Source organism: Amnibacterium sp. CER49 (genome assembly GCF_029846255.1).
Lineage (GTDB): Bacteria > Actinomycetota > Actinomycetes > Actinomycetales > Microbacteriaceae > Amnibacterium.
In genome coordinates this window covers 1-113,596 of the sequence record NZ_JARVWQ010000002.1, presented here as the reverse complement: position 1 = coordinate 113,596, position 113,596 = coordinate 1, and the positions used below count along the sequence as shown (strand labels likewise).

Below are 113,596 nucleotides of genomic sequence, written 5' to 3'. Positions count from 1 at the left end.
GGCGTCCTGCTCGGCGCGGCCGGCATGTTCACGCTGTTCCTCGCTCTCGCCGTCGCCAGCCACGGGCAGGTGGGCATGGGGGACGTGAAGCTCGCGCTCGTCGTCGGCGCGGCCGCGGGCGCGCTCGGCCTGTCCACCTGGCTGCTCGCGCTCGTCTTCGCGGTGCTCCTGAACGGCGTCGTGGCCCTCGTGGCCCTGCTGACGAAGCGCGTGGGGCTGCACGGCGCCATCCCGTTCGGCCCCTCGATGCTGGCGGGCGCGCTGCTCGCCGTCGCGCTCGCATGATCGCGGTCGAGGCCGCCGGGGCCGTCGCCGGATCGCCGTCCACCCGCAGCCGGCACGGCCTGCGCACGCGCTACGAGGCCTGGGCGCTGTTCGCGGTGGCGCACCTGCTGCTGTCGGTCCTGTCGCCGCTCGCGAGCGACGTGACCGTCGTCTACCGGCCCTGGTTCGAGACCTGGGCGCAGCACGGCACGCTCGTCGGGATCGACGGCCCGTGGGTCTACCCGGTGCTCGCGCTCGTCCCGATCCTCGCCGCGGGCGCGGTCCCCGGCGCCTACCTCCTCGGCTGGGTGCTGCTCGTCACCGTGCTCGACGCCGCGGCCTTCGCGATGCTGCTGCGGCGCAGCCGCCGCGCCGCGATCTGGTGGATGGTGCTCCTGATCGCGCTCGGGCCCGTCGCGCTGACCCGCCTCGATTCGGTGACCGCCCCGATCGCGATCGCGGGGCTCCTGCTGCTCGCCGAGCGGCCCGCGGTCGCGTCGACGCTGCTCACGGTCGCGGCGTGGATCAAGGTCTGGCCCGCCGCCGCGGTGCTCGCCGCCTGGACCGCCACGCGGTCCCGGCGGCTGGTGGGTCTCGCGGCCGCCGCGACGACCGCGGCCGTCGTCGCGCTCGACGCGGCGCTCGGCGGCCTGCCGCACCTGCTGTCGTTCCTCCCCGAGCAGTCGACCCGTGGACTGCAGATCGAGGCGCCGGTCAGCACGGTCTTCCTCTGGCTCGGCGCGTTCGGCCTCGGCCACGTGCGCACCTACTTCGACCGGCACCTGCTCGACGTGCAGCTCGTCGGGGACGGCAGCGCCGCCGCCGGCGAGATCGTCACCGCGCTGACGGCCGCGCTCGTCGTGGCGCTCGCCGTGGTCGCGCTTCGCGGCTCACGCCGGGGATCGTGGGCGGGCACCGGACGGTTCGCGCACCTCGTGCTCGCCCTGCTGCTCGTCCTCATCACCTTCAACAAGGTCGGATCGCCGCAGTACGTGATCTGGCTCGCCGCACCCGTCGTGCTCGGCCTCGTCGTCGATCCGGCCACGTTCCGGCGCACCGCGACGACGGTGGTCGCGCTCGCGCTGCTCACGCAGCTGTCGTCCTACGCCGCCGCGCTGAACCTCGGCGCGCTGCCGCTGCTCGGCCTCACCGCCCGCAACGCGCTCTACCTCGTGCTGCTCATGGGATCCTGCCGGCGCGTACTCGCCGGGACGCGGCTCGGGTCGATCGGATCGCGCCCGGCGACGGGCAGCGCGGCCGTCGTACGCGCGTGACCACGGCGGCGATGCGGCGCCTCGGCAGCCCCTGGGCCCTGTTCGCCGCGACCCACCTGCTGCTCGCCGCGCTGGCGCCCTTCACCGGCTTCGGCGACGTCACCGAGGTGTACCAGGGCTGGTTCCGCGACTGGGCGCAGTCCGGCGTCCTCGTGGGCGTCCAGAGCGACTGGGTCTACCCGGTCCTCGCCCTGCTGCCGATCCTGCTCGCGGGGGCGCTGCCCGGCGCCTACCTCCTCACCTGGCTGCTGCTCGTGACAGCGCTCGACGCCGTCGCCTATGCCGCCGTGCTGCGGCGGAGCCGCCGGGCGGCGACCTGGTGGATGGTCCTGCTGCTCGCGCTCGGGCCCGTCTCGCTCGCCCGGCTCGACTCGATCGCCGCGCCGCTCGCGATCATCGCGCTGCTCCACCTCGCCGATCGGCCGCGCTTCGCCGCGGCGCTCCTCGCACTCGCGGCGTGGATCAAGGTCTGGCCCGCGGCCGTTCTGGTGGCGGCCCTGCTCCGCGGTCCGCGGCGCCCGGCCGTGGCGCTCGCGGCCGCGGGAACGACCGTCGCGGTCCTCTGCGCGGACGCGGCATTCGGCGGAATCGGGCACGTGCTGTCGTTCCTGGCTCAGCAGTCGCAGCGCGGCATCGAGCTCGAGGCACCGATCGGCACCCCGCTGCTCTGGCTTCGCGTGTTCGGGCTGAGCGACGCGCGCGTCGTGTTCGACCCGCGCATGCTCGACCCCGAGCTCGTCGGTCCCGGCGTGACGCAGCTCGCGTCGGCGAGCACGCTCGCCATGGCGCTCGTGGTCGTCGGCATCGTCGTGCACATCCTCCGGCGCCCCCGCGACGGCAGGCGGCAGGATCTCGCCGGCATCGTGCTGGCGCTCGTCCTCGCGCTGATCGCCTTGAACAAGGTCGGGTCGCCGCAGTACGTCACGTGGCTCGCGGCGCCCGTGGTGCTCGGGCTGATCGAGGACCCTGCGCGCAGCCGCCGGCTCGCCGCACGCGTCCTGCTGGTCGCCCTGCTGACGCAGCTGTGGGTGCTCCCACCCGTGCTCGCCCTCGGCCCGGTGTCGCTGCTCGCCCTCACCGCGCGGAACGCGCTCGAGGTCGTGCTGCTCGTGCAGGCCGTCGCGTCGCTGCGCGGCGGCGCCGGTGAGCGTGCCACGTCAGACGGACGGACCGCCCTGACCGAGGTCCCCCTCGGCTGAACCGCGTGCTCGGGCGACCGCCCCAGGACCCTCGGTCCGGGTGCCGGCGCCCCGCAAGGCGTTCGCAGCTCGCGGAGCGCCCGCCGAGACCCACGCCATCCTGGGCGACGGCCAAGGGCAAGCGGCGCGACGACCACAGTCCATGCAGCGAGAGGTCGGGGCGGTTCACACGACCGCGACAGCATCGCAACCGAGCACGCCCGCACCCGAGGGCGGCTGCCTCGACGCGTGGGCAGTCGCGGCACCGGAACGACGGAGGGCCCGCGGCACCTGCCGCGGGCCCTCCGGTGTGATGCGCGAGGATCAGCCGAACGCCTTCAAGGCGTTCAGCGCCGCCGGCGCGAGGATCACGATGAACAGCACCGGCAGGATGCAGAACATGAGCGGGAAGAGGACCTTGACCGGCACCTTCATCGCCTGCGCCTCGGCGCGCTGCCGGCGCTTGATGCGCATCTCGTAGGCCTGCACGCGCAGCACGTCGGCGATCGCGATGCCGTAGACGTCGGCTTGGATGACCGCCCGGACGAAGCGGCGGAGGTCCACCGAGGAGGTCCGCTCGCCGAGGGCCTCGTAGGCCGAGCGACGGGCCCGCCCGATGCTGAGGTCCTGCAGGGTGCGGATCAGCTCGTCCGCGAGCGGCCCGCTGCCGTTCGTCGCCGCCTTGGCCATGGCCGACTCGAACCCGAGGCCCGCCTCGACGGAAATCGTCATCTGGTCGAGCGTGTCCGGCAGCGCGAGGTCGATCTTCTGCCGGCGCTCGATGCCGCGGCTCCAGAGCAGCAGGTCGGGCGTGAAGAACGCCACGCCCACCGCGATGAGGGCGAGAGCGACCCGGAACGGCGCCGGATCCATCCGGATCCACACGAGCGCGAGCAGCGCGACCGGGAGGGCGATCGCGGGCTTCGCGAGCAGCACCTTTCGCGGGGTCCAGCTCGCGGGGCGGCCGGCGTGCATGACCAGGCGCTCGAGCATGCGCCGGTACCCGGGGGGCAGGGTGTCGAAGGCCGTCCGGCGCGGGCCGCGCGGGTGCGGCGCTGCCCCGGGAACCTCCGGGACGCCGGCGGTCCTCGCGGGTCGGAGCGCGAGGAGCAGCACGGCCGCGGCGAGCCCGCCGGCGACGGCGAACGAGGCGAGGAGCGGGAACAGGGCCATCAGAACTTCACCTTCACCATGACGCGCATCCAGAGCGAGCCGACGATCATCAGCACGACCGCGACGCCCATCGCGACGAGGCCGAGCGGGTTCGAGAAGAAGCCGGCGAAGTACTGGGGCCTGATCAGCAGCAGGATCCCGAGCACACCGACGGGCAGCGCGAGGAGCACGAGCGCGGAGAGGCGGCCTTCGGCGCTCAGCGCCTTGACCTGGCGCCGGATCTCGCCGCGCTCACGGATCGTCCGGCTCGCCTGCTCGAGCACCTCGGAGAGGTTGCCGCCGGCCTCCTGGTTGATGGCGACCGCCTGCGCGACCCAGCGGAAGTCCTCGCTCCGCATCCGGTCGGCCGTCTGGTTGAGCGCGTCTCCGAGGTCCCGGCCGATGCGGGTCTCGTTCACGACACGGGCGAACTCCTCCTTCGTCGGCGACTCGATGTCCTGGGACACGCTGTCGATCGCCCGCAGCAGGCTGTGCCCGGCGCGGAGACCGCCGGACAGCAGGCCGAGCGAGTCGTCGAGCTGGTCGGCGAACGCGGCGCGGCGCCGGCCGGTGCGGAAGGAGAGCACGACGCGGGCGCCGATCGGCGCGAGCGCCGCGAAGATCACGGCGACCGGGATCGACCACAGCGTGACGCCGCTCAGGAGGATGCCGAGCGCCGAGAGCACGGCTGCCGCGCAGACCACGAGGAGCACGAACGCGGCCGGCGGCGTCGCCACCCCCGCGATGTCGAGCCCGCCGGCGAGGGTCTGCTGGCCGCCGCGCCGGCGCATCATGCCGTCGATGACGCCGACGGTCCGGTCCGTGATCTTCGTCAGCGTCGACACCGGCACCGCGCCGGGAGCGCGCCGGCGAGCGGCGGGGATGCGGGGCCCGGAGGGCGCGAGCACGAGGAGCACGAGCACGAGCAGCGCGCCGAGGACGAGGAGCAGGCCGAGCAGGCCCATCAGCGGGCTCATGCCGGGATCCGCGGGGGCGCGGGGAGGAACAGGGTGCTCGGCAGCTCGATGCCCTGGTCCTTCAGCCGCTCGGCGAAGCGGGGGCGGACGCCGGTGGGCACGGCGTGGCCGCGGAAGCGGCCGCTGCCGTCGATGCCGGCCGAGTAGTCGAAGACGAAGGCGTCCTGGAGGGTGACGATGTCGCCCTCCATGCCCTGCACCTCGGTGATCTGGGTGATGCGCCGGGTGCCGTCGCGGAGGCGGCTGATCTGCACGATCACGTCGACCGCGGAGGCGATCTGCTCGCGCACCGCGCGGAGCGGCAGATCCATGCCGGCCATGAGCACGAGCGTCTCGAGGCGGGACACGGCGTCGCGTGGCGAGTTCGCGTGCACGGTCGAGAGCGAGCCCTCGTGGCCGGTGTTCATCGCCTGGAGCATGTCGAGGGTCTCGCCGCCGCGGCACTCGCCGATGACGATGCGGTCGGGGCGCATGCGGAGCGAGTTGCGGACGAGGTCGCGGATCGTGATCTCACCCTTGCCCTCGATGTTCGCGGGGCGCGACTCGAGCCGGACGACGTGGTCCTGCTGCAGCTGCAGCTCGACCGCGTCCTCGATCGTGACGATGCGCTCGTCCTCGGGGATGAAGGAGGAGAGCACGTTCAGGAGGGTGGTCTTGCCGGTGCCGGTGCCGCCGGAGACGATCACGTTGAGCCTGCCCTGCACGCAGGCCTCGAGCAGCGCGGCCATCTCGTCGGAGAGGGTGCCGAAGCCGATGAGGTCGTCGATGCCGAACGGGTCGCGCGAGAACTTGCGGATCGTCAGCGACGAGCCGTTCACCGCGAGCGGCGGGATGATCGCGTTGACGCGCGAGCCGTCCTCGAGGCGGGCGTCGACGAGCGGTGAGGACTCGTCGATACGACGGCCCACCCGGGAGACGATGCGCTCGATCACGCGCCGGAGCTGCGCCTCGCCGGTGAACGCCGACGGGTCGAGTTCGATGCGGCCGCTGCGCTCCACGTAGATGCGGTCGGGGCCGTTCACCATGATCTCGGTGATCTCGGGGTCCTCGAGCAGGGGCTCGATCGGCCCGTAGCCGAGCACGTCGGCGCCGATCTCGTCGATCAGCAGGCCGCGCTCCTCCTCGGTGAGGGGCATCTGCTCCTCGCCGACGATGTTCAGCAGCTCCTCGCGGGCGACGGCGTGGAGCCGGTCCTCGCTCAGCTCGGCGTCGTTCATCCGGCCGCCGATGCGCTCGAAGAGCGCCTGCGCGGCCTTCTCCTTGAACTCGGCCAGCGGGTCGACCGGCCGGATCGGCACCGGTGCGACCGGCTGACGGTCGCGCCCGGCGGAGGAGCGGCGGACCGCGCGCTTGGGCCCGGCGCCGGCGAGCGGCGTCGCGGTGCCGAGCACGGCGCCGCTGCGGGCGGCGTCGATGCGATCGCTGAGCTTCATCAGGCGCTCCTCTTCATGCTGGCGCGGAGGGTCTTCGCGTCGGTCGCGGTGATGCGGGCGATGAGGTCGACGACGGCCTTGGCGGCCGGGTCGCGGGGCGAGTCGAGCAGCAAGGGCACGCCCCGGTTCGTGCTGACGGGCACCGACCTCGAGTGCGGGATGACGACGTCGAACGGCTCCTGGAGGATCGCCTCGGCATCGCGCGGCAGGAGGCCGCCGGGGTCGACCGCCTGGTTCAGCACCAGGTGGCGCGCCTGCGGCGCGAAGCCGATGCGGCGCAGCACGGCGAGCTCGGTGCGGAGCGCCCGGAGGTTCGGCACCGCGAGACCGGAGATCGCGATCGCGTCCGTCGCGACGTCGAGCGCCGTGAGCGTGTGCTCCCCGAGACCCGGCGTCGTGTCGACGATCACGTAGCGGAACGTGGCGGCGAGCCGCTGGACCAGGGCCCCGAGCTGCTCCGGGGAGACGCGCTCCGCGTCCACCGGCGACTCGGCGCCGGGGGCGACGAAGAAGCCGGCGGGGTGCGGGGCGAGCAACGCCTTCAGCACGAGGTCGTCCGACGCGGCGAGGCCGTTCACGAGCTCGGGGATGCGGTGCGGGGCGTCCAGGTCGAGCACGTTCGCGATGTCGCCGAACTGCAGGTCGGCGTCGACGAGCACGACCGAGTCGGGTGCGATGCGACCCAGCCCGACGGCGAGGTTCGCCGCGAGCGTGGTCTTGCCGAGGCCGCCCTTCGGCGAGACCACGACGAGGATCCGCCCGGGACCGCCGGGAGCACCGGCGGCGTCGACGATCCGATCCACGGCGACAGGCGCGGGCGCGTCCAGCCCCGCGACCGCGGCGGGCGCCTGCTCGCGCTCCTGCTCGAGAACGGGCTGCGAGCGATCAGTTCGAGGCATCGAAGGTGCTCCCTCCGAGGACGGCGGACCCGTCCACCTGCGAGTTGGACGTGTGGTCGGTCGTCGACTGCTCGAGCGTCAACCACACCGTGCCGTTGGCCTGGGTCCAGATCACCTGGGTGGCCGGGTCGACCTCGAGCGCGAGGGTGACCGACACGTTGCCGGCGTTCGACGAGCCCGACGCCGCGGCGGAGCCGGGCGCCACGGCCCCGTCGACCTGCAGGACCTTGACGTTGTGCAGCTTCTGCCACGCCGTCGGCCCGTTGCTCGAGCCCTTCGGCGTCGCGAGCAGGATGACCCCGACGATGTCGCCCGCCTTGAGCCTGCCGCCGACGGCCTGCTGCGCGGGCACGGAGATCGTGACGGCCTCCATGTCCTTGCCCATGCCCATGGGCGTGCCCGCAGCGACCTTCGCGGCGCTGCTCCACCGAGCGGTGATGAGCTGCTCACCGGCCTCGATGGCGGAGTTCGCCTTGAGGCCGTGGAGCTGGCTGAGGCTCGTGACGCGGCCGGCGACCGCGGCGACGGCCGGGATGTGCTTCACCTCCAGGTAGGGCGCGACGGAGTCGCCGGAGGTGCGGACGGGGATGGTGGTCTTCGCGACGTACACGTCCACCGTCTTCGTGCCGGCGAGGGCGCGGGCGTCCGCGCCGCTCACGTAGCCGGTGAGGGCGATGCCGCCGAGGAGGGCGAGGACGACGGCGAGGACGATGCCGAGGATGCGTTTGGTGGTCATTTCGCTGCTTCAGGGGGTCGGGAGCGGGGAGGGGTTGGGCTGCGCCTGCACGGTGGAGACACCCGTGGTCGTCGGGCCGCCGTAGGCGGTGACATCGGCGCCGGTGAAGGTGAAGTTGATGAAGCGGCCCCAGATGCCGTTGCAGGAGCCCTGGCAGCTCGGCGTGAGCGACGAGGCGTTCGAGCTGCTGTTGCCGGGGAAGGTCCAGCCCTGGATCTGGAGGGCCGCGAATCCGTAGATGTGGAACTGGGCGTTCGCGCCGGTGCCCTGGTAGCCGTCGTAGAGCGGGACCAGCGCCACCTGGCCGATCGTCAGGGTGCAGTTCTGGGGCGGCGAGTTGCCAGGAACGGCGTTCACCCAGTTGTTGTCGACGGCCGCGACGCCGCACAGGTTGTTGGAGAGCCAGCCGAAGCCGCCCGGGTAGGTGGTGACCCCGTTCGGGCACGTCACGTTGCCGCTGTTGCCGTTCCCGTTGCCGTTCCCGTTGCCGTTCGACTGGCCGCTCGACTGGTTCAGCTTGTAGAGCTGCACGGTCGAGGTGTTGCTGAGCGCGGTCGTCGGGAACTGGCAGTAGGCCATGGCGATCGGGAACGTCGTCGTGGCGGCGGACGGGGAGCCCCAGGAGGCAGAGCCCCACGCCGTCACCGGGGTGGTGCCGAGACCGAACGCGGAGAGCAGCGGATGCGGCGAGTTCGCGCGCTGCGCGAACACCGTCGTGAAGCCCCCGCCGCACTCGGCGAGGGTGCCGCTCGTGCCGAAGAAGGGCTTCGCGACGATCGCGCTCGACGGGGCGCTCTCGTTGCCCGTGACCAGCTGGTTGGCGATCGCCTGCGACGTCGTGCCGGCCTCGTTCGTGGCCATGCAGTGCTTCGCGATCGCCACGGCGGACGCGTCGGCGGTGTTCTGCAGCTGGGCGTTCTCCCAGTACAGGCTTCCCGCGTCGATCCCGGCGCCGGCGAGGGCGATCAGCGGGATCATGAGCAGTCCGACGACGACCGCCGTCGCCCCGTGCTGCTCGGACAGCAGCCTCTTCAGCCGTCGCATCGCATGACCGCCGTTCCGGTGAGTGAGGACGGCACGGGGAGCAGGGACGAGTAGCTGAGGTCCGTGCTGCTCACCGTGATCGTCGCCTTCATGTAGATGGTTTGTCCCGCGACCGGAGAGGTGCAGCTCGTCGGCGTGAAGGCCGTGTAGGAGCTGCCGTTCCAGTAGACGGACGAGATGGTGACCTGCGACGCGGCGACGGTCGGCATGACCGTGGCCGCCGCGGCTGCGGACTGCGCGTCCGCGATCGCCCCGGATCGGTTGGCGGCCACCTCGATGGCGGCGGTGCGGGCACCGATCCGTGCGGCGTTGGTCAGGGAGTTCTGGCGGAGGAAGACCTGCCCGTAGGTGACGATCCCGATCAGCAGCATGAGCAGCGGGATCGAGACGAGCGCGAACTCGACCGCGGCTGCGCCTCGGTCGTCGCGCAGGCGCAGACGACGCATGTCGTTCCTCCAATGCCGAAGCGGCGTCACCGACTGGGATGACGCCGCTTCGCGGGTGGTTCGGTTCAGACCCGGCCGGCGACCGTGTTGAACAGGGTGCTGAGGTTCGTGCCGACGAGGGCGACGGCGGCGATGATCACGATGGCGATCAGGGAGACGATCAGGCCGTACTCGACGGCGGTCGCGCCCTTCTCGTCCGAACGGAGGCTGTTGAGCAGGGCCTGGAGGGTGACGAGGAGCTTCATGGTGGGTGGTCCTTCAAGGGGTAGGAGGAGGGGGTAGCCCGGCTCGTTGAACCGAACGAGGGAGAACGTACGGTCGGGTCCACCGCGGCGCTCCCTCCGCGTTCAGACCTTTGAACGCCGCCTCGAGGGGCCGGCAGCTGCGGCACCGATCGCGCAAGGGCCACTGCCGCTGAGCCACCCGCGCTGCACCGGCGCCGGCACGACGCGAGGGGCCGCTCGACGATCAAGCGAATGTTGGGACTTCTGAACGCGCCCGTCCACGGCTCCCGACGCGGCCATATGTTGCCCGGGACGTCCGGTGCCCCCGGCACGCCTCCTCGCACCCCTCGAGTGAACGGAACCCACGTATGAAGCTCCTCCTGTCCCTGTCCACCCTCCTGTCCGACCTCCGCACCAAGGAGACCGGGGCGACCGCCGTCGAGTACGGCCTGATCGTGTCGCTGATCGCGATCGTGATCATCGCGGCCGTCGCGCTCGTCGGGACGAACCTCAGCACGCTGTTCAACACGGTCGGCGGCGCGGTCTGATCTGCGTCTGACAGGGCCGCGCTCCCGCCACGAGCGGGAAGCGCGGCCCTTGCCGCTCCATCTCTCGACGACCTGGAACCCGATGACCGCCACCCTGCCCGCGCCGTCGCCCGCCGCGACCCGGGCCGCCTCCGCGCGCGTGGGCGGTCTGCGGATCGAGCTGGCCGGCGCCGCGATCGCGTTCGCGCTCGCCCTGCTCGCGGTCTGGCACGTCACCGTCACCGCGCGGTCGTGGATGCTCTTCTCCGACGCCGACTCGGTGCTGCCCGCGCTGATCCGCGGCTCGCTGCTGGACGGCCGCCCGCAGGACTGGTCGCTCTCCGCGGTGCTGTTCCTGCCGGAGACCGCGATCTACCTCGCGATCGCCGCCGTGATCCCCGGCGTGCGCGCCGCCCTCGCCGCCAACGGGGTCGTCAACCTCCTCCTCCTCTACGCCGCGCTCCGGCTCGTGCCGCGGATGCTCGTCCCCGCGATGTCGCGGTCGCGGCAGGTCGCCGGCGCCCTGCTCGCCCTCGCCGTCTTCGTCGGCCTCGGGCTGCTCGACTCGAGCGCGTCCTGGGACGCCGCGGAGCTGCCCTCGCTCATCACGACGACGACCTACTACAGCGCCACGCTGATCGCCGCGATCGCGGTGGTACCGCTCGCCGTGCGGGCCACGTCGCCCGCGCGCCGACGGCTTCCGGTGGCGCTGCTCGCGCTCACCACGGTCTCGGTCCTCACGGACCCGCTGTTCCTCGTCTGGGCCGTCGCGCCGCTCGCCGTCGCGATGCTGCTCGCCGCCGGCCGGAACCTGCTCCCCTGGCGCGGACTCGGCCGGGTCGTCGTCCTGCTCGCCGCGGGCTCGGTGCTCGGGCTGCTGCTGCGGCTCCCGTTCGCCTCGCACATCGCGAAGGACACGAGCGGGTACGCGGATCCCGGCCAGGGCCTGCACGTGCTGTTCGGCTACTACCTGCGGCTCACGGTCGAGCACGCGGCGACGCCGGCCGGCGCCGTCTCGATCGCCGTGGACGCCCTGCTCCTCGCCTTCGCCGCGTGGTCCACGGTCCGTGCCGTCCGCCGAGGTGAGGCCGGTCCGATGGTCGCGGCCACCTTCGGCTGGCTCGCGCCCGTGCTCGTGCTCGTCGTGGTGGTCGCCGCGGGGACCCCCGCCTACCGCTACCTGCAGCCCGCCTACTTCGCGCCGCTCCTCGCGGTGGCGCTGCTCCCCCGCCTGCTGCCGGCGCGGCTCCCCCGGCTGCCGCGCCGCCTCGTCGCGGGTCTCGTCGCGCTCGCGCTCGTCGGCACGGCGCTGACCTCCGGCGGGGTCGCCGTCGCCGCGTCGCAGCAGGATCCGTCGATCCGCTGCCTCGACAGCTGGATCACCGCCTCGCACCGCGTGGGTGCCGGCCGGTTCTTCACGATCCGCGGGCCGAAGGCGTACCTCGCCGACCCGGCCCAGCTGCTGCAGGTGAACAAGACCTTCCACGCCTACCTGTGGCTCGTGAACCGCGACGACTACCGGCCGCGGCTCGTGTCCTTCGTCGTCACGGACGACGCGACACCGGGGGCCGTGATCGAGCCGATCGCCGGCGCCCCGGCACCGGTGGCGATCCAGTGCGGCCGCTACACGATCACCGACTACGGCCGCGACGTGCTGCCCGTCGGCTCCCCGACCACCGCCTACGACCCCTGAATCCGGGACGGTCGCGAATGTTCAGACCCCTGAACAGGAGCCTGTCTCAGCCGCCCTTCAGCCCGTAGCGTCGATCCGGGCCCTCCCCAGCCCTCTGCGTCCTCACCCAAGGATCCCCATGCGTACCCCTCTGCGTCTCCCCCGTCTCGTCCGCGCGCTGAAGCTGCGTTCGAGCCGCCGCCTCGCCGTCAGCGCCACCGCGACCCTCGCCCTCGTGGTGAGCGGTTTGCAGGTGACGCCGGCGTTCGCGGTCAACAACAACCCCACGATCGCCAGCGCGGTGTACAGCGGCCAGAACGGGACTGCCGGCACCTACACGGCCACCGGCGGCGCGTTCTTCGCGAAGAGTGGGGTGTTCCTGAACCTGACTGTGACGACGTCGGGCGACGCGGGATGCGTCAGCGTGAGCACCTCGAGCACCGGAAACGCGACGCTGCTCGGCATCCAAACGGGGACGCCCGGATCGGCCGGTACGCCCAAGACCTGGACGTTCCCAGGTGTCACGAAGAGCCCGGCGGGCGCCGACGGCGTACAGAGCGTCTACGTCGCCATTTCGAGCGCTGCGAACAATAAGGTCACCGCCTGCACCACTGGTGGCGCAACCTCAACCCCGGCCTACACCGTCGACAACACGGGACCCGTGGTCGGGTACACGCTGAGCCCCGCCGCGAACACCGCCGGCTGGACGAAGGCCAGCACCGACATCGTCTGGTCCGCGACCGACGGGGGATCCGGCGTCTCCTCCGCTCCGGCGAAGACCACGGTCAGCACCGACGGCACGTCGACGAAGAGCATCACCGTTGCGGACAACCTCGGGAACTCGACGACGCAGTCGGCCACCGTCAAGCTCGATCAGGTCGCGCCGACCATCACACCCTCGATCACCGGCACCGCGGGGAGCAACGGTTGGTACACGAGCGCCACCACCGTGAAGTTCACCTGCTCCGACGCCCTGTCCCTCATCGCGAGCTGTCTCGCCGACGGCACGAGCGGCGACTCGAAGACGATCACCTCGAGCGGCACCGTCACCGGTACCGCCATCGACAACGCCGGCAACACCACGACGGCGACCTCGGGTGCGCTCAAGGTCGACACGACGGCGCCGACGCTGACGTCCGCAGTCGCGGTGTCGCCGAACGCGAACGGCTGGTACCGGAACGACGTCGTCGTCCAGTGGACCGCAAAGGACCCGGAGTCCGGCATCCCGACCGCGCCCGCCGACTCGACGATCACCGCTGAGGGCTCCGCGGTCACCGCGAGCCGGACCGTGACGAACGGCGCGGGCGTCAGCACCACAGCGACCAGCGGCGCCGTCAAGATCGACCGCACGGCGCCGACCACGAGCGTCTCGGGGACGTCGAACAGCTGGACGAACAGCAGCAGCGTGACCGTCACCCTGACCCCGAACGACGGCCTTTCGGGCGTCGACTTCACCAACTACTCGATCGACGGCGGTGCGCTGCAGCGGGGCACGAGCTTCGCGCTCTCCTCCGAGGGCGACCATGTCATCAGCTTCTTCAGCACGGACATGGCCGGCAACGTCGAGACGGCGAACACCGCGCACGTGAAGATCGACCGGACCGCCCCGACGATCGCGCACGCCTTCACCCCGCTCAGCTACAAGGACGGCGCCTGGACGAACCAGGCCGTCACCGTGACGTTCAGCTGCGTCGACCAGGGCTCGGGGGTCGCGAGCTGCTCGCCGCCCGTCACGAAGTCCACCGAGGGCAGCTACACGGTCACCGGCACCGCGACCGACAACGCGGGCAACTCCGCCACCGACAGCGCGAACGTCCGCATCGACACGACCGCGCCGGTCGTCACCGCGAAGGCCGACGGCCCCGCGAACGACAACGGCTGGTACAACCGCGACGTCACGATCTCCTACAGCGCGACCGACGCGCTCTCCGGCGTCGCATCCACCTCCCCCGCGAAGGTGCTCGTCGAGGGCGCGGACCAGTCCGCCACCGGTTCCGCGACCGACGTCGCCGGCAACACCGGCAGCGCCGGCGTCAGCCACGTCAACATCGACAAGACGGCGCCGATCCTCACCGGCAGCGTGAGCGACGGCTGGCACACCGGGGACGTCACCGTTCACTGGACCTGCACCGACGCCCTCTCCGGCGTGCCGACCCAGCCTGCCGACAGCGTCGTGACGGGCGAGGGCAGCAACCTGTCCGCCTCGGCGACCTGCACCGACCTGGCCGGTAACACGACCACGAAGACCATCAGCGGTATCCAGATCGACCGCGGAGCCCCGACCACCACGGCCGACGTGCCCGCCGCGAACGCCAACGGCTGGTACGGCGCGCCCGTCAAGGTCACGCTGAACGCGGTGGACAACCTGTCCGGCATCGCCCACACCTACTACTCGGTCGACGACGGCGACGCCGCGACCTACTCGGGTGCCTTCTCCTTCAGCACCGAGGGCACCCACGCGATCCGATTCTGGAGCGTCGACGTGGCGGGCAACGTCGAGCAGTCCGGCACGCCGCTGACGCTGCGGGTCGACACCACCGCGCCGGTCACCTCGATCACCGACCCGATGGTGCCCGACAGCGGTTGGTTCGTCACGAACGGCATCCCCTTCGCCCTCTCGGCGACGGACGGCGCTTCCGGCGTGGCGAAGATCTACTACCGCATCGACGCGGGCGACACGAACACCTACGGCGACCCCTTCACCGCGAACCTCTCCGACGGCCAGCACACCGTGACCTACTGGAGCGTCGACCTGGCCGGCAACGTCGAGCGGTCGCAGACGAAGGCGCTCGCCGTCGACGCGACAGCGCCGACCATCACCGGCGCCGCAACGGCGACCCCGAACGGCAACGGCTGGTACAAGCAGCCGGTCACCGTGCACTTCACCTGCAACGACGTCACCTCGGGCATCAAGTCCGCCATCGTCACCGGCGTCGCCGGCTGCAGCCCGGACGCGGTCGTCACCAACGAGGGCGCGGACCAGTCCGTGACGGGCGACGCCTTCGACAACGCAGGCAACCACAGCTCCGTCAAGGTCGGCGGCATCAACCTCGACAAGACGGCCCCGACGCTGACCGGCGTCCCGGCCACCCAGCCCAACGCGAACGGCTGGTACAACTCCGACGTCACCGTGAAGTGGCAGGGCGACGACGGCCTCTCGGGCATCGACTCGAGCACGCAGCCGGCCGACACGACGGTGACCGGTGAGGGCGACTCGCTCACCGCGACTTCGGCGCCGATCCAGGACAAGGCCGGCAACGCCAGTGCGCCTGGTCTCTACGGCCTGAGGATCGACCGCACCGCACCGTCGATCTCCGGTGGCGCCACCTCCGACCCGAACAGCAATCACTGGTACAGCGCACCCGTGACGGTGCACTTCACCTGCGCCGACGCTCTCTCCGGCGTGCAGACCTGCGCTGACAGCACGACGCTGTCCGAGGGCAAGGCCCAGTCCGTGAGCGGCTCCGCGAGCGACAAGGCCGGGAACACCGCGAGCGCGAAGGTCTCGGGCATCAACGTCGACATGACCAAGCCGGTCGCGGGCTATCTCCTCTCGGAGGCGCCGAACGCAGCAGGTTGGTACCACGGCGACGTCGTCGTGACCTGGACCGGCGATGACACGCTCTCCGGTGTCGACCCGAGCTCGATCCAGGCCCCGACGACCATCACGGCCTCCGGCACGGACGTCGGCACGGGCCCGGTGACGGTCAAGGACCTCGCGGGTAACGAGAGCGACGCCGTCGCGGTGCAGCACCTGAAGATCGACCGCCTCGCGCCCACCATCTCGGGTGCACCGACCACGAAGCCGAACTCGGCTGGCTGGTACCGCAGCTCGGTCAAGATGCACTACTCCTGCACGGACGATCTGTCCGGCGTCGCGAGCTGCCCGGCAGACCAGGTGCTCTCGAGCGACGCCGCGAACCAGTCGATTACGAGCGACACGGCGACGGACGCCGCCGGCAACGTCACCGCCGGTGGCTACACGATCAGCGACATCAGCATCGACTCCACGAAGCCGACGCTGATCCCGGTCGTCGACGCCGCGAACGCGGCCGGCTGGTACAACTCGCCAGTGACGGTGACTTGGAGCGCCGCGGACGCGCTGTCCGGCATCGACAAGACCACGCGGCCCAGTGACGTGACCTTCGACACGGAGGGCACCGGCTTCACCACCGGCGCCCAGACCGTGAAGGACGCCGCCGGCAACACGAGTGACGCGGCTTCGGTCAGCGGTATCAACATCGACATGACGGGCCCGACCATCAGCGCTAAGGCGACCACCGACCCGAATGGTGCCGGTTGGTACAACCACGCCGTGACGTTCGACTACACCTGCACTGACCCGCAGCTTGCGGACGGCAGCGCCGGCTCCGGCGTGGCCGGCTGCCCGACCAGCGACACCATCTCGGGCGACGGCGCGGGCCAGTCCAAGCCGAGCTCCGACGCGACCGACAAGGCCGGCAACACGACGCCCGGCATCACGACGCCGAAGGTGAACATCGACGGCACGGCCCCCGTGTCGACGGCCTCGCTCGGGTGCTTCGCGAACGACGGCTGGTGCAACGGCTCCAACGGCTCGTCGGTGCAGGTGAACGTCGGCGCGAAGGACCAGGAGAACCTGTCCGGTGTGAAGGAAATCCGCTACTCGGTGAACGACGGGGCCGAGCAGGTTGTCGCCGGCGACAGTGCGACAGTCGAGGTTCCGTTGAACGGTTCCGGGACGGGAACGCTCACGTACTGGGCGGTCGACAACGCCGGCAATGCCGAGCAGCCGAACACGGCGCACCTGAAGTGGGACACGATCGCCCCGGCTGTCACCCACACGATCAGCCCGACGCCGAATGCCGACGGCTGGACGAAGGACGACACCACCGTTACCTTCAGCGCCACCGACGACGCGAACGGCTCCGGTCTCGTCGCGAGCAGCCTCACCGCTCCGTGGATCCAGAAGAACGAGACAGCCGTCGACGGTCTCGTGGTGAACGGCTCGTCGACGGATGTCGCCGGCAACACCGGCACCGACAAGGCCATCGTGAAGCTCGACCACACCGCGCCCACGATCACCTCGGATCTCATCGGTACGCAGGGGACCAACGGCTGGTGGACCACCCCGGTGAAGGCCCACTTCACCTGCTCCGACGCCCTGTCGGGCATCGCGAAGACGGGCTGCCCCGATGACGCGACGATGAGCACGGAGGGCGCGAACAGTACCACCCGCACCGTCGACGACGTCGCCGGGAACACCGGCTCGACGACGGTCAGTGGCGTGAACATCGACACGGTCGCTCCGACCACCGGTCACACGATGTCGAGCGCCCCGAACGCCGCTGGCTGGTATAACTCCCCGGTCACGGTGATGTTCACCGGCATCGACGCGACCTCGGGCGTCGACACGACGACCCCGGACGTCACGGTCTCTCAGGACTCGTCGACGACCGACGGCACAGTCGTGCGCGGCACGGTCACGGACAGGGCGGGCAATAGCAGCGCCGAGTCCGTGACGGTCAAGCTCGACCAGGCCGCGCCGACGATCACGGCCAAGGTCACGAGCGGCCGAATGGGGAACAACGGCTACTACACCGGCCCGGTCACCGTCTCATTCACCTGCTCGGACGACCTCTCCGGCATCCCCACCGGCACCTGCCCCGGAGACCAGACGATCACCGCGGACGGCCAGACCAGTGTCACCGCCTCCGTGAGCGACGTCGCCGGCAACACCGCCAGCAACAAGGCGCTCATGGTCAACATCGACCAGACCCCGCCGACGGTGAGCCACACCACGGGCAGCTACACCGAGGGCGGCTGGACGAACAAGCCGGTCTCGGTCACCTTCACTGGTGACGACCACCGCGGCTCGGGTATCGATTCCGTGACCGCTCCGGTCACCGTCTCGGCCCAGACCGACGCGAACGGCACCACGCTGTCCGGCACGGCCACCGACAACGCCGGCAACGTCAGCGCGACCGACACCGCGACGGTGAAGATCGACACGACCAAGCCGACCATCTCAGCGACGGTTACGAGCATCAGCACCCCGAACGCGGACGGCTGGTACAGCAAGGGCGTCACTGTGACGTTCAAGTGCGCCGACGCACTGTCTGGCGTCGCGAGCTGCACGACCCCGACCCCGGTGACCGCGAACGGGAAGACCACGATCACGGGCACCGTGACCGACGCGGCCGGCAACACCGCGAGTGTTGACGTCCTCGTGAAGGTCGACACCACCGCACCGACGATGGGAGCGGTCAGCGTCAAGGATGGCGGCATCTACACCCTTGGTGCCGTTCCTGCACGGACCTGCGCTGCGACGGACGCCGGCTCCGGTCTCAGCTCCTGCACGGTGAACGTCACCGGCGGCAACGCCAGCGGTGTCGGGACCTTCACCTATACGGCGACGGCGACCGACAACGTGGGCAACATCACCACGCTCACCGGCACCTACACGGTGAAGTACCGCTGGGACGGCTTCCTCCAGCCCGTCAACGACACGGCCCACCAGGTCGGCACGTCGACGAGCGTGTTCAAGGCCGGCAGCACCATCCCGATGAAGCTGCAGCTGAAGAACGCGGCCGGCCAGGTCGTGAAGGCGGTCACAGCTCCCGAGTGGCTCACGCCGAAGCAGCAGACGACGATGAACGTGCCGGTGAACGACACGGCGCCGACGGCGACGGCCGACAGCGGCAGCGCCTTCAGCTACGACGCGACGGGTCCGCAGTACCAGTACAACTGGAAGACCCCGAGCACGAGCGGCTACTGGTACAGCGCGGGCGTCAAGTTCGATGACGGGCAGGTCTACACGGTGACCATCGGTCTCAAGTAACCGCGCCAGTCGCACGGCGACGGGGTCCCGCTCCTCGAGCGGGGCCCCGTCCCGTACCCCCTCCCCCAGCATCACCACGACACAGGAAGCACGCCCGACGATGAACCACCAGATCTCACCCTCGACGACCGACTGCCCGGCGTCGCAGAGCTGCCCGCCGTGGTGCGTCGTCCCCCACGGCACCCAGGACGGCGAGGAGGACTGGCTGCACCTCGGCGCTCCCCTGCAGCTCGCGGACGGCGTCACAGCGCGACTCTGCATGTCGCGGGACCCCGAGACGGGCGAGACCGACGGCCCGTTCGTCCTCATCGCTGAGCGGGAGCACAGCCTCGAGGAGGCGGCTGCGCTCGGCGCCGACCTCACCGCCATGGCGGGCGTGGGAGCGGTACCCGCCTGCTGAGCAGAACGGCCGGCCCGAGCGGGACCGGCACCACGACGAGGGCGCGGCCCGGCGTTCAGCCGGCCGCGCCCTTTGCAGATCCGCGGGGGTGTGAGGCTCCGGGAGACTGACGGGGCCCCCGCTCGGCCCGAACGACGAAGGCGCGGCCGGGCATGATGCCCGCCGCGCCTTCGGCAGTCGGAACGACTAGGACGTCTTCAGCAGCTGGATCGCGCTCGCGCGGTCCTTCACCTGCAGCTTCCGCAGCACCGTCGAGACGTGCACGCGCACCGTGGTCGGCGAGACGAACAGCGTCTTCGCCACCTCGTCGGTGGAGCGGCCGTCAGCGAGCATCGACATGATCTCCCACTCGCGGGCGCTCAGCTTCGCGCCGGCGGGCGACCGGCGGGCGAAGAGGCCCTGCTTCGGGTTGCGGAACTCGCCGAGCACGCGGGTGACGAGCGACGGCGCGATCGCCGCCTCACCGCCGACCGCGCGGCGGAGGGCGGCCGGGAGCGCCGCGGCGTTGCCCGCCTTCAGCACGTAGCCGGCGGCACCCGCGCGGAGCGAGTCGAACAGGTCGGCGTCGTCCTCGGACTGCGTCAGCATGACGACGACCGTGTCGGGCAGCGATTCGCTGATCCGGCGAGCGGCCTGGATGCCGCTTCCCGGCATGTGGATGTCGAGCAGCGCCACGTCGGGCTTCAGCCGCTCCGCGGCCTCGACGGCGGCATCCGCGGAGGCCGCCTCGCCGACGACCTCGAGGCCGCCGGCCACGAGCACGTCGGCGACGCGGCGCCGCAGACCGGCGTGGTCGTCGGCGACGAGCACACGGATGGTCGGGTCTTCGTTCACCAGGTCACCTCCACAGTCGTGCCGGCACCCGCGGTGGACCGCATGGTCAAGGTGCCGGGGAGCGCTTCGGCACGCTCGCGCATGCTCGTCAGGCCGTAGCCGCCCGCGGTCGCGGCGGCCGCCGCGATGTCGAATCCCGCGCCGTCGTCGACCACGGAGAGCACGCGCTGGTCGTCGTGCCGGTCAAGCCGCACGTCGATCCGCCGCGCGCGCCCGTGGCGGGCGGCGTTCGAGATCGCCTCGCGGACGATGCGGATGAGCGCGTGCTGCTGCTCGGCCGAGACGTCGACGTGCGCGTGGGTCGCGACCACGACGGACACGTCGAACCGGCGCGAGAGATCGTGCGCGGCGCGCTGCAGCTGCCGCTCGAAGCGCTCGTCGTGCGTGGTCGCGAGCGCGTGCACCGCGTCGCGCGCCTCGTCGAGGGCCCGGTCGCAGGCGTCGAGCAGGCGGTGCGCCGCACCGTGCTCCGGCAGCATCGCCTGGCTCTCCATGCGGATGTAGACGATCTCCTGGACGACGCCGTCGTGGATCTCACGGGCGAGGCGGCGGCGGTCCTGCAGCACTGCCGCCTCGGTGCGGACGGTCCAGTAGCGGCGGATCTCGAGCACGGCACCCACGAGGAGCAGCAGGTAGCAGACGGTGCGGAGCACGTCGCCGGCGGACAGCCAGTCGCTGTAGATGGACGGGAAGAGCGCGTAGTTGACGAGCGCGAAGGTACCGAACGCGAACGCCGGTCCCAGCAGCCGCACGAAGACGTCATCGGTCGCGCGGCTCGCAAAGGCGACGGCCGCGAGAGCGAAGCCGGTCGCCGCCGCGAGCTGGAGCACCGCGAACGGTCCCGACGCCACGAGCTCGGGCACCCCGGGGAAGCCGGCGGGAGTCGGCACCAGCGGATCGGGCAGCGCGGGGGCGGCGAGGTGCACGAGCACGAACACGAGCAGGACCATCACGACCGGGCCGATCGTGGACACGAGGCGGGGAGCGAGCACCCGACGCTGCACGGTGCCGGCGAGGGCACCGCCCGCGATGAGCAGCGCGGCCGTGAACCGCACCGCCGCGCTCGTCCAGATGTCGGCGCCGTGCACATCGGCGAGCCCGAGCAGGCGGCTGAGGTTCGGCAGCAGCAGCGCCGTGACGCCGAGCAGGGCGAGGCCGTGCGCCATCAGGCGATCCCGCAGGTGCCGCTCGCGGAGGTAGCGGCCGTGCGCGAGGTACGCGACGAGCAGGGCGACGCAGCCGTCGATGGTGTTCAGCACGACGCTGCCGGTGCCGCTGCGGTGACCGGCCGCGAGTCCGCCGAACGCGAGGATCGCCGCGGTCAGACCGGCGCCGACGAGGCCTGCGGCCACCGTCGGGACGGCAGGGTGCGTCGCCGCTGCGCGGGCCGCGGGCGCGATCCAGTCGCGTTGCTCACCGGAGGGCTGCCGGTGCTGCAGAAGGAGGCGGGGGGACGCCATCGTGTCTTCCAGCATGGGTACTGCCCCGGGAACGCCGTTGGGTCGACGGCGCTCCGCCTTCGGGAGCGGAGGGGCAGTCCGCAGTCTAAGCACGCGGGCGCGGAGCGCAACGCCCCCATTTCCGGGCACGGACCTGGGATTCCTCGGCTCGTTCCGGGCCGGTCCGAACGCAGATCAGGGACCGAAGCCTCTGGTGCCCGGGGTCGGGGACCGCCGAGTGCTCAGCTGCAGACGGTCGACGTGGAGTCGAACTGCACCCCGTTCGCCGTGACGTGGTAGCGCACGCCGATCGTGCACGTCCGTCCGCCGACGTTCTGGGAGCCGAGCGAGATCGACCGCTGCACCTTGGTCGTCTGGGTCGCGATCGAGATCACGGAGGAGGAGTGGATCGCGCCGGAGTCGGTGCTCACGACGGTCGCGCCCTGGCTGATCGTGTTCGAGTAGCGCTGGTTGAGCTGCACGATCAGGTTGCCGCTCGGCGTCTGCACGGTGTTCGTCGTCCCGTGGATCACCGCGCAGTCGACGTAGTCGGCGAAGAGCGGGTCGCACGAGGAGTAGTGCGTCACCGAGGCCCCGCCGGTCGTGGCCGCCACGGCCGGCGCGGCGAGGACGGCGGTGAGCGCAGCGGCGACGCCGAGGCCGGCGGCGGCGAGGGGAACGGTCCTGGGCATGGCGGACTCCTTGCGACGGCGGGCGATGGGAGGCAACCGTACGCGACCGACGGCGTCGGCGACGGCGAGCACCGGATCGATACGCAGCGTCAGCGCATGACCCGGAGCACGGACCGCCCCGCCACGAGCACACCGACCGCGTCGCACCACGGGCAGACGATCGCAACGCCCTCGCGCACACCCGCCAGGTCGATCGGCATGTCGCAGAAGGGGCACGCGACCGGCGGGGTCATCGAAGCCCGTGGCACCCCGTCACGGTAGGCGGGCAGCCTGGGGCCGGCCTTCGCGACGCCGATGGAACGACGAAGGCCGGCCCGCCGCGAGGCGGACCGGCCCGGTGGGGCTCAGCCCCGGAACTGCTGGTAGGCGGGGGCGGCCCCGCCGATCGCGTCACCCATGATGTGGACGCGCATGTCGTTCGTCGAGCCGGAGATGCCGGGAGGCGATCCGGCGATCACGACCACCTTCTCGCCGCGGGCGACGCGCCCGATGCTGAGCAGCACGTCGTCGACCTGGTGCATCAGCTCGTCCGTCGTCGTCACGCGCGGCACGAGGAACGTCTCGACGCCCCAGCTGAGCGCGAGGCGCGAGCGGATGCCCGGCTCCGGGGTGAACGCGAGCACCGGGATCTGCGAGCGCAGGCGCACCATGCGGCGCACGGAGTCGCCCGACTCGGTGAAGACGCAGAGGAACTTCGCGTTCACGAAGTCGGCCACCTCGGCGGCGGCCAGCGTGATCGCACCGCCCTGGGTGCGCGGCTTCGTGCCGAGCGGCAGGATGCGGTCGAGCCCGTGCTCCTCGGTCGACTGGATGATGCGCGCCATCGTCTTCACGGTGGTGACGGGGTACTCCCCCACGCTCGTCTCGCCGGAGAGCATCACCGCGTCGGCGCCGTCGAGCACGGCGTTCGCGACGTCGGAGGTCTCCGCTCGAGTCGGCACGGGCGACGAGATCATCGACTCGAGCATCTGCGTGGCGACGATCACCGGCTTCGCGAGGCGCCGCGAGATCTCGCACGCCTCCTTCTGCACGATCGGCACGGCCTCGAGCGGCAGCTCGACGCCGAGGTCGCCGCGGGCGACCATGACGCCGTCGAACGTGTCGATGATCGCCTCGAGGTTGTCGACGGCCTGCGGCTTCTCGATCTTGGCGATGACCGGGATGCGCCGGCCCTCCTCGTCCATGATCTCGCGCACGCGCACGACGTCGTCGGGGCTGCGGACGAAGGAGAGGGCGATGAGGTCGGCACCGAGGCGGAGGCCCCAGCGCAGGTCGGCCTCGTCCTTCTCGCTGAGCGCCGGCACGTTCACGGCGACGCCCGGGAGGTTGATGCCCTTGTTGTTCGACACGGTGCCGCCGACGACGACCTCGGTGCGCACGCGCACGCCGTCGGTGTCGAGCACCTTCACCCGCACGCGCCCGTCGTCGATGAGCAGCGGGTCGCCGGGCTTCACGTCCTGCGGCAGCCCCTTGAAGGTGGTGCCGCAGACGTCCTTCGTGCCGGGGACGTCCTCGGTCGTGATCGTGAAGACGTCGCCCTCGGCGAGCTCCTGCGGGCCGTCCTTGAACCGGGCGAGCCGGATCTTCGGCCCCTGCAGGTCGACGAGCACGGCCACGGCGCGGCCGGAGTCGTCGGAGGCGCGTCGCACCTCGCGGTAGACCCCCTCGTGCACCTCGTAGCTGCCGTGGCTGAGGTTCATGCGGGCCACGTCGACGCCGGCGTCGATGACGGCCCGGATCTGCTCGTAGCTCGACGTGGCCGGACCGAGCGTGGCGACGATCTTCGCGCGTCTCATCGGTGGGTGGTCCCCCGCTTCCTTCGTGATTGCCCTGAAGAGGCTAGTGCGCTCCGGACCCCGGTCCCGACGGCGGCCGCCGCAGGGCCCGCGGAGGCGGGGGCCCTCGCGCCGCGCCCGCCTCCGAGGGGGTCGGTCAGAGCGTGAGCGCCCGGTCGGTGGGGGCGACCGGCGCGGGCAGCGCCGTCTCGCCCTCGAGGTAGGCGTCGACGGCCGCGGCGACGCTGCGGCCCTCGGCGATCGCCCAGACGATGAGCGACTGGCCGCGGCCGGCGTCGCCGGCGACGAACACGCCGGGCTCGTTCGTCTGGTAGTCGGATCGGCGGCCGACGTTGCCGCGCTCGTCGAAGGCGAGCCCGAGCTGCGCGTCGAGCAGGTCCCGCTCCGGCCCGGTGAAGCCGAGGGCGAGCAGCACGAGGTCGGCGGGCAGGACCCGCTCGGTGCCGGCCTTCGGCACGCGGCGGCCGTCGACGTACTCGGTCTCCGCGACCCGGAGGGCGTTCACGCGGCCCGATTCGTCGGCGAGGAACTCGACGGTCGAGGCGAGGAACTCGCGCCGGCCGCCCTCCTCGTGCGCGCTCGCGACCTCGTACACCGTGGGCACCATCGGCCAGGGCTGCGCGTCGCTCCGCGTGAGCGGCGGCTGCTTGCCGATGGCGAGGTTCGTGACGCTGCGCGCGCCCTGCCGGTGCGCGGTGCCGATGCAGTCGGCGCCGGTGTCGCCGCCGCCGATCACGACGACGTCGCGGTCCTCGGCGGTGATCTGCCCCGGCACCTCGTCGCCCGCGACGGCCTTGTTCGCCTGCGTGAGGTACTCCATGGCGAAGTGGACACCGTCGAGGTCGCGGCCGGGGATGGGCAGGTCGCGTGCCACCGGCGCGCCGGTGGCGACGACCACCGCGTCATAGCGGCGCCGCAGCTCGTCCCATGGCAGGTCGACGCCGATCTCGACGCCCGCGCGGAACCGGGTGCCCTCCGCGATCATCTGGTTCAGCCGCTGGTCGAGCCGCGCCTTCTCCATCTTGAACTCGGGGATGCCGTAGCGCAGCAGGCCGCCGATGCGGTCGTCGCGCTCGAACACCGCGACGGTGTGCCCGGCGCGGGTGAGCTGCTGCGCCGCGGCGAGGCCGGCGGGGCCGGAGCCGACGACGGCGACGGTCTTGCCGGTGAGCCGCTGCGGCGGGTGCGGCTCGACCCAGCCGCGCTCGAACGCCTCGTCGATGATCGAGAGCTCGACCTGCTTGATCGTGACCGCGGGCTGGTTGATGCCGAGGACGCACGACGACTCGCACGGGGCCGGACAGAGGGTGCCCGTGAACTCGGGAAAGTTGTTCGTGGCGTGCAGGCGCTCGATCGCCTGCCGCATGTCCCCGCGCTGCACGAGGTCGTTCCACTCGGGGATGAGGTTCCCGAGCGGGCAGCCGGAGTGGCAGAAGGGGATGCCGCAGTCCATGCAGCGGCCGGCCTGGCGGCGGAGCACGCCCCGCTCCTGCGACTCGTACACCTCCTTCCAGTCCATCAGGCGCACGGACACCGGACGCCGGGGCGGCAGCTCGCGCTCGCGGGTCTTCAGGAAGCCCTTGTGGTCGACCATGTCGTCTCCTGCCTCAGCCGTTCGTCGCCTGGAGGATCCGGCCCCACACGACGTCGCCGTCGGGGTCGAGCCCCTCGTCGGCGGCGCGGGCCCGGGTCTCGAGGACGGCGGCGTAGTTGCGGGGCAGCACCTTCACGAACGCCGCGGCGGTGGCGGCGAAGTCCTCCAGCATCCGGGCGGCGAGCGCCGACCCGGTGAGCTGGACGTGGCGCTCGAGCAGGTCGCGGAGGATCTCCTCGTCCGCGGAGCCGAGCGGCAGCAGATCGAGCTCGTGCGCGGTGAGCGCCCCCTGGTTCACGTCGGCCTCACGGAGCCCGTGCACGTAGGCGGTGCCGCCCGACATGCCCGCACCGAGGTTGCGGCCGGTGGCGCCGAGGATCACCGCGAGCCCGCCGGTCATGTACTCGAGCGCATGGTCGCCGACGCCCTCGACGACGGCGGTGGCGCCGGAGTTCCGCACGAGGAAGCGCTCACCGACGATGCCGCTGATGAACATCGTGCCCTGCGTGGCGCCGTAGCCGATCACGTTGCCGGCGATCACGTTCTCCTCGGCCGCGAAGGCCGCGTCGGGGTGCGGGCGCACGACGATCTCGCCGCCGGAGAGGCCCTTGCCGAGGTAGTCGTTGCTGTCGCCGATGAGCCGCAGCGTGATGCCGGCGGGCAGGAACGCGCCGAACGACTGCCCGGCGCTGCCGCGCAGGGTGACGTCGATCGAGCCGGACGGCAGGCCGTGCTCGCCGTGGCGCATGGTGAGGTGGTGGCCGAGCATCGTGCCGACCGCGCGCTCCGTGTTCTTCACGGGCAGGTCGATCTCGACGCGGCCCCCGTGCCTGAGCACCTCCGCGGCCTTGTGCAGCAGCACGGTGTCGAAGTGCTCGTCGAGCTCGTGGTCCTGGCCGACCCGGCGCGTGCGGGCCTCGTCGTCGGCGAACGTCGGCCCGACGAGGATCGGGGTCAGGTCCATGCCCGACGCCTTCCAGTGCTCGATCGCCGCGTCGACGTCGAGCAGCTCGCGGCGCCCGATCACCTCGTCGAGCGAGCGGTAGCCGAGCTGGGCGAGCAGCTCGCGCACCTCCTGCGCGATGAACTCGAAGAAGTTCACGACGAACTCGGGCTTGCCGGAGAACCGGGCCCGCAGCTCGGGGTTCTGCGTCGCGACGCCCACGGGGCAGGTGTCGAGGTGGCAGACGCGCATCATGATGCAGCCCGAGACCACGAGCGGCGCCGTCGCGAAGCCGAACTCCTCGGCCCCGAGCAGCGCGGCGACGAGCACGTCGCGCCCGGACTTCATCTGCCCGTCGACCTGCACGGTCACCCGGTCGCGCAGCCCGTTCAGCATGAGCGTCTGCTGCGTCTCGGCGAGGCCGAGCTCCCAGGGGGTGCCGGCGTGCTTCAGCGAGTTGAGCGGGCTCGCGCCCGTGCCGCCGTCGTGGCCGGAGACGAGCACGACGTCGGCCTTCGCCTTCGTCACGCCGGCCGCGACCGCGCCGATGCCCGACTGGGAGACGAGCTTCACGTGCACGCGTGCCGACGGGTTCGCCCGCTTCAGGTCGAAGATCAGCTGCTTCAGGTCCTCGATCGAGTAGATGTCGTGGTGCGGCGGCGGCGAGATGAGCCCGACGCCCGCGGTCGAGTGCCGCGTGCGCGCGATCCAGGGGTACATCTTCTGCGGCGGCAGCTGACCGCCCTCGCCGGGCTTCGCGCCCTGCGCCATCTTGATCTGGATGTCGTCGGCGTGGCTCAGGTACATGCTCGTCACGCCGAAGCGGCCCGACGCGACCTGCTTGATGCGGCTGCGCCGCTCGGGGTCGAGCAGCCGGTCGACGTCCTCGCCGCCCTCCCCCGTGTTCGACCGGGCGCCGAGACGGTTCATCGCGATCGCGAGGGTCTCGTGCGCCTCCTTGCTGATGGAGCCGTACGACATGGCACCGGTGTTGAACCGCTGCACGATCGACTCGATGGGCTCGACCTCGTCGAGCGGCACGGGGTGCCGGTGGGTCGGCGCGAAGCGGAACAGGCCGCGGAGCGTCATGAGGTGCGCCGACTGGTCGTCGACCGCCTTCGTGTACTCGCGGAACACGTCGTACCGCCGCGCACGCGTCGCGTGCTGCAGGCGGAACACCGTCTCCGGGTTGAAGAGGTGCGGCGGTCCGCCGCGGCGCCACTGGTACTCGCCGCCCGTGGCGAGGCGCATGTGCGCGCCCGGGGCGTCCTCGTCGGGGTACGCGGCCGCATGCCGGGCCGCGCTCTCCGCGGCGATGACGTCCATGCCGACGCCGCCGAGCTTGCTCGTCGTGCCGGTGAAGTAGTCGTCGACGAAGTCCTGCGCGAGGCCCACGGCTTCGAAGGTCTGGGCGGCCGCGTACGACGACACGGTCGAGATGCCCATCTTCGACATGATCTTCAGCACGCCCTTGCCGAGCCCCTTGATGAGGTTCTTCACGGCCTTCTCGGGCGTGATGCCGGTGATCTGGCCGCTGCGGACGAGCTGCTCGACCGTCTCCATCGCGAGGTACGGGTTGATCGCCGAGGCGCCGTACCCGATGAGCAGCGCGACGTGGTGCACCTCGCGCACGTCGCCCGCCTCGACGATGAGACCGACCTTCATGCGGTTCTGCCGGCGGATGAGGTGGTGGTGCACCGCCGACAGCATGAGCAGGCTCGGCACCGGCGCGAGCTCGCGGGTCGAGTCGCGGTCGGAGAGCACGATGTACTCCGCCCCGTGCTCGATGGCGGCGTCGACCTCGCGGCGCATCTCGGCGATGCGCTCCTCCATCGCCTTCTCCCCCGCGTCGACGCGGTAGAGCCCGCGGATCACGGTAGTGGTGGCGCTGCCGGGCCTCGGGTCGAGGTGCAGCAGCTTCGCGAGCTCGTCGTTGTCGATGACCGGGAAGTCGAGCACCACCTGGCGGGCGTGCCGCGGCGTCGCCGACAGCAGGTTGCGCTCCGGGCCGAGGCCGAGCCGCAGGGTGGTGACGACCTCCTCGCGGATCGAGTCGAGCGGCGGGTTCGTCACCTGGGCGAACTGCTGCACGAAGTAGTCGAAGAGCAGGCGCGGCCGGCTCGAGAGCACGGCGATCGGGGTGTCGGAGCCCATCGCGCCGAGCGGCTCGGCGCCCGTCTCGCCCATCGGCCCGACGAGGATGCGGATCTCCTCCTCGGTGTAGCCGAAGGTGCGCTGGCGGCGCACGACGGACGCCGGCGTGTGCACGACGTGCTCGCGCTCGGGCAGGTCGGCGAGGTTGATCCGCGCCTGCTCGAGGTACTCGCCCCACGGCGCCGACGACGCGAGGGCGCGCTTCAGCTCGTCGTCCTCGATCAGCCGGCCCTCGGCCGTGTCGACGAGGAACATGCGCCCGGGCCGCAGCCGGCCCTTGCGGGCGATGCGCTCGGGCTCGATGTCGAGCACGCCGATCTCCGAGGCGAGCACGACGAGCCCGTCGGTCGTGGTGAGCCAGCGCCCTGGGCGCAGCCCGTTGCGGTCGAGGGTCGCGCCGACGAGCGTCCCGTCGGTGAAGACGATGGCCGCGGGGCCGTCCCACGGCTCCATGATCCCGGAGTGGTACTCGTAGAAGGCGCGCAGCTCGGGGTCGAGGTCGGGCTGGTTCTCCCACGCCTCGGGCACCATCATCATGATCGCGTGCGGCAGGCTGCGGCCGGCGAGCTCGAGCAGCTCGACGACCTCGTCGAACGAGGCCGAGTCGCTCGCGCCGGGGGTGACGATCGGCAGGATCGGCTCGAGCGGGCCGAGCACGTCGCTCTCGAGCTGCGACTGGCGGGCGCGCATCCAGTTGCGGTTGCCCTGCACCGTGTTGATCTCGCCGTTGTGCGCGATGAAGCGGAACGGCTGCGCGAGCGGCCACGACGGGAACGTGTTCGTCGAGTAGCGGGAGTGCACGAGCGCGAGCGTCGAGGCGAACCGCTCGTCGGAGAGGTCGGGGTAGAACGGCTCGAGCTGCAGGGTCGTGACCATGCCCTTGTAGACGAGCGTGCGCGACGACAGCGACGCGAAGTAGGCGCCGTGCGCCCGCTCGACGCGCTTGCGCAGCCGCATCGTCTGCCGGTCGAGCGCGATGCCCGACGGCCGCTCGCCCGCGTCGGTGCGGCGGGTGGACGCGACGAACAGCTGCTCGAACGCTGGCATCGCGCCACGGGCGAGGGTGCCGATGGCGGAGGCGTCGGTCGGCACCGCGCGCCAGCCGAGCACCTCGAGCTCCTCCTCGTCGGCGAGCTCGGCGACGCGCGCCTTCAGCGCGTTGCGCTCCCGGGCGTCGGTGGGGAGGAAGCCGAGGCCGACGGCGTAGGCGCCCGCCTCCGGCAGGTCGAACGGGACGACGGCGCGGAGGAACGCGTCGGGCACCTGCGTGATGATGCCCGCGCCGTCGCCGGTGCCGGCGTCGGAGCCGACCGCGCCGCGGTGCTCGAGGTGCCGCAGCGCGTCGAGCGCCTGCACGATGATGTCGTGCCCCGCGGTGCCGCGCAGCGTCGCGACCATGGCGAGGCCGCAGGCGTCGCGCTCCGCGGCGGGGTCGTAGAGACCGGTGGCCGCGGGCAGCGCGGAGAACGGCGGCGGGGTGGGGGCGTCGGTCATGGCGTCCTCCTGGTCGGCTCGGCGAAGAGCCCACGGTGCGGATGCGGGACGCCGTCGTCCCCTTGGAGCGTGTGCGGGAACGGGCGGGACGTCGGTGCGTCCGGTGGCCCTGCTCCGGGTGCGGCCTATCGCGTGCCGCTTGTGGCGGGGAGCGCAGCCTCGTCCGCGGGCCGGTCCTCGAGGTCGGCTGCGGTGTAGCGGGATCCTACCTGTGAATCCGGCACCCACTGGCGTCCCGGGCGGTACACGCTCACCTCGGCGCCGGGGTGGCGGCGCCGCGACCAGAGGATGATCGCGATGCCGAGCACGACGGCGGCGAGCGCGGCCCACACGTTGACGCGGAGGCCGAGGAACACCTCGGTCGGATCGACCCGGATCGACTCGAAGACGCTGCGGCCGATGCCGTACCAGATGAGGTAGAAGCCGAGCGCGCGTCCCCAGCGCATCGCGACGCGGCGCTCGATCAGCAGGAGGACGATCGCGCCCGCGAAGTCCCAGATCATCTCGTAGAGGAAGGTCGGGTGGAACAGGGTGCCCGGGGCGAGCCCGGCGGGGAACGCGGGGTTGTCGCTCGGCACCTGCAGGCCCCACGGCAGCGTCGTCGGCATGCCGAAGAGCTCGGTGTTGAACCAGTTGCCGAGGCGTCCGATGCCCTGCCCGACGAGCAGGCCGGGCGCGAGCGCGTCCGCGAAGGAGAGGAAGCGGATCCCGGTCCAGCGGCTGCCGATCAGGATGCCGATCGCCCCGCCGATCTCCGAACCGAAGATCGCGTTGCCGCCCTGCCAGATCGCGAACACCTGCCAGAACGGGTGGCCGGCCGTGGGCCAGTAGTCGCCGGGGTGCGTGATCACGTGGTACAGCCGCGCGAAGAGCAGCGCGGGCACGATGATGCAGATCGCGAAGTCGACGGCGACGCCGGGCTGGCCGCCGCGCCTCGTGAGGCGCCGCGACGTGAGCGCGGTGCCGGCGAGGATGCCGACGAGGATGCAGATGGCGTAGCTGTGGATCGTGAAGATCCACACCTGGAACGACGCCCAGTCGCTCGGCGGGCTGGGGATGGACTGCAGCACGGGCAGGGACTCTACCGGGCGCCGGGCGTCGCGCCCGGCTGCGCGCGCTTGCCGGCGGCGAGCCCGTCCGCGACCTCGGCGAGCCGCTCGAGGCCGTCGCCGAGCGCCGACACGAGCGCGGAGCCGACGATGGCGCCGTCCGCGTAGGTGAGCACCTCGGCGACCTGGTCGCCGTTCGAGATGCCGAGACCGACGGCGAGCGGCTCGTCGGAGACCTGCCGGAGGCGCTCGACGAGCGTGCGGGCGGCGCTGTCGACGCCCTCGCGGGCGCCGGTCGTGCCCATCGTCGAGACGACGTACGTGAAGCCGCGCGAGAGGCTCGTCGCCTGCCGCAGCCGCTCCTCGCTCGACGTCGGCGCGGCGAGGAAGACCCGGTCGAGCCCGTGGGCGTCGCTGGCCGCGAGCCACTCGCCCGCCTCGTCGGGGACGAGGTCGGGCGTGATGAGGCCCGCTCCCCCGGCCTCGGCGAGCAGCCCGGCGAACCGGTCGCTGCCGAACTGGAGCACCGGGTTCCAGTAGGTCATGAGCAGCACGGGCACGTCGGACGCCGCGGTGATCTCGCGGACCGCGTCGAAGGCGTGCCGCAGGCGGAAGCCCTGCTCGAGCGCCCGGGTCGTCGCGGCCTGGATCGTCGGGCCGTCCATCACGGGGTCCGAGTACGGCAGGCCGAGCTCGAGCACGTCGACGCCGTGGCGCGTGAGGGTGATCGCGCCCTCGATGCTCGTGGCGAGGTCGGGGTAGCCGACCGGCAGGTAGCCGACGAGGGCGCCGCCGGTGGCGCGGATGCGCGTCTCGACGGGCGAGGAGGTGGCGGGTGCGCTGCTCACTCCTGCTTCGCCCCCTTGTCGAGCAGGTCGAACCAGCGGGCGGCGGTGGTGGTGTCCTTGTCGCCGCGTCCGGAGAGGTTCACGAGGATCGTCGCGGTCGGGCCGAGCTCGCGGCCGAGCTCGAGCGCGCCGGCGAGCGCGTGCGACGACTCGATCGCGGGGATGATGCCCTCGGTGCGCGACAGCAGCCGCATCGCGTCCATGGCCGCCGCGTCGGTGACCGCGCGGTACGAGGCGCGGCCGGAGTCGGCGAGGAACGCGTGCTCGGGGCCGACGCCCGGGTAGTCGAGCCCGGCGGAGATCGAGTGCGACTCCTGCGTCTGGCCGTCCTCGTCCTGGAGGAGGTAGCTGCGGGCGCCGTGGAGCACGCCGGGGCGGCCACGGCCGATGGTGGCCGCGTGCCGCTCGGTGTCGACGCCCTCGCCGCCCGCCTCGAAGCCCCAGAGCTGCACGTCCGCGTCGTCGAGGAACGCGGTGAAGATGCCGATCGCGTTCGAGCCGCCGCCGACGCAGGCGGCGACCGCGGTCGGCAGCGCGCCGGTGCGCTCGAGCAGCTGCTCCCTCGCCTCGTCGCCGATGATCCGCTGCAGGTCGCGCACCATCGCGGGGAACGGGTGCGGGCCGGCGACGGTCCCGAAGACGTAGTTCGTCGTGGCGACGTTCGTCACCCAGTCGCGCATCGCCTCGTTGATCGCGTCCTTGAGCGTGCGGGAGCCGCTTCTGACCGCGACGACCTCGGCACCGAGCAGCCGCATGCGTGCGACGTTGAGCGCCTGCCGCTCGGTGTCGACCTCGCCCATGTAGATCGTGCACTCGAGCCCGAACAGCGCCGCGGCGGTCGCCGTCGCGACGCCGTGCTGCCCCGCGCCGGTCTCGGCGATGACGCGGTGCTTGCCGACGCGCTTCGTGAGCAGCGCCTGCCCGAGCACGTTGTTGATCTTGTGCGAGCCGGTGTGGTTCAGGTCCTCGCGCTTCAGGAACACCCGCGCCTCGCCCGCGTGCCCCGCGAACCGCGGCACCTCGGTGAGCGGCGACGGGCGTCCCGTGTAGTCGCGGTGCAGGGCGGCGAGCTCCTGCTGGTACACGGGGTCGGTCTTCGCGAACTCCCACGCGGCGGTGAGCTCGTCGAGCGCGGCGACGAGCGGCTCGGGGACGAAGCGGCCGCCGTAGGCGCCGAAGTACGGACCGGGCTGCGAGTAGCCCGCGGTGGCGACCGTGGTCATGGGTTCAAGCCTCCAGGAAGGCGGAGAGGAGCGCGGCGGGGTCGCCCGTCACGAGGGCCTCGCCGACGAGGACGACGTCGGCACCGGCCGCGCGGTAGGCGGTGACGTCGGCGGGGGTGCGCACCGCCGACTCGGCGACGCGGATCACGTCGTCGGGGATTCGCGGGGCGAGCCGGCCGAACAGGGTCCGGTCGAGCTCGAAGGTATCGAGGTCGCGGGCGTTCACCCCGACGAGCCGGCCGCCCGCCTCGAGTGCGGCGTCGAGCTCGCGCTCGTCGTGCGCCTCGAGGAACGCCGTCATGCCGAGCTCCTCGACGAGGGCCTTGAGCCGGCGGAGCGCGGGGTCCTCGAGCGCGGCGACGATGAGCAGCACGAGATCGGCGCCGGCGGCGCGCGCCTCGAGCACCTGGTACTCGGACGAGACGAAGTCCTTGCGCAGCACCGGCACGTCGACCGCGGCGCGCACGGCTTCGAGGTCGGCGAGCGAGCCGCGGAAGCGCCGCTCCTCGGTGAGCACGCTGATCGCCGAAGCGCCGGCGGCCGCGTACCGGGCGGCGAGCGCAGCCGGATCGGCGATCTCGGCGAGCGCGCCCCGGGACGGGCTCGCCCGCTTCACCTCGGCGAGCACGCGCACGCGGCGCGGGTCGCGGGCGAGCGCCGCGAGGGCGTCGCGCGGCGGTGGCGCGGCGGTCGCGGCGGCCTCCACCTCGGCGAGCGGCGCGCGGAGGCGGCGGAGCTCGGCGTCCTCGGCGGCGCCGGCGGTGAGCTCGGCGAGCAGGCCGCCGGTGCGGACCACCCGGGTCAGTGCGATCCCCCCACGCGCGAGCCGCCGGCCCCGAGGCCGATCCGCTTCATGACGAAGCCGACGATGAGCCCGATCGGCACGAGGATCGCCCCGAGGTAGACCATCACCGTGACGTCCAGGAAGAGGAACACGGCGATGATCGAGAAACCGACGAGCATGATCACGACGGCCGTCCACGCCGCCGGCGAGGAGCCGTGACCGGGGTCGTTCGACGTGTTCGCGGTGTTCGCCATGCCCCGAAGTCTAGGGCGTCGGCCCGGGTGGGGCCGGGGGGTCGGACGGCGCCGTGGGGTCGCTGCCGCGGGTGAGGGCGTCCCACTCGTCGACCGGGTCGCCGGTGCTCGCGGTGCGCTCCGCGCTTCGGAACCGGCGTCCCGCCGACGCCCAGCGCCGGCCGCGGAGCACGATCCAGGCGCCGGTGAGCACGACGAGGACGCCGGCCACGGCCGCGAGCCCGGGCCAGGCCGTCCCGGCCGCGCCGCGCTCCGCCGACGCCGCGCCGCTGCCGCCGACCCCCGTCACCGCGGTGACCGCGCCGCGGGTGCCGGCGAGCGGGTCGAGCACGCTCGGCACCGCGAGCACGACGACGACCGCGCCGAGCAGGGCGACCGCCGCGCCGAGCACCGGCCGCGCGACCCGGCCGGCGAGCGGGAGCGCCGCCGCGGCGGCGAGCAGCACGATGCCGAGCGGCGCGAACGCGGGCGCGACCTGCTGCCCGGTCACGGCGACGGGCTTCGCGCCGGGCACCGCGACGGTGGCGAACACCTGCGTCGAGGCGAGCACAACCGCCGCGCCGAGCACCACGAGGGCGACGACGGTGAGGAGCCGCTCCCGCCTCATCTGGTGCCGACGGCGCGCATGGCCGAGGCCACCGCCACCGCCTTGAGCGGCGCCATCGCCTTGTTGCGGCTCTCCGCGTACTCCGACTCGGGCACCGAGTCGGCGACCAGGCCACCGCCCGCCTGCACGCGGGCGACACCCTCGCTGAGGTAGGCGGTGCGGATCGCGATGGCGAGGTCGAGGTCGCCCGCGAAGTCGAAGTAGCCGACGACGCCGCCGTAGACGCCGCGGCGGGCGGGCTCGAGCGCGTCGATGATCTCGAGCGCCCGCGGCTTCGGCGCACCGGAGAGGGTCCCGGCGGGGAAGGTCGCGCGGAGCACGTCGACGGGCCCGGTGCCCGCGGCGAGCTCGCCCTCGACGCTCGAGGTGATGTGCATGATGTGGCTGAAGCGCTCGATGCGCATGAACTCGGTGACGTCGACGGTGCCGGGGACGCAGACCTTCGCGAGGTCGTTGCGGGCGAGGTCGACGAGCATGAGGTGCTCGGCGCGCTCCTTCTCGTCGACGCGCAGCTCGGCGGCGAAGGCCTCGTCGGCCTCGGGCGTCGCGCCGCGCGGCCGCGAACCGGCGATCGGGTGGCTGAACACCCGGCCGTCCTCGACCTTGACGAGCGCCTCGGGCGACGAGCCGACCACCGCGAAGGGGGTCCCGTCCGGGCGCTCGTGCGCGAGCAGGTACATGTACGGCGACGGGTTCAGCTGCCGCAGCACGCGGTAGACGTCGAGCGGCGAGGCGGCCGTCGGCAGGTCGAAGCGCTGCGCGATCACGACCTGGAACACGTCGCCGTCGCGGATGTGCTCCTTCGCGCGCTCGACGGCCGCGAGGTAGTCCTCCCGAGCGGTCCGCAGCTCGGGCTCGGGCACGATCCCGAGGTCGACCTCCGCGAGCTGCGCCTCGACGGGCGCGCCGAGCCGCCGCTCGAGCGCGTCGAGGCGCCGCTGCGCGTCGGCCCAGAGCGCCTCGGCGGCGTCCCTGCCGTCGTTCAGCACCGTGACCAGCAGCGAGACGGTGCCCTTCAGGTGGTCGACGGCGACGACCTCCGAGGCGAAGACCATGCCGAGCTCCGGCACCGGGTAGTCGGCGGGCGGCGCGTCCGGCAGCCGCTCGAGGAGGCGCACGGCGTCCCACCCGATGTAGCCGACGAGGCCGCCGGTGAGCGGCGGCAGGCCGTCGACGGGCGGGCTCGCCCAGTGCGAGTGCAGGTCGTCGAGCGCCTCGAGGTAGTCGCCGGTGATGCCGCCCGCCGGGAAGACGCGGGAGGCCGGGACGCCCCAGTCCTGCCAGACGGGCCGGCCGCGCTGCTCGGTGAGCGCGCCGAACGCGGCCACGCCGACGAAGGAGTACCGCGACCAGATGCCGCCCTGCTCCGCCGACTCGAGCAGGAACGCGCCGGGCCGCGTCCGTCCGTCGGCGCGGAGCGCGAGCTTGCGGAAGATCCCGAGCGGCGTCTCGCTGTCGGCGAAGAGCTCCCGGACCACGGGCACGACGCGGCGCCCGTCGAGGAGCCCGTCGAACGCCTCGCGGGCCGTGGTGCCGGGCATGGCGGTCATGCGGCATCCTCCGTCCGCGCGGCGATCGGATGGGTGTCGAAGCAGGAGTGCGCGCCGGTGTGGCAGGCGGGGCCGACCTGGTCGACCGTGACGAGCAGGGCGTCGGCGTCGCAGTCGAGCGCGGCGCCGCGCACGTGCTGCACGTGGCCCGACGTGTCGCCCTTGCGCCAGTACTCCTGCCGGGAGCGCGACCAGAACGTCACCCGCCCCTCGGTGAGCGTGCGCCGCAGCGCCTCGCGATCCATGTAGCCGACCATGAGCACCTCGTTCGTCCCGGCCTGCTGGATCACCGCCGGGAGCAGGTCGCCGGGGCCGAACCGGGCGGCACCGAGCGCCGCATCGACGTCGAGCACCTCGCTCATCGCACCACCACTCCTGCCTCGGCGAGCGCCGCCTTCACCTGGCCGATCGTGAACCGCCCCGAGTGGAACACGCTCGCGGCGAGCACCGCGTCGGCACCGGCGGCCACGGCCGGCGCGAAGTGCTCGAGGTCGCCCGCGCCGCCGGAGGCGATCACGGGCACGCTGCTCGCCGCGCGCACGTCGGCGACGAGCCGCAGGTCGTAGCCGGCCTTCGTGCCGTCCGCATCGATCGAGTTGACGAGCAGCTCTCCCGCGCCGAGCCCGATCGCCGTGCGGACCCACTCGATGGCGTCGATGCCGGTGTTCGTGCGGCCGCCGTGCGTGGTGACGGCGAAACCGCTCGGGCAGCGCGGGTCGTGCAGCACGTCGAGCGAGAGCACGCAGACCTGCGCGCCGAACCGCTCGGCGATCTCGGTCAGCAGCGCCGGGCGTGCGATCGCGGCGGAGTTCACGCCGATCTTGTCGGCGCCCGACTGCAGCAGCCGGTCGACGTCCTCCACGCGCCGCACGCCGCCGCCGACGGTGAGCGGGACGAACACCTGCTCCGCCGTGCGGCGGACGGTGTCGAGCATGGTGCCGCGGCCCTCGACCGTCGCGGTGACGTCGAGGAAGGTGATCTCGTCGGCGCCCTGCTCCGCGTACCGGGCGGCGGCCTCGACCGGGTCGCCGGCGTCGACGAGGCCCTGGAAGCGCACGCCCTTCACGACGCGGCCGTCGGCCACGTCGAGGCACGGGATGACGCGGACCGCGAGCGTCATCGTCAGATCCGCGCCGCGTGGATCGGGGTGACGAAGATCGCCCGGGCGCCGAGGGCGTAGAGCGCGTCCATCACGAGGTTCATCTCCTGGCGCGGCACCATGACGCGCACCGCGGCCCAGGCCGGGTCGTGCAGGGGCGAGACCGTCGGCGACTCGATGCCCGGCGCGATGCGCGCCGCCTCGTCGAGCAGGTCGCGGGGCAGGTCGTAGTCGACCATCACGTAGCGCCGGGCGACGAGGACGCCGTGCAGGCGCTTCTCGAGCACCGCGAGCCCCTCGGGCGCGTTCGCGCCCGCGATGAGCACGGCGGTCGACTCGAGGATCACCGGGCCGAAGATCGTGAGGCCCTGCGCGCGCAGCGTCGTGCCGGTCTCGACCACGTCGGCGACGGCGTCCGCCACCCCGAGCCGCACGGCCGTCTCGACCGCGCCGTCGAGGTGCACGAGCTCGGCGCGCACGCCCTCGCGCTCGAGGAACGCGCCGACGAGGCCGGTGTAGCTCGTCGCGATGCGCAGGCCCTGCAGCGCGGCGAGGTCGTCGAAGCGACCGGCGGGCCCCGCGAAGCGGAACGTCGACGCGGCGAAGTCGAGGGCGGCGACCTCGCGCGCGGCGGAGCCGGAGTCGAGCAGCAGGTCGCGGCCGGTGATGCCGACGTCGAGCGCGCCGGAGCCGACGTAGGTGGCGATGTCGCGCGGACGCAGGTAGAAGAACTCCGCGTCGTTGCGCGGGTCCGCGACCGTCAGCTCCTTCGGGTCGCGGCGGAGGCGGTAGCCGGCCTCGCCGAGCATCTGCGCGGCGGTCTCGGCGAGCGCGCCCTTGTTGGGCACGGCGATTCTCAGCATGGCTTCTTCTCGAGGACGTCGGATCGGGCGGGCGGGCGAGCCGTCAGAGATGTCGCTCGACGTCCGCGAGGGTGAGCCCCTTCGCGAGCAGCAGCACCTGCACGTGGTACAGCAGCTGCGAGACCTCCTCGGCGAGGCGGTCGTCGCTCTCCCACTCGGCCGCCATCCAGACCTCGGCCGCCTCCTCGACGACCTTCTTGCCGATCGCGTGCACGCCCGCGTCGAGCTCGGCGACGGTGCGGGATCCGGCGGGCCGCTCGACGGCCCGCTGCGCCAGCTCGGCGAACAGCCCGTCGAAGGTCTTCATGCCGCCAGGCTACCGGCTGCGCTCCTGCGCCTCCGTGGCGAGGGCGCGCAGGCGCTCGACCGCCGTGTCGGGGTCGTCCTGCCCGAACACGGCGCTGCCGGCGACGAACGTGTCGGCGCCCGCGGCCGCGGCGTCGGCGATGGTGTCCTCGCCGATGCCGCCGTCGACCTGCAGCCACACGTCGCGATCGCCGATCGCCGACCGCACGGCGCGGATGCGCTCGAGCGTCGGGGGCAGGAACGCCTGGCCGCCGAAGCCCGGCTCGACGGTCATGACGAGCACCTGGTCGAACTCGTCGAGCAGCCCGAGGTACGGCTCGACGGGTGTGGAGGGTCGCAGCGCGAGCCCCGCCTTGGCGCCCGCGGCGCGGATCGCGCGCGCGGTCGCGATGGGCGCGCGCGCGGCCTCGGCGTGGAACGTGACGACGGCGCCCCCCGCCTCGGCGAAGCCGGGCGCCCAGCGGTCCGGGTCCTCGATCATGAGGTGGACGTCGAGCGGCAGCGCGCTGACCTGGGCGAGACGCTCGACGGTCGACCGACCGAACGTGAGGTTCGGCACGAAGTGCAGGTCCATGACGTCGCAGTGCACGAGGTCGGCCGACGGGATCCGCTCGATCTCGGCGGCGAACGCGGCGAAGTCGGCGGAGAGGATGCTCGGCTCGATGCGGACCCCGCGGTCCGTCACGCCTGGCCCTCCTTGGCGCTCGGGCGCCCCTCGCCGGCGGTCGGGACGTCCTCGCGGATCGACAGCTCGGGCTTGCGGCCGCGAGCGATGTTGATCGCGAAGATGATGGCGCCGATGACGAGCCAGACGAGGCCGCCGATCTTCGCGAGCGGGTCGGCGTTGATGAGCACGTAGCCGATGATCAGGAAGCCGAGCACCGGCACGACGCCGTGCAGCAGCCAGTTCTTCGACCGCTGGCGCACGATGTAGTGCCAGAACACCGCGACGTGGAGCAGGCAGAACCCGAACAGCGCGCCGAAGTTCACGAGCGACGTGATGAGCGGCAGCTGGCCGACGAAGAACAGCACGAGCACGACCGTGAGCGCGGTGACGACGAGGATCGCGTAGAGCGGCACCTGGCGGTGGCTGATGCGGGCGAGGAAGTGCGGCAGCTGCCGGTCGCGGGCCATCGAGTAGAGCAGGCGGCTCGTCGCGGCCTGCGCCGCCATCGCGTTCGCGATGCCGACGGCGAGGACGTTGACCACGAAGAACGCGTTCTGCCACCCCGTGCCGGCGGCCGCCTTCACGAGCAGGAAGAACGCGTTGTTGGTGTCCGCGGCGGAGAACGCGGTGCGACCGCCGGCCATCAGGCTCGCGAGCCAGGTCTGCACGATGAACAGCGCCGCGACGATGAGGAGCGCCAGCACCATCGCCCGCCCGGCCGCGTTGTGGCGCCCGGTCGACTCCTCCGCGAGCGTGGAGATGCCGTCGAAGCCGAGGAAGCTGAGCACCGCGATCGAGAGCGCGCCCGCGATGAGCGGCCCGGTCACCTTCGACGGGGTCAGGAACGGCTCGGTGCCCCAGTGGGCGCCCGGCAGGGTGCCGCCGTTGATCGCGAGGACGGCGATCACGAGGAAGATCAGCACGAAGATCAGCTCGATCACGAGGAAGATCCGGTTCGCGAGCTTGATCGAGCTGATGCCGAGCAGGTTGATGACGGCGTTGATCGCCACGAAGATCAGCGCCCACAGCCAGGCGGGGCTGCCGGGGAAGATGCCGACCATGGACGACGCCGCGAACACGTAGAGCAGGGTCGGCACGAGCAGGTAGTCGAGCAGGATCGCCCACCCGGCGAAGAAGCCGAGCGACCAGTGGATGCCGCGGCCGACGTAGGAGAACACCGAGCCGGCGAGCGGGAACGACTTCGCCATCTGCGCGTAGGCGAGCGCGGTGAAGATCATCGCGACGAGGCCGATGATGTAGACGAGCGGCACCATGCCCGCGGCGCTGTTGTAGACGGTGCCGAAGATGGCCCACGGCGCGATCGGCACCATGAAGATCAGGCCGTAGATGAGCAGGTCGACGGTCGACACCGACCGCTTCAGCTCCTGCTTGTACCCGAACGACTCGAGGGTGCGCTCGTTCTCCGACGTCGCCGACATGGTCGATCTCCCTGGTCCGGGCACGCGCCGTGCCGGGAGCACACTATCGGCCGCCCGGGACGCCGCTCAGGCGCTGGTCAGCAGCTGCACGAACATGGCATCGGTGCCGTGCAGGTGCGGCCACAGCTGCACCGCGGTGCCGCGGCGTGCGGCGTCGAGACGGCCGCCCGTGATCCCGTCGAGCACCTCGGCGGTGTCGAGTGCGACGAGGTCGCGGTGCGCCTCGAGCGCCCCGGCGACGACCCGCTCGGTCTCCGCGGTCACGGGCGAGCAGGTGACGTAGGCGAGCAGGCCGCCGGGTGCGAGGGCGGCGATCGCGGCGTCGAGCAGATCGCGCTGCAGCGCGGCGAGCGCGGGCACGTCGGCCGGCGACTTCCGCCAGCGGGCCTCCGGCCGTCGGCGCAGCGCGCCGAGCCCGGTGCAGGGGGCGTCGAGCAGGACCCGGTCGAAGCGCCGGCCGCCGTCAGCGAACCGGGTGCCGTCGCCGACCTCGACCGTGTGGTGGCCGGGCACCGCGGCGAGGGCGCGCTCGGCGAGCCGGGCCCGCGCGGGCACGAGCTCGTTCGCGAGGAGGGAGGCGCCACCGAGCGCCGCGTCGGCGGCGAGCACCGCGGCCTTGCCGCCTGGGCCGGCGCAGAGGTCGAGCCACCGCTCCCCCGCGGCGACCGGCCGGGCGCGGGTGAGGGCGAGTGCCGCGAGCTGCGAACCGGGGTCCTGCACGCGGACGACGCCGCGGCGGACGGGCTGGAGCGCCGCGGGGTCGCCGCCCGGCAGCTCCACCCCGATCGGCGACAGCGGGTGCGGCGGCAGGTCGAGGTCCTCCCGGTCGGCGAGCCCGGGCAGCGCGGCGAGGCCGACGGGCGGCGCCGCGTTGTCGACCTCGAGCAGCGCGTCGAGCCCGTTCCGGGCGTCCGGGGTCATCGCGGCGAGCGCCGCCTCGAGCTCGCCGACGACCCACGCCGGGTGCGCGGCGGCGATCGCGCGCCGCTCGACGGGGTCGGGCGTGGCAGCGGCGAGCCGCTCGGTCCAGCCGTGGTCGTCCGTCTCCCCGACCCGGCGCAGCACCGCGTTCACGAAGCCGGCCGCGCCGCGGCCGCCGACGGCCCGGGCCTGCTCGACGGCCTGGTGCACCGCGGCGTGGGGCGCGGTGCGGGTGGCGAGCAGCTGGTGCGCGCCGAGCCGGAGCACGTCGAGCAGCGGCGGGTCGATCCGCTCGACCGGCCGTCCTGCGGCCGCTGCGACGATCGCGTCGTAGCGGCCGAGGCGGCGCAACGCGCCGTAGGCGAGCTCGGTGGCGAAGCCCGCCTCGGCCCCGCTGACCCCTTCGCGCGTGAGCAGCGCGGGCAGCAGCAGGTTCGCGTAGGCGTCGCGCTCGCGGACCGCGGTGAGCACCTCGAGCGCCACGCGGCGGGCGGGGCTGACCGCGCCCCCGCCCCGTCGTGCGGAAGGGCCGCCCGCGCGATCCGGACGGGCGGTCATCCGAGCCGCACCGGAGCGCTCGTGCCGCGCAGCCACGCGTCGGCCGGCATCGGGGTGCGCCCGGCGGGCTGCACCCGGACGAGCTCGACGGGCGCGTCCCCGGTGCCGGCCAGCACCCGGCGCCCTTCGGCGCGCACCTCCCCCGGCGGCAGCGCAGCGGCGTCACGAGCCGGTGCGGCCTCGAGGACCTTGAGCCGCACGCCGCCGACCTCGGTGAACGCACCGGGCTCCGGGGTCGTGCCGCGGAACCGATCGAGCACGCGCCGCGCCGGCTGCGTCCAGTCGAGCCGGCCGTCCTCGAGCACGAGCTTCGGTGCGAGCGTCGGCTCGCCCTCCTGCGGCGCGGCGACCGCGCGGCCGGCCGCCAGGTCGTCGACCGTCCGCGCGAGCACCCCGGCGCCGAGCCCGGCGAGCCGCTCGAGCAGGTGCCCGGCGGTCTCGAGCGCGCCGATCGCGGTGCGCTCCATCGCGAGCACCGGCCCGGTGTCGAGCCCCGCCTCGAGCCGGAACACCGCGACGCCGGTCTCGTCGTCGCCCGCGATCACGGCGTGCTGCACGGGAGCCGCGCCCCGCCACCGCGGCAGCAGCGAGAAGTGCAGGTTCACCCAGCCGAGGCGGGGGGCGGAGAGCAGCGGCTCCTTCAGCAGCGCCCCGTAGGCGACGACGACCCCGAGGTCGGCCTCGTCCGCGGTCAGGGTCTCGATCGCGGCGGGGTCGAGGCGGGCGGCGTGCAGCACCGGCAGCCCGAGCGCCGTCGCCCTCGCCTCGACGGGCGACGGCGTGAGCACCCGCTTGCGCCCGAGCGGCGCCGGCGGCCGGGTGACGATACGGACGAGCTCGTGCGGTCCCGCGGCGAGCGCGTCGAGGGCGGGCACGGCCGCGGCCGGGGTGCCGGCGAAGAGCAGCCGCATGGCGCTCGAGCCTAGGCCGCGCCGCGGCGCCCGATCGCCGCGCGCCGTCTGCGGGAGCCGTGCGGCACGCAGGCCCGGCCCGGCGGGGCGTCCTGCGGCCCGCACACGGTCCTGCACATGGCGCGGACCGGGCGGGGCTAGATCGGCTCGTGAGGGTCGAACCGCACGCGCAGGGCGGGCGGCGGCGGGGCAGGCGGCTTCGGCCGCCGCGCGGAGCCGGCTCGGATCAGCCCGGCCTTCGCGACCGCGGCGACGCGGGACCCGGCCGCGTAGTCGAAGCGGACCGTGACGCGGACGAGGCCGTCCTCGTCGGCACGGCCGATCTCCTGCGCGCCCTCGGCGACGAGCTCGGCGACGAGCGGCTCGACGGCCGCGAGCGGTCCGGACACCGCGGCGAGCCGCACCGCGGGCGGGAAGCGCAGCGCCCGCCGGTCGGCGAGCTGCCGGTCGGCGAAGTCGGTGAGGCGCCACGTGGCGAGCGTGGTGGCGACGTGGCCGCCGACGCCGACGAGGTGCACCGGCGCCTTCGGCGCGGCGAGCGCGGCGGCCGCGGCCCACCAGCGCAGGCAGTCCTCCTCGACCCAGAGCGACTCGCGGGCGAGCATGCGGCGGCCGTCGAGCAGCAGGACGGCCGCGTAGCCGCCTGGCGCGATCGGCTCGGCGCCGCGGGTGGCCACGACGAGCCGAGGGCCGGCCTCGATGCGGTCGTGCACGTGCTCGCCGTCGGCGACGAGCACCGGTACGCCGGGGAACGCGCGGCCGAGCTCGTGCGCGGTGCGCCCGGCGTCGATCGGCGGCGGCGCCTGACCCGCGGCGAGCGCGACGCGGGCGGCGTCGCCCGGACGGGCGACCTGCACGAGCACCGGGCCGGTCGCGAGCGCCGTGCGCACCGCGCGCCACGTCGCCGACGGGATGCGGGTCGCGGGCACGTCGTCGGGCGGGAGGACGACCTCGGGCCGGTACCGGGGTGCGGGCCGGTCGGCGAGCCAGCCGACGCGGACGAGCCGCTGCACGGTCGAGCTGCGCGTCGAGCCGAGCAGCAGCAGGCCGCAGCCGGACTGCTCCTGCCGCAGCAGCGCGACGTCGCGCGTCGACGCGTAGGGGGCGAGCGGCTCGAGGTGGAAGGGGTCGGCCTCCTCCCAGACGAGGATCGCGCCGAGGTCGGCGGCGGGCGCGTACACCGCCGCGCGGTTGCCGATGACGACGTGCGGCCCGGGCGTCATCGCCGCGAGGTGGGCCCGCTCGCGCTCGGCGGGCGTCTGCGTCGCGTCGACGCGGAGCACCGCGTGCGCGGCGGGACCGTGTGCGAGCGCCAGCGCGAGCTGGTCGAGGTCGCGGCGGTCCGGCACCGCGACGATGGCGCTCCGGCCGAGCGCGGCGATCCCGACGGCGGCCTCGGCGAGCTCGGCCGCCCAGCCTCCGACCGTCGTCCCGGCGACCTCGACGGGGCGCGGTGTGGGCAGCGCCGCGAGACGCGAACCCGTGACGAGCGCCTCGCTCGCCGCGGACGGTTCGGCCTCGACCGGCGTCGCCTCGGGCGCCCCGTCCTTGAGCCACCGGTGCTCCACCCGTGCCTGCCGCTTCGGCACGGCGATGCGGAGCACGTCGCTCGCGACACCGGCGCTGCGGTCGGCGACCGCGCGGGCGAGGCGCCAGACCTCCGGCGCGAGCACGACGACCGGCGAGACGACCTTCTCGATGTCGCTGAGCCGCCCCGGTGCGTCGCTCGTGTCGCCGACGTCGACGACGTAGCCGTCGGCGGAGCGTCCGGCGACCCGCAGCGGCACCTTCACCCGCACCCCCGGCCGCACCTCGTCCGCGAGCGCGGGCGGGACGCGGTAGTCGAAGAGGTGGTCGAGCCGCGGCAGGGGCGAGTCGAGCACGACCCGCGCGATGGCGCCGGGCGCCGGGGCGGCCCCGGCGGCGTCGCTCACAGCCCGGCGGCGGCCGCCAGGGCGTCGGCGCGGTCCGTCCGCTCCCAGGTGAAGTCGGGCAGCTCGCGGCCGAAGTGGCCGAACACCGCGGTCTCGGCGTAGATCGGCCGGAGCAGGTCGAGCGCGTCGATCACGGCACGCGGACGCAGGTCGAACACCTCGCGGACAGCGGCGACGATGCGGTCCTCCGGCACCTGCGCGGTGCCGAAGGTCTCGACGTAGAGACCGACGGGCTCGGCGGCGCCGATCGCGTAGGCCACCTGCAGCTCGACCCGGTCGGCGAGGTGCGCGGCGACGATGTTCTTCGCCACCCAGCGCATCGCGTAGGCGCCCGAGCGGTCGACCTTCGACGGGTCCTTGCCGCTGAACGCCCCGCCGCCGTGGCGGCTCGCACCGCCGTAGGTGTCGACGATGATCTTGCGGCCGGTCAGTCCGGCGTCGGCCTTCGGGCCGCCGACCTCGAAGCGCCCCGACGGGTTCACGTACACGCGCGGAGCGTCGTACGCGAGCCCGCTCGTCTGCAGGACCGGGTCGACGACGAGTCGCCGGACCTCCTCCTGCAGCGTGCCCTGCTCCACCCAGGGGGCGTGCTGCGTGGAGACGACGACCGCCTCGACGCTCACGGGCGTCGTGCCGTCGTAGCCGATGGTCACCTGGGTCTTGCCGTCGGGCCGCAGGTACGGCAGCAGCTTCTCCTGCCGCACCTCGGTGAGCCGGCGCGAGAGCCGGTGCGCGAGCGCGATCGGGATCGGCATGAGCTCCGGCGTCTCGCGGACCGCGTAGCCGAACATGATGCCCTGGTCGCCGGCGCCGAGCTGGTCGTACTCGTCGCCGCTGCCGGCCCGCGCCTCGATCGCCCGGTTCACGCCGCCCGCGATGTCGGCGGACTGCGAGCCGACCGAGACGGAGACGCCGCAGGTCGAGCCGTCGAAGCTCTGCTCGGAGGAGTCGTAGCCGATCCTGCGGATGCGGTCGCGGACGATTCCGGGGATGTCGGCGTAGCCGCTCGTCGAGACCTCGCCAGCGACCTGGACGAGGCCGGTGGTGACGAGGGTCTCGACGGCGACGCGGGCGTCGGGGTCCTCGGCGATCAGGGCGTCGAGGATGCTGTCGGAGATCTGGTCGCAGATCTTGTCGGGATGCCCGGGCGTGACCGACTCGGACGTGAAGAGGCGCAGCGGCATTGGGGGGTCTTCCGGCTTCAGGCGCCCGCGGGGTGCGGGACGACCACGTCGAGGATGGCGTCTGCCACCGACCGCTTGTCGCCGGCGGCCTCGCCGGCGATGACGCCACCCGCCGCGAGCACCACGACGCGGTTGTCGGGCGCTCCGAAGGTGCGGTCGAGTCCGACCTCGTTGACGACGAGGAAGTCGGCGCCCTTCGCCTGGAGCTTGGCGCGGCCGAGGGCGAGCAGCCGCTCGCGGTCGGGCTCCGTCTCGGCGGCGAAGCCGACGACGAGGCGCCCGGGCCGCCGCTCGGCGGCGACCGTGGCGAGCACGTCGGGGTTCCTCACGAGGTCGACCGAGAGCCGGTCGCCGAGGTCGGCCTTCTTCAGCTTCGCCTCGGCCACGGACGCGGGCCGGTAGTCGGCCACCGCGGCGGCCATCACGACGAGGTGGGCGCCGTCGGCCTCGCGGAGCACGGCGTCGAGCATCTCCTGCGCGGTGCGCACCGGCACGGTGCGGACGCCGTCGGGCGCCGGCACCTCGAGGTGCGCGGCGACGAGCACGACCTCGGCGCCGCGGTCGCGGGCGGCCTCGGCGATCGCGACGCCCTGCCGGCCGCTCGATGCGTTGCCGAGGAACCGGACGGGATCGAGGGGCTCGCGCGTGCCGCCCGCGGTGACGAGCACTCGGCGACCGGCGAGCGGACGGCGCTCAGCGCGGCGGACCGCGTCGAGCGCCGTGGCGACGATGTCCTCGGGCTCGGCCATGCGGCCGGGACCCGAGTCGGAGCCGGTGAGCCGTCCGGAGACGGGGCCCACCACGTGCACGCCGCGCGCGACCAGGGTCGCGACGTTCGCGCGGGTCGCCGCGTTCTCCCACATCTCGGTGTGCATCGCGGGAGCGACGACGAGCGGGGCCCGGCTCGCCAGCACCGTGGTGCCGAGCAGGTCGTCCGCGAGGCCCGCGGCGAGCCGAGCGAGGGTGTTCGCGGTCGCCGGCGCGACGACGATCAGGTCGGCGGACTGCCCGAGCGCGACGTGGCGCACCTCGGCGACGCCGTCGTAGAGGTCGGTCTCGACGGGGTTGCGGCTGATGGCCTCGAGGGTCGGCCGCCCGACGAACCTGAGCGCGGACGCGGTCGGCACGACGTGCACGTCATGCCCCGCGAGCACGAGGCCCCGGACCACGCCCACGGCCTTGTAGGCCGCGATGCCGCCCGAGATGCCGACGACGACCCTCATGGGCGCGAGTCGCGCTAGGACTGCGGCTCGGCGGTGACCCGCAGCTTGTCGTCGTTGATCTCACGGAGCGCGACGGAGATCGGCTTGTCGTCGATCGACGACTCGACGAGCGGGCCGACGTTGTCGAACAGGCTGCCCTCGTGCAGGTCGGCGTAGTAGTCGTTGATCTGCCGCGCGCGCTTGCTCGCGAAGATGACGAGCGCGTACTTCGAGTCGACCTTCGTCAGCAGCTCGTCGATCGGCGGGTCGATGATGCCCTGGCCACGTGCCATGAGGACTCCTTCAGTCACGGGTACCCGGCGGCGTCGATCGTGCGCCGGGAAGCGGATGGTCGCGTTCCGGACGCGACGACGCCGACCGCGGGCGCGGTCAGACCGACATCAAGGATACGACCTCACGTGCCGCGTCCTCGACCCGCGTGTTGACGACGGCCGCGTCGAACTCCTCCTGGGCGGCGAGCTCGGTCTGCGCCGTGTCGAGGCGGCGGGTGCGCTCCTCCTCGTCCTCGGTGCCGCGGCCCTCGAGCCGTCGCACGAGCTCCTCCCACGTGGGAGGGAGCAGGAACACGAGCCGCGCCTCCGGGAACGCCTGCCGCACCTGCCTGGCGCCCTGGATGTCGATCTCGAGCAGCACGCTGCGGCCCCCGGCGAGCGCGGCCTCGATCGGCTGCCGCGGGGTGCCGTACCGGTAGGCGTTGTGCACCTGAGCCCACTCGAGGAACTGCCCGGCCTCGACCATCCGGTCGAACTGCTCGTCGGAGAGGAAGTAGTAGTGCACGCCGTCGACCTCGCCGGGCCGCGGCGGCCGGGTGGTCGCGCTCACCGACAGGAGCACGTCCGGGTAGTGCTCGCGGATGTGGGCGGCGACCGTGCCCTTGCCGACCGCGGTCGGACCGGCGAGCACGACGAGCCGGCTGCGTGGCGCGTCCGGCTCGGGCAGCCGGCGCGGCGCCTGCCGGCGCACGAGGAACTCGTGGAGGCGCTGGTACTGGTGCACGCCGAGGCCGCCGAGGCGCTTCGACGGCGAGATCCGCAGCTCCTGCATGATCTTCGCGGTGCGGGTCGGCCCGAGCCACGGGATGCTCGCGATCAGCTCGCTCACCCGCATCGTCGCCTCGGGCTGCGCGCCGTCGCGAGCGGCGGCCGAGAGCACCTCGCTCGCGCTGCGCTCCCCCGACGAGACCTGCCGCTTCACCTCGGCGCGGGCGCGCCGCGCCGCGACCGCCGCGCGTGAGCCGGCGAGCCGATCGACCTCCGGAGGGTTCACCACGGCCTGCATCCGTCCGTCACGCGATGGCCTCCCCGAGCAGCTCCGCCTGGCGGGCGATCGCGTCGCCGAGCCCGTCGGGTCCGGCGGCCAGGATGCTCCGCGAGGCGGTGACGATGGTCGTGGCGGCGGCGACCCCGAAGAGCCGCTTCACGTCGGCGAACTGCGCGCCCTGGTAGCCGAAGCCGGGCGCGAGGATCGGGGCGGCAGGGGCGGACGCCAGCTCGGCGAGGTCGATGCCGAAGTCGGTGAAGTCGACGGTGGCGCCGAGCACGACGCCGATCGAGCCGATGGGGCCCTCGGCGTGCGTGCGGTTCCAGTTGACGACCCGCGAGGCGAGGCCACCGGCGACGGACTTGCCGCGCTGGGTCTCGCGCTGGATGACGGCGGTCTGCACGGCGAGCGCCTCGGGGTTCGACGTCGCGGCGAGCACGAAGAGGCCCTTGCCGTACCGGCCGGCGAGGTCGAGCGGCGTGCGGAGCGCGCCGAAGCCCTGGAAGGCGCTGATCGTCATCGCGTCGGCCTCGAGCGGGGCGCCCGGCGTGAGCCAGGCCTGCCCGTAGGCCTCGATGGTCGAGCCGAGGTCGCCGCGCTTCACGTCGGCGATCACGACGAGGCCGGCGTCCCGCGCCTCCTTGAGCACGTCCTCGAGCACGCGGTAGCCGGTGGAGCCGAAGCGCTCGTAGAACGCGACCTGCGGCTTCACGATGCCCACGCGTCCCGCGGAGGCCTCGACGACCCGCAGCCCGAACTCGTGCGCGCCGACCGCGGAGACCGGCAGCCCCCACTCGGCGAGCAGGTACTCGTGCGGATCGATGCCGACGCAGAGGTGCCCGTGCTCGGCGAACGCCGTGCCGAGCTTGTCGGCGAACGTGGGCGTGCTCATCTCCCCGCCCTTCCCGCCGCGGCCTGCTCGCGGCGGCGCTCGTAGGTCTGCAGTGCCGTCACATCGAATCCTGCCCGAATCGCCTCGATGGATGCCACCGCAGCGGTCAGCTGAGCCACCGTCGTGAACAGGGGTTTGTCGGCCGCGACCGCCGCGGCGCGGATCTCGTAGCCGTCCGCACGGGCCGACCGGCCGCTCGGCGTGTTGATCACGACGTCGACGCGGCCACGGCTGATGAGGTCGACGACGTCGGGACCGACCTCGCCGGACTCGCTCAGCTTGCGCACCACGCTCGCGCGGATGCCGTTGCGGTGCAGCACCTCGGCGGTGCCGGCCGTCGCGAGCAGGGTGAAGCCGAGCTCGGCGAGGCGGAGCGCGGGCAGCACGACGCTGCGCTTGTCGCGATCGGACACCGAGACGAACACGGTGCCCGACAGCGGCAGGCCGCCGTACGCGGCCTCCTGGCTCTTCGCGAAGGCCCGCGGGAAGTCGCGGTCGATGCCCATCACCTCGCCGGTCGAGCGCATCTCCGGCCCGAGCAGCGAGTCGACCACCTCGCCCTTGCGGTCGCGGAACCGCTTGAACGGCAGCACCGCCTCCTTGACCGCGACGGGCGCGTCCTCGGGCACGTCGCTGCCGTCGCGCTCGGGGAGCACGCCTCGGGCGACGAGGTCGCGGATCGGCTCGCCCGCCATCACGAGCGCGGCGGCCTTCGCGAGCTGCACGCCGAGCGCCTTGCTCACGAACGGCACGGTGCGCGACGCTCGCGGGTTCGCCTCGAGCACGTGCAGCACCCCGGCGGCGACGGCGAACTGCACGTTCAGCAGTCCGCGCACCCCGACGCCGCGCGCGATCGCGAGGGTCGCCTCGCGCACCTCCCGGATGACCGAGCGGCCGAGCGTGACGGGCGGCAGCGTGCACGAGGAGTCGCCGGAGTGGATGCCGGCCTCCTCGATGTGCTCCATGACGCCGCCGATCCAGAGGGTCTCGCCGTCGAACAGCGCGTCGACGTCGATCTCCACGGCGTCGTCGAGGAAGCGGTCGACGAGCAGCGGGTGATCGGGCCCCACGATCGCCTGACCCGCGATGCGCTCGAAGTACCCGTCGAGGCTGGCCGAGTCGTAGACGATCTCCATGCCGCGGCCGCCGAGCACGAACGAGGGGCGGACGAGCACGGGGAAGCCGATCTCCTCCGCCACCGCGCGGGCGCTCGCAGCGTCGGTCGCGGTGCCGTTCCGCGGCGAGACGAGGCCGGCGTCGTCGAGGATGCCGGCGAAGAGCCCGCGCTCCTCGGCGAGGTCGATCGCCGCCGGCGACGTGCCGAGGATCGGCACGCCCGCGGCCTCGAGCCCCTTCGCGAGGCCGAGGGCGGTCTGGCCGCCGAGCTGCACGATCACGCCGGCGAGGGTGCCGCTCGCCGATTCCGCGGCGACGACCTCGAGCACGTCCTCGAGCGTGAGCGGCTCGAAGTAGAGCCGGTCCGAGGTGTCGTAGTCGGTCGACACCGTCTCGGGGTTGCAGTTCACCATGACGGTCTCGTAGCCGGCGTCGCGCAGGGCGAAGGCGGCGTGCACGCACGAGTAGTCGAACTCGATGCCCTGCCCGATGCGGTTCGGCCCGCTGCCGAGGATCACGACCTTGCGGGCCTCGGACGGCGCGACCTCGGTCTCGGCGTCGTACGTCGAGTAGTGGTACGGCGTGAGCGCCGGGAACTCGCCCGCGCAGGTGTCGACCGTCTTGTAGACCGGGCGGACGCCGAGCCGGTGCCGCAGCGCGCGGACGTCGGCCTCGGTGCCGCCGGTGAGCTCGGCCAGCTGCGCGTCGGAGAAGCCCTCCTCCTTCGCGTACCGCAGGGCGGCCGGATCGAGCTCGCCCTCGGCGCGGATCGCCTCGGCGGTGGCGTTGATCGCGGCGATCTCCTCGAGGAACCAGGGATCGATGCCGGTGGCGGCATACACGGCCTCGACGGTGGCTCCCGCCCGGAGCGCCTGCTGGACGGTGACGATCCGTCCATCGGTCGGCTCGCGCGAGGCCTCGGTGAGCGCGAGCGGATCGCCCGGCTCCCCCGCCCAGGTGAACGAGCTGCCGCGCTTCTCGAGCGAGCGGAGCGCCTTCTGCAGCGACGCGCCGAAGGTGCGGCCGATCGCCATCGCCTCGCCGACGCTCTTCATCGTGGTCGTGAGCGTCGGGTCGGCTGCCGGGAACTTCTCGAAGGCGAAGCGCGGCACCTTGACGACGACGTAGTCGAGCGTCGGTTCGAAGCTCGCGGGGGTGACGCGCGTGATGTCGTTCGGGATCTCGTCGAGCCGGTAGCCGATCGCGAGCTTCGCAGCGATCTTCGCGATCGGGAAGCCCGTCGCCTTCGAGGCGAGCGCGCTCGAGCGCGAGACCCGGGGGTTCATCTCGATGACGATCACGCGGCCCGTGTCGGGCTCGACGGCGAACTGGATGTTGCAGCCGCCGGTGTCGACGCCGACGAGCCGGATGATGTCGATGCCGATGTCGCGGAGCCGCTGGTACTCGCGGTCGGTGAGCGTCATCGCGGGCGCGACCGTGATCGAGTCGCCGGTGTGCACGCCGACGGGGTCGACGTTCTCGATCGAGCAGACGACCACCGTGTTGTCGGCGGCGTCGCGCATCAGCTCGAGCTCGTACTCCTTCCAGCCGAGGATCGACTCCTCGAGGAGCACCTCGCCGACCGTGCTCGCGGCGATGCCGGCGCCCGCGATACGGGTGAGCTCCGCCGGGTCGTGCGCGAAGCCCGAGCCGAGGCCACCCATGGTGAAGGAGGGGCGCACGACGACCGGGTAGCCGAGCGCCTCCGCGTGCGCGAGGGCCTCGGGCACGCTCGTCGCGATGGCCGACTTCGCCACCTCGGCCCCGGCCTGGATCACGAGGTCCTTGAACAGCTGGCGGTCCTCGCCGCGGCGGATCGCGTCGGTCTTCGCACCGATCAGCTCCACGCCGTACTTCTCGAGGACGCCCGCCTCCTCGAGCGCGATCGCCGCGTTCAGCGCCGTCTGGCCGCCGAGCGTCGGCAGCACCGCATCCGGGCGCTCCGCGGCGATGATCGACTCGAGCACCGGCGTCGTGATCGGCTCGATGTAGGTGGCGTCGGCGAAGCCCGGGTCGGTCATGATCGTCGCCGGGTTCGAGTTGACGAGGATCACGCGGATCCCCTCGTCCCGCAGCACCCGGCACGCCTGGGTGCCGGAGTAGTCGAACTCGGCGGCCTGCCCGATCACGATCGGCCCGGAGCCGATCACGAGCACGCTGGTGATGTCGCTTCGCTTCGGCATCAGCTGGCTCCCTCGGTCGGCGCGGTCTCCACCGCGATGGCTGCGTGCTCGGCTCTGCGCTCGGCGAGCACCATGTCGCGGAAGCGGTCGAACAGGGCCTCGGCGTCATGCGGGCCGGCGGCGGCCTCCGGGTGGTACTGCACGCTGAACGCGGGCAGGTCGAGGCAGGCGATGCCCTCGACGACGTCGTCGTTCAGGTCGACGTGGGTCACCTCGGCGCGGCCGAAGCCGGCCGGGGTCTCCACGGGGCCGCCGCGCGGGGCGTCGACCGCGAAGCCGTGGTTGTGCGCGGTGATGCCGATGCGGCCGCTGCGGAGGTCGACGACCGGCTGGTTGATGCCGCGGTGGCCGAACGGCAGCTTGTACGTGCCGAAGCCGAGCGCCCGGCCGAGCAGCTGGTTGCCGAAGCAGATGCCGAAGAACGGCGTGCGGCGCCGCAGCACCTCCTGCAGCAGGCCGACGTGGTGGTCGTTCGCCTCCGGGTCGCCGGGGCCGTTCGAGTAGAAGACCGCGGAGGGCTCGAGGGCGTACAGCTCGTCGATCGTCACCGACTCGGGCACGACGTGCACGTCGAAGCCGCGGTCGGCGAGGGCGTTGATGGTCGCCGCCTTGATGCCGAGGTCGACGATCGCGACCGAGCCGATCCGCTCGCCGCGCGCCTCGACCGTGTAGGTCTCCGGCGTCGAGACCTCGGCCGAGAGGTTCTGCCCCGTCATCCGCGGCTGCTGCAGCACGAGGTCGAGCTGCGCGTCGGCCCCGAGGACCGCGTCGTCGCCGGAGAAGATGCCGGCGCGCATCGCGCCCCGGTCGCGGAGGTGCCGGGTGAGGGCGCGGGTGTCGAGCCCCGCGATCGCGACGATGCCGTCCCGCTCGAGGTCGTCGTCCAGGGTGCGCAGGGCCCGGAAGCTCGACGCGGTGCGCGACGGCGCGTGTGCGGCGTACCCGGCGACCCAGATGCGCCGCGACTCGGGGTCCTCGTCGTTCATCCCGGTGTTGCCGATGTGCGGCGCGGTCTGCACGACGATCTGGCCGGCGTACGACGGGTCGGTCAGCGTCTCCTGGTAGCCGGTCATGCCGGTGGCGAAGACGGCCTCGCCGAAGGTGCGGCCGCGGGCGCCCCAGGCACGGCCCGGGAAGCGCCGGCCGTCCTCGAGGACGAGCACGGCGGGGTCAGGAATCGGCATGGGGCGTCTCCTTCGGCTGCCCCGCCGTGATCGCCTGGACGGCGGCGATCAGGCGGGCGCGGGGCTCGGGGTCGATGCGGAACGAGGACTCGACGGCGACCGGGCCGTCGGACGAGTCGAGGGTGAAGCCGAGCACGGTGAGGCCGCCGGGCTCGACCCCGCGGTCGAGCGTCCACGTGGCGGTGCCGGCACCGGTGAGCCGCCCGGCGGGCAGGTGCAGCGGGTGCCCGCCGTCGCGCTCGATCCGCACGCCGCGATCCGTGACGACGATGCGCGCGCGGAAGCGGAAGCCGAGTCCGGCCACGACGACCCGCTCGAGCGGCCGGCCGGCGAAGGTGGTGGCGAGGTGGAGCCCGTCGACGGCGATCCGCTCCTCCCCCTGCTCGGCGGGCGCGTCCGGCAGCGCGAGCCCCTGCTGGTCGCGCTTCCGGCGGCGCCACGAGACGCCCATGCCGGCGATCGCGGCGAGCAGCGCGACGGAGACGGCCGCGACGGCGGGCACCGGGATCACGCGTCGCCCCCCGCGGGCTCGAGCTCGACGACGGCGCCGTCGAGCACGGTGGGGGTGCCGCGGAACAGCGTCGCGACCACGCGACCGGGCAGGTCGCGGCCGAGGTAGGGCGAGTTGGTGCTCCGGCCGACGAGGTCCGAGCTCGCGAGCACGCGACGCGCGGCGGGGTCGACGAGCACCAGGTCGGCCGGATCGCCCGGCCGCAGCGCACCGCGGGAGGCGTCGCCGCCGATCTCGGCGGGCGTCGTCGAGAGGACCCGCTGCACGTCCGCCCAGCCGAGCAGGCCGGTCTCGACCATCGCCGCCTGCACCACCGACGCCGCGGTCTCGAGGCCGACCATGCCCATCGCGGCGGTCTGCCACTCGCTGCGCTTCGCCTCGGCGGAGTGGGGCGCGTGGTCGGTGGCGACGACGTCGATCGTGCCGTCCGCGAGCGCGGCCCGCAGCGCCTCGACGTCCGACGCGGTGCGCAGCGGCGGGTTCACCTTGAAGCGGGCGTCGTAGCCGCGGGCCGCCTCGTCGGTGAGCAGCAGGTGGTGCGGCGTGACCTCGGCCGTGACGCGGACCCCGCGGCGCTTCGCCCAGCGGATCAGCTCGACGCTGCCCGCGGTGGAGACGTGGCAGACGTGCAGCCGGGCACCCGCCTCGGCTGCGAGCAGCACGTCGCGGGCGATGATCGCCTCCTCGGCGACGGCGGGCCACCCGGCGAGCCCGAGCTCGGCGGAGACCGCGCCCTCGTGCAGCTGCGCGCCGCGGGTGAGCCGCGGCTCCTCGGCGTGCTGCGCGATGACCCCGTCGACGATGCGGGCGTACTCGAGCGCGCGGCGCATGAGCAGCGGGTCCGCGACGCACGAGCCGTCGTCGCTGAACATCCGCACCCGGGCGCGGGAGCGCGCCATGGTGACGAGCTCGGCGAGCTCCTCGCCGCGCCGTCCCTTCGACACCGCGCCGATGGGCCGCACGTCGACGTAGCCGGCGGCGCGGCCGAGGGCGGCGACCTGCTCGACGACGCCGGCCGTGTCGGCGACCGGCTCGGTGTTCGGCATCGCGTGGAGCACGGTGAAGCCGCCTGCGGCGCCGGCGCGCGAGCCGCTCAGCACCGTCTCGGCGCCCTCGCCGCCCGGCTCGCGGAGGTGCGTGTGCAGGTCGACGAAGCCGGTGAGCGCCACGAGCCCGTCGGCGTCGATCACCCGCTCACCCTGCCGCGCGGTGAGGCTCCCGTCCTCGACGACGCGGTCGCCCACGATGCGCAGGTCGGTGCGGACGCCGTCGCCGGCGCGCTCCGCGCCTCGGATCAGCAGATCGGTCACGCCGTCCTCTCCCCCGCCAGCACGTCGTACAGCACCGCCATGCGCACGGCGATCCCGTTCTCGACCTGCTCGAGCACGGTCGAGCGGGGCGAGTCGGCGACGCTCCCGGCGATCTCGAGCCCGCGGTTCATCGGTCCCGGATGCATGACGAGCGCGTCGGCGCGGAGCCGGTCGGCTCGGGCGGCGGAGAGCCCGTAGAGCGCCGCGTACTCGCGCGCGCTCGGGAAGAACGCCTCGGTCATGCGCTCGCGCTGCACGCGGAGCATCATGACCACGTCGGGGCCGTCGGCGATGGCCGCGTCGAGGTCGGTGCCGGCTTCGACGGGCCAGCTCTCGATGTGCGTCGGCAGCAGGGTCGGCGGCGCGACGAGCCGCACCGTCGCCCCGAGGGTCGTGAGCAGCCAGACGTTGCTGCGAGCGACCCGCGAGTGCAGCACGTCCCCCACGATGACGACGTCGAGCCCGGCGAGGTCGCGGCCGCGGGAGCCGGCGCCGAACCGCCGCTTGCGGATGGTGAACGCGTCGAGCAGCGCCTGCGTCGGGTGCTCGTGGGTGCCGTCGCCGGCGTTCACGACCGCGGCGCGGGTCCAGCCGCTCGTGGCGAGCACCGCGGCGGCGCCGGAGGCCTGGTGCCGGATCACGATGCCGTCCGCGCCCATCGCCTGCAGCGTCTGCGCGGTGTCCTGGAGGCTCTCGCCCTTCGAGACGGACGAGCCCTTCGCGCTGAAGGTGATGACATCGGCGGAGAGCCGCTTCGCGGCGGCCTCGAACGAGATGCGGGTGCGGGTCGAGTCCTCGAAGAACAGGTTCACGACGGTCGTGCCGCGCAGCGTCGGCAGCTTCTTCACGGTGCGGCGCTGGGTGTCGGCCATGTCCTCCGCGACGTCGAGCAGCGCGACGGCGGCGTCGCGCGAGAGGTCGCGGGTCGACAGCAGGTGGTCGCTCACTCGATCGTCACCTCGTCGCGGCCGTCGGTCTCGGTGAGCAGCACGCGGACGCGCTCGCTCTTCGCCGACGGCAGGTTGCGCCCGACCGAGTCAGGCCGGATCGGGAGCTCGCGGTGGCCGCGGTCGACGAGCACGGCGAGGCGCACCACCGCGGGGCGGCCGAGCGCGGTGACCGCGTCGAGCGCGGCGCGGACGGTGCGGCCGGAGAAGAGCACGTCGTCGACGAGCACGACCGTGGCGCCGTCGACGTCGGCGGGCACGTCCGTGCGGCCCGTCGCCCGGGTGGGCTGCGTGCCGAGGTCGTCGCGGTAGAGCGTCACGTCGAGGACGCCGACGGGCACCTCGCGGCCGGCGATACGGGCGACCTCCGCGGCGAGCCGGCGGGCGAGCACGGCGCCGCGGGTCGGGATGCCGAGCAGCAGCAGGCGGTCGGCGTCGGGGTCGTGCTCCACGAGCTCGTGCGCCATGCGCGTGATCGCGCGTCGCACGTCGTCGGCCTGCAGCAGGGTGCGCAGCGGCATCCGACCTCCTTCCCCGCCTCACCGGACGGTCCTTAAAGGTGATCGCCCGTCACCCTACCGGAGCCCGGCCGACCGCTCCCCCGGGTCGGAAGCCGCGCGGACGGATCAGGCCGTCGCGCGCGGGGTCTTCGCGATCGCGCCGAGCACGCCGTTCACGAACCGCGGGCTGTCGTCGGTCGAGAGCTCCTTCACGAGCTCGACCGCCTCGTCGATCGCGACGCCGGCGGGCACCTCGGGGTTGTGCTCGAGCTCCCACGTCGCGAGCCGCAGCACGGCGCGATCGACGGCGGGCATCCGGTCGATCGGCCAGCCGTTCGCGTGCTCGGCGATGGCGTCGTCGATCTCGTCGGCGTGGTCGATCACGCCCTGGACGATCTGCCGGGCGTACGGCCAGCTCGAGGCGCGCTCGGGCCGGGCGTCGGCGCGCTCCTGCTCCACGGCGAGGGCGCGCTCGAGCGGTTCGCCGCGGACGTCGGCGGAGAAGAGGATGTCGAGGGCGCGCTTGCGCGACTTCGTCCGCGCGGACACGTCAGCTCACGCGGCCGAGGTAGTCGCCCGAGCGGGTGTCCACCTTGACCTTCGTGCCCGTCTCGAGGAACAGCGGCACCTGGATCTCGGCGCCGGTCTCGAGGGTCGCGGGCTTCGTGCCGGCGCTCGAGCGGTCGCCCTGCAGGCCGGGCTCGGTGTAGGTGACCTCGAGCACGACGGACGCGGGCAGCTCGACGTAGAGCGGGTTGCCGTTGTTCATCGCGATGGTGGCCGACTGGTTCTCGAGCAGGTAGTTCGCCGCGTCGCCGACGACGCCGGCCGGGACGGGCGTCTGCTCGTAGGTGTCGGTGTCCATGAAGACGAAGTCGTCGCCGTCGCGGTAGAGGAACTGGAAGTCGCGGCGGTCGACGTTCTCGATGTCGACCTTCGCGCCCGCGTTGTAGGTGCGGTCGACGACCTTGCCGGAGACGACGTTCTTCAGCTTCGTGCGGACGAACGCCCCGCCCTTGCCGGGCTTCACGTGCTGGAACTCGACGACGTTCCAGAGCTGGCCGTCGATGTTGAGCACGACGCCGTTGCGGATGTCGGCGGTGGACGCCATGGCGGATCTCCTCGCAGGTCGATGGGGGCCGCGCGCGGCCGACCCAGCAGTCTACCCGCCGCGCGACGCCCGGCTCCCGCCGTCAGTCCCGCGGCAGCCGGTCCGCGATGTACTGCAGCGCGAGGCGGTAGCCGTCGACGCCGAGGCCAGCGATCACGCCCGTCGCGACGCCCGAGACGACGCTCGTGTGCCGGAACTCCTCGCGGCGGTGGGGGTTCGAGATGTGCACCTCGATGAGCGGCAGCCCCGCCTCGGGCACGAGCACCGCCGCATCGCGGAGCGCGTACGAGTAGTGCGTGAAGGCGGCCGGGTTGAGGATCACCGGCGACCCCGTGTCGACGGCCTCGTGCAGCCAGCCGAGGAGCGTCGCCTCGTCGTCCGTCTGCCGCAGCTCGACCTCGACGCCGTCGGGCGCCGCTGCACGGAGGTCCCGCTCGACGTCGGCGAGCGTCGCGGTGCCGTAGATCGCGGGCTCCCGGGTGCCGAGCCGCTGGAGGTTCGGGCCGTTCAGGACGAGGACGCGAGGCACGATCCGACCCTATCCACTGACCGTACGACGCAAGTCGAGCCGTCGTGGTGCTGGTTGCGACCCGACGGCCGGGACGGCCCTCGGCGAGATGGGCGCGCGGAGCCGAGCAGTCGGCTCCGCCCCGAGCGCCCGCTCGCGGTCAGGTGGCGATCTCGCTGTACGCGCTGTAGAGCAGGTCGTCCTCGGGGCCGTTCAGGACGCTCGTGCGCCCGATGCCGTCGAGGAGGATGAAGCGCAGCATGCCGCCGCGGGCCTTCTTGTCGCGGCGCATCGCCGCGACGAGCGTGGGCCAGCGGCCCGCCGGGTAGCCGAGCGGCAGCGTGAGCGAGCCGAGGATCTCGCGGTGCAGCTCGACGCCCGCGTCGTCGAGGCGGCCGACGAGGCGGGCGAGCTCGGCCGCGAACACCATGCCGACGGCGATCGCGGAGCCGTGGCGCCACTGGTAGCGCTCGGCGTACTCCACGGCGTGGCCGAGGGTGTGCCCGTAGTTGAGGATCTCGCGCCGGCCGGACTCGCGGAAGTCCTCGCTGACCACCTCGGCCTTCACCCGGATGGCGCGCGCGACGAGGTCGGCGAACACCGGCGAGCCCGGGTCGGTCGCGGCCTCGACGTCGCGCTGCAGCGCGTCGAGGATCGCGGTGTCGGCGATGAAGCCGCACTTCGCGACCTCGGCGAACCCGGCGAGCACGTCGTTGCGCGGCAGGGTCTCGAGCACGTCGAGATCGGCGAGCACCGCGGCCGGCGCGTGGAAGGCCCCGACGAGGTTCTTGCCCTCCGCGGTGTTGATCGCGGTCTTGCCGCCGACGGCCGCGTCGACCATGCCGAGCACGCTCGTCGGCAGCAGCACGAGCCGAACGCCGCGCAGCCAGGTCGCGGCGACGAACCCGGCGAGGTCGGTGACGGCGCCACCGCCGAGACCGATCACGGCGTCCGACCGGGTGAGGTCGGCCTGGCCGAGCACCTGCCAGCAGAACGCGGCGACCTCGATGCGCTTCGCCTCCTCGGCGTCGGGCACCTCGGCGAGCAGCACCTCGACCCGGCCAGCGAGCCGCTCGCGGATCGCCTCGGCACGCCGGGTCTGCACGGGCTGGTGGATGAGGAGCGCCTTGCGCACCTGCGGCCCGAGCGCGTCGGCGAGCAGGTCGCCGAGGTCGTGGCCGACGACGACGTCGTAGTCGCCGGCGCCGCGGATCGGGATGCGGACGGGATCGGTCATGAGGTCCCCTGGGTCAGGGCGGCGGCGAGCTCCTCGACGAGGTGCGCGACGGGGCGGTGCGACGTGTCGACCGTGCGGTCGGCGAGGGAGGCGTAGAGGGGCGCGCGCTCGGCGCTGATGCGCCGCCAGGACGCGAGCCCGTCGACGAGCAGGGGCCGCTTGCCGCTCGACAGGCGGTCGGCCACCGCGTCCTCGGAGACGGTGAGCAGCACGACCTCGCACCGGGCGAGGTCCTGCTGCGTGTCCGGGTCGAGCACCGCTCCCCCGCCCAGGGACACGACCCCGCCTGCGGCGAGCGCCTCGGCGACGACGACGCGCTCGATCGCCCGGAAGCCGGGCTCGCCCACGGTCGCGAAGAGGTCGGCGATCGGGCCGTACGCGGCGACGATGCGCGCGTCGGTGTCGGTGAACGGCACGCCGAGCCGCTTCGCGAGCTTGCGGCCGATCGAGGTCTTGCCGGCGCCCATCGGCCCGATGATCGCGACGGTTCCGGTCACGGGCCGGGCACCGCGGCGCCGGTGCGCAGGTGCTCCGGGATCGCCGCGACGTACGCCTCGAGGTTCCGCCGCGTCTCGGGCAGCGAGTCGCCGCCGAACTTCTCGAGCACCGCGTCGGCGAGCACGAGCGCGACCATCGCCTCGGCGACGACACCGGCCGCGGGCACGGCGCAGACGTCGGACCGCTGGTGGTGCGCGGAGGCGGCCTCGCCGGTGGCGACGTCGACCGTGCGCAGCGCCCTCGGCACCGTGGAGATCGGCTTCATCGCGGCGCGGACCCGGAGCACGGTGCCGGTCGTCATGCCGCCCTCGGTACCGCCGGCCCGGTCGGTCATCCGCTCGATGCGCCCGTCGTCGTCGCGGACCAGCTCGTCGTGCGCCGCCGAGCCACGGCGGGCCGCGGTGCGGAAGCCGTCGCCGACCTCCACCCCCTTGATCGCCTGGATGCCCATGAGGGCCGCGGCGAGGCGGGCGTCGATGCGCCGGTCCCAGTGCACGTACGAGCCGAGCCCCGGCGGCAGGCCGTGGACGACCACCTCGACGACGCCGCCGAGGGTGTCGCCGGCACGGTGGGCGTCGTCGATCTCGGCGATCATGAGCGCGCTCGTGGCGGCGTCGGCGCAGCGCACCGGGTCGTCGTCGATCGCGGGCAGGGTGCCGCGCGCGGGCACGGGGGCGTCCTCGGGCACCGCGACCGGGCCGATCGCGACGACGTGGCTCAGCACGTCGGCCCCGAGCTCGGCGAGGAACGAACGCGCAACCGCGCCGAGCGCGACGCGGGCCGCCGTCTCGCGGGCGCTCGCCCGCTCGAGCACGGGACGGGCCTCGTCGAAGCCGTACTTCTGCATGCCGGTGAGGTCGGCGTGGCCGGGGCGGGGCCGCGTGAGCGGGGCGCCGCGGCCTCGGGACGCGTCGGTGAGCGGCACGTCCTCGGCCGACATGACCTCCTGCCACTTGGGCCACTCGGTGTTGCCGATCGTCAGCGCGATCGGGGCACCGATGCTGCGGCCGTGCACGACGCCGCCGACGACGCCGAGCTCGTCCTGCTCGAACTTCTGCCGTGAGCCGCGGCCGACGCCGAGCCGGCGGCGGGCGAGGTCGGCGCGGATCGCGTCGCCGGTGACCGGCACCCCCGCGGGGAGGCCCTCGAGGATGGCGGTGAGGCTCGGGCCGTGCGACTCACCGGCTGTGAGCCAGCGCAACATGCGTCCGATTCTTCCAGACGAGGCGGGCCCGCATCCGCCGCGGGTCGCTCCGCTACGCGAGCGCGGCCGCCATGGCGTCCCGCACGCGCTCCTCGTCGGGCAGCGGCGCGTCGGGGTCGCCCTGCGTGAAGACCCGCACCTGCAGCACCGCCTGCTCGAGCAGCATGTCGAGCCCGTGCAGCAGCCGGCCTCCCGCGGCCGACCAGGCGGCGCCGAGCGGGCTCGGCCACGGGTCGTAGGCCACGTCGAGCAGCGGCACTCCGGGCACCGCGGGCGGCACGGCCACGGCCGCGTCCGCACCGCCGGGCAGGGTCGCGATCACCAGATCGGCGGCCGCGAGGGGCGCCGCGGCGAGCGTCGTGAACGCCGTCGCGAGGTCGCCGAGCGCCTCACCGGCGCGCTGCGGGTCGCGGGCGGCGGCGATGCGCTCCGTCGCGCCGGCACGCCGCACGGCCTCCAGCGCGCTCGCCGCCGTGGCGCCCGCGCCGAGCACGACGACGCGCAACGGCGTCACCCCGTGTCGCGCGAGCACGCGCTCGATGCCGCCGACGTCGGTGTTGAAGAGCCGAGGGCGCTCGCCGAGCAGCACGGTGTTCGCGAGCCCGAGCCGCGCGACGAGCGGATCGCGGTCCGGCACGAGGCGCAGCACCTCCCGCTTCAGCGGCATGGTGAGCGACAGCCCCCGCCACTCCGGCCCGAGCCGCGCGAGGAAGTCCGCGAGCCCGGCAGCGTCGACCTCGGCGCGCCCGTACTCCCAGTCGAGACCGAGCACACGGTAGGCGGCGGCCTGCAGCTGCGGTGACCTCGAGTGCGCGATCGGGGCGCCGAGCACGGCGAGCCGGGTGGGGGCGGCCACTACTTCGCGTAGTTCGGGTGGGCCTTGAGCCAGGCGTGGAACCGGGCGGCGGCCTTCTCGTGCTCCGTCTCCGTCGTGCTGAACACGGTCTCGCCGGTCTCGAGGTTCACGGTGACGAAGTAGAGCCACTTGCCGTAGGCGGGTTGCAGGGCCGCGGTGAGCGCGGCGTCGCCCGGGTTGGAGATCGGGCCCGCCGGCAGCCCCTTGTGCAGGTAGGTGTTGTACGGGTTCTTGTCCGCGTACTCCTGCGGCGTCGGCACCACCGTGGTGCCGCCCGCGCCGTAGCTGACGGTGGCGTCCGACTGCAGCGGCATGCCCTTCGCGATGCGGTTGAGGAACACCCGGGCGACCTTCGCGTCGTCGCTGCCGTTGCCCTCCTTCTGCACGAGGCCGGCGAGGGTGAGCACGTGCTCGCGGTCCTGCGGGGCGACGCCGTGCGCATCGAGCGCCTGGAACATCCGCTCCACCATCGCCTTCAGCATCGCCTGCGGGGTGGTGCCCGGCTGGAACTGGTAGGTGGCGGGGAACAGCCAACCCTCGAGGCTCGGGGCTCCGGCCGGCACGCCGAGCGCGTGGAAGTCCGCGGCCGCGGCCTGCAGCTCGGCGAGCGGCTTGCCCGTCGCCGTGGCGGTGATCGCGAGGATCTGCTTCACCGTGCTGCCCTCGGGGATCGCCACGTCGGAGATCACCCGGTTCGCCGGGTTCTGCAGCGCCTCGAGCGCCGACTTCGCGCTCATGTGGTGCGCGAGCCGGTAGATGCCGGGGACGAGGGTCGGCTCGGGCTTCGTCTGCAGCAGCAGCCTGTAGAAGGCCTGGCTCGTCTTCGTCACGCCGCGCTCGGCGAGCGTCGCAGCGACGTCGGAGCCGAGGTCGCCGTCCTTGATCGTGATCTCGACGGTGCCCGTGCCGGCCCCCTCGTAGTCGTCGCTCCAGCCGAGCAGGGTCTTCACCTGGTCGGGCCACACCGCGTAGGCCGCACCGGCACCGCCGCCCACGACGAGCAGCACGACGACCGCGGCGACGACCCACGGCCACACGCGACGCCGGCCGCGGCGGCGGCCGTGGCGAGGTCGCTCCGGCTCCGAGCCGTCGTGGATGTCGCGGGGCGCGAGCAGCACCGTGAACTCGTCCGGGCGTCCCTCGGGATCGCGCTCGGCGGTCGCGCTCCGCCCACGCCGGAAGCGGCTCCGGGTATCGGCCAAGAGTCAGCTCCGCTTCGGTTCGACGAGGGCGCCGGGGGCTTCGCCGCGGCTGCGCTCGGCGTCGAGGGCGTGCTGCAAAAGTATCACCGCGGCCACCTGGTCGATCACGGCGCGCGAGGAGCGCGAGGATCGTCCGGCCGCGGTCAGCGCGCCGGCGGCGCTCACCGTCGTGAGCCGCTCGTCGACGAGCCGGACGGGCAGCGGGCCGGCCGCGAGCAGCGAGGCGACCGCGCGGGCGTCGGCGGTCGAGGCCGTGTCGGTGCCGCGCATCGACAGCGGCAGCCCGACGACGATCTCGACCGCGCCGACCTCCTCCGCGAGCGCCGTGATGCGCGTGACGACCTCCCCGACGTCCTTCCGTCGCTGCAGCGTCTCGACCGGCACGGCGAGCATCCCGTCGCGGTCCGAGCGGGCGATCCCGACCCGGACCGTGCCGACGTCGACCGCGAGGCGCACCCCGGGCCGGAACCCCTCGCTCAGGCGAGCTCCCCGCGCACCGCCTCGAGGGCGTCCCCGATGCGGGCGGGATCGCTGCCGCCGCCCTGCGCGACGTCGTCGCGACCGCCGCCCCCGCCGCCGAGCACCTGCGCGGCACGCTTCGCGAGCGGCCCCGCCTTCACGCCCGCGTCGCGGGCCGCCGCGTTCGTGGCGACGATGACGACCGGACGGCCGCCGACGGTCGCCGCGAGCGCCACCACCGCGGGCGCCGCGCCGAGGCGGTCGCGCACCTGCGTGACGAGGGCGCGCAGGTCGTCCGGGCTCGCGAGGTCGCCGACCTGCTCGAGCACGGCCGTCACCCGGCCGGCGCTGCTCGCCTGCTGCGCGAGCGCGGGCACCCGCTGCGCGAGCGCCTGCCGCTCGAACTCGGCGATGCGCCGCTCCGCGGCCTTGAGGCTCGCGGCGAGGTCGGCGACGCGCGAGACGATCTGCTCGCGCGGCACCCGGAGGCTCGAGCCGAGCTCCGACACGAGCGCCCGCTCGGCGGCGAACTCGCGGAACGCCTCCGGCCCGACGAGCGACTCGATCCGTCGGCTCGTCGCCCCGACGGAGGACTCCCCCACGACGTTGATGAGGCCGATCTCCGAGGAGTGCGCCACGTGGGTGCCGCCGCAGAGCTCGCGCGACCAGGGGCCGCCGATGTCGACCATGCGGACGACGTCGCCGTACTTCTCGCCGAAGAGCGCCATCGCGCCCATCGCGCGGGCCTCCTCGAGCGGCAGCACGCGGGTGACGACCTCGAGGTCCTCGTTCACCCGGAGGTTCGCGATGTCCTCGACCTCGCTGCGCGTCTCGGGCGACAGCGGCGAGCTCCACGAGAAGTCGAGCCGCATGAAGCCGGCGCGGTTGTAGGAGCCCGCCTGGTGCGCCTCCGGGCCGAGCACCTGCCGGAGCGCCGCGTGGATCAGGTGGGTCGCCGAGTGCGCCTGCGTCGCGCCGCGGCGGTACAGCGGATCGACGACGGTCTCGGCCTCGTCGCCGACCGCGACCTCGCCTCGGGCGACCTGCACCCGGTGGCTCACGAGACCGGCGACGGGCCGCTGCACGTCGAGCACCTCGAGCAGGTAGCCGGGTCCGCGGATCTCGCCCTGGTCGGCGTCCTGGCCGCCGGACTCGGGGTAGAGCGTCGTCTCGGCGAGGATCACCTCGGCGATGTCGCCGAGCGCGATGCTCGGCACGCTCGCGCCGTCCTTGACGAGGCCGAGCACGCGGCTGCCGGTGACGAGCTGGTCGTAGCCGAGGAACGCGGTCTCACCGCGCTGCCGGAACTCGCTGTAGACCGACAGGTCGGCGAGCGCGCGCTTGCGCTGCTTCGCGTCGGCCTTCGCCCGGCTGCGCTGCTCGGCCATGAGGCGGTCGAACGCCTCGCGGTCGACCGTGAGCCCCGCCTCCTCCGCGACCTCGAGGGTGAGGTCGATCGGGAAGCCGTACGTGTCGTGGAGCAGGAACGCGGTGTCGCCCGCGAGCGTCGACGAGCCGGCCTCGCGGGTGCGCTGCACCGCGGTGTCGAGTATCGCGGTGCCGCCCGTCAACGTTCTGAGGAAGGTCTCCTCCTCCGCGCTCGCGAGGCGCTGGATGCGCGAGAACTCGGGCACCAGCTCCGGGTACGCGGGCGCCATCGCGTCGCGCGAGGTCGGGAAGAGCTCGCCGAAGGTCGGCTCCTCGACGCCGAGCAGGCGCATCGCGCGCACCGAGCGGCGGAGCAGCCGGCGCAGCACGTAGCCGCGGCCCTCGTTGCTCGGCACGATCCCGTCGAGCATGAGCATCATGGCGGAGCGGATGTGGTCGGAGACGACCCGCATGCGCACGTCGTCCTCGTGGTCCGCGCCGTACGGCTTGCCGCTGAGACGCGACGCCGCGTCGATCACGGGGCGGATCTGGTCGATCTCGTAGATGTTCTCGACGCCCTGCTTGAGGAAGGCGACGCGCTCGAGCCCCATGCCGGTGTCGACGTTCTTGTTCGGCAGCTCGCGGACGACGTCGAAGTCCTCCTTCGACCGGATGTTCGCGATCTCGTACTGCATGAACACGAGGTTCCAGATCTCGACGTACCGGTCGTCGCCGGTCGCCGGGCCGCCGTCCGCGCCGTAGGCGGGTCCGCGGTCGAAGAAGATCTCGGAGTCGGGACCCGCCGGGCCCGGCTGCCCCGTCATCCAGTAGTTGTCGGCGTAGCCGAGCCGCTGGATGCGCTCGGCGGGCAGGCCGACCTCGTCGCGCCAGATCGCCTCCGCCTCGTCGTCGTCCTGGAAGACCGTGACCCAGAGGTCGGCCGGGTCGAAGCCGAAGCCGCCGTCCGCCTCGGCGGTGGTGAGCAGCTCCCACGCCCACTTGATGGCGTCCCGCTTGAAGTAGTCGCCGAACGACCAGTTGCCGAGCATCTGGAAGAAGGTGCCGTGCCGCGGCGTGCGACCGACCTCCTCGATGTCCAGGGTGCGGATGCACTTCTGGCTGTCGACCGCGCGCGGGTACGGCGGCGGCACGGTGCCGTTCAGGTACGGGATGAACGGGACCATGCCCGCGACCGTGAACAGCAGCGACGGGTCGGGCGACACGAGCGAGGCGCTCGGCACGACGGTGTGGCCGCGGTCGGCGAAGAACTCGATGTACCGACGGCGGATCTCTGCGGTCTCCACGTCAGCTCGTGCCCGCCTCGTCGCGGCGCGCGCGGTAGCTGTCGGCGACCGTCTGCGCGAACTCGCCGGCCGTGCCGTTCACCGCGGCGAGCACGCGCCTGCCCTGCGGGTTGCGGGAGAGCTGCTGCGCGGCGACGGCGCCGAGCAGGACCCCGATCAGCAGCCAGAGCACCTTGGCCATCGCCCCTCCTTGTTCCAGCCGTCGAGCCTACCGGGGTCCCCGGAGGCGGCCCGTCGAGGGTCTCGCCGGCGACCGCGATCAGGCACGGGCACCGGGATCAGGCAGGTCGACGGCGTTCCTGCCTGGATCCGTCCACAGTGCCTGATCGCGGCTCAGGAACGACGAAGGCGCCGCCCCCTGGGGGACGGCGCCTTCGATGCTCCAGCGCGCTCAGCGCGCGGCGTAGTACTCGACGACGAGCTGGACGTCGACCTGCACCGGCACCTCGGCGCGCTTCGGGCGGCGCGTGAGGCGGGCCTGCAGGCGGTCGATCTGCACGTCGAGGTAGCCCGGCACCTTGGCGAGGACGTCGGCGTGACCGCCCGCGGCCGCGACCTGGAAGGGCTCGAGCTGCTCGCTCTTCTCCTTGACGTGGATGAGCTGGCCGGGCTTCACGCGGAAGCTCGGGCGGTCGACGATCTTGCCGTCGATCAGGATGTGGCGGTGCACGACCAGCTGGCGCGCCTGCGCCGTGGTGCGGGCGAAGCCGGCGCGGAGCACGAGCGCGTCGAGGCGCTGCTCGAGCAGCTCGACGAGGTTCTCACCGGTCAGGCCGGCGGTGCGGCGCGCCTCGTTGAAGACGATGCGGAGCTGCTTCTCGCGCAGGCCGTACTGGGCGCGGAGGCGCTGCTTCTCGCGGAGGCGGACGGCGTAGTCGCTGTCGGCCTTGCGCTTCGTGCGGCCGTGCTCACCGGGGGCGTACGGGCGCTTCTCGAGGTAGCGCGCGGCCTTCGGGGTGAGCGCGACGCCGAGCGCGCGGGAGAGGCGGACCTTGCCGCGGGTGCGGGACTTCGTGGACATGCGTTCCTTCCAGGAACTCGAGATCGGACTCGCTCGCGCGTAGGCGAGCGAAAGCATCGCGAGGGTCGGGCTGTGCGGGAACCGGTCGGCTACAGACCACGATCCCCTCGCGCGTCCGGTGTCGCAGCCGCACGACACGATGGACCCGCTCCAGGCCGCCGACGATCCTAGCAGCCGCAGCGCTGACCGTCAGGCGTCGGGCTGGTCCTCTGATCCGCCGCGGATCCGGCGCCGCAGGCGCTCGACGCGCGCCGCGGTCTCGCGCTCGAAGCCGTTGCCGGTCGGCTGGTAGTAGTCGCGCCCGACGAGCGGGTCGGGCGGGTACTGCTGCTCCACGACGCCGTGCTCGCCGTCGTGCGCGTACCGGTACCCCTTGCCGTGCCCGAGCCGCTTGGCGCCCGGGTAGTGCGCGTCGCGGAGGTGCACCGGCACCCGGCCGATGTTGCCGGCGCGCACGTCGGCGATGGCCGCGTCGATGGCCAGGTAGGCGGCGTTCGACTTCGGCGCGAGCGCGAGGTACACGACCACCTCGCCGAGCGGGATGCGCCCCTCCGGCATGCCGAGGAACTGCACCGCGTCGGCCGCGGCGACGGCGAGCGGCAGCGCCTGCGGGTCGGCGAGACCGATGTCCTCGGCGGCGAGCACCATGATGCGCCGGGCGATGAACCGCGGATCCTCCCCCGCCTCGATCATGCGCGCGAGGTAGTGCAGCGCTGCGTCGGCGTCGCTGCCCCGCACCGACTTGATGAAGGCGCTGATGACGTCGTAGTGCTCGTCGCCGTCGCGGTCGTACCGCAGCAGCGCCCGGTCGACCGCGGTCGCGACGAGCTCGGCGGTGACGTGCGGCTTCGGCGCCTCGTCGCCGCCGCTCTCCTGCTCCCCCTCGGCGTCGACGGCGAGGATGCTCGCCGCCTCGAGCGCCGTGAGCGCGCGCCGGGCGTCGCCGGAGGCGAGCCGCACGAGCGCCTCGCGCGCCTCGGGCTCGAGCTCGACCCGGCCCGCGAGCCCGCGCGGGTCGTCGACGGCCCGGTCGACGAGCAGCCCCAGGTCGTCGTCGGACAGCGGCTGCAGCGTGAGCAGCAGGGAGCGCGAGAGCAGCGGCGCGATCACCGAGAACGACGGGTTCTCGGTCGTCGCGGCGATGAGCGTGACCCAGCCGTTCTCGACTCCCGGCAGGAGGGCGTCCTGCTGCGCCTTCGTGAACCGGTGGATCTCGTCGAGGAAGAGGACCGTCGACAGCCCGTACAGCTCGGCGCTGGTCCGCGCCTGCTCCATGACCTCGCGCACGTCCTTGACGCCCGCGGTGACGGCCGACAGCTCGACGAACCGGCGGCCGGAGCTGCCGGCGATCGCCTGCGCCAGCGTGGTCTTGCCGGTGCCCGGCGGTCCCCAGAGGATCACGGAGACCGCGCCCGTCGAGCCGTTCGCCGAGGCGAGGCGCCGCAGCGGGGACCCCGGCCGCAGCAGGTGCGCCTGCCCGGCGACCTCGTCGAGCGACTTCGGCCGCATGCGGACGGCGAGGGGCACCGGCCCCGACCGCAACCCGACCTGCGCCTGCACGAGAACGAACCCTAGGCCCGCGCCACGACAGGGCGTCGCCGTGGCCGCGCTGCGTCCGCTCACTACGATGGCGGCCGTCCGATCGCCGGGCCGCTCGCGCAGGGCGGTCCCTCGAGGCTGCAGGAGGCCGCGTGCCCGCACGAAACCCGCGCGACCGCGCCGACCGCGAGGCGCGCCGCCGCGCCCGCGAGTACGCGGCGAAGCAGGCGGTGCACGCCCAGCGCCGGAAGCGCCGCCGCCGCGACGAGCTGATCGGCCTGATCGCCTTCCTCGTCGTGCTCGCCCTCGCCACCGCCGCGCAGATCACCTATGCGACCGTCGGGCCCGGCAAGCCGGTGGCGAAGCCGACGACGAGCGCCACCGCGGCACCCACGCCCACCCCGACGCCGACCGCGACGGTGCCGCCGAAGGCGCTGTCCGAGAACCGCACCTGGACCGGGAGCATCACCCTCGACTCGGTGCGGCTCGGCTTCACGCTCGACGGCAAGGCGGCTCCGCAGGCGGTCGCGAACTTCGTGAGCCTCGTGAAGAAGGGCTTCTACACCGGCCTCACCTGCCACCGGCTCACCACCGGCAGCTCGCACGTGCTGCAGTGCGGCGACCCGAAGGGCGACGGCACCGGCGGTCCCGGGTACTCGTTCGGCCCCATCGAGAACGCCCCCAAGAACCAGATCTATCCGACCGGCGACCTCGCGATGGCCCGCGTCGGCGGCAACGCCGACAGCCAGGGCAGCCAGTTCTTCCTCGTCTACAGCACGAGCGGCTTCCCGAACGACGCCGCAGGCGGCTACACGGTGTTCGGCCACGTGACGAGCGGCCTGCCCGGCCTCCGGTCGGCGATCACGAGCAAGGGCACCGACAACGGCACGAACGACGGGAAGCCCAAGGTGCCGACGAAGATCACCGCCGTCACCGTCAAGTAGGCCCGGATGCGCGCCCCCGGGGGTGCAATAGGCTGCACCGTCGAGGGGAGCACCGTGACGACGCCTGATCCGTCCGCCGAGCGCGACGACGCCTCCATCGAGCGCGCCGACGCCGCCGTGGAGACCGAGACGACCGAGCCCGACGCGCCCGTGGCCGAGCCCGACGCGGCCGTCGCCGAGCCGGAGGCGGCCGCCGCCGAGGCGGAGAGCGCCGAGCCCGAGCCGGAGGCCACTGCCTCCGAGCCGGGGAGCGCCGAGCCCGAGCCGGACGCCGTCGTGTCCGAGGCCGACGCCCCCGCAGCGAGCGACGAGACCACGGCTGAGGACGGCACGGGCGCGTCCGAGGTCCCCGGGCCGACGTCTGCCGCCGCACCCGCGTCGGGCGACCACCCGTGGGGCCGGGTCGACGAGTCCGGAGCCGTGTTCGTCCGCGACCGTGGCGTCGAGCGCCAGGTCGGCGAGTACCCCGATGCCCCGGCCGATGAGGCGCTCGCCTACTACGAGCGCAAGTTCGCCGACCTCGCCGCACAGGTGGGGCTGCTCGAGCAGCGCGCCCGCCGCGGCGCCCCGCCCGCCGACATCGCGAAGGCCGTCGCGCGGCTGCACGACACGCTCGAGACCGCGAGCGCGGTCGGCGACCTGCAGTCGCTCCGCGACCGGCTCGGCGCGCTCGGCGGCACCGTCGAGGACCTCTCCGCGAAGCGCTCCGAGGAGCACCGCGCGCAGGTCGACGCCGCCCGCGCCGACCGCGTCGCGATCGTCGAGGAGGCCGAGGCCCTCGCCGCCCGCGACCCCGCGAGCGTGCAGTGGAAGGCCACCGGCCAGGCGATGGACGCGCTGTTCGCCCGCTGGCAGGAGGCGCAGCGCTCGAGCGCCCGCCTGCCGAAGGGCGAGTCGAACGAGCTGTGGAAGCGATTCCGCGACGCCCGCTCGAGCATCGACAGCCAGCGTCGCGCCTACTTCGCCGAGCTCGACGGCGTGCAGTCCGCAGCACGCGAGGTGAAGGAGCGGCTCGTGCAGCGGGCCGAGGCCCTCGCCGGCAGCGGCGGCGGCGACACGATCAACCAGTACCGCGGCCTGCTCGACGAGTGGAAGCGCGCCGGCCGGGCCGGCCGGAAGGCCGACGACGCGCTCTGGGCCCGCTTCCGTGCCGCCGGCGACGCCGTCTACCAGGCACGCGCCGCGGAGCAGAGCGTGCAGGACGCCGAGTACGGCGAGAACCTCACGGTCAAGCTCGCGCTCCTCGACGAGGCCGAGCCCCTGCTGCAGGCGACCGACCCGCAGGAGGCCCGCCGCACGCTCACAGGCATCCAGCGCCGGTGGGACGCCGCGGGCCGCGTGCCGCGCGAGCAGGTGCGGCCCCTCGAGGAGCGGCTCCGGCGCATCGAGCAGGCGGTCGGCAAGCTCGAGCAGGAGCACTGGCGCCGCACCGATCCCGAGGTCAAGGCACGCTCCGAGGGTCTCGCGGCGCAGCTCAGCGCGGCCATCGGCAAGCTCGAGTCCGAGCTCGACGAGGCGCGCGCCGCCGGCGACGCCCGCCGCATCAAGGACGCGGAGGACGCGTTGAACGCGCGCCGCATCTGGCTCGACGCGATCGGCTGATCCTCCCCAGGGCACGACGCCTGCGGCGGTTGTCCACAGGCCCCGGGTGCAGCGATCAGCACCGCTGCGCACGCGGCACCCTGTCCGCGTGCATCTGCCAGCGCTGCTCGACACCGCCCTGTTCGCCGAAGCCGAGCTCTCGGCGCTCCGGCTCGACGGCGACTGCCTGCCGCTCGGGCCGGCGGTCGTCGCCCTCGACGAGCCGATCGATGCCGCGCTGCGCGCCGCGGTGCTCGCGCCCGAGGCGGCCCGCTACGACCTCGTCGCCGCCGACCGGCTGGCGGCCTGGGTGCACGGCGCGGGCGACCTGCCCGCGCCGCCGTTCCGATTCACCGTCGACCGCAACGACGGGGTCCGCACGCGCGTGCTCGCGGTGCCCCCGCGGGAGGTGCTGCTCTCCCCCGGCGACGTCGCCCTGATCGCGGGGCTGCGGGTGACGACGCCGCTGCGCACCGCGCTCGACCTCGCGCGGCTCGAGGACGAGTTCGGCGAGAGCGAGCGGCTCTCGGTGCTCGCGCTGCTCGCGCTCGCCGATGTGCAGCCCTGCGACGCCGCCGCCCTGCTCGAGGTCGCGCCGATCCTGCCCGGCAAGCGCCGCGGGATCGACCGGCTGCGCGACTGCGGGCGAGGGCGTCATCGCGCCCCGTGCCGGCTCGCCGGCCCGCACTCGTCGGTCAGCGCGGCCTAGCCCGCGCTGACCCTGTACACGTCGTAGACGGCGTCGATGCGACGCACCGCGTTGAGCACCCGGTCGAGGTGCGTCGTGTCGCCCATCTCGAACAGGAAGCGCGACAGCGCGAGGCGGTCGGTCGAGGTCGACACCGTCGCGGAGAGGATGTTCACGTGGTGCTCCGACAGCACCCGCGTGACGTCGGACAGCAGGCCGGCGCGGTCCAGCGCCTCGACCTGGATCTGCACGAGGAACACGCTCTGCGAGGTCGGCGCCCACTCGACCTCGACCATCCGCTCGGGCTCACGGGTGAGCGAGGCGACGTTGTTGCAGTCGGAGCGGTGCACCGACACACCGGCGCCGCGCGTCACGAAGCCGACGATCTCGTCACCCGGAACCGGCGTGCAGCACTTCGCGAGCTTCACCAGGATGTCGGGCGCGCCGCGCACGAGCACACCGGAGTCGCTCGTGCGCATGACGCGCTGCTTGCCGGTGGTGGGCGCCTCGAACTCGGGCTCGTCGGCCTCTTGCGTGCCCTGCAGCTGCTGCAGCACGCGCTCGATCACCGACTGCGTCGAGACGTGCCCCTCACCGATCGCCGCGTAGAGCGCCGAGACGTCCTCGTAGCGCATCGACGTGGCGATGGCGGCGAGCCCGTCCTGGGAGACGAGCTTCTGCAGCGGCAGGTTCTGCTTGCGCATCGCCCGGGCGATGGCGTCCTTGCCCTGCTCGATCGCCTCGTCGCGGCGCTCCTTGGTGAACCACTGGCGGATCTTCGCCCGCGCCCGCGGGCTGCGGACGAACTGCAGCCAGTCCTTGCTCGGACCCGAGTCGGGGTTCTTCGAGGTGAAGATCTCGACCACGTCGCCCGAGGCGAGCGACGAGTCGAGCGGCACGAGCCGCCCGTTCACCTTGGCGCCCATCGTGCGGTGACCCACGTCGGTGTGCACGGCGTAGGCGAAGTCGACCGGGGTCGCGCCCGCGGGCAGGCCGATGACCTTGCCCTTCGGGGTGAAGACGTACACCTCCTTCGCGCCGATCTCGAAGCGGAGGCCCTCGAGGAACTCGCGCGGGTCGGCGGTCTCGGACTCCCAGTCGGAGAGGTGGGCGAGCCACGCCATCTCGGTGTCGTCGCCGAGGCCGCGATCGCCGGAGCGACCGCCCGTGACCTGCTCCTTGTACTTCCAGTGCGCCGCGACACCGAACTCGGCGCGCTGGTGCATCTCCTGCGTGCGGATCTGGATCTCGACCGGCCGACCCTCCGGTCCGAGCACGGTCGTGTGCAGCGACTGGTACAGGTTGAACTTCGGTGTGGCGATGTAGTCCTTGAACCGCCCCGGCACCGGCGTCCAGCGGGCGTGGATCGCACCGAGCACGGCGTAGCAGTCGCGCAGGCTCTCGACGATCACGCGGATGCCGGTGAGGTCGTAGATCTCCTCGAACTCGCGACCGCGCACGATCATCTTCTGGTAGATCGAGTAGTACTGCTTCGGGCGGCCCATCACCTTGCCCTTGATGCGCGCGGCCCGCAGGTCCTCGGTGACCTGGCTGATGACGTCGGCGACGAACTCCTCGCGCTGCGGCGTGCGCCGGCGCACGAGCGACTCGATCTCGAGGTAGAGCTTCGGGTAGAGCACCGCGAACGAGAGGTCTTCGAGCTCGAGCTTGATGGTCTGGATGCCGAGCCGGTGCGCGAGCGGCGCGTAGATCTCGAGCGTCTCCTTCGCCTTGCGCTGCGCGCTCTCCGCCGGCACGAAGCCCCACGTGCGCGCGTTGTGCAGGCGGTCGGCGAGCTTGATGATCAGCACGCGCACGTCCTTCGACATGGCGATGACCATCTTCCGCACGGTCTCGGCCTGGGCGGAGTCGCCGTACTTCAGCTTGTCGAGCTTCGTGACGCCGTCGACGAGCAGCGCCACCTCGTCGCCGAAGTCGGCGCGCAGCTCGTCGAGCGTGTAGTCGGTGTCCTCGACCGTGTCGTGCAGCAGGGCGGCCGCGATGCCGCGCGGACCGATGCCGAGGTCGGCGAGGATCTGCGACACCGCGAGCGGATGCGTGATGTAGGGCTCGCCGCTCTTGCGCAGCTGGCCGGAGTGGGCCCGCTCGGCCGTGGCGTAGGCGCGCTCGATCACGGCCGTGTCGGCGCGCGGATGGTGCGTACGCACGGTGCGGATGAGGGCCTCGACCGCGCCGGCCTTCTGCGACCGCATGAAGAGCCGCGGCACACGGCGCCGCAGCGACGCCGTGGTCGGCGCTGCCTCACGCGTCTCGGTCACGAGCACCCCCTTCGGTGAACCGTAACATCGGGGCGGTTCCCGGCCTTCCGCGGGCGGTCCGGCCTGCGCACGCCGTCGGCGAACTCCCCCGCCGGACGGCTACGCGCGCGCCCGGGCGGTGAGGGTCCGCTGCGTCCGCATCCGGATCGCCGGTTCCGTGGAGCGCAGGTCGGTGTAGATCGGGGCGGCGAGGAAGATCGTCGAGTAGGTGCCGACGATGATGCCGATGAACAGCGCGAGCGAGATGTCGCGCAGCGTGCCGGCGCCGAGCACGAGCGCACCGATGAAGAGGATGCCCGCGATCGGCAGCAGCGCGACGATCGACGTGTTGATCGAGCGCACGAGGGTCTGGTTGACCGCGAGGTTCACCGTCTCGGCGAAGGTGCGGCGGTCGTCGGCCGTCATGCGCCGCGTGTTCTCACGGACCTTGTCGAACACCACGACGGTGTCGTAGAGCGAGTAGCCGAGGATCGTGAGGAAGCCGATGACCGCGGCGGGCGTCACCTCGAAGCCGACGATGCCGTAGATGCCCGCGGTGAGGATGAGGTCGTGCGCGAGCGCGATGAGCGCGGAGACCGACATCTTCCAGGTGCGGAAGTAGAGCGCCATCACGAGCGCGACGAGCACGAGGAAGATGACGAGACCGCGGACGGCGCTCGCGGAGATGTCCTGGCCCCACGTCGCCCCGATGAAGGAGAAGGCGACATCATCCGTGGAGACCCGGTAGGCCTTCGCGAGCGCGCCCCGCACCTGCTCGCTCTGGCTCGAGGTCAGCTGCGCGGTCTGCACCCGCACCGAGTTCCCGCCCACGACCGCGATCTCGGGCGCGAGGGTCGGGACCACCGACTGCACCGCGGCCTTCGCCGGGGACTGATCGAGCGTCGCCGGGTGCGAGACCGTGTACTGCGAGCCGCCGGTGAACTCGATGCCGAAGTGGAAGCCGCCGCGGAGGAACGGCACCACGATCGAGAGCACGATCGCGAGCGCCGCGATCACGTACCAGAGGCGGCGCTTGCCGATGAAGTCGATCGACCGCCGACCCGTGTAGAGGTCGTTGCCGAAGCGCGTGAAGCTCGCCATCAGTCGCGGTCCTCCCGGCCGTCGGGCCGCTCGATGGTGCCGATCGCGGTGCCGCCCTGGGCGGCCTTGCGCTCGGCGATGGTCTGTCGGCGCTGCGCCTCGCCGCGGCTGCGGAGCGCGGCGGCGGGCGCGGGCGAGCGGAACGAGCCGCGGCCGCGGTAGACGGCGCCGAGCGCGCGCGGGTCGAGGCCGGAGAAGCGGTGACCCTCGGCGAAGAACGGGCGCCGGGCGATCAGCTGCAGCAGCGGGTGCGTGAACAGGCTGACCACGACGACGTCGATGATCGTCGTGATGCCGAGCGTGAGCGCGAAGCCGCGCACGTCACCGATCGCGAGCACGTAGAGCACGGCGGCGGCGAGCAGGTTCACGCCGTCGGAGGCGAGCACGGTGCGGATCGCGCGGCGCCAGCCCGCTTCGACGGCGCCGACGAGGGCCTTGCCCTCGCGCAGCTCGTCGCGGATGCGCTCGAAGTAGACGATGAACGAGTCGGCGGTGATACCGATCGAGACGATGAGGCCCGCGACGCCGGCGAGCGACAGGCGGTAGCCCTCACGCCACGACAGGAAGTCGACGACGAGGTAGGTGAGCAGCGCCGAGACGACCAGGGACCCGATGGTCACGAGGCCCAGGGTGCGGTACTGCAGCAGCGAGTAGCCCACCACGAGCACGAGGCCGATCAGACCGGCGAGCAGCCCGCTCAGCAGCTGCTGCGAGCCGAGCGTCGCCGAGATCGTGTCCTGGCTCTGCACCGCGAAGCTGACCGGCAGGGCGCCGAACTTCAGCTGGTCGGCCAGCGACTTCGCGGAGTCCTGGGTGAAGCTGCCGCTGATCTCGGCACGGCCGTTCGTGATCGCCGAGTTCACCGACGGGGCGGAGATGACCCTGCCGTCGAGCACGATGGCGAACTGGTTCTGCGGCGGCGTCAGCGACACGAGCCGCGTGGAGACCTTGCCGAACTGGTTCGTGCCCGTGCCGTCGAAGGACAGGTTGACGACCCACTCCCCCGTCGTCGCGCCCTGGCTCGTGGTGCGCAGACCGCTCGTCGCGTTCGAGATGTGCTTGCCCTGCACCTCGACGGGCCCGAGCAGGTACTTGGCGGTGCCGCTCGGGTCGCAGGTGACGAGCGGCTTCGACTGCGGCGCCGCGGCGGCGCCGGTGTCCTGGCTGCAGCGGTAGTTCCGGTAGAGGTCCGCGAGGTAGGGCGTGACCTGCGCGAGGTCGCTGCCGCTCGTCGGCTTCGCCGAGGGCGTGGTCGCGAGCGACGCGGGCGGTGTGTAGGCGCCCTTCTTGCCGACGCTCGAGGTGCTCACCGCGCTCGTGACGAGCACGGGCCGGAAGTCCATGCGGGCGCTCGACTTGACGCTGTCGATGGTCGCCTGGCTGGGCTTGCCCGGCAGCGACACGATGATGTTGTCGGCCCCGGAGGTGCTGATCTGCGCCTCGCTGATGCCGCCCGCGTCGACGCGCTGGCGGATGATCGCGACGGACTGGTTCAGCTGGTCGCTGGTCGGCGGCTTGCCGTTGTCGCTCTGCGCCTTGAGGATGATCTGGGTGCCGCCCTCGAGGTCGAGGCCGAGCTTCGGCACCGCGGAGGCCACCTTCGCGGTGAACGTGCTGCCCGGCGCGAGGAGCACACCGACGGCGTTCAGGGCGACGAGGGCGAGCACGAGCACCACCAGGCCGACGAGCGAGCGGCGCGCCCGGCGCTGCGGGGTCAGGGCTTTGGCCACTACGTTCCCTCGGGTCTACGGAGGCGGCGGTTCCGCCGGGGTACGGCGCCGCGATGCGCGCACGCCTGCAGCCGCCGCGGAGGGCGGCGGGCGCGAAGAAGACTAACCGCTAGTCGCGCGGCTGCTCGGAGGCGCGGCGGGCGGGGGCCGGCGGCACGTCCTGCTGCTCGGGCTCACCCTGCACCCGCTGGCCGAACTCGGGCTCGGCGGCCGCGTCGTCGAGCAGCACCGGCTCGGGAGCGGCCTCGTCGACGACCGGCGTCACGACGCGGCCGACCGCCTGACGGTGGATCGTGAGCGTGGAGCCGGGACCGGTGCGCAGCACGATGCGGTTCTCGGCGTCGTCGACGGACTCGACCGTGCCGAAGATGCCCGAGCTCGTCATGATCTCGGCGCCCGGCTTGAGGCTCTCCGTGAGCGCCGCGGCGTCGCGCTGGCGCTTGCGGCCGTTGCGGAACATGAAGAGGACGACGATCAGGATGATCGCCCCGTAGAAGAGCAGGGTGGTGGGCTGCATGGTCATGCCTTCCGGAGTCTGGGGGACGATCCGGCCCGCACCCGCAGCGCGCAGGGGACCCGTGGATCGGCGGCCCGGCGCATCTCGCCGGGTGCGGCGATCATACCGGGTCGTCGAACAGGGCCTGCGCGGCCTCGAGCGGCGCCTTGCCCGCGTGCCGCCAGGCGGAGGCCGTCGCGATGCGGCCGCGGGGGGTGCGGGCGACGAGCCCCATGCGCACGAGGAACGGCTCGACGACCGACTCGATGGTCTCGGGCTCCTCCCCCACGCTCGCCGCGAGCGTGCCGAGGCCGACCGGTCCGCCGTCGAACCGGACGAGGATCGCGTCGAGCACCGCACGGTCGAGGCGGTCGAGCCCGCGCGCGTCGACGTCGTACAGCTCGAGCGCGGCGTGCACGGCCTCGGAGTCGGGCGAGCCGCCGCGCACGAGCGCGAAATCGCGGACGCGGCGCAGCAGCCGGTTCGCGATGCGCGGCGTGCCACGGCTGCGGCCGGCGATCTCACGGAGGGCGTCGCGGTCGATCGGCAGGTCGAGGAGCCGCGCCGCGCGGTCGAGCACCTGCTCGAGCTCGCCGGTCTCGTAGAACTCGAGGTGGGCGGTGAAGCCGAAGCGGTCGCGGAGCGGGTTCGGCAGCAGGCCGGAGCGCGTGGTCGCGCCGACGAGGGTGAACGGCGCGAGGTCGAGCGGGATCGACGTCGCGCCGGCGCCCTTGCCGACCATGATGTCGATGCGGAAGTCCTCCATCGCGAGGTAGAGCATCTCCTCGGCGCTGCGCGCCATGCGGTGGATCTCGTCGATGAAGAGGATCTCGCCCGGCGTGAGCGACGAGAGGACCGCCGCCAGGTCGCCGGCGTGCTGGATGGCGGGGCCGCTCGACATGCGCAGCGGCCGGCCCGACTCCTCGGCGACGATCATCGCGAGGGTCGTCTTGCCGAGTCCGGGTGGGCCGGCGAGCAGGATGTGGTCCGGGGTGCGGTTCTGCAGCCGCGCCGCCTCGAGCAGCACCTGCAGCTGTCCGCGGACCTTCGCCTGGCCGACGAACTCGCCGAGGGTGCGGGGCCGGAGCGCGCCCTCGAAGGCGAGCTCGGCCTCGGACTCGGGCGTGGGGCGGACGGTCACCGGACCGCCTGCGGGCCGAGCAGCGCGAGGGCGGCGCGGAGGAGCACGGGCGTCTGCCGCTCGTCTGGACGCGCGGCGAGCACGTCGTCGACCACCGCCTTCGCGTCCCGCTCGGTGTAGCCGAGGCCGACGAGGGCGACGAGGACGTCCTCACCGCGCGACGCCGGCACCGGCACGGGCGCGGCGAAGCGGACGTGCGCGAGCTTGCCCGTGAGCGAGACGACGATGAGCTTCGCGGTCTTCGGACCGATGCCGGACACCTTGCGGAAGACCGCGTCGTCGTCCTCGGCCACGGCCTGCGCGATCTCGGCGGGCGACAGCGCCGCGAGCACGCCGATCGCGGACTTCGGGCCGACACCGGTGACCCCGCGGAGCAGGTCGAACACGGCGAGCTGCTCGCGGTTCTGGAAGCCGAAGAGCGACATGTCGTCCTCCCGGACGACCATCGCCGTGTGCAGGAGCACCAGCTCGCCGGTGCGTACCGACAGGGCGTGCTCCGGCGTCACGGTGACGGCGTAGCCCACGCCGGCGACCTCGACCACGAGGGTCGACCCGGCCGCCTCGAGCACGGTTCCCCGGAGCGACGCGATCATGCTCTCAACGGTAGGCGGAGGTGACGACACCGCCGACAGCGACGCCCGGCGTGTCGAACACTCCTTCGAGCACTGCCGGCGTCACGCGGCGGCCACGAGCGACCAGCGGGTCCCCGCTTGGCGCCGCAGCTGCACCTCGAGGATCTCCGCCTCGGTGCCGGCCGCCTCGGCCGCGGCCCGCGCGACGGGACGCGCGGAGCCGTCGTCGGCGGCCTCGAACCGGACGATCGCCTGACCGCGTCCCTTCACGACGCCGACCGACCGCGCCTCGACGACCGCGAGCTGCTCGACGGCGGTGGCCGCCCGCGGCAGCACCGCCTGCGCGTTCGCTCCCGGATGGATGCGCCCCAGCGTCAGGACGACTCGATACGACGGCATGACGGTCCCCCGCGTTGATCGGTCCGTGATGCGCGAGCGCCTCACCGACGTCGTTGACAGTCCGGCCGGGCGCGTGCGAGCGCCCGGCCTCCCGGTCCGAGGCACGCGTCGCGTCACAACCGGGCGCCGCTGCTTCCCGTCAGTGGCGCCGGGTCCAGTATCCGTCGCCGGACCGCACCTCAGCGCGGATGACGGGCGGCTCCGGTGTGAGCACGGGCGTCCTCGGCCGATGCGGGCGACTCCTCCCGCCCGGGACGGCCGTACCCGCCCGTCGGCGGATCCTCAGCGGGCGCGGGTCGCGGCCTCCGCCGCGCGCCACGCGCGCTGCGCCGGCGTCATCGCCGCGTCGGACCCTGCCGGCGCGGACGCCGGACCGCCGCGCCACGCGTGGCAGATGGCGATCGCGAGCGCGTCCGCCGCGTCGGCGGGCTTCGGGGCGACCTCGAGGCCGAGCACGCGGGTGACCATCGCCGTGACCTGCGCCTTGTCGGCGGCGCCGTAGCCCGTGACGGCCGCCTTCACCTCGCTCGGGGTGTGCAGCCCGACGCGCAGCCCGCGCTCGGCGGCGAGGTGCAGGGCGATGCCGCTGATCTGCGCGATGCCCATCACCGTGCGCACGTTGTGCTGCGCGAACACCCGCTCGATGGCGAACGCCTCGGGGCGGTGCTCGTCGAGCAGCACGGCGAGCGCGCGGCCGACGGTGAGCAGCCGCTGCTCGAGGGCGAGCTCGGGCGACGTGCGGATGACCTCGACGTGCACCAGGCGCGCGGTGCGGTCGGGGGCGACGTCGACGACACCGACGCCGCACCGCGTGAGACCCGGGTCGACCCCGAGGACCCGCATGGAGCGGCTACTCCTCGTCGAGCGCGGCCTCGACCTCGCCGGACAGCTCGAAGTTCGCGTAGACGTTCTGCACGTCGTCGCTGTCCTCGAGCGCGTCGACGAGGCGCAGCACACGGCGGGCGAGGTCGACGTCGTCGATCTCGACGCTGACGCCCGGCACGAACTCGACGTCGGCGGACTCGTAGTCGATACCCGCCGACTGCAGGGCGGACCGGGCGGCGACGAGGTCGCTCGGCTCTGTGACGACCTCGAAGCCCTCGCCGCGGTCGGTGACGTCCTCGACGCCGGCGTCGAGGACCGCGCCGAGCACGTCGTCCTCGGAGAGCCCGTCGGTCTTCTCGACCCGGATGACGCCCTTGCGGGTGAAGTTGTAGGCGACCGAACCCGGGTCGGCCATGGTGCCGCCGTTGCGGCTCATCGCCGTGCGCACCTCGGCCGCGGCGCGGTTGCGGTTGTCGGTGAGGCACTCGATGAGGAGGGCGACGCCGTTCGGGCCGTAGCCCTCGTAGGTGATGTTCTGGTAGTCGATCGACTCGCCGGTGAGGCCGGCGCCGCGCTTGATGGCGCGGTCGATGTTGTCGTTCGGCACCGAGGTCTTCTTCGCCTTCTGCACGGCGTCGACGAGGGTCGGGTTGCCGGAGAGGTCGGCGCCGCCGATCTTCGCGGCCACCTCGATGTTCTTGATGAGCTTCGCGAAGGACTTCGCGCGGCGGGCGTCGATGACCGCCTTCTTGTGCTTGGTGGTCGCCCACTTGGAGTGCCCGGACACGTGAACCTCCTCGGGGAGCGGATCGGATGCGGAAATGCCGCCGACGATTCTACGGGCGGCGCCACAATGGTCAGCGGCGGCGGCCCAGGAGGGACCGCCGCCGCCGTTCGAGGACCCCGATCAGCCGTGCAGGCGGTGCTCGGTCCAGTCGCCGACGGTGCTGCTCGTGCTCGCGGCCACCGCGCGCAGGAGCTGCGCGTCGTGCACCGGCACGGTCACCTCGGCGACGCCGCTGCTGTCGGCGACGTCGGTGGCGACGGTCTTCCAGCCGGCTGCGGTCTTCACCTGGAAGGCGATGGACTCGCCGGTCCAGCCGACCCAGCCGCCTCGGTCGCCGTTCGCCGTGGCCGAGAAGCGCTTCGCCGTGACACGGAGCTGCTCGCCCGTCGCGGTGCGGTGCGTCGCGACCCACGTGACGTTCGCGTTGGTCTTGACCGTGAAGGAGGTCTTCGCCAGCGGCGACGCGACGCTCGGGTCGGCGCCGGACGCCCAGACGGAGATCGAGTAGCGGTCGGCGGTGGCGCCGGGCATCGCGAAGACGACGTCCCGGGTGCCGGAGGCGCCGACAGAGACGCCGGACCGGTAGAGGCCGCCGCTCTGGCTCCCGCTCCAGACGATGTCGACCTTCGTGTTCTTCAGGCCCTTGAGGTGGAGCACGACGCCGTCCTTGGAGAGGTGCCAGAGGCTCGGCGAAGCCGGGGTCGCGCTCACCGCGGGGTGCACGGCGACGGTCGAGGCCGCCGGACCGGGAACGACGGCGGGCTTCGCGGTCGCGGCCGGCGACGCCGTGGTCGCCGCGTCAGGCGTGGTGGTCGCGCTGGGCGTACCGGTCGGCGTGGTCGCGGGGACGGCCGGTTGCAACCCGTTCAAGATCCAGCCGTCCTCATCCGGGATCGCCGGCATGCTCGAGGAGACGATCGGCTGCGGCTGGATCGACCCGACCCAGGGGAAGCAGAGGTCCAGGCTGAGCAAGGAGAGAGGGCTGTCGCAGCGGTCGTCCCAGTTCAGCAGGTCCCAGGGCAGGGAACCGGGGAACGACACGGTCCCGGGGAGGGTCGGCGCGGACCCTTGAGGGGCGGGGACGAAGGGGGGCGCGACGGGCGCTGACGACGCCGACTCGCTCGACTCGACGCCGGCCGACGAGGACTCGGCCGGTGCCGAATCGGACGTGGCGGGATCCGGGACGGCCGGGGTCTCGGCGGGTACCTCGGAGGCGGACTCGCTCGGCTCGACATCGACCGACGAGGACTCCGCCGGTGCCGGCTCGGACGCGGCAGGAGCCTCGGTCGCCGGCGACGAGGCATCGGCCGCCCCGACGCTCACAGCGGTCGAGCCGCTCGGGTCGACGGCGGCGCCGTCGCCGACGTCGGAGGCGAGGGCGTAGGCGGGCGCGGCGATCAGGGAGAGCGCGACTGCGGACGCCCCGGTGAGCGCGGCGATGCGGGCGGACTTCTTCAAGGGGGCTCCAGGGGTTCGGGGGGAAGAGCGTCCTCGGACCGTATTGACCGCTGGTGCGGGCGCCCCCGCCGCCGCGCCGCCCCCCGGACGCGGGTGCGACCCCCAGAACGGGTGCCGTCAGGGCCGGGCCACGCCCTCCCGCTCCCGGAGCCGCACCCCGGCGGCGCGCAGCTCGAGCGCGGCGAGGCGGCGGATGACGTCGGGATCCCCGCGGCGCCAGGCCGCGGTGGCGTGCGGGTCGACGCGGGTGACCGCGCGCGGCGGGCGGGTGGCCAGCGCACGCAGCGCGAGCAGCTCGAGGTCGGCGTCCGAGCCCGCGAGCCGAGCGACGACGGCGCGGCGCACCGCCCCGACGAGGCGCGGCCGCACCCACCCGACGAGCACGACGAGCAGGACCCCGAGCACCACCGCCCACCCGGACAGCGTCGCGACCCGCTCGACGCCGTCCCGCCACTGCGCACCCGCGGAGGCGAGCGTGGCGCCGGCGCCGCTCGCTGCGTCGAAGGGAGCCCGGATCCCGCCGCCGATGAGCGGCACCCCGCCGAGCTGCTTGCCGATGCTGCCGAGCGTCGACGAGAAGTCGCTGCCCGAGCGCTCGACCTGCGTGCCGACGTCCTCGAGCCCGGCGATCGCGTCGTGCAGCGACCGGCCGAGCAGGATCCCCGCGATCACGACGAGCAGCGCGACGACGTCGCCGGCGATCTGGTAGGCGCGGGCGCCCCAGAAGTCCGAGTAGAGCCTCACCCGGTCATCCTCGCGGGGGCAGCCGTGAGCGGCCCGGACCACGACGCAGGCGTGAGGCAGCCACGCAGGCGTCAGGCCGCGGCGACCGCGTCGAGGAAGGCCCGGTGGAAGCGCAGCTCCCCCGTGATCTCGGGGTGGAACGACGTGCCCATCAGGTTCCCCTGCCGCACCGCCACGACGCGGCCGTCGTCGAGGGCGGCGATCGCGGTCGCCCGCTCCCCCACCTCCTCGACCACGGGTGCCCGGATGAAGGCCGCGTGCACGGGCGGCCCGTCGAAGCCGTCGACGTCGAGGTCGGTCTCGAACGAGTCGAGCTGGTTGCCGAACGCGTTGCGCCGGACCGCGACGTCGAGGCCGCCGAGGGTCTGCTGCCCCTCGATCGCGTCGAGCACCGTGTCGGCGAGGAAGATCAGGCCCGCGCACGTGCCGTAGACGGGCAGCCCGTCCCCGATGCGGCGCTTGAGCGGCTCGGCGAGCCCGAAGGCGCGCGACAGCTTGTCCATCACGGTGGACTCACCGCCGGGGATGATCAGCCCGTGGACCTGGTCGAGCTCGGACTCGCGGCGGACGGGCACCCCCTTCGCGCCGAGCTCCGCGAGCACGGCGAGGTGCTCGCGGAAGTCGCCCTGCAGTGCGAGGACCCCGACGGTGGGACCGGCTACCACCCGCGCTCGGCGAGACGGTGCGGGGCGGGCACGTCGGCGACGTTGATGCCGACCATCGCCTCGCCGAGGCCGCGGGACGCCTCCGCGATGACGGCCGGGTCGTCGAAGAACGTGGTCGCCTTGACGATCGCGGCGGCGCGCTTGGCCGGGTCGCCCGACTTGAAGATGCCGGACCCGACGAAGACGCCGTCGGCGCCGAGCTGCATCATCATCGCCGCGTCGGCCGGCGTCGCGACGCCGCCCGCGGTGAAGAGCACGACCGGCAGCTTGCCGGCGGCCGCGACCTCGGCGACGAGCTCGTAGGGCGCCTGCAGCTCCTTCGCCGCGACGTAGAGCTCGTCGGGCTTCTTCGCGGCGAGCGCCGCGATCTCGCCGGCGATCTGACGCATGTGGCGGGTGGCCTCGGAGACGTCGCCGGTGCCGGCCTCGCCCTTCGAACGGATCATCGCCGCGCCCTCGGTGATGCGGCGCAGGGCCTCGCCGAGGTTCGTGGCGCCGCAGACGAACGGCACCGTGAACTGCCACTTGTCGATGTGGTTCGCGTAGTCGGCGGGCGAGAGCACCTCGGACTCGTCGATGTAGTCGACGCCGAGCGACTGCAGCACCTGCGCCTCGACGAAGTGGCCGATGCGCGCCTTCGCCATGACCGGGATGGAGACCGCCTCGACGATGCCCGCGATGAGGTCGGGGTCGCTCATGCGCGCCACGCCCCCCTGCGAGCGGATGTCGGCGGGCACGCGCTCGAGCGCCATGACGGCGACGGCACCGGCGTCCTCGGCGATCTTCGCCTGGTCCGCGGTGACGACGTCCATGATGACGCCGCCCTTCAGCATCTCGGCGAGGCCGCGCTTGACGCGGCTCGTGCCGACGCCCGTGGTCGTGGTGTCCGTCATGAGGGTTCCTTGCTGCACATCAAGAGGTCCGGCGCTCCGCCGGAGCGATCAGCCAGTCTACGGCGGCCCCGGACGCCCCTTCACGGATCCGGAGAAACGCGGCGACACGCCGCAGCAGGACGCACGGAAGCGGCGCGTCGCGCAGGAATTCCGGATCCGCGAGAGAACTCCGGATCCGCGACGGGGGGCGGCGGGGGTCAGGCGGGCCAGGCGCGGGCGAGCGCGTCGCGGGTGTCGCCGAGCAGCACCGGGAGCGCCTTCGTCTGCGCGACGATCGGGAAGAAGTTCGCGTCGCTCGCCCACCGCGGCACGACGTGCTGGTGCAGGTGGTCCGCGACGCCGGCGCCCGCGACCCGGCCCTGGTTCAGCCCGATGTTGAAGCCGTCGCAGTTCGAGTCCGCCCGCAGCACCCGCATCGCGGTCTGCGTGAGCGCGGTGATCTCGCCCGTCTCCTCGTCCGTCGCCTCGTCGAGCAGCGCGACGTGCCGGTAGGGGCAGACGAGCAGGTGGCCCGAGTTGTACGGGAAGAGGTTCAGCAGCACGAACGCGTGCTCGCCGCGGTGCACGATGAGCGCGTCCTCGTCGGACAGGCCCGGCGCCGCGCAGAACGGGCAGCCGCCCTCGGGCGTCTTCTCGCCGTCGTGGTTCGAGTGGATGTAGGCGATGCGGTGCGGCACCCAGAGCCGCTGGTACGCGTCGGGCACCCCGACCGCGCCGTCGAGGCGCGGGACGTCGTCGAACTCGTGCGGCCCGTAGGCGCCGCCCGCGTCGGTCACACGGCCCCCACGGCCGCCGCCCCCGCGCCGCCTGCGGGCTCGAGGTCGGCCTCGGTGGAGACCTGGATGCGGCTCGTGATCGCGCGGGTGATGAGGGCGACGGCCTCGTCGACGGGGACGCCGTTGCGGGTCGTGCCGTCGCGGAAGCGGAAGCTGACCGCGCCCGCTGCCCGGTCGTTCTCGCCCGCGATGAGCAGGAACGGCACCTTGTCGGTCGTGTGGGTGCGGATCTTCTTCTGCATCCGGTCGTCGGAGACGTCGAGGTCGGCGCGCACGCCCTCGCGCCGCAGCCGGTCGACGACGCCCCCGAGGTACTCGGCGTACTCCTCCGCGACCGGGATGCCGACGACCTGCACGGGCGACAGCCAGACCGGGAACGCCCCCGCGTAGTGCTCGAGCAGCACGGCGAAGAACCGCTCGATCGAGCCGAAGAGGGCGCGATGGATCATGATCGGCCGGTGCTTCGTGCCGTCCGGGCCGGTGTACTCGAGACCGAACCGCTCGGGCTGGTTGAAGTCGATCTGGATCGTCGACAGCTGCCAGGTGCGACCGATCGCGTCCCGCGCCTGGACGGAGATCTTCGGCCCGTAGAACGCGGCGCCGCCCGGATCGGGCTCGAGGCGCAGGCCGGACTCCTCGGCCACCTCGGCCAGGGTGGCGGTCGCCGTCTCCCACAGCTCGTCCGGGCCCATGAACTTCGGCCCGTCGTCCCGCGTCGACAGCTCGAGGTAGAAGTCGTCGAGGCCGTAGTCGCGCAGCAGGTCCAGCACGAAGTTCAGCGTGCGGGTGAGCTCCGGCTTCAGCTGCTCCGGGGTGCAGTAGAGGTGCGCGTCGTCCTGGGTGAGGCCGCGCACGCGGGTGAGGCCCTGCAGGGTGCCCGACTTCTCGTACCGGTAGACCGAACCGAACTCGAACAGCCGCAGCGGCAGCTCCCGGTAGCTCCGGCCGCGCGCTCGGAAGATCAGGTTGTGGAAGGGGCAGTTCATCGGCTTCAGGTAGTAGTCCTGGCCGGGCTTCACCACCTCGCCCACCGCGTCGACCTCCTCGTCGAGGCGCATCGGCGGGAACATGCCCTCCGCGAACCACTGGAGGTGGCCGGAGGTCTGGAAGAGGTTCGCCTTCGTGATGTGCGGCGAGTTCACGAAGGAGTAGCCGCCCTCGGTGTGGCGGCGCCGCGAGTAGTTCTCCATCTCCTGCCGGACGATGCCGCCCCTCGGATGGAACACCGCGAGGCCCGAGCCGATCTCGTCGGGGAAGCTGAACAGGTCGAGCTCGGCGCCGAGCTTGCGGTGGTCGCGCTTCGCGGCCTCCTCCAGCCGCTGCTGGTACTCGCGCAGCTCGTCCTTGCTCGGCCACGCGGTGCCGTAGATCCGCTGCAGCTGCGCGTTCTGCTCCGAGCCCCGCCAGTAGGCGGCCGCCACACGGGTGAGCGCCCAGCCGTTGCGGATCACGCCGGTGTTCGGCACGTGCGGCCCGCGGCAGAGGTCCTGCCAGACGACCTCGCCCGTGCTGCGGTCGACGTTCGCGTAGACGGTCAGCTCGCCGCCGCCGACCTCGACCGACTCCCCCGATCCGCTGTCGGCGTCGCCGCCGCCCTTCAGCCCGATGAGCTCGAGCTTGTACGGCTCGTCGGCGAAGAGCGTGCGGGCCTCGTCCTCGGTGACGACGCGGCGCTCGAAGCGCTGCCCGGCGCGCTGGATGCGCTCCATCTCCTTCGCGAGGCGCTTCAGGTCCTCGGGCGTGAAGGGCTGGTCGACGTCGAAGTCGTAGTAGAAGCCGTCGGTGATGGGCGGCCCGATGCCGAGCCTCGCCTCGGGGTTGACGGTCTGCACCGCCTGCGCCAGGACGTGGGCCGTGGAGTGCCGCAGGATCGACAGCCCGTCGGGCGACGACAGCGGTACGGGCTCGACGACCGCGCCGGCGGGCACGGGCCGGTCGAGGTCCCACAGCGCACCGTCGACGCGCGCGGCGACGACGGTGCGATCGTCGCCGAACAGCGAGCGTCCCGTGACGACCTCGGGTCCGTCGGCGGTGCGGTCGGCGGTCGGGGTCGGATCGGTCACGAGGTGCCTTTCGACGTCACATCCAGGGAGCGGTTCACTGTATCGCCGCGGGTCCCGCGGCCCCTCCGCCGCCGTCAGCGACGGCGGCGCAGCGCCCGGGCGATGCGCCGAAGCGGACCGCGCCGCGGCGACGCGGTGCTCGCCGCCTCCCGGGCGGCCGCGAGCGCCGGCAGGTCGACGTCGGTGAGCAGCCGGAGGCGCTCCTGCAGCACCGCGGCGTCCTCGATCCGGTTGGGCGCCGGTTCGAGCGACGCCGCGAGCGCGGCGTTCACCTCGCGGGCGGCATCGGCGCGCGCGGCGGCCAGCAGCGCGTCGACGCGGTCGCGGTCCGCGCTCCACCGGAGCAGGCCGCGGGCGACCTCGCGGTAGACGAGACGGCGCCGCTCGAGAATCGGTGCGTCGACCGTGCGGTAGTCGTGCTCGTGGCGGCCCCGGCCGCCTGTGCCGGCAGCGACGTCGCGCTCGCGCTCCATCCGCCGCGCCGACTGCTCCGCCTCGACGCGCAGGTTCCCGAGCGACAGCAGCACCTCCTCGCGCCATGCGTCCTCGTCCACGCCGTCGGCGGCGGTGAGCGTGTCGACGATGATGCGGTTCTTCAGGCGCATGCGGGTCGCGAACTCGGCGAGCAGGAGGCCCTCCTCGGCCTCCGCGCGGATCTCGTCGGCCGTGGCGCCGAGCATCGGGTCCTGCGACATCGGCCCCCCTCCGCGATCCTGCCCCGACCGCGATTCTCCCGGACGGAGCCTCGGGTCGTCAGGACAGCCGGTCGAACGCCTCGCGTGCCTCCGCGAACGGCATGCCGGCGCGGAACGAGTCGGTCAGGAGGAACACGGCGAGCCATCGGGCGTACCGCTCCGCCCGCTCGCGAAGCCCCGGATCGGCCGGCCCGCCGTACCGCTCGAGGACCATGTCGAGGAACGGCCTGCCGTAGATGCCGAGGTCGGCGAGGTCGACCGCGGGATCGCCGTGGGCGAGGTCGCTCCAGTCGATCAGCGCGGGACGGCGCCCGTCCCAGAGCAGGTGGTCGGCGTACACGTCGCCGTGCAGCAGCACCTCGGCGGGTGCCTCGGCGACGAGCGCGCGCGCATCGTCGAGGATCGCGAGGGCGGTGGCGACCTCGGCCGCCGTCATCAGCCCGGGCAGCCGCTCGCGGGCGACGCGTCCGGCCGCCTCGTTCTCCTCCGGCAGGTTCCAGAGCGCTACGGACCCGTCGATGCGCACCCGCGTGTGCATCGCGGTGAGCACCTCCGCGAGCTGCACGGCGATCGTCCGACGGTCCGCGTGGGGCAACGCGTCGAACCGCGCGCGGGTCAGCGGCTCCCCGGGCAGCAGCGGGTAGCCGGCGAACGACCCATCGCGCGCGACGTGGGTGTAGCGCGGGACCGCGGCGGCGACCGTGCCGTCGAGCTGCCGCAGCACGTCGATCTCGAGCGGCAGCACGTCTCGGTAGTACTGCTCGTTCGGGAAGCGGAGCAGCAGCCGCTCGTCGAGCACGATGACCTGGTGGTCCCAGCCGCCGTCGATGCTGCGGACGCGCGACCAGGTGAGGTCGGGGAACGCCGCGCGGACGGCCGCGAGCAGCTCCGTCAGGGGCCGCGGGGCCTCCTTGGCGTCGGTCACGCAGCGGACGCTAGCCGACGCCCGTGCCGGCGAGCAGGACCGTGAGCACGGGCACCGCCGCGACGACCGCCGCAAGCAGGACGACCGCGGTGTCGGCGGCGCGCCACGGCGAGTCGGCCGCCCAGGTGCGCCTCGTCGCGGTGCCGAAGCCGCGCGCCTCCATGGCGACCGCCATCCGCGCGGCCTGCCGGAGCGTCGCGACGAGGATCGCGGCGGTGAGCGCGGCGAGCTCGCGGACCCGGCCGATCGGACCCGGGCGGGCGAGGCCGCGGATCCGTCGGACGCCCCGGAGCGTCCGCCAGCCGTCGGCGAGCTGCCCGAAGCGCAGCCACGCGGCGGTGGCGGCGACCACGGGGCGCGCAGGCAGCCGGAGGCGCTGCCCGAGCGCGTCGCCGAGTGCCGAGGGGTCGATCAGCGCGGCGAGCGCGACCCCGGGCACCGCGAAGAACGCGATGCGCAGCGCCGCGGTGAGCGCTGCGGACACGTCGTGGACCGTGCCGAAGAGCAGGGTGGCGATCCCGAGCGAGAGCGCGGCGACGAGGGGCGGCAGGAGCCGGCGGGCCGGCACGCCCCCACCGACGACGAAGGGCGCGCAGGCGGCCACGGCGAGGAGGCCGAGCGCGCCCGGCAGCGGCGAGGTGATCGGCGCTGAGCCGGCGAGCAGCAGCGCGCCCGAGAGCAGGAGGCCGAGAGGACCGGCTCGTCGTCCGAGCGCGCGGACCCGTGGCGCGAGCTGCTCCGGCTCGGGCGCCCGGCCGGGCAGCGCGAGCCGGTCGTCGGCGAGCGCGGCGAGCAGCGGGTCGTGCGTCGCGACGACGACGGCCACGCCCGCGTCACGCGCGGCGAGCAGCACACCCGCCACGGCCGCCCAGGTGCCCGGATCCTGGCCGACGGTCGGCTCGTCGAGCACGAGGACGGCGGGCCCGTGCGCGAGCGCCGCGGCGAGCGCGAGCCGCCGCTGCTCGCCGCCTGAGAGCACATGCGGGTCCTCGTCGGGCTCGTCGAGGCCGAGCACCGCGAGCAGCTCGTCGGCACGCTCCTCCCGACCCATGCCGAGCGCGCGCGGCGTCGCGAGCACCTCGTCGCGGACGGTCCGGGCGACGACCGCGAGCTCGGGCTCCTGCGGCACCCAGCCGACGAGCCCCGCGAGCCTCGTCGACGACAGCGCGCTCGGTGCCACGGCCGGTTCCGCGAGGGGCGGCTGCAGCGCGACCGCGCCGGATGCCGGAGGGGCGAGCCCGGCGAGCACCGCGGCGAGGGTGCTCTTGCCGGCGCCGCTCGGCCCCTGGACCGCGAGGATGCTGCCGGCGCGCACCTGCACGTCGAGGTCCTGCACGACGGCGGCTCCCCTCCCGGTCGACGCCGGGACCGCGGCGACGCGCTCGGCCCGGAGCACGACGGTGCCGGGAGAGGCGACGGCGGCGGGTGCGAGCAGCGCGGGGGCGAGCTGCAGGGGGCGCGGCGCCGGCCGGCCCGGCTGCCACACGCCGTCGGCCTCGGGCAGGGCATCCCCGGCGCCGTCGAAGGCGAGCCGACCGCTCGCGTCGAGCAGCAGCACCCGCTGCGCGAACGGCGACCACGGCTCGAACCGGTGCTCGACGACGACCACGGTCGCGCGGGAGGCGTCCGCCGCCGCGAGCACGGCGTCGCGGACGGCCGCGGCGCTCGCCGGGTCGAGCATCGCGGTCGGCTCGTCGAGCAGCACCAGCCCCGGCTCGAACACGAGCACCCCGGCGAGCGCGAGCCGCTGCGCCTCACCGCCGGACAGCGCCTGCACCCGGCGCGACGGCCCGTACGGGAACCGCACGGCGGCGTGCGCGGCGGCGACGGCAGCGGGCATCGTGGCCGCGGGCACGCGGGCGTTCTCGAGCCCGAAGGCGGTGTCGCGACCCGCGCGCTCGGCGACCTGCGCATCGCGCGGGTCCTGCAGCAGCAGGCCGGCACGCCCACCGACCTCGACGTGACCCGCGAGCTCGCCGTCCTCCGGGTCGAGCACGCCGGCGAGCACCCGCAGCAGCGTGGACTTCCCCGAGCCGCTCGGGCCCGCGAGCACGACCCGCTCCCCCGGCGCGAGCACGAACCCCACGCCGGCGAGCACCGGCCGCGCACGTCCGAGCGGCCGCCAGGTCAGGTCCGCGACGGTGACGGCTGCGCCGGCGGCCGGCTCAGCGTCCGCCACGGCCGGTGGCGCGGACCTCCCGGCCGGCGGGGAACGCCGCGAGCGCTCCGGTGCGGGCGAGGCCCCGGACGAGCAGCCAGCCGAGGAGGCCGGCGATCACGGCGCCCGAGACCACGCCGGCGGCGAGGTAGAGCAGCTTCGCCGGCCACGAGAAGCTCGGCACGTAGGACCACCATTCGTAGGCCACGATCTCGGCGACCGCGGAGAGCGCGCCGCCCGCCATCGCGACCCCGACCCCGAACCGGCGCCACCGGGTGAGCAGGAACACGAGCTCGACGCCGACGCCCTGGAGCAGGCCCGAGGCGAGCACCGTCACGCCCCACTGGTTGCCGAGCAGCAGCTCGACGTTCGCGGCGACGAGCTCGGTGAACAGGGCCGCGCCGGGCCGGCGCACGATCAGGCCGCCGACGACACCCGGCAGCAGCCAGACCCCCAGGGAGAGCTCCGCGAGCGGCGGCACCGCCGCCGTCGCGAGCCCGATGGCCGGGTAGACGAGGGTGTCGTACCCCCAGAAGACGACGCCGAAGGCGACCGCGACCATGGCGGCCGTGACGAGGTCGACGACTCGCCACGATCCAGGACGGCCTGCGGCGGGCACATCGGTGCGGCGGTCGAGCACGGCGGCGCGGTCGGTCATCGGATCTCCTCCTCGTGGGATCGGGCAGGAGATCCGGTGGTCCCACCACCGGATGATCGATCTCGACTTCCTTCGCCGGCATGACCCGGATCAGGTTCGAGGGTCTGCGTTCCCGCACTCTCAGCGCCCCGACGGCGCTCCCCTGTCGCTGCGGCCCACGGTACACCGCGGCCGCGGCGGATCAGGCTGGGAAGAGCGCCTCGACCGCCGCCCGCTCCTCCGCCGTGAGCGGTTCCGCGCCGGCCGCGGCGGCGTTCTGCCGCACCTGCTCGGGTGTGGTGGCGCCGGCGATGACGCTCGAGAGCTCCTCGTGGGCGAGCAGCCACGCGACGGTCACCTCGAGCAGGGTCGAGCCGCGGCCGCGGGCGAGCGCGTCGAGCGACTCGATGGCGTCCCACGGCGCCTCGTCCAGGATGTGCGGCCGCTGCCGCACGATCCGGCTGTCGGCGGGGCCGCCGTCGCGGGAGAACTTGCCGGTGAAGAGGCCGTTCACGAACGGGAAGTAGGGCAGGAAGCCGAGCCCGAACCGCCGGGCCGCGGGCAGCACCTCGGCCTCGGCGCCACGGGCGAGCAGGTTGTACTCGTTCTGCGCGGACACGAACGCGCGCCGGTTCCGCAGCAGCGAGGTGAGGTGCGCCTCAGCGATCTGCCATCCGGCGAGGTTCGAGTGGCCGAAGTAGCGGATCTTGCCCTCGGTGACGAGCTCGTCGAGCGCGTCGATCGTCTCCTCGATCGGCGTGAGCGGGTCGGGCGTGTGCAGCTGGTACAGGTCGATCCAGTCGGTCTGCAGTCGCTGCAGCGAGCCCTCGACGGCGAGCCGGACGTAGCGCCGCGACCCGCGCGCACCCCAGGCCGGGATCGGGGACGGGATGTCCGCGTGGCCGAACTTCGTGGCGAGCACGACCTGGTCGCGGCGACCGGCGAGCGAGGCGCCGAGCAGCCGCTCGCTCGTCCCGTACTCGGCCCCGTAGACGTCGGCGGTGTCGATGAGGTTCACCCCGGCCTCGAGCGCGGCGTTCACGACCGCGTCGGTGCCCTCCTGCGTGATCGTGGCGGTGCCGGTGCGGCCGAAGTTGTTGCCGCCGAGACCGACGGCGGAGACGCGCAGGCCGGAGGCCCCGAGGTTGCGGTACAGCATCGGCGTCGACGGTAGCGGCCCTCCGCTCGGCGCCCGCATGAAGCCCGACGCGCGGGACCGTCAGCGCGACTCGATGAAGTGGTCCGGCGGCACGTCCGGACGCCCGGGCACCGGCCGGACCGCCTCCACCCAAGCGCCGCGGCCGAACGCCTCGTCGGCCACCCTGCGCCAGAACGCGCCTGCCGTCTCGTTGTCCTGCTGGAAGCCGATCGACCACGGACCGGGATGCGCCGCGAGCGCGTGCAGCGCGAGCGCCCGGCCGACGCCGTCGCGGCGGACCACCGGGGCGACCCAGAACCCCACGATCGAGCGCCGCTCCCCCGTCAGCCCGTCGACGAGCGCGAAGCCGATCGGCGCGTCCTCGCCGGTCCGAGGGTGGGGGCGCCGGGCGAGCCAGCCGGCGCCGTCCGGCGAGGGGAAGGCCGCGAGCGGGCCGGCCTGGTAGCGACCGTCGGTGTACGGCAGACCCTCGACGATGGGTGCGAGGTCCTGGCGGAACGCCTGCCACAACCACGCGACCACGTCCCACTCGTCGTCGGCGACCCGGTCGATGCGCGCAGCGGCGTGCGCTCCGCGGTCTCGGCCGATCACAGGCTCGCCCATCCGAGGACGACGAGCTGCACGGCCTCGTCGCGGTTCTCGAGGACCCGCTCGGGCCCGTCCCCGCGCCGCGCGATCCGCGACCCGTCGTCGCGCTCCCTCACGTCGCCGAGCATGGGATGCGGCCTCGACTGCGACTGCGACTGCGATTCCGGGCCGAACCGCACGGTCCACCTCTGCTCGCCCGCCACCCCGAGGCGGGCTGCTGCGCGTCGCTCATGGGCGCCACGGTAGTCGGCATGATCTCCCGCGCGCCGAGCTGGAGCCGATCGGACCTCGAGCAGTGCTGCGGTGTGCCACCCGTTCTACGTGTTTCGCCGTATGGAGCGCGGACGTTAACTCGAACTAACGTGCGCCCCGGCACATCTCCGTGCCCGTCGATCCCACAGAGAGGTGGCATCACATGGTCAAGGTTCTCGCGCGCTTCGCCGGAGGACTCGTCGTCGGAACTGCGCTCGCTCTCACGGCCGCCGGTCCTGTTCTCGCCAGCAGCAGCGGCGGTGCCGCGAGCACCGGCGACCACTGCTTCTCGCTCGGCGGACCGTTCTCCGCGTGCTTCCACGGCCACGAGACCTTCAACCAGGTGTCCACACCCTCGGGGAACCACATCTTCACCGACAACTACAAGGGCGTGCTCACCTTCTACCTCGACGGCACGGCGATCGAGACCGACAGGACGTCGGGCCACTCGCATGTGCTCTACAAGTCAGCGACGGACTACCTGCAGGAGCAGCATTACGCCTTCTCCGACACCTACACGCAGGACGGCGTCAGCTGCACCGCTTCCCTGCACTACCACTTCGCCCACGGGCGCATCCAGTTCGAGCGACCTTCCGGCGACTGCGAGTAGGGGCGCGACCCTGGTCTGCGTCCGGGCCGCCGACCCCCATCCTTCGGACGCGAGTTCAGCGCCTGCCGAAGCGGAAGGACAGCCCGCGAGCGATGCGGATGGAGCCGCCGCCGCGTGAGCTGAGCGTGAGCCGTCCGATGCGCTGGGACAGCGATGCCCCCCGCTTGGAGAGGTTGAGCCTGGTGCCGCGGCCCAACGAGACGCTGCGGCGGAAGACGAAGCCCATCAGCAGGGCACGGTGACGCTGTCGGCCACGCTGCCCCAGCGGCACGTGCTGTTGAGGTAGCCGGAGGCGGTGCGCAGGTAGGCGGTGTCGCCGGTGTTGTTCCAGATGTACGCGCCGGAGCCCCAGTAGAGGTTCGCGCTCGTGTTCGTGCCTGAGCCGGTGTGCACCTCGACCGACTTGCGCGGGGCGAGGCGGAAGCTCGTGGGAAAGCGGTATGTGTGCCCGGACGCGTCCTTGAGGGTGTAGCCGGACAGGTTGTAGCTGGTCGTGTAGCTGTAGTTGCCGATCTTCACCCACTCGTCGTTCAGGCTCGTGTTCGTGCGGGTGTCGGAGCCCGCCGAGTTCGGGTGCGCCCAGCTGAGGTGCAGCGGCGAGCTCGACGCGTTCGCCGGGAGCGAGCCGGCGAGGCCGAGGGCGAGCGCGGCGAGCAGGGACACGGGGACGAGCGTCCATCGGGGCACGGTCTGCTCCTCGTTCGGCACGGATGCAGCGCATCGCTGCTCCCGTGAACCGTAGGGCGCGGAGGAAGCCGAAGGAAGCCACTGAGCGGGACTTGAACGAGAACCGCGCTCCTCACCGAGAACGCAGCACCGCCGCCCGGGGCGTGACGGCCGGCGCCCCTTCAGCGTGCGCAGGGCCCATCAGTCAGCGGACTGCTCCGCCGGAGTCGCTCACGATCTCCGGCTGTCGGGATACGTAGTTCTCCGTATGTCCGGCGCTGGACCGGCTGCCATACGTTTCGCGCAGCCCGGACCTCTCGTACCCACGGACGTCCGGCACCGTCCATTCGAAGAGGAAGGGTGCAGTTCCCTCATGTCACCGCTCAGGAGGCGCATTCGCGCCGTCGCTCTCGTCACCGCGCTCACCGGCGCGACCGTCGTCACCCCGCTGCTCGCTGCCCCTGCCTTCGCCGCCGGCGGAGGGAACGCAGGCGTGCAGGTGTGTCGGCAGATCCAGGCGAACTTCTCGGGGGTGAACATCTATGGGAACTGCGTGGGGTACATCCAGAGCAACGGCAGCTCCGCCGGCTTGGCTTCGATCCTCTGCAAGGTGCTCGGCGGTCCGTACTTCCCCAACTACGGCACGTGCGTCAGCACCCTGAGGAACGACTACGGGCTCTGAGATCCAGCAGGGCCGGTCGCCGTCAGGTCATCGCCCGGCGATCTCAAGCCCGCCGTGACGATGATGTCGGACGCGGTGACTGCGCCGGCCGGGTCACCGCCGAGCACGGCGACGCCCGCCCCGGCCCGATGCCCCGCGGTGGAGCGGAACCACCGGGGTCCTGGGGCGGCTCGAGGTGGGCGACTTCAGGCCACGCAGGGCGCGTCGCACGTGTACTTCACCGTCGTCCCGTACAGCACCTGGTTGAAGGGGCCGCTGTAGCCGGCCTCGTCGGTGAAGGTGAAGTCCACGACATACCTCCGGCCGGTCAGGACCGTGGTCAGCGGCGAGCCCGCCTTCGAGACCGTCGTCACCCCGCAGTGCGTCCCGGCTGAGATCGCGGCGATCTGAGCACTGCTCGCGCTCGCCGGGGTGTCCACCCCGAAGCTGATGACCGGCTGCGACGTCGTGTTGCAGGTGGAGTAGCTCACGGCGACGGACGTGACTCTGGCTCCGACCGGAAGGTTCACGCTGAACTCCACCGCGTGGATCAGGGCGGGCCCCGAGCTGGTGACCACGGCGCCCACGCCGCCACCGCCGGTGTACTTCGGCTGCATGTTCGGGTCGAGCGTGTGAGCATCGGTACCGGCGTAGGTGACGCTGTAGGCGGTCGCGGCGGACGCCGAGGGGACGCCGCCGACCACGACGGCGGCGACGGTGGCGGCCGCGGCAGTGGCGGCGAGGACGAGGTGGGAACGGCGGAGGAGTCGCATGCCGTTCGGGCTAGCGCACCCAGCGGCGACGTCGCATCCGGGAAAACACGTACCTCACACGGTGAGCGTCGGTCGTGGCGTGAGCGCCGGCCTCCCGGCCGTTCGCCCCCACGCCAGGAGCACCTGGGACGACATGACGGAGACGATGCTGCACGCCTGTGCCGCGCGCACTCCTCGCAACGAGAGAACCCCCGGCCATCGGCCGGGGGTTCTGTCTGTGGGCGATACTGGGTTCGAACCAGTGACCTCTTCCGTGTCAGGGAAGCGCGCTACCGCTGCGCCAATCGCCCGCTCCGCCCGTCGCCGGGCGGTGGAGGTGGGGACGGGATTCGAACCCGCGTACACGGCTTTGCAGGCCGTTGCCTCGCCTCTCGGCCACCCCACCAGGTTGTGGTGACCCAAGTGACACGCCAGGTCGGGCCTGGTCCCACCGAGCGGATGACGAGATTCGAACTCGCGACCCTCACCTTGGCAAGGTGATGCGCTACCACTGCGCCACATCCGCGTCGCCCCTCGCGGGGCATCCAGAACTGTAGCCGATCGTCGCGGGGGTGTCGAACCGATCGGGGCGGCGTGGCGGCCCGATCCCCTGTGGCATAGTGGTCGACCGACGGGCGATTGGCGCAGTTGGTAGCGCGCTTCGTTCACACCGAAGAGGTCGTCAGTTCGAGTCTGGCATCGCCCACCGTCCGCCCCTCATCGGGCCTCCTCCCGGGTCCGGGAACGCGAACGGGCGCGGCTCCCGAAGGAACCGCGCCCGCCGCGAGCGGTCCGCCCGTCAGACGCCGAGCGCCTCGCGCTCGCGCTCGTCGAGCAGGTAGCTCTCCTCGCCGTGCATGGCGAGGTCGACGCCGGCGACCTCGTCCTCGTTCTTGATGCGGAAGCCCAGGGTCTTCTGCAGGATCCAGCCGAGCAGGGCGCTCGTGAAGAACGAGAAGAACATCACGGAGAAGGCACCGATCGCCTGCGCTCCGAGCTGCGCGAGGCTGCCCGTGTAGATGAGGCCGATGCCGTTGCCGAAGATGCCGATGTAGAGCGTGCCGATGAGGCCGCCGACGAGGTGGATGCCGACCACGTCGAGGGCGTCGTCGAAGCCGAGCCGCCACTTCAGGTCGATCGCGAGGGCGCAGACCGCGCCGGTGATGAGGCCGAGCACCATGCCCCAGAACGGCGTGAGGATGTTGCAGGCCGGGGTGATCGCGACGAGGCCCGCGACGGCGCCGGAGGCGGCGCCGATCGAGGTGGCCTTGCCGTCCTTCAGCTTCTCGACGATCAGCCAGCCGATGGTCGCGGCGGCGGGGGCGGCGAGCGTGTTGATCCACGCGAGCGCCGCGATGCCGTCGACGGCGGCCTCGGAGCCGGCGTTGAAGCCGAACCAGCCGAACCAGAGCAGCGCGGCGCCGAGCAGGGTGAGCGGCACGTTGTGCGGCTTCACCATGCCCTTCGCGAAGCCCACGCGCTTGCCGAGCACGATCGCGAGTGCGAGGCCCGCGGCGCCGGCGTTGATGTGCACGGCGGTGCCGCCGGCGAAGTCGTTCACGCCGAGGCCGTAGGTGATCCAGCCGCCGTCGGAGTAGCCGTGCGGGCCCTTGCCGACGGTGAAGTTGAAGACCCAGCTCGCGACCGGGAAGTAGACGAGCGTCACCCAGACGCCGGCGAACACCATCCAGGTGCCGAACTTCGCGCGATCGGCGATGGCGCCGGAGATCAGGGCCACGGTGATGATCGCGAAGGTGGCCTGGAAGCCCGAGAACGCGAGGTCGTGCAGGTTCGGGCCGCCGTTCGCCCCGCTCGTCAGCTGCGGGATGAGGCCGGCGCTCGCGAGCGGGTTGCCGATGACGTGCGGGATGATCCAGTCCTTGCCGGAGCTGAACGACATCGAGTAGCCGTAGAGCACCCAGAGGACCGCGACGAGGGCGATCGCGCCGAAGCTCATCATCATCATGCTGATGACGCTCTTCGCCTTGACCATGCCGCCGTAGAAGAAGGCGACGCCGGGGGTCATGAGGAGGACCAGGGCTGCGGCGACGAGCAGCCACAGCGAGTTGAGGGAGTTCGTGAGTTCGGCCATGAGCTGTGCGGGGACCTCTTCCTAGCGGGGTTCCGGATCCCGCCCCCTGGCGCCCTCGGCCCATCCGCAGAGCGCCGCGCCGGTGCGGGATGGGGCCACAGTGTTCCGACACCAGGTTTCGCCGGTGCGCGCGCCCCGTTTCCGGGGTGTTACGGATCGGTCCCACACGTGAATTCCGCGTTTCGGCGGCCGTGCCTGCCCGAGCGCTGCTACTCGACCGGCCCGCCCTCCGCCGTCATCGCGACGAGGCGGGAGATCGCGCGGAGGTACTTCTTGCGGTAGCCGCCCGCGAGCATGTCCTCACCGAACACCTGGTCGAGCGGCGTGCCCGTCGCGACGATCCGCACCTGGGCGTCGTAGAGCCGGTCGACGAACGCGACGAAGCGGAGCGCCTCCGCCTGCCCGGGCAGCGGATGCACGTCGCGGAGGCCGACGATCCGCAGATCGTCGACGAGGCCGACGTAGCGCGCGGGGTGCACGGTCGCGAGGTGCTCGACGAGCGCCCCGAAGTCGTCCGTCGTCACGTCCCGGGCGTCGGGCAGCGCGTCGACCTCGGCCTCGGTCGCGACCCGGGCGTCGCCCTCCACGGCCCGCCGGCGGTAGTCGAGGCCCTCGATCCGGACGGTCTTGAACCGGTCCGAGAGCCCCTGGATCTCGCGGAGGAAGTCCGCGGATGCGAACCGCCCCTCCCCCAGGGCGTTCGGCGGCGTGTTCGACGTGGCGCCGATGCGCGTGCCGCTCGCGGTGAGCTCGCCGAGGAGCCGCGACATGAGCATGGTGTCGCCCGGGTCGTCGAGCTCGAACTCGTCGATGGCGAGCAGGCTCGAGCCACGGAGCAGCTTCACGGCCTCCGCGTAGCCGAGGGCGCCGACGAGCGCTGTGTACTCGATGAACGTCCCGAAGTACTTGCGCCCGGGAGCGTTGCGCCAGAGGGCCGCGAGCAGGTGCGTCTTGCCGACGCCGAACCCGCCGTCGAGGTACAGGCCGGGCCGCTCCGGCGGCTTCGGGCCGCGCCGGAAGAGCCCGGCGGGCGGGGCGGTCCAGTCGGCGGTGAACGCCTCGACCTCGTCGACCGCGCCCTGCTGCGACGGGTAGTCGGCGTCGGGTCGGTAGCTCTCGACGCTCGCGGTCGCGAACTGCCGCGGCGGCACGAGCGAGGCGGCCATCTGGTGCGCGTCGACCGCAGGCACCCGGTCGACGAGGTGGGAGGTCGTGCTCATGCTGGACGTCGGCCGTTCGGTTGCATCGGTTACGGCCTCCGGGACAGAAGGTGCGGCCGAGTTGCGTATCGTCGCAGGGAGCGGCCGCGGACGGCTGCAGCAGTGTAGACCGCGCCTGGATCCCCCCCCCTGACCGGGCTCGGTCCGAACGGAAGGAAGCGCACGTGTCCACGCACACCGACCCGACCCCGAAGTTCCGGGAGTACGCGCACCCCGAGCGCCTCGTCTCGACGGAGTGGCTCGCCGAGCACCTGAACGACTCGTCGCTCGTCGTCGTCGAGTCCGACGAGGACGTGCTGCTCTACGAGACCGGCCACATCCCGGGCGCCGTGAAGGTCGACTGGCACCTCGACCTGAACGACCCGGTGACCCGCGACTACATCGACGGCGAGGCGTTCGCCCGCCTCCTCGGACGGCTGGGCATCGGCCGCGACACGACCGTCGTGATCTACGGCGACAAGAGCAACTGGTGGGCGGCGTACGCCCTCTGGGTGTTCACCCTCTTCGGCCACGACGACGTGCGGCTGCTCGACGGCGGCCGCGCGAAGTGGATCGCCGAGGACCGGCCGCTCACGACCGATCTGCCGGAGCGCGCGCCGGTCGACTACCCCGTCGTGCAGCGCGACGACTCGGCGGTGCGGGCGTTCCGCGAGGACGTGCTCGCGCACTTCGGCCACCCGCTCATCGACGTGCGCAGCCCGCTCGAGTACTCCGGGGAGCGCACCACGGCGCCCGAGTACCCGGAGGAGTCCGCGCTCCGCGCCGGCCACATCCCCTCCGCGCAGAACGTGCCGTGGGGCAAGGCCGCCGCGGAGGACGGCACCTTCCGCTCGCGGCAGGAGCTCGAGGCCCTCTACCAGGACCAGGCGGGACTCTCCCCCGACGACGACGTGATCGCCTACTGCCGCATCGGCGAGCGGTCGAGCCACACCTGGTTCGTGCTCACGCACCTGCTCGGCTACGACCGCGTGCGCAACTACGACGGCTCGTGGACCGAGTGGGGCAGCTCGGTGCGGGTGCCGATCGTGAAGGGCGCCGAGCCCGGCGAGGTCCCGGCGGTGCCGGTGTCCGCATGAGCGGACCCGCCGCGAGCACGGCGCTCCCCGCGTCGCTGCAGGAGATCCAGGAGGAGTTCCTCGCGCTCGAGACGCGCGACCGGCTCCTGCTGCTGCTCGACTACGCGAACGACCTGCCGGAGCTGCCCGCGCGCTACGGCGAGCACCCCGAGCGGCTCGAGCGCGTCACCGAGTGCCAGGCGCCGGTGTTCGTCGCGGCCGAGGCGCCGGAGGGCGTCGTGCACGTCTACGCGCAGGCCCCGGCCGAGGCCCCGACGACCCGCGGGTTCGCCTCCGTGCTCGTGCACGGCCTCGGCGGCCTCGCGCTCGAGGAGGCGCTGGCGGTGCCCGATGACTTCCCGAACACGCTCGGGCTCGACGCCGCGGTCTCCCCGCTGCGCCTGCGCGGCATGAGCGGCCTGCTCGGCCGCATCAAGCGGCAGCTCCGAGCCGCCTGATGCGGGTCACGGGCCTCGTGCCCGCGACCGAGCCGGCCGAGGTCGAGGGCGAGGCGCTCCGCGACCTGCTGCGCGACCGGTACGAGCGGCCGGGCGACGTGGTCCGGCTGAACCTCGTCACGGCGCTCGGCGGCGCGATCACGGGACCGTCGGGCACCTCCGAGGACCTCACGGGCGGCATCGACCGCACCCTGCTCGGGGTGCTCCGCTCGCTGTCCGACGTCGTGCTCGTCGGCGCGGGCTCGCTCCGGGCGGAGGGGCTCGGCCTGCCGAGACGGGTGCCGCTCGCCGTGGCGACCGGGTCCGGCCGGCTGCCGGCACCCCCGGAGGGCGCGACGCCCGAGCGCTTCCTCGTGCTCTGCCCCGCCGGCGCGGTCGGCACCGCGCGGGACTCGGTGGGCGACGCGGCGACGATCGTGCCGCTGCCGGCCGACCCGAGGGTGGACCCCGCCGTGCTCCTCGCGGCGCTCCGCGAGCGGGGGCTCGGGCGCATCGCCTGCGAGGGCGGCGGCCGGCTCGCCACGGCGCTGCTCGCTGCCGGGCTCGTCGACGAGTTCGACCAGACCCTCTCGCCGGTGCTCGCGGCCGGGTCCCCGCTCGTCGCGGGCGACCTCGCGCCGGTGCCCGCGCGCCTCGCGGGGCTGCTCACCGACGCGACCGGACGGCTCTACGCGCGCTGGGACCTGCGCGCCTGACGCCGGTGCGGCCCGGGAAGGGCCGCGACGGCGGCGCCGTCCGTGCGCAGCCATGCCGAGACGGCGCGCTCCCACCGCGGGCGGTCCTGGTTCCAGAGGCGCGTGTGGCGGCCACCCGCGAACGGCACGAGCGTGACCAGGTCGGGCCGCTCCTCGGCGAGGCGGCGCGACGCCTCGAACGGGGCCCGGCCGTCGTCGTCGCCGTGCAGCACGAGCACCGGCAGCCGGAGGTCGGCGGGGCGCACCGACGCCGGGCGCGGCCTGTCGAGCGGCTCGTCATCACCGAGCACGCGCGCGCCGATCCGGCTCGCGGCCAACGAGAGCGCTCCGCGGCGCACGGGCCGCGGCAGCCGATCGACGCGCGCGGCATGCGCGACGGCCTCGGCGGGATCGAGCACCGGCGAGTCGAGCACCAGGCCGGAGAGCACCGATGACAGCCGCGAGCGCGCCGCCGTCTGCAGCACGAGCTCGGCGCCGGTCGAGAAGCCCATGAGCACGACCTCCCGCGCCCCCTGGTCGAGGGCGTGCAGCACCGCGGCCTCGACGTCGAGCCAGGCGCCGTCGTCGAAGCCGATGCGGCCGGGCGGCGAGCCGGGCGCCTCGCCGTCGTCGCGGTACGACGGCAGCAGCGTCGACCAGCCGGCCGCGTGGAAGGCGGGCACCGCACGGAGCGCCTCCTGCCGCACGCTGGAGCGGCCGTGCACGAGCACCGCCCAGCGGGGCGAGTCGAAGCCCTCGGCCGGGATCTCCCACGCGGGCGCCGCGCCGACCGTCGTCTGCAGCCGCACGTCGTCGGAGAAGACGTCGAGATCGTCCGGGGTCAGGTACACCCAGCCGTTGAACCGGCCCTGCCCGCTCGGCGGCGGGTCGCCCTCGACGTCGAGCAGCGCCCGCACGACGCCCTCCCCGCGCCGCTCGAGCACATCGCCGACCCGGAGGAGCCCGCGGGCGCCGTCGAACCAGAAGCTGTACACGCCCGGCAGCAGGGCGTCCTCGGTCGCCTCGAACCGCACCGTGCGCGTCACCCGGTCGAGGTCGAGCACGGCGGTCGCCGCCGGCTCGCGGTGCGCGGTGCCGAGCATCCGCCGCGCCGCCCGTGTGGTCACCGCGCCGGCGACGGCCGCGCCGGCGACGAGCACACCGCCCGCCGCGACGGCGCCGCCGACGACGCCGCGGGGGGTCCGAACGCTCACCGCCCCATCCTCACCCGGCGCGGCCGCTGCGGCTCGAAGCGGCACGCGTTCCGCGGAACGCCGCGCGCGGTTCACGACGTGTTCCCCCGAACGGGGCACAGTGCGTGCTGTGAGGCCGTCGACCGCGGCGAAGATGCTGCCGCTCCTCCTGCTCCCCGCCCTGCTCTCCGCGTGCACCGCGTCCGCCCCCGACCCGACCGTGACGGTCGCGATCCCGGCGCGTGCGGCCGTCCAGCACTACGACGTCTGGATCCACGACGCCGCGCACCGGGTCGTCGCGCACCGCGAGATGGCGAGCGGGCAGCGCGCCACCTTCCCGGCCCCGCCCGGCTGGGTCACGGTGCGGGTGAGCGGGCTCTGCGTCGTGCCGCACGAGCTCGACGGCGGCTCCGTGAAGGTGACGGTGGCCCCGGACCGCTGCACGGTCACGTGACCCGCCTGCGGCTTCCAGGCCGTTCCCGCACGCCCGGCCTACCCTGAGGTCGTGCCGAACGGTCCCACCACGCCGCCGGCCCCCTTCGAGAAGGCGCGGGCCTCCCTTCAGGCAGCCCGGATCCGGAGCGAGCTGGTCGTGACGGAGATCCCGTCGCCGACGGAGGTCGCCCCGTACTCGATCGCGCTCGCCGGCGATGTGCGGCAGAAGATCCACGGCGAGGACTCGGAGCTCGGCACCGGGCGCTTCATCCTCCTGCACGACCCCGAGGGCCAGCCCGCGTGGGACGGCGAGTTCCGGGTGGTCTGCTTCGCGCAGGCACCGCTCGAGACCGAGATCGGCACCGACCCGTTCCTCGCCGAGGTGACCTGGTCGTGGCTCACCGACGCGCTCGAGACGCGGGGCGCGAGCTACACGGCCGCGGCCGGCACCGCCACCACCATCGTCTCGTCCGGCTTCGGCGACCTCGCCGACCAGGGCACGGGGGCGAAGATCGAGCTCCGCGCCTCCTGGACGCCGGCCGACCTCGACCTGGCCGCGCATGTGGAAGGGTGGGGCGAGTTGTTGTGCATGCTCGCCGGTCTCCCCCCGGCGGCCGAGGGAGTGAGTGTGTTGTCCGCACGTCGAGCAGGGCGTGGCTGACCCGGCCGAAGAGCCCGTCGTCCACGACGCGGTGCCGGCCGAACCGGTCGAGGTCGTCGCGAGCCGCGAGGGCTATCTCGACGCGGTGGAGCGCATCCGCGCCGGCCACGGGCCGATCGCCGTCGACGCCGAGCGCGCCTCGGGGTTCCGCTATTCGCAGCGCGCGTACCTGATCCAGCTGTTCCGCCGCGGCTCGGGCACGATCATGCTCGACCCGCCCGCGCTCGCCGCGGTCACCGACTTCGCCGAGCTCGCCGACGCGATGCGCGGCGAGGAGTGGGTGCTGCACGCGGCGAGCCAGGACCTGCCCTGCCTCCGCGAGGTGGGGCTCGACCCGGATCGCGTCTTCGACACCGAGCTCGCCGCCCGCCTGCTCGGCTTCGAGCGCGTCGGCCTCGGCGCGGTCGTCGAGCAGCTGCTCGGCCTGCACCTCGCGAAGGAGCACTCCGCCGCCGACTGGTCGACGAGGCCGCTGCCCCGCTCCTGGCTCGTCTACGCCGCCCTCGACGTCGAGCTGCTCGTCGACGTGCGCGACGCCGAGGCGCGCCTGCTCGACGAGGCCGGCAAGACCGCCATCGCCGAGCAGGAGTTCGAAGCGGTGCGGACGCGCGCGGTCCGGGCGGCACCCGCCGAGCCCTGGCGCCGCCTGTCGGGCGTGCACGCCGTGCGCGGCGCGCGCAACCTCGCCGTGGCGCGGGAGCTGTGGCTCGCCCGCGACGCCTACGCCCGCGACGTCGACTCGGCGCCCGGCCGCCTCGTGCCCGACGCCTCGCTCGTCGCGGTCGCCCGGACGCCGCCGTCGAGCAAGCGCGAGCTCGCCGCGATGCGCAGCTTCAGCGGCCGCGCGAGCCGCAACGAGATCGACCGCTGGTGGGCGGCCGTCGAGGCCGGCCTCGCGACGGAGGACCTGCCCGCCGCCCGCGTGCCGTCCGACACGCTGCCGCCGCCGCGCGCCTGGGCCGACCGCAACCCCGAGGCCGACCGCCGGTTGAAGGCGGCCCGGCCCGCGATCGCCGAGCTCGCCGAGCACCTGAACCTGCCGACGGAGAACCTGCTCACCCCCGACGTGCTCCGCCGGGTCGCGTGGGAGCCCCCCGTCGAGGTGGACGCCGACGCGATCGCCGAGGTGCTCCGCGCCCAGGGGGCCCGCGAGTGGCAGATCGCGCTGACCGCACCGGTGATCGCCGACGCGTTTGTGCGCGGCGGCCAACCGGATCCGGCGTCCGACGCCGACGCGTCGTAGGTTCCCGCGGTCGATTCGACTTCCTCAGGGCGGCCCAGCAGGATCGTCCGGGTTCCGCCGTCGGGTCCCGGCGGCGTCGTTCTGAACGGAGGCGCGTGGTCGAGCGCAGCGAGGTCGTGTTCGTCGACGGGGTCCGCACCCCGTTCGGCCGGGCCGGCGAGAAGGGCATGTACTGGGGCACGAGGGCCGACGACCTCGTCGTGAAGGCGATGGTCGCGCTGCTCGAGCGCAACCCGCGGCTCCCGAAGGACCGCGTCGACGACGTGGCGATCGCGGCCACCACGCAGGCCGGCGACCAGGGCCTCACGCTCGGGCGGACCGCGGCGCTGCTCGCGGGTCTCCCCCGCTCGGTCCCGGGCTACGCGATCGACCGCATGTGCGCGGGCGCGATGACGAGCGTCACGACGGTCGCCGGCGCGATCGGCTTCGGCGCCTACGACGTCGCGATCGCCGGCGGCGTCGAGCACATGGGGCACCACCCGATGGGCGCAGGCGCCGACCCGAATCCGCGGTTCGTGAGCGAGCGGCTCGTCGGCACCGACGCGCTCGTCATGGGCGCGACCGCCGAGCGGATCCACGACCGGATGCCCCATCTCACGAAGGAGCGCTCCGACCGGTTCGCGATGCGCTCCCAGCAGAAGGCGGCCGCCGCCTACGAGGCCGGCCGCATCCAGCCGGACCTCGTGCCGGTCGCCACCCGCAGCGAGACGGGCTGGGGCCTCGCCGTGCGCGACGAGCTCATGCACCCCGACACGACGATGGAGGCGCTCGCGACGCTCCGCACGCCGTTCCGGCCGCACGGCCGCATCACGGCCGGCAACGCGGCGGGCCTCAACGACGGCGCGAGCGCGTCCCTGATCGCGAGCGAGGCCGCCGCGAAGGAGCTCGGCCTGCCGGTGAAGATGCGGCTCGTCAGCTTCGCCTTCGCCGGCGTCGAGCCCGAGGTGATGGGGCTCGGCCCGGTGCCGAGCACCGAGAAGGCGCTCCGCAAGGCGGGGCTCACGATCGACGACATCGGGCTCTTCGAGCTGAACGAGGCGTTCGCCGTGCAGGTGCTGAGCCTGCTCGACCACTTCGGCATCGACGACGACGACCCGCGCGTCAACCCGTGGGGCGGCGCGATCGCGTTCGGGCATCCGCTCGCCTCGTCCGGCGTGCGCCTCATGGTGCAGCTCGCCGCGCAGTTCGCCCTGCACCCCGAGGTGCGGTACGGGCTCACGGCGATGTGCATCGGCCTCGGCCAGGGCGGCAGCGTGATCTGGGAGAACCCGCACTTCGACCCGAAGGCCGCGCGGAAGGCCCGCAAGCAGGAGAGGAAGGCGGCGTAGATGACCGGCACCGTCGAGCAGGACCTCGCTGCGCTCGCCGCCGACGAGGTCGTGACCGAGGCCTACAGCCGCGACGTGCCGCTGCCGGACGGCGGCGTGCTCGTGCTCGTCACGGTCGACAACGGGCGCGACCACAAGCGGCCGAACACGTTCGGCCCGCGCAGCCTCGCCGCCCTGGAGCGCGAGCTGCTCGCGGCGAAGGCACGTGCCGCACGGGGTGAGATCCGCGGACTCGCCGTCACCGGCAAGCCGTTCATCCTCGGCGCGGGCGCCGACCTCAGCCAGGTCGGCGTGGTGCCGGACCGCGCCACGGCGAAGCGGATCGTGTCGACCGGCCACCGGGTGCTCGGGATGCTCGGCGAGCTCGGCGTGCCGAGCTTCTGCTTCATCAACGGCCTCACCCTGGGCGGCGCGCTCGAGCTCGCGCTGAACGCCGACTACCGCACCGTCGCCGAGTCGGTGCCCGCGATCGCGTTCCCCGAGGTGTTCCTCGGGCTCATCCCGGGCTGGGGCGGCTGCTTCCTGCTGCCGAACCTCATCGGCATCGAGAACGCGCTCCGCGTGATCGTCGAGAACCCGCTGAAGCAGAAGACGCTCACCGGTCCTCAGGCGTTCGAGCTCGGCATCGCCGACGTGCTGCTGCCGAGCGCGAGCTTCCTCGAGCGCTCGATCGCCTGGGCCGGCGACGTGCTCGCCGGGCGTGTGAAGGTCGAGCGCCCGCACGCCCCCGGACGCCTCGAGCGCCTCGCGAAGTGGGACATCGCCATCGGCGTCGCGCGCAAGCAGCTCGAGTCGCGCATCGGCACCGTGCCGAGGTCGCCGTACGTCGCCCTCGACCTGCTGAAGGGCGCGAAGCGGGCCACGAAGGCCGAGGGCTTCGCCGCCGAGGACGAGGCGCTCGCCGACCTCATCGCCGGCGACCAGTTCGCCGCGAGCATGTACGCGTTCGACCTCACGCAGAAGCGGGCGCGGAAGCCCGCCGGCGCGCCCGATGCGGCACTCGCCAAGAAGGTGACGAAGGTCGGCGTGATCGGCGCCGGTCTGATGGCGAGCCAGTTCGCGCTGCTCTTCGCCCGCCGGCTGAAGGTGCCGGTGCAGATCACCGACCTCGACCAGGCGCGGGTGGACGCGGGTATCGCCCGCATCCATGAGGAGATCGGCACGCTGCTCGGCCGCGGCCGCGTGAACCAGGACGAGGCGAACCGCCTCACCGCCTCGATCACCGGCACCACTGACCTCGCCGACTTCGCGGACTGCGACTGGGTCATCGAGGCCGTCTTCGAGGAGCTGTCCGTCAAGCAGCAGGTGTTCGCGGACGTGGAGCCGCACCTCTCCCCCGAGGCCGTGCTCGCGACGAACACCTCCTCGCTGTCGGTCGAGGCGATCGGCGCGCGGCTGCAGCACCCGGCGCGGGTGGTCGGATTCCACTTCTTCAACCCCGTCGCGGTGATGCCGCTGATCGAGGTCGTGCGCACGCCCGCCACCGACGATGCGACGCTGTCGACGGCGATGACCGTGGCGAGGACCCTGAAGAAGAACGCGGTCATCGTGCGCGACGCCCCGGGCTTCGTGGTCAACCGGATCCTCGCGAAGGTGCTCGGCGAGGCGATGCACGCCGTCGACACCGGCACGCCGTTCCCGGTGGTCGACCGGGCGCTCGACGCCTTCGGACTGCCGATGAGCCCGTTCGAGCTGCTCGACCTCGTCGGCCTGCAGGTCGGCGCGCACGTGCTCGACACGCACCACGCGGCCTTCCCCGAGCGGTTCTTCGACTCCGCGAACCTGCACGCGCTCGCCGATGCGGGTGTGCTGCTCGCCAAGGACGACACGGGCACGGTCAAGGGCTTCGACAAGCGGGCGATCGCGATCGTGCAGCGGACCGTCCCGAAGGGCGCGACGCCGCTGACCGCCGAGCAGTTCCGCGAACGGGTCGAGGACGGGCTCGCCGACGAGATCCACCGCATGCTCGAGGACGGCGTGGTCGCGGCACCCGAGGACATCGACCTCTGCCTGGTCCTCGGCGCCGGCTACCCGTTCCAGGCGGGTGGCATCACGCCCTACCTCGACCGGGTCGGCGCCTCGGAGCGGGCGTTCGGGGCCACGTTCCACTCCCCGCCGATCCGCGGGGCGGCCTCGCGGTCCTGATCCGGACCGGGGCGCCACGCACCGGTCGCACCTCGCGCCGCCTCGGCTCCGGCTGACCGACGCGAAGTGCGACCGTCGGAGCCGACACCGACTCGGGTCGCGACTCGAGTCGGTGTCGGGCGGTCAGACCAGCGACTGCTCGACGAACGCGCGCTCGTCCGAGAACACGAGGTGGGCGAGGGCGCCGTTCACGAGCGCGGCCTGCGGCGGCACGTGCCCGCAGTCGACCTCGCCGATGATGGGCACGCCGAGCGGCAGCAGCGCGTCGCGGACGGCCTCGTGCTGCGTCATGGTCGGCGCGTCGGGCGCGTCGGTTCGCCCGACGAGCACGGCGACGGCGTCGTCGAAGAAGCCGGCGAGCCGCATGCCGTGCAGGGCGCGGCAGACGGCGAAGGCCGGGTCCTCGGCCGCCTCCACGTAGACGATGCGGGGTCCGGGCAGTCGCCTCACGTCGGCGAAGGGCGTGCCGGCCAGCGGTCCGAGGGTCTCGATGCACCCGCCGATGAGACGCCCCTGCACGTCGACGGGCTCCGTGCCCGAGTCGAGCCGCACCCAGCCGCCGTCGCCGTTCCAGCGGCGCTCGCGGATCGCGGGCTCGGCGGTCCAGTCGTCCCACTCGCCGCGCCGTGAGACGCCGGCGCTCGCCTGCCGGAACCGCTCCCCCGCGCGGCCGGTCGCGACGTCGAGCCAGTGCAGCAGCGGCGGCGGGACGCTGTAGGGGGTGTCCATCAGGTTCGAGCCGTGCAGCGTCGCCGTGCCGGTCAGCAGCGTGAGCGGCACGAGCAGCGTCGAGAGGTCGGAGTAGCCGACGAGCCACGTCGGCTCGGCCTCGGCGAGCGCGGCCCAGTCGAGCAGCGGCACGAGGTCGATCGCCGTCTCGCCGCCCCACGGCGGCACCACGGCGCGCACCTCGGGGTCGAGCAGCAGCTCCTGCAGCTCGGCGGCACGGTCCGCCGCTGGCGCGCTCACGTGACTCGCCCCGTCCATGCACCGGCCGACGCGCACGTCGTAGCCGAGGTCGGTGAGCAGCAGCACCGACGCCTCGAGCCGTGCCAGGTGCCGGGTGCCGACGCCGCTCGACGGCGACGTGACGCCGATCCGGTCGCCGGGCTGGAGGGGGCGCGGGTACCGCACCGGGGTCTCAGCGGACACGCGCGTCGGCGGCCCGGGCTGCGGGCAGCTTCGCGCCACGCATCTGGTCGACGATGTCGCGCGCGATCTGCGCCGGGGCGAGACCCGCGTCGGCGAGGATCTCGGCGCGCTCCGCGTGCGGGAGGAACGCGTCGGGCAGCCCCACCTCGTTCAACGCGGTGTCCACCCCGGCGGCGCGGAGGTCCTGGCGCAGGCGGGTGCCGACGCCACCGACGCGCACACCGTCCTCGATCGTCACGACGAGCCGGTGCTGCGCGGACAGCTCGATGAGGCTCGGCGCGATCGGCACCGCCCAGCGCGGATCGACGACCGTGGCGCCGATCCCCTCCTGCTTCAGCAGTCCGGCGACCTCGAGCGCCTGCTGCGCCATGACCCCGACCGCGACGATGAGGACGTCCCCGCGCTCGTCCCGGGTCAGCACGTCGACGCCGTCCTCCAGCCGCTCCAGGGCCGGGATCGCCGCAGGCACGCCGCCCTTCGGCAGCCGCAGCACCGTCGGCGCGTCCTCGACGGCCACGGCCTCGGCGAGCTCGGCCGCGAGGGTGTCGGCGTCGCGAGGCGATGCGATGCGGATCCCGGGCACGATCTGCAGCACGGCGAGGTCCCACATGCCGTGGTGGCTCGCGCCGTCGGGCCCGGTGATGCCGGCGCGGTGCAGCACGAACGTCACGCCGGCCCGGTGCAGCGCGACGTCCATGAGCACCTGGTCGAAGGCCCTGTTGAGGAAGGTCGCGTAGACCGCGAACACCGGATGCAGGCCGCCGAACGCGAGGCCGGCCGCTGAGGCGGCCGCATGCTGCTCGGCGATCCCGACGTCGATGACGCGAGCCGGGAAGCGTTCCGCGAGCGGAGCGAGCCCGACGGGGCGGAGCATCGCCGCCGTGATGCCCACGATCCGCGGGTCGTGCTCGGCGAGCTCGAGCAGGTCCTGCCCGAACGCGTCGGCCCAGTCCTTCCGCGCTCCCGTCGCGAGCGAGAGGCCGGTATCGGGATCGATGACCCCGACCGCGTGGAACTGGTCCGCCTCGTCGTTGCGGGCGGGCGCGTAGCCGCGGCCCTTCTCGGTGATCACGTGCACGAGCACCGGCAGCTCGTACTGCTTCGCCTGACGCAGCGCCTGCTCGACCGCTGCCTCGTCGTGCCCGTCGATCGGGCCGAGGTACTTGATGTCGAGGTTCGAGTACATGCGGTCGTTGTAGGCGAACCGCCCGAGGAAGCCGTGCAGCGCGCCGCGGGCGCCTCGGTAGAAGGCGCGCCCCGGACGGCCGAATCGGTCGAACAGCTGCTTCGAGCCCAGGTACATGTCGCGATAGGTGCGACGGGTGCGCACCTCGTTGAGGTAGTGCGCGAGGCCGCCGATCGTCGGCGCGTAGGAGCGGCCGTTGTCGTTCACGACGATCACCAGCCGGCGGTTGTTGTCGTCGCTGATGTTGTTCAGCGCCTCCCACGTCATGCCGCCGGTGAGCGCGCCGTCGCCGACCACCGCGACGACGTGCCGGTCGCGCTGGCCCGTCACGTGGAAGGCCCTGGAGATGCCGTCGGCCCAGGACAGGGACGACGACGCGTGCGAGCTCTCGACGATGTCGTGGACGCTCTCGGCACGGCTCGGATAGCCCGCCAGGCCGCCCCGCTGCCGCAGCCGGGAGAAGTCCTTCCGACCGGTGAGGAGCTTGTGCACGTACGACTGGTGCCCGGTGTCGAACACGATCGCGTCGCGGGGCGAGTCGAAGACGCGATGGATCGCGATGGTGAGCTCGACGACGCCGAGGTTCGGACCGAGGTGGCCACCCGTCTTCGACACCGACCGGATGAGGAACTCGCGGATCTCCGCGGCGAGCCGCGTCAGCTGCTCGCGGGTCAGTCCGTCGAGGTCTCTCGGTCCTCGGATGCTGTCCAACACGCTCATGGTCGTCCCCACAATACGGGTGATGCCCGCCCCGTTCCGGGGCGGGCATCGCACCTGTCAGTGGTTCCTGAGCCTCCGGATCACGCCTCCACGAGGCTGCGGAGCCGCGCGGTGGAGCTCAGAGCGGAGACCCTTCCGGGTCTCCGCCGCGACCCCAGCGCCGAGGCCCGTCCCGGGCCTCGGGAGCA

General features: G+C 73.2%; 104 protein-coding genes, 4 tRNA genes and 1 riboswitch (1 of these 109 cut by a window edge). Of the genes, 21 read left to right on the top strand and 87 right to left on the bottom strand.

Going from position 1 to position 113,596, the window contains the following annotated elements; genetic code table 11:
* The 3 genes in view from QDR37_RS10535 to QDR37_RS10525 are tightly spaced (each overlapping or abutting the next) and all read left to right on the top strand, a layout consistent with a single transcriptional unit that may run on beyond the window.
* Positions 1 to 285 carry the final stretch of a prepilin peptidase gene (locus tag QDR37_RS10535; protein WP_279713707.1) on the top strand. Its footprint begins 339 nt before the window's first position, so the window shows 285 of its 624 coding nt (coding positions 340-624); its start codon lies beyond the left edge, outside the window; its stop codon occupies positions 283 to 285.
* Entirely contained in the window at positions 282 to 1,538 is a 1,257-nt protein-coding gene (locus QDR37_RS10530; protein WP_279713706.1) for a hypothetical protein, read from the top strand. The genes QDR37_RS10535 and QDR37_RS10530 overlap by 4 nt, the downstream gene beginning before the upstream one ends.
* Positions 1,535 to 2,737 carry a glycosyltransferase 87 family protein gene (locus QDR37_RS10525; RefSeq protein ID WP_279713705.1) on the top strand — a complete coding sequence of 401 codons (1,203 nt, stop codon included), beginning with the start codon at positions 1,535 to 1,537 and terminating at the stop codon, positions 2,735 to 2,737. The genes QDR37_RS10530 and QDR37_RS10525 overlap by 4 nt, the downstream gene beginning before the upstream one ends.
* A 303-nt stretch (positions 2,738 to 3,040) precedes the next feature.
* Here the strand turns inward: QDR37_RS10525 and QDR37_RS10520 are convergent, their stop codons facing one another.
* The 8 genes from QDR37_RS10520 to QDR37_RS10485 all read right to left on the bottom strand — a co-directional run bounded on the left by QDR37_RS10520 (position 3,041) and on the right by QDR37_RS10485 (position 9,648).
* The gene (locus QDR37_RS10520; protein WP_279713704.1) at positions 3,041 to 3,889 is read right to left on the bottom strand and encodes a type II secretion system F family protein; all 849 of its coding nucleotides are present in this window, start codon (positions 3,887 to 3,889) and stop codon (positions 3,041 to 3,043) included.
* On the bottom strand, positions 3,889 to 4,845 hold the full coding sequence (locus QDR37_RS10515; RefSeq protein WP_279713703.1) for a type II secretion system F family protein: 957 nt from the start codon (positions 4,843 to 4,845) through the stop codon (positions 3,889 to 3,891). The genes QDR37_RS10520 and QDR37_RS10515 overlap by 1 nt, the downstream gene beginning before the upstream one ends.
* Positions 4,842 to 6,278 carry a CpaF family protein gene (locus QDR37_RS10510; protein WP_279713702.1) on the bottom strand — a complete coding sequence of 479 codons (1,437 nt, stop codon included), beginning with the start codon at positions 6,276 to 6,278 and terminating at the stop codon, positions 4,842 to 4,844. The genes QDR37_RS10515 and QDR37_RS10510 overlap by 4 nt, the downstream gene beginning before the upstream one ends.
* Entirely contained in the window at positions 6,278 to 7,177 is a 900-nt protein-coding gene (locus QDR37_RS10505) for an AAA family ATPase (RefSeq protein ID WP_279713701.1), read from the bottom strand. Before QDR37_RS10505 ends, QDR37_RS10510 begins: the two co-directional genes overlap by 1 nt.
* Positions 7,164 to 7,913, bottom strand: a complete 750-nt coding sequence (locus QDR37_RS10500) for an RcpC/CpaB family pilus assembly protein (protein ID WP_279713700.1) — start codon at positions 7,911 to 7,913, stop codon at positions 7,164 to 7,166. Before QDR37_RS10500 ends, QDR37_RS10505 begins: the two co-directional genes overlap by 14 nt.
* Before the next feature lie 9 nt (positions 7,914 to 7,922).
* A complete protein-coding gene (locus QDR37_RS10495; protein WP_279713699.1) occupies positions 7,923 to 8,957 on the bottom strand; it encodes a pilus assembly protein in 1,035 nt (344 codons plus the stop codon).
* On the bottom strand, positions 8,945 to 9,403 hold the full coding sequence (locus QDR37_RS10490) for a TadE/TadG family type IV pilus assembly protein (protein WP_279713698.1): 459 nt from the start codon (positions 9,401 to 9,403) through the stop codon (positions 8,945 to 8,947). The genes QDR37_RS10495 and QDR37_RS10490 overlap by 13 nt, the downstream gene beginning before the upstream one ends.
* 65 nt (positions 9,404 to 9,468) lie before the next feature.
* Positions 9,469 to 9,648, bottom strand: a complete 180-nt coding sequence (locus QDR37_RS10485) for a Flp family type IVb pilin (protein WP_279713697.1) — start codon at positions 9,646 to 9,648, stop codon at positions 9,469 to 9,471.
* Positions 9,649 to 9,995: 347 nt separating this feature from the next.
* Between QDR37_RS10485 and QDR37_RS10480 the strand changes: the two genes are divergently transcribed.
* The 4 genes from QDR37_RS10480 to QDR37_RS10465 all read left to right on the top strand — a co-directional run bounded on the left by QDR37_RS10480 (position 9,996) and on the right by QDR37_RS10465 (position 19,046).
* Positions 9,996 to 10,175, top strand: coding sequence for a Flp family type IVb pilin (locus tag QDR37_RS10480; protein ID WP_279713696.1), 180 nt, complete (start codon positions 9,996 to 9,998; stop codon positions 10,173 to 10,175).
* Between the two features lie 82 nt (positions 10,176 to 10,257).
* Positions 10,258 to 11,847 carry a hypothetical protein gene (locus QDR37_RS10475; protein ID WP_279713694.1) on the top strand — a complete coding sequence of 530 codons (1,590 nt, stop codon included), beginning with the start codon at positions 10,258 to 10,260 and terminating at the stop codon, positions 11,845 to 11,847.
* A gap of 118 nt (positions 11,848 to 11,965) precedes the next feature.
* On the top strand, positions 11,966 to 18,646 hold the full coding sequence (locus QDR37_RS10470) for a PxKF domain-containing protein (RefSeq protein ID WP_279713693.1): 6,681 nt from the start codon (positions 11,966 to 11,968) through the stop codon (positions 18,644 to 18,646).
* Between the two features lie 100 nt (positions 18,647 to 18,746).
* Positions 18,747 to 19,046, top strand: a complete 300-nt coding sequence (locus QDR37_RS10465; RefSeq protein WP_279713692.1) for a hypothetical protein — start codon at positions 18,747 to 18,749, stop codon at positions 19,044 to 19,046.
* Positions 19,047 to 19,232: 186 nt separating this feature from the next.
* Here QDR37_RS10465 and QDR37_RS10460 read toward each other — a convergent pair whose 3' ends face one another.
* From QDR37_RS10460 to QDR37_RS10230, 47 genes are all read right to left on the bottom strand, one after another.
* Positions 19,233 to 19,880, bottom strand: a complete 648-nt coding sequence (locus QDR37_RS10460; protein ID WP_279713691.1) for a response regulator transcription factor — start codon at positions 19,878 to 19,880, stop codon at positions 19,233 to 19,235.
* Positions 19,877 to 21,232, bottom strand: coding sequence for an ATP-binding protein (locus tag QDR37_RS10455; RefSeq protein WP_279713689.1), 1,356 nt, complete (start codon positions 21,230 to 21,232; stop codon positions 19,877 to 19,879). Before QDR37_RS10455 ends, QDR37_RS10460 begins: the two co-directional genes overlap by 4 nt.
* A gap of 329 nt (positions 21,233 to 21,561) precedes the next feature.
* Positions 21,562 to 22,011 (bottom strand): hypothetical protein, encoded by a 450-nt coding sequence (locus tag QDR37_RS10450; RefSeq protein WP_279713688.1) that lies wholly within the window; start codon positions 22,009 to 22,011, stop codon positions 21,562 to 21,564.
* 89 nt (positions 22,012 to 22,100) lie between these two features.
* Positions 22,101 to 22,259: a hypothetical protein gene (locus QDR37_RS10445; RefSeq protein ID WP_279713687.1), complete on the bottom strand. Its 159-nt coding sequence runs from the start codon at positions 22,257 to 22,259 to the stop codon at positions 22,101 to 22,103.
* Positions 22,260 to 22,355: 96 nt separating this feature from the next.
* A complete protein-coding gene (pyk, locus tag QDR37_RS10440) occupies positions 22,356 to 23,807 on the bottom strand; it encodes a pyruvate kinase (protein WP_279713686.1) in 1,452 nt (483 codons plus the stop codon).
* A 136-nt stretch (positions 23,808 to 23,943) separates the two neighbouring features.
* Entirely contained in the window at positions 23,944 to 25,401 is a 1,458-nt protein-coding gene (locus tag QDR37_RS10435) for a glutamate synthase subunit beta (protein ID WP_279713685.1), read from the bottom strand.
* 13 nt (positions 25,402 to 25,414) lie between these two features.
* Positions 25,415 to 29,992 carry a glutamate synthase large subunit gene (gene gltB, locus QDR37_RS10430; protein WP_279713684.1) on the bottom strand — a complete coding sequence of 1,526 codons (4,578 nt, stop codon included), beginning with the start codon at positions 29,990 to 29,992 and terminating at the stop codon, positions 25,415 to 25,417.
* A gap of 125 nt (positions 29,993 to 30,117) precedes the next feature.
* A complete protein-coding gene (gene lgt, locus QDR37_RS10425; protein WP_279713683.1) occupies positions 30,118 to 31,062 on the bottom strand; it encodes a prolipoprotein diacylglyceryl transferase in 945 nt (314 codons plus the stop codon).
* Between the two features lie 11 nt (positions 31,063 to 31,073).
* Positions 31,074 to 31,889, bottom strand: coding sequence for a tryptophan synthase subunit alpha (gene trpA, locus QDR37_RS10420; protein WP_279713682.1), 816 nt, complete (start codon positions 31,887 to 31,889; stop codon positions 31,074 to 31,076).
* A complete protein-coding gene (trpB, locus tag QDR37_RS10415) occupies positions 31,886 to 33,112 on the bottom strand; it encodes a tryptophan synthase subunit beta (protein ID WP_279713681.1) in 1,227 nt (408 codons plus the stop codon). The genes trpA and trpB overlap by 4 nt, the downstream gene beginning before the upstream one ends.
* Positions 33,113 to 33,116: 4 nt before the next feature.
* Complete coding sequence (trpC, locus tag QDR37_RS10410; RefSeq protein ID WP_279714849.1) at positions 33,117 to 33,890, bottom strand: indole-3-glycerol phosphate synthase TrpC; 774 nt, start codon at positions 33,888 to 33,890, stop codon at positions 33,117 to 33,119.
* Positions 33,891 to 33,913: 23 nt separating this feature from the next.
* Positions 33,914 to 34,150, bottom strand: a complete 237-nt coding sequence (locus QDR37_RS10405) for an HGxxPAAW family protein (protein ID WP_279713680.1) — start codon at positions 34,148 to 34,150, stop codon at positions 33,914 to 33,916.
* 10 nt (positions 34,151 to 34,160) lie between these two features.
* On the bottom strand, positions 34,161 to 34,757 hold the full coding sequence (locus QDR37_RS10400; protein WP_279713679.1) for a Trp biosynthesis-associated membrane protein: 597 nt from the start codon (positions 34,755 to 34,757) through the stop codon (positions 34,161 to 34,163).
* Positions 34,754 to 36,298: an anthranilate synthase component I gene (locus tag QDR37_RS10395; RefSeq protein WP_279714848.1), complete on the bottom strand. Its 1,545-nt coding sequence runs from the start codon at positions 36,296 to 36,298 to the stop codon at positions 34,754 to 34,756. Before QDR37_RS10395 ends, QDR37_RS10400 begins: the two co-directional genes overlap by 4 nt.
* Before the next feature lie 5 nt (positions 36,299 to 36,303).
* Positions 36,304 to 36,669, bottom strand: a complete 366-nt coding sequence (hisI, locus tag QDR37_RS10390; RefSeq protein ID WP_279713678.1) for a phosphoribosyl-AMP cyclohydrolase — start codon at positions 36,667 to 36,669, stop codon at positions 36,304 to 36,306.
* Positions 36,666 to 37,427 carry an imidazole glycerol phosphate synthase subunit HisF gene (gene hisF, locus QDR37_RS10385; protein ID WP_279713677.1) on the bottom strand — a complete coding sequence of 254 codons (762 nt, stop codon included), beginning with the start codon at positions 37,425 to 37,427 and terminating at the stop codon, positions 36,666 to 36,668. Before hisF ends, hisI begins: the two co-directional genes overlap by 4 nt.
* A 2-nt stretch (positions 37,428 to 37,429) precedes the next feature.
* Positions 37,430 to 38,269 carry an ATP phosphoribosyltransferase gene (gene hisG, locus QDR37_RS10380; protein ID WP_279713676.1) on the bottom strand — a complete coding sequence of 280 codons (840 nt, stop codon included), beginning with the start codon at positions 38,267 to 38,269 and terminating at the stop codon, positions 37,430 to 37,432.
* A gap of 43 nt (positions 38,270 to 38,312) precedes the next feature.
* Complete coding sequence (locus tag QDR37_RS10375) at positions 38,313 to 38,576, bottom strand: phosphoribosyl-ATP diphosphatase (protein WP_279713675.1); 264 nt, start codon at positions 38,574 to 38,576, stop codon at positions 38,313 to 38,315.
* Positions 38,577 to 38,585: 9 nt separating this feature from the next.
* A complete protein-coding gene (gene rpe / locus QDR37_RS10370) occupies positions 38,586 to 39,260 on the bottom strand; it encodes a ribulose-phosphate 3-epimerase (RefSeq protein ID WP_279713674.1) in 675 nt (224 codons plus the stop codon).
* Positions 39,257 to 40,681: an APC family permease gene (locus tag QDR37_RS10365; protein ID WP_279713673.1), complete on the bottom strand. Its 1,425-nt coding sequence runs from the start codon at positions 40,679 to 40,681 to the stop codon at positions 39,257 to 39,259. The genes rpe and QDR37_RS10365 overlap by 4 nt, the downstream gene beginning before the upstream one ends.
* Before the next feature lie 66 nt (positions 40,682 to 40,747).
* The gene (locus QDR37_RS10360; protein WP_279713672.1) at positions 40,748 to 42,160 is read right to left on the bottom strand and encodes a transcription antitermination factor NusB; all 1,413 of its coding nucleotides are present in this window, start codon (positions 42,158 to 42,160) and stop codon (positions 40,748 to 40,750) included.
* Entirely contained in the window at positions 42,157 to 43,071 is a 915-nt protein-coding gene (gene fmt, locus QDR37_RS10355) for a methionyl-tRNA formyltransferase (protein ID WP_279713670.1), read from the bottom strand. Before fmt ends, QDR37_RS10360 begins: the two co-directional genes overlap by 4 nt.
* A 137-nt stretch (positions 43,072 to 43,208) precedes the next feature.
* The gene (locus QDR37_RS10350; protein WP_279713669.1) at positions 43,209 to 45,005 is read right to left on the bottom strand and encodes a primosomal protein N'; all 1,797 of its coding nucleotides are present in this window, start codon (positions 45,003 to 45,005) and stop codon (positions 43,209 to 43,211) included.
* Positions 45,002 to 46,189 carry a methionine adenosyltransferase gene (metK, locus tag QDR37_RS10345; protein WP_279713668.1) on the bottom strand — a complete coding sequence of 396 codons (1,188 nt, stop codon included), beginning with the start codon at positions 46,187 to 46,189 and terminating at the stop codon, positions 45,002 to 45,004. The genes QDR37_RS10350 and metK overlap by 4 nt, the downstream gene beginning before the upstream one ends.
* 17 nt (positions 46,190 to 46,206) lie before the next feature.
* A complete protein-coding gene (gene coaBC, locus QDR37_RS10340) occupies positions 46,207 to 47,412 on the bottom strand; it encodes a bifunctional phosphopantothenoylcysteine decarboxylase/phosphopantothenate--cysteine ligase CoaBC (protein WP_279713667.1) in 1,206 nt (401 codons plus the stop codon).
* 14 nt (positions 47,413 to 47,426) lie between these two features.
* Positions 47,427 to 47,684 (bottom strand): DNA-directed RNA polymerase subunit omega, encoded by a 258-nt coding sequence (gene rpoZ / locus QDR37_RS10335; protein ID WP_279713666.1) that lies wholly within the window; start codon positions 47,682 to 47,684, stop codon positions 47,427 to 47,429.
* Positions 47,685 to 47,781: 97 nt separating this feature from the next.
* Positions 47,782 to 48,690: a guanylate kinase gene (gmk, locus tag QDR37_RS10330; RefSeq protein WP_279713665.1), complete on the bottom strand. Its 909-nt coding sequence runs from the start codon at positions 48,688 to 48,690 to the stop codon at positions 47,782 to 47,784.
* Between the two features lie 7 nt (positions 48,691 to 48,697).
* Positions 48,698 to 49,564, bottom strand: coding sequence for an orotidine-5'-phosphate decarboxylase (pyrF, locus tag QDR37_RS10325; RefSeq protein WP_279713664.1), 867 nt, complete (start codon positions 49,562 to 49,564; stop codon positions 48,698 to 48,700).
* On the bottom strand, positions 49,561 to 52,863 hold the full coding sequence (gene carB / locus QDR37_RS10320) for a carbamoyl-phosphate synthase large subunit (RefSeq protein ID WP_279713663.1): 3,303 nt from the start codon (positions 52,861 to 52,863) through the stop codon (positions 49,561 to 49,563). The genes pyrF and carB overlap by 4 nt, the downstream gene beginning before the upstream one ends.
* On the bottom strand, positions 52,863 to 54,047 hold the full coding sequence (gene carA, locus QDR37_RS10315; RefSeq protein ID WP_279713662.1) for a glutamine-hydrolyzing carbamoyl-phosphate synthase small subunit: 1,185 nt from the start codon (positions 54,045 to 54,047) through the stop codon (positions 52,863 to 52,865). Before carA ends, carB begins: the two co-directional genes overlap by 1 nt.
* A complete protein-coding gene (locus tag QDR37_RS10310; protein WP_279713661.1) occupies positions 54,034 to 54,558 on the bottom strand; it encodes a hypothetical protein in 525 nt (174 codons plus the stop codon). Before QDR37_RS10310 ends, carA begins: the two co-directional genes overlap by 14 nt.
* Positions 54,555 to 55,868 (bottom strand): dihydroorotase, encoded by a 1,314-nt coding sequence (locus QDR37_RS10305; RefSeq protein ID WP_279713660.1) that lies wholly within the window; start codon positions 55,866 to 55,868, stop codon positions 54,555 to 54,557. The genes QDR37_RS10310 and QDR37_RS10305 overlap by 4 nt, the downstream gene beginning before the upstream one ends.
* Positions 55,865 to 56,815 carry an aspartate carbamoyltransferase catalytic subunit gene (locus QDR37_RS10300; RefSeq protein ID WP_279713659.1) on the bottom strand — a complete coding sequence of 317 codons (951 nt, stop codon included), beginning with the start codon at positions 56,813 to 56,815 and terminating at the stop codon, positions 55,865 to 55,867. Before QDR37_RS10300 ends, QDR37_RS10305 begins: the two co-directional genes overlap by 4 nt.
* Positions 56,812 to 57,336, bottom strand: coding sequence for a bifunctional pyr operon transcriptional regulator/uracil phosphoribosyltransferase PyrR (pyrR, locus tag QDR37_RS10295; protein ID WP_279713658.1), 525 nt, complete (start codon positions 57,334 to 57,336; stop codon positions 56,812 to 56,814). The genes QDR37_RS10300 and pyrR overlap by 4 nt, the downstream gene beginning before the upstream one ends.
* Before the next feature lie 105 nt (positions 57,337 to 57,441).
* Positions 57,442 to 57,864 (bottom strand): transcription antitermination factor NusB, encoded by a 423-nt coding sequence (nusB, locus tag QDR37_RS10290; RefSeq protein ID WP_279713657.1) that lies wholly within the window; start codon positions 57,862 to 57,864, stop codon positions 57,442 to 57,444.
* 1 nt (position 57,865) lies between these two features.
* Positions 57,866 to 58,426, bottom strand: a complete 561-nt coding sequence (gene efp, locus QDR37_RS10285) for an elongation factor P (RefSeq protein ID WP_279713656.1) — start codon at positions 58,424 to 58,426, stop codon at positions 57,866 to 57,868.
* 82 nt (positions 58,427 to 58,508) lie between these two features.
* Positions 58,509 to 58,955 (bottom strand): type II 3-dehydroquinate dehydratase, encoded by a 447-nt coding sequence (gene aroQ / locus QDR37_RS10280; protein WP_279713655.1) that lies wholly within the window; start codon positions 58,953 to 58,955, stop codon positions 58,509 to 58,511.
* 139 nt (positions 58,956 to 59,094) lie between these two features.
* Positions 59,095 to 60,171, bottom strand: coding sequence for a 3-dehydroquinate synthase (aroB, locus tag QDR37_RS10275; protein WP_279713654.1), 1,077 nt, complete (start codon positions 60,169 to 60,171; stop codon positions 59,095 to 59,097).
* Positions 60,168 to 60,638: a shikimate kinase gene (locus QDR37_RS10270; protein WP_279714847.1), complete on the bottom strand. Its 471-nt coding sequence runs from the start codon at positions 60,636 to 60,638 to the stop codon at positions 60,168 to 60,170. The genes aroB and QDR37_RS10270 overlap by 4 nt, the downstream gene beginning before the upstream one ends.
* Positions 60,639 to 60,664: 26 nt before the next feature.
* A complete protein-coding gene (aroC, locus tag QDR37_RS10265) occupies positions 60,665 to 61,873 on the bottom strand; it encodes a chorismate synthase (RefSeq protein WP_279713653.1) in 1,209 nt (402 codons plus the stop codon).
* A 52-nt stretch (positions 61,874 to 61,925) separates the two neighbouring features.
* Positions 61,926 to 62,729, bottom strand: a complete 804-nt coding sequence (locus tag QDR37_RS10260) for a shikimate dehydrogenase (protein WP_279713652.1) — start codon at positions 62,727 to 62,729, stop codon at positions 61,926 to 61,928.
* A complete protein-coding gene (mltG, locus tag QDR37_RS10255) occupies positions 62,729 to 63,931 on the bottom strand; it encodes an endolytic transglycosylase MltG (RefSeq protein ID WP_279713651.1) in 1,203 nt (400 codons plus the stop codon). The genes QDR37_RS10260 and mltG overlap by 1 nt, the downstream gene beginning before the upstream one ends.
* Before the next feature lie 3 nt (positions 63,932 to 63,934).
* Positions 63,935 to 64,387 carry a Holliday junction resolvase RuvX gene (gene ruvX / locus QDR37_RS10250; RefSeq protein WP_279713649.1) on the bottom strand — a complete coding sequence of 151 codons (453 nt, stop codon included), beginning with the start codon at positions 64,385 to 64,387 and terminating at the stop codon, positions 63,935 to 63,937.
* Between the two features lie 20 nt (positions 64,388 to 64,407).
* On the bottom strand, positions 64,408 to 67,062 hold the full coding sequence (alaS, locus tag QDR37_RS10245; RefSeq protein WP_279713648.1) for an alanine--tRNA ligase: 2,655 nt from the start codon (positions 67,060 to 67,062) through the stop codon (positions 64,408 to 64,410).
* Between the two features lies 1 nt (position 67,063).
* Positions 67,064 to 67,243, bottom strand: a complete 180-nt coding sequence (locus tag QDR37_RS10240; protein ID WP_279713647.1) for a hypothetical protein — start codon at positions 67,241 to 67,243, stop codon at positions 67,064 to 67,066.
* 210 nt (positions 67,244 to 67,453) lie between these two features.
* Entirely contained in the window at positions 67,454 to 68,083 is a 630-nt protein-coding gene (rpsD, locus tag QDR37_RS10235) for a 30S ribosomal protein S4 (RefSeq protein WP_279713646.1), read from the bottom strand.
* 189 nt (positions 68,084 to 68,272) lie between these two features.
* Positions 68,273 to 69,592, bottom strand: a complete 1,320-nt coding sequence (locus QDR37_RS10230) for a replication-associated recombination protein A (RefSeq protein ID WP_279714846.1) — start codon at positions 69,590 to 69,592, stop codon at positions 68,273 to 68,275.
* A 182-nt stretch (positions 69,593 to 69,774) separates the two neighbouring features.
* On the opposite strand from QDR37_RS10230, the gene QDR37_RS10225 reads away from it, so the two are divergent.
* From QDR37_RS10225 to QDR37_RS10215, 3 genes are all read left to right on the top strand, one after another.
* On the top strand, positions 69,775 to 70,566 hold the full coding sequence (locus QDR37_RS10225; RefSeq protein WP_279713645.1) for a peptidylprolyl isomerase: 792 nt from the start codon (positions 69,775 to 69,777) through the stop codon (positions 70,564 to 70,566).
* 54 nt (positions 70,567 to 70,620) lie between these two features.
* Positions 70,621 to 72,168: a DUF349 domain-containing protein gene (locus QDR37_RS10220; RefSeq protein WP_347882102.1), complete on the top strand. Its 1,548-nt coding sequence runs from the start codon at positions 70,621 to 70,623 to the stop codon at positions 72,166 to 72,168.
* 88 nt (positions 72,169 to 72,256) lie between these two features.
* Positions 72,257 to 72,856: a type IV toxin-antitoxin system AbiEi family antitoxin gene (locus QDR37_RS10215; RefSeq protein ID WP_279713644.1), complete on the top strand. Its 600-nt coding sequence runs from the start codon at positions 72,257 to 72,259 to the stop codon at positions 72,854 to 72,856.
* Here QDR37_RS10215 and QDR37_RS10210 read toward each other — a convergent pair.
* The 21 genes from QDR37_RS10210 to QDR37_RS10110 form a co-directional block, all read right to left on the bottom strand.
* Positions 72,853 to 75,048 carry a bifunctional (p)ppGpp synthetase/guanosine-3',5'-bis(diphosphate) 3'-pyrophosphohydrolase gene (locus QDR37_RS10210; RefSeq protein ID WP_279714844.1) on the bottom strand — a complete coding sequence of 732 codons (2,196 nt, stop codon included), beginning with the start codon at positions 75,046 to 75,048 and terminating at the stop codon, positions 72,853 to 72,855. The genes QDR37_RS10215 and QDR37_RS10210 overlap by 4 nt on opposite strands.
* A gap of 165 nt (positions 75,049 to 75,213) precedes the next feature.
* Positions 75,214 to 76,194, bottom strand: a complete 981-nt coding sequence (gene secF / locus QDR37_RS10205) for a protein translocase subunit SecF (protein ID WP_279713643.1) — start codon at positions 76,192 to 76,194, stop codon at positions 75,214 to 75,216.
* Entirely contained in the window at positions 76,194 to 77,924 is a 1,731-nt protein-coding gene (gene secD / locus QDR37_RS10200; RefSeq protein WP_279713642.1) for a protein translocase subunit SecD, read from the bottom strand. The genes secF and secD overlap by 1 nt, the downstream gene beginning before the upstream one ends.
* Positions 77,925 to 78,033: 109 nt before the next feature.
* Positions 78,034 to 78,447 (bottom strand): preprotein translocase subunit YajC, encoded by a 414-nt coding sequence (gene yajC / locus QDR37_RS10195; RefSeq protein WP_279713641.1) that lies wholly within the window; start codon positions 78,445 to 78,447, stop codon positions 78,034 to 78,036.
* Between the two features lie 94 nt (positions 78,448 to 78,541).
* Complete coding sequence (gene ruvB, locus QDR37_RS10190; RefSeq protein ID WP_279713640.1) at positions 78,542 to 79,561, bottom strand: Holliday junction branch migration DNA helicase RuvB; 1,020 nt, start codon at positions 79,559 to 79,561, stop codon at positions 78,542 to 78,544.
* A complete protein-coding gene (ruvA, locus tag QDR37_RS10185; RefSeq protein ID WP_279713639.1) occupies positions 79,558 to 80,154 on the bottom strand; it encodes a Holliday junction branch migration protein RuvA in 597 nt (198 codons plus the stop codon). The genes ruvB and ruvA overlap by 4 nt, the downstream gene beginning before the upstream one ends.
* An 81-nt stretch (positions 80,155 to 80,235) precedes the next feature.
* On the bottom strand, positions 80,236 to 80,532 hold the full coding sequence (locus QDR37_RS10180) for a hypothetical protein (RefSeq protein ID WP_279713637.1): 297 nt from the start codon (positions 80,530 to 80,532) through the stop codon (positions 80,236 to 80,238).
* Positions 80,533 to 80,814: 282 nt separating this feature from the next.
* On the bottom strand, positions 80,815 to 81,375 hold the full coding sequence (gene ruvC, locus QDR37_RS10175; protein WP_279713635.1) for a crossover junction endodeoxyribonuclease RuvC: 561 nt from the start codon (positions 81,373 to 81,375) through the stop codon (positions 80,815 to 80,817).
* 7 nt (positions 81,376 to 81,382) lie between these two features.
* Complete coding sequence (locus tag QDR37_RS10170; protein ID WP_279713634.1) at positions 81,383 to 82,144, bottom strand: YebC/PmpR family DNA-binding transcriptional regulator; 762 nt, start codon at positions 82,142 to 82,144, stop codon at positions 81,383 to 81,385.
* Between the two features lie 120 nt (positions 82,145 to 82,264).
* A complete protein-coding gene (locus QDR37_RS10165) occupies positions 82,265 to 83,602 on the bottom strand; it encodes a hypothetical protein (protein ID WP_279713633.1) in 1,338 nt (445 codons plus the stop codon).
* Positions 83,603 to 83,719: 117 nt separating this feature from the next.
* On the bottom strand, positions 83,720 to 84,346 hold the full coding sequence (locus QDR37_RS10160) for a hypothetical protein (RefSeq protein WP_279713632.1): 627 nt from the start codon (positions 84,344 to 84,346) through the stop codon (positions 83,720 to 83,722).
* A gap of 71 nt (positions 84,347 to 84,417) precedes the next feature.
* Entirely contained in the window at positions 84,418 to 85,011 is a 594-nt protein-coding gene (gene pdxT, locus QDR37_RS10155; protein WP_279713631.1) for a pyridoxal 5'-phosphate synthase glutaminase subunit PdxT, read from the bottom strand.
* Entirely contained in the window at positions 85,005 to 85,904 is a 900-nt protein-coding gene (gene pdxS, locus QDR37_RS10150; protein ID WP_279713629.1) for a pyridoxal 5'-phosphate synthase lyase subunit PdxS, read from the bottom strand. The genes pdxT and pdxS overlap by 7 nt, the downstream gene beginning before the upstream one ends.
* Positions 85,905 to 86,101: 197 nt before the next feature.
* The gene (locus QDR37_RS10145; protein WP_279714843.1) at positions 86,102 to 86,608 is read right to left on the bottom strand and encodes an HIT domain-containing protein; all 507 of its coding nucleotides are present in this window, start codon (positions 86,606 to 86,608) and stop codon (positions 86,102 to 86,104) included.
* Between the two features lie 68 nt (positions 86,609 to 86,676).
* Positions 86,677 to 88,677: a threonine--tRNA ligase gene (gene thrS / locus QDR37_RS10140; RefSeq protein ID WP_279714842.1), complete on the bottom strand. Its 2,001-nt coding sequence runs from the start codon at positions 88,675 to 88,677 to the stop codon at positions 86,677 to 86,679.
* A gap of 140 nt (positions 88,678 to 88,817) precedes the next feature.
* Positions 88,818 to 89,438, bottom strand: coding sequence for a hypothetical protein (locus tag QDR37_RS10135; RefSeq protein WP_279713628.1), 621 nt, complete (start codon positions 89,436 to 89,438; stop codon positions 88,818 to 88,820).
* Between the two features lie 58 nt (positions 89,439 to 89,496).
* Positions 89,497 to 90,363: a phosphotransferase gene (locus QDR37_RS10130; protein WP_279713627.1), complete on the bottom strand. Its 867-nt coding sequence runs from the start codon at positions 90,361 to 90,363 to the stop codon at positions 89,497 to 89,499.
* Between the two features lie 10 nt (positions 90,364 to 90,373).
* The gene (locus QDR37_RS10125; RefSeq protein ID WP_279713626.1) at positions 90,374 to 92,542 is read right to left on the bottom strand and encodes an ATP-binding cassette domain-containing protein; all 2,169 of its coding nucleotides are present in this window, start codon (positions 92,540 to 92,542) and stop codon (positions 90,374 to 90,376) included.
* Complete coding sequence (locus QDR37_RS10120) at positions 92,529 to 93,179, bottom strand: ECF transporter S component (protein ID WP_279713625.1); 651 nt, start codon at positions 93,177 to 93,179, stop codon at positions 92,529 to 92,531. The genes QDR37_RS10125 and QDR37_RS10120 overlap by 14 nt, the downstream gene beginning before the upstream one ends.
* 50 nt (positions 93,180 to 93,229) lie before the next feature.
* Positions 93,230 to 93,333, bottom strand: a riboswitch (TPP riboswitch).
* 27 nt (positions 93,334 to 93,360) lie between these two features.
* Positions 93,361 to 94,317 carry an aldo/keto reductase gene (locus QDR37_RS10115; protein WP_279713624.1) on the bottom strand — a complete coding sequence of 319 codons (957 nt, stop codon included), beginning with the start codon at positions 94,315 to 94,317 and terminating at the stop codon, positions 93,361 to 93,363.
* Positions 94,318 to 94,377: 60 nt separating this feature from the next.
* Positions 94,378 to 94,908: a GNAT family N-acetyltransferase gene (locus QDR37_RS10110; protein WP_279713623.1), complete on the bottom strand. Its 531-nt coding sequence runs from the start codon at positions 94,906 to 94,908 to the stop codon at positions 94,378 to 94,380.
* A 412-nt stretch (positions 94,909 to 95,320) separates the two neighbouring features.
* Here QDR37_RS10110 and QDR37_RS10105 point away from each other — a divergent pair, with 412 nt between their 5' ends.
* Positions 95,321 to 95,767: a hypothetical protein gene (locus QDR37_RS10105; protein ID WP_279713622.1), complete on the top strand. Its 447-nt coding sequence runs from the start codon at positions 95,321 to 95,323 to the stop codon at positions 95,765 to 95,767.
* Positions 95,768 to 95,822: 55 nt separating this feature from the next.
* Here the strand turns inward: QDR37_RS10105 and QDR37_RS10100 are convergent, their stop codons facing one another.
* On the bottom strand, positions 95,823 to 95,993 hold the full coding sequence (locus tag QDR37_RS10100; protein WP_279713620.1) for a DUF4236 domain-containing protein: 171 nt from the start codon (positions 95,991 to 95,993) through the stop codon (positions 95,823 to 95,825).
* Complete coding sequence (locus QDR37_RS10095) at positions 95,993 to 96,475, bottom strand: lamin tail domain-containing protein (protein ID WP_279713619.1); 483 nt, start codon at positions 96,473 to 96,475, stop codon at positions 95,993 to 95,995. Before QDR37_RS10095 ends, QDR37_RS10100 begins: the two co-directional genes overlap by 1 nt.
* 331 nt (positions 96,476 to 96,806) lie before the next feature.
* Between QDR37_RS10095 and QDR37_RS10090 the strand changes: the two genes are divergently transcribed.
* A complete protein-coding gene (locus QDR37_RS10090) occupies positions 96,807 to 97,115 on the top strand; it encodes a hypothetical protein (protein ID WP_279713618.1) in 309 nt (102 codons plus the stop codon).
* 185 nt (positions 97,116 to 97,300) lie between these two features.
* Here QDR37_RS10090 and QDR37_RS10085 read toward each other — a convergent pair whose 3' ends face one another.
* The 4 genes from QDR37_RS10085 to QDR37_RS10070 form a co-directional block, all read right to left on the bottom strand.
* Complete coding sequence (locus QDR37_RS10085; RefSeq protein WP_279713617.1) at positions 97,301 to 97,867, bottom strand: hypothetical protein; 567 nt, start codon at positions 97,865 to 97,867, stop codon at positions 97,301 to 97,303.
* A 218-nt stretch (positions 97,868 to 98,085) separates the two neighbouring features.
* A tRNA-Val gene (locus QDR37_RS10080) sits at positions 98,086 to 98,157 on the bottom strand.
* A gap of 21 nt (positions 98,158 to 98,178) precedes the next feature.
* Positions 98,179 to 98,252 (bottom strand) — tRNA-Cys (locus QDR37_RS10075).
* Between the two features lie 48 nt (positions 98,253 to 98,300).
* A tRNA-Gly gene (locus QDR37_RS10070) sits at positions 98,301 to 98,372 on the bottom strand.
* A 107-nt stretch (positions 98,373 to 98,479) separates the two neighbouring features.
* Between QDR37_RS10070 and QDR37_RS10065 the strand changes: the two genes are divergently transcribed.
* Positions 98,480 to 98,552: transfer RNA gene (locus QDR37_RS10065), tRNA-Val, on the top strand.
* A gap of 93 nt (positions 98,553 to 98,645) precedes the next feature.
* On the opposite strand, the gene QDR37_RS10060 is transcribed toward QDR37_RS10065, so the two are convergent.
* Both QDR37_RS10060 and zapE read right to left on the bottom strand, forming a co-directional pair.
* Positions 98,646 to 99,938, bottom strand: coding sequence for an ammonium transporter (locus QDR37_RS10060; RefSeq protein WP_279713616.1), 1,293 nt, complete (start codon positions 99,936 to 99,938; stop codon positions 98,646 to 98,648).
* Between the two features lie 209 nt (positions 99,939 to 100,147).
* Complete coding sequence (gene zapE / locus QDR37_RS10055; RefSeq protein ID WP_279713615.1) at positions 100,148 to 101,158, bottom strand: cell division protein ZapE; 1,011 nt, start codon at positions 101,156 to 101,158, stop codon at positions 100,148 to 100,150.
* A 164-nt stretch (positions 101,159 to 101,322) separates the two neighbouring features.
* Between zapE and QDR37_RS10050 the strand changes: the two genes are divergently transcribed.
* The 3 genes from QDR37_RS10050 to QDR37_RS10040 are packed head-to-tail and all read left to right on the top strand — an operon-like array spanning position 101,323 to position 103,366.
* Complete coding sequence (locus QDR37_RS10050) at positions 101,323 to 102,234, top strand: sulfurtransferase (protein WP_279713614.1); 912 nt, start codon at positions 101,323 to 101,325, stop codon at positions 102,232 to 102,234.
* Positions 102,231 to 102,671: a SufE family protein gene (locus QDR37_RS10045; protein WP_279713613.1), complete on the top strand. Its 441-nt coding sequence runs from the start codon at positions 102,231 to 102,233 to the stop codon at positions 102,669 to 102,671. Before QDR37_RS10050 ends, QDR37_RS10045 begins: the two co-directional genes overlap by 4 nt.
* Positions 102,671 to 103,366, top strand: a complete 696-nt coding sequence (locus tag QDR37_RS10040; protein ID WP_279713612.1) for a dihydrofolate reductase family protein — start codon at positions 102,671 to 102,673, stop codon at positions 103,364 to 103,366. The genes QDR37_RS10045 and QDR37_RS10040 overlap by 1 nt, the downstream gene beginning before the upstream one ends.
* On the opposite strand, the gene QDR37_RS10035 is transcribed toward QDR37_RS10040, so the two are convergent.
* Entirely contained in the window at positions 103,339 to 104,559 is a 1,221-nt protein-coding gene (locus QDR37_RS10035; protein WP_279713611.1) for an alpha/beta hydrolase, read from the bottom strand. The genes QDR37_RS10040 and QDR37_RS10035 overlap by 28 nt on opposite strands.
* Before the next feature lie 109 nt (positions 104,560 to 104,668).
* Between QDR37_RS10035 and QDR37_RS10030 the strand changes: the two genes are divergently transcribed.
* From QDR37_RS10030 to QDR37_RS10010, 5 genes are all read left to right on the top strand, one after another.
* A complete protein-coding gene (locus tag QDR37_RS10030; RefSeq protein WP_279713610.1) occupies positions 104,669 to 104,992 on the top strand; it encodes a hypothetical protein in 324 nt (107 codons plus the stop codon).
* A gap of 51 nt (positions 104,993 to 105,043) precedes the next feature.
* Entirely contained in the window at positions 105,044 to 105,634 is a 591-nt protein-coding gene (locus QDR37_RS10025) for a DUF3000 domain-containing protein (RefSeq protein WP_279713609.1), read from the top strand.
* Positions 105,627 to 106,877 carry an HRDC domain-containing protein gene (locus QDR37_RS10020; protein ID WP_279713607.1) on the top strand — a complete coding sequence of 417 codons (1,251 nt, stop codon included), beginning with the start codon at positions 105,627 to 105,629 and terminating at the stop codon, positions 106,875 to 106,877. The genes QDR37_RS10025 and QDR37_RS10020 overlap by 8 nt, the downstream gene beginning before the upstream one ends.
* 95 nt (positions 106,878 to 106,972) lie before the next feature.
* Positions 106,973 to 108,205, top strand: a complete 1,233-nt coding sequence (locus QDR37_RS10015; protein ID WP_279713606.1) for a thiolase family protein — start codon at positions 106,973 to 106,975, stop codon at positions 108,203 to 108,205.
* Positions 108,206 to 110,350, top strand: a complete 2,145-nt coding sequence (locus QDR37_RS10010) for a 3-hydroxyacyl-CoA dehydrogenase NAD-binding domain-containing protein (RefSeq protein WP_279713605.1) — start codon at positions 108,206 to 108,208, stop codon at positions 110,348 to 110,350.
* A 123-nt stretch (positions 110,351 to 110,473) separates the two neighbouring features.
* On the opposite strand, the gene QDR37_RS10005 is transcribed toward QDR37_RS10010, so the two are convergent.
* Entirely contained in the window at positions 110,474 to 111,502 is a 1,029-nt protein-coding gene (locus QDR37_RS10005) for an LD-carboxypeptidase (protein ID WP_279713604.1), read from the bottom strand.
* Entirely contained in the window at positions 111,492 to 113,408 is a 1,917-nt protein-coding gene (gene dxs, locus QDR37_RS10000) for a 1-deoxy-D-xylulose-5-phosphate synthase (protein WP_279713603.1), read from the bottom strand. The genes QDR37_RS10005 and dxs overlap by 11 nt, the downstream gene beginning before the upstream one ends.
* Between the last annotated feature and the right edge of the window lie 188 nt (positions 113,409 to 113,596).

What these genes read in the sequence shown, in the direction of transcription:
- QDR37_RS10530 (WP_279713706.1), top strand. Translation starts at nt 282, where the DNA reads ATGATCGCGGTCGAGGCCGCCGGGGCCGTCGCCGGATCGCCGTCCACC.
- QDR37_RS10520 (WP_279713704.1), bottom strand. Translation starts at nt 3,889, where the DNA reads ATGGCCCTGTTCCCGCTCCTCGCCTCGTTCGCCGTCGCCGGCGGGCTC.
- QDR37_RS10515 (WP_279713703.1), bottom strand. Translation starts at nt 4,845, where the DNA reads ATGAGCCCGCTGATGGGCCTGCTCGGCCTGCTCCTCGTCCTCGGCGCG.
- QDR37_RS10510 (WP_279713702.1), bottom strand. Translation starts at nt 6,278, where the DNA reads ATGAAGCTCAGCGATCGCATCGACGCCGCCCGCAGCGGCGCCGTGCTC.
- QDR37_RS10505 (WP_279713701.1), bottom strand. Translation starts at nt 7,177, where the DNA reads ATGCCTCGAACTGATCGCTCGCAGCCCGTTCTCGAGCAGGAGCGCGAG.
- QDR37_RS10500 (WP_279713700.1), bottom strand. Translation starts at nt 7,913, where the DNA reads ATGACCACCAAACGCATCCTCGGCATCGTCCTCGCCGTCGTCCTCGCC.
- QDR37_RS10495 (WP_279713699.1), bottom strand. Translation starts at nt 8,957, where the DNA reads ATGCGACGGCTGAAGAGGCTGCTGTCCGAGCAGCACGGGGCGACGGCG.
- QDR37_RS10490 (WP_279713698.1), bottom strand. Translation starts at nt 9,403, where the DNA reads ATGCGTCGTCTGCGCCTGCGCGACGACCGAGGCGCAGCCGCGGTCGAG.
- QDR37_RS10485 (WP_279713697.1), bottom strand. Translation starts at nt 9,648, where the DNA reads ATGAAGCTCCTCGTCACCCTCCAGGCCCTGCTCAACAGCCTCCGTTCG.
- QDR37_RS10480 (WP_279713696.1), top strand. Translation starts at nt 9,996, where the DNA reads ATGAAGCTCCTCCTGTCCCTGTCCACCCTCCTGTCCGACCTCCGCACC.
- QDR37_RS10475 (WP_279713694.1), top strand. Translation starts at nt 10,258, where the DNA reads ATGACCGCCACCCTGCCCGCGCCGTCGCCCGCCGCGACCCGGGCCGCC.
- QDR37_RS10470 (WP_279713693.1), top strand. Translation starts at nt 11,966, where the DNA reads ATGCGTACCCCTCTGCGTCTCCCCCGTCTCGTCCGCGCGCTGAAGCTG.
- QDR37_RS10465 (WP_279713692.1), top strand. Translation starts at nt 18,747, where the DNA reads ATGAACCACCAGATCTCACCCTCGACGACCGACTGCCCGGCGTCGCAG.
- QDR37_RS10450 (WP_279713688.1), bottom strand. Translation starts at nt 22,011, where the DNA reads ATGCCCAGGACCGTTCCCCTCGCCGCCGCCGGCCTCGGCGTCGCCGCT.
- pyk (WP_279713686.1), bottom strand. Translation starts at nt 23,807, where the DNA reads ATGAGACGCGCGAAGATCGTCGCCACGCTCGGTCCGGCCACGTCGAGC.
- QDR37_RS10435 (WP_279713685.1), bottom strand. Translation starts at nt 25,401, where the DNA reads ATGGTCGACCACAAGGGCTTCCTGAAGACCCGCGAGCGCGAGCTGCCG.
- gltB (WP_279713684.1), bottom strand. Translation starts at nt 29,992, where the DNA reads ATGACCGACGCCCCCACCCCGCCGCCGTTCTCCGCGCTGCCCGCGGCC.
- trpB (WP_279713681.1), bottom strand. Translation starts at nt 33,112, where the DNA reads ATGACCACGGTCGCCACCGCGGGCTACTCGCAGCCCGGTCCGTACTTC.
- QDR37_RS10405 (WP_279713680.1), bottom strand. Translation starts at nt 34,150, where the DNA reads ATGGCGAACACCGCGAACACGTCGAACGACCCCGGTCACGGCTCCTCG.
- QDR37_RS10400 (WP_279713679.1), bottom strand. Translation starts at nt 34,757, where the DNA reads ATGAGGCGGGAGCGGCTCCTCACCGTCGTCGCCCTCGTGGTGCTCGGC.
- QDR37_RS10395 (WP_279714848.1), bottom strand. Translation starts at nt 36,298, where the DNA reads ATGCCCGGCACCACGGCCCGCGAGGCGTTCGACGGGCTCCTCGACGGG.
- hisI (WP_279713678.1), bottom strand. Translation starts at nt 36,669, where the DNA reads ATGAGCGAGGTGCTCGACGTCGATGCGGCGCTCGGTGCCGCCCGGTTC.
- hisF (WP_279713677.1), bottom strand. Translation starts at nt 37,427, where the DNA reads ATGACGCTCGCGGTCCGCGTCATCCCGTGCCTCGACGTGGCCGACGGC.
- hisG (WP_279713676.1), bottom strand. Translation starts at nt 38,269, where the DNA reads ATGCTGAGAATCGCCGTGCCCAACAAGGGCGCGCTCGCCGAGACCGCC.
- QDR37_RS10375 (WP_279713675.1), bottom strand. Translation starts at nt 38,576, where the DNA reads ATGAAGACCTTCGACGGGCTGTTCGCCGAGCTGGCGCAGCGGGCCGTC.
- QDR37_RS10365 (WP_279713673.1), bottom strand. Translation starts at nt 40,681, where the DNA reads ATGTCGGCGACGTCGGAGAACGAGCGCACCCTCGAGTCGTTCGGGTAC.
- QDR37_RS10360 (WP_279713672.1), bottom strand. Translation starts at nt 42,160, where the DNA reads ATGACCGCCCGTCCGGATCGCGCGGGCGGCCCTTCCGCACGACGGGGC.
- fmt (WP_279713670.1), bottom strand. Translation starts at nt 43,071, where the DNA reads ATGCGGCTGCTCTTCGCCGGCACCCCGGCCGCGGCCGTGCCCGCCCTC.
- metK (WP_279713668.1), bottom strand. Translation starts at nt 46,189, where the DNA reads ATGCCGCTGCGCCTCTTCACGTCCGAGTCGGTCACGCCCGGGCATCCC.
- coaBC (WP_279713667.1), bottom strand. Translation starts at nt 47,412, where the DNA reads ATGAGGGTCGTCGTCGGCATCTCGGGCGGCATCGCGGCCTACAAGGCC.
- rpoZ (WP_279713666.1), bottom strand. Translation starts at nt 47,684, where the DNA reads ATGGCACGTGGCCAGGGCATCATCGACCCGCCGATCGACGAGCTGCTG.
- gmk (WP_279713665.1), bottom strand. Translation starts at nt 48,690, where the DNA reads ATGCAGGCCGTGGTGAACCCTCCGGAGGTCGATCGGCTCGCCGGCTCA.
- pyrF (WP_279713664.1), bottom strand. Translation starts at nt 49,564, where the DNA reads ATGAGCACGCCCACGTTCGCCGACAAGCTCGGCACGGCGTTCGCCGAG.
- carB (WP_279713663.1), bottom strand. Translation starts at nt 52,863, where the DNA reads ATGCCGAAGCGAAGCGACATCACCAGCGTGCTCGTGATCGGCTCCGGG.
- carA (WP_279713662.1), bottom strand. Translation starts at nt 54,047, where the DNA reads ATGCCGATTCCTGACCCCGCCGTGCTCGTCCTCGAGGACGGCCGGCGC.
- pyrR (WP_279713658.1), bottom strand. Translation starts at nt 57,336, where the DNA reads ATGCCGCTGCGCACCCTGCTGCAGGCCGACGACGTGCGACGCGCGATC.
- efp (WP_279713656.1), bottom strand. Translation starts at nt 58,426, where the DNA reads ATGGCGTCCACCGCCGACATCCGCAACGGCGTCGTGCTCAACATCGAC.
- aroB (WP_279713654.1), bottom strand. Translation starts at nt 60,171, where the DNA reads ATGACCGATCCCGTCCGCATCCCGATCCGCGGCGCCGGCGACTACGAC.
- QDR37_RS10270 (WP_279714847.1), bottom strand. Translation starts at nt 60,638, where the DNA reads ATGGGCGCCGGCAAGACCTCGATCGGCCGCAAGCTCGCGAAGCGGCTC.
- aroC (WP_279713653.1), bottom strand. Translation starts at nt 61,873, where the DNA reads ATGTTGCGCTGGCTCACAGCCGGTGAGTCGCACGGCCCGAGCCTCACC.
- QDR37_RS10240 (WP_279713647.1), bottom strand. Translation starts at nt 67,243, where the DNA reads ATGGCCAAGGTGCTCTGGCTGCTGATCGGGGTCCTGCTCGGCGCCGTC.
- rpsD (WP_279713646.1), bottom strand. Translation starts at nt 68,083, where the DNA reads ATGTCCACGAAGTCCCGCACCCGCGGCAAGGTCCGCCTCTCCCGCGCG.
- QDR37_RS10230 (WP_279714846.1), bottom strand. Translation starts at nt 69,592, where the DNA reads ATGCGGCCGAAGTCGCTCGACGAGGTCGCCGGGCAGGCGCACCTGCTG.
- QDR37_RS10210 (WP_279714844.1), bottom strand. Translation starts at nt 75,048, where the DNA reads ATGCGGTCGCAGAAGGCCGGCGCGGTCGAGGCCCTCATCCGCACCGTG.
- secF (WP_279713643.1), bottom strand. Translation starts at nt 76,194, where the DNA reads ATGGCGAGCTTCACGCGCTTCGGCAACGACCTCTACACGGGTCGGCGG.
- yajC (WP_279713641.1), bottom strand. Translation starts at nt 78,447, where the DNA reads ATGACCATGCAGCCCACCACCCTGCTCTTCTACGGGGCGATCATCCTG.
- ruvA (WP_279713639.1), bottom strand. Translation starts at nt 80,154, where the DNA reads ATGATCGCGTCGCTCCGGGGAACCGTGCTCGAGGCGGCCGGGTCGACC.
- QDR37_RS10180 (WP_279713637.1), bottom strand. Translation starts at nt 80,532, where the DNA reads ATGCCGTCGTATCGAGTCGTCCTGACGCTGGGGCGCATCCATCCGGGA.
- ruvC (WP_279713635.1), bottom strand. Translation starts at nt 81,375, where the DNA reads ATGCGGGTCCTCGGGGTCGACCCGGGTCTCACGCGGTGCGGCGTCGGT.
- pdxS (WP_279713629.1), bottom strand. Translation starts at nt 85,904, where the DNA reads ATGACGGACACCACGACCACGGGCGTCGGCACGAGCCGCGTCAAGCGC.
- QDR37_RS10135 (WP_279713628.1), bottom strand. Translation starts at nt 89,438, where the DNA reads ATGTCGCAGGACCCGATGCTCGGCGCCACGGCCGACGAGATCCGCGCG.
- QDR37_RS10120 (WP_279713625.1), bottom strand. Translation starts at nt 93,179, where the DNA reads ATGACCGACCGCGCCGCCGTGCTCGACCGCCGCACCGATGTGCCCGCC.
- QDR37_RS10115 (WP_279713624.1), bottom strand. Translation starts at nt 94,317, where the DNA reads ATGCTGTACCGCAACCTCGGGGCCTCCGGCCTGCGCGTCTCCGCCGTC.
- QDR37_RS10105 (WP_279713622.1), top strand. Translation starts at nt 95,321, where the DNA reads ATGGTCAAGGTTCTCGCGCGCTTCGCCGGAGGACTCGTCGTCGGAACT.
- QDR37_RS10100 (WP_279713620.1), bottom strand. Translation starts at nt 95,993, where the DNA reads ATGGGCTTCGTCTTCCGCCGCAGCGTCTCGTTGGGCCGCGGCACCAGG.
- QDR37_RS10090 (WP_279713618.1), top strand. Translation starts at nt 96,807, where the DNA reads ATGTCACCGCTCAGGAGGCGCATTCGCGCCGTCGCTCTCGTCACCGCG.
- QDR37_RS10085 (WP_279713617.1), bottom strand. Translation starts at nt 97,867, where the DNA reads ATGCGACTCCTCCGCCGTTCCCACCTCGTCCTCGCCGCCACTGCCGCG.
- QDR37_RS10060 (WP_279713616.1), bottom strand. Translation starts at nt 99,938, where the DNA reads ATGGCCGAACTCACGAACTCCCTCAACTCGCTGTGGCTGCTCGTCGCC.
- zapE (WP_279713615.1), bottom strand. Translation starts at nt 101,158, where the DNA reads ATGAGCACGACCTCCCACCTCGTCGACCGGGTGCCTGCGGTCGACGCG.
- QDR37_RS10045 (WP_279713613.1), top strand. Translation starts at nt 102,231, where the DNA reads ATGAGCGGACCCGCCGCGAGCACGGCGCTCCCCGCGTCGCTGCAGGAG.
- QDR37_RS10040 (WP_279713612.1), top strand. Translation starts at nt 102,671, where the DNA reads ATGCGGGTCACGGGCCTCGTGCCCGCGACCGAGCCGGCCGAGGTCGAG.
- QDR37_RS10010 (WP_279713605.1), top strand. Translation starts at nt 108,206, where the DNA reads ATGACCGGCACCGTCGAGCAGGACCTCGCTGCGCTCGCCGCCGACGAG.
- dxs (WP_279713603.1), bottom strand. Translation starts at nt 113,408, where the DNA reads ATGAGCGTGTTGGACAGCATCCGAGGACCGAGAGACCTCGACGGACTG.